Below are 115343 nucleotides of genomic sequence, written 5' to 3' on the forward strand. Positions count from 1 at the left end.
GGTTGGGTTTGCGGTGGTTATGGTGGGAGGGTCACACCCGGTCTCTTTCCGAACCCGGTCGTTAAGCCTCTTTGCGCTGATGGTACTGCCCTGTTGTGGGGTGGGAGAGTAGGTTGCTGCCGCAATTCACTTAGTGGGGGGATCCCGTTTCCGGGATCCCCCCTTTTTTTTGTGCCGTTTTCGGCGCTACGGGATCACCGCATTCCACCGGCACCGGGGGAACCGCAGTTCTCTGGTCCGGGTTTTCGGGCGGCCGGAGGTGATGCGGTTGTTCGTCGGGCAGTTCCAGGCCGGCCCCAGGGGTTGGTCCAGGATCCGGCTCCCGGCCACACAGGGTTATCCGGATCGTTGAATCGTCACTTTCTGTGGTGGATTGGCGACCCTTGTGATGCCGGCTGCACCATTCGCCGACTGTCCTCGTGGTAAGGCGGGCAGAGGGGGCGGGTATCGTGTTGAGCGGGCGTCAGCAACCTCCCCCGTAGCGCCGAACTTAACAAGTTCGTGTTGAACGATTCGGCCTGTTCAGGCGTCTTATTCACGAGTGATGCATGTCGGGCGATTCGAGAGTGCCAGGGGGCAGCCAACTGAGTGACAGCACCGACGGCGACGGTAAGAGCACACCGCGCCACCACACCGAAACGCCCGATGACGATGGTCGTACAACGGGGGAAGCCGCGCGCGGGCAAGGCCCCGCCGGGCGCGATTCCGGCAAAGAGATCGACGACCGTGTGAGCAGACACGATGGTGCCTCGATGATGAACGAGAGTGACGACACCTCCCGGAAGAAGGACGACGACCTGCCGCAGCAGCCCTCGGCCGACAAAGGGGAGGCCGCGGAGCGGCAGCGGGTCGACCGGCCGGTGGACGAGGCGGACGCCCAGGGGGCGACCGCCGGTTCGGTGACCCCGGGAGAGCCCTCCGCATCCCCTGCGGCGGGTGAGCCCGCGGCCGGTCCCGCTTCCGGTTCCGCTGCTCGCGGCGACGGCGGCTCGCCTGCCGGGTCCGCCGACCCGGGGGAGCCCGCCGACCCGGCGGACCCCGCGAAGCCCGGGGAGCCCGCCGCCGGCGGCGACGAGGCCGCCGGTGCGGCCGCCGCCTCCGCTGCCGGGGCCAGCGCCTTCAAGGACAGCGGCAGCTTCTTCCGCGACCGGGTGGCCCGTAGTCTCGCCGAGCAGGGATTCGACCTGGGGACGGACCGCGGCGCCTGGAAGGCCCCCTCCGCCGACGACGACGCGGAGCAGCCCGCCGCCGGGCGGCAGGCGTCCCCCAACGCGGACGACGCCGCTGCCGGGACCGCCGCCTCCTCCTACGTCGAGGAGGAGCCCGGCGCGCGCAAGCCGTTCGCCGCCGGATCCGACGACGACGCCGGTTCGGCGAGCGAGCCCCGGCGGTCGGAGACCGGCCCGGCGGAGAAGGCCGGTACCGACAAGGGCGCCGAGACGGTCGAGGCCCCCCTCGCCCCCGAGCTGCCGGGCCCCAGCGCCTCGGCGCCGGGCGAGCCGGACGCGGCCTCCTCTTCCGCTTCCACCCCCACCGCCGACTCCGCCTCGGGCGCCCGGGGCCCCTCGGCCGCCGCCGCTGCGGCAGCCGGTGCCGCCGGGGGCGCCGCCGCCGGAGCCGCCGAGGCCCCCGCCTCCTCCACCTCCCCGGACGACTCGGCCGCCGCCTCGGCAGCGCGCTCCGAAGGCTTCGGCGCCGACACCCAGCCCCAGCGCCGCACCCCCTCCTTCCAGCCCCCGGAGGAGCCGGCGAGCGGGTCGCCGTACCTCACCGGCGGTGCCGGCGGTTCCGGCGGCGCGTCCGGCGAGGGCGCCGAGAAGCCCGCGGACGCCTCCGCCCCCACCGGTCCCTCCACCTCCTCCACTCCCTCCGGCGGAGCCCCGACCGAGCCGCCCAAGCGCTCCAGCGTCGCCGACGCCTTCAAGCCGTGGCCGGGCGCCCGCAACGCGGGCGGTGCGGCCGGTGCGGCGGGCGTCGCCGGTGCCGCGGCGGTCGGCGGTGCCGCCTCCGCAGGCCAGGGCGGCGGCGCGGGCCTGCCTCCCACCGGCGGTTCCGGCGGCGCAGGCACGCCCGGCGGCCCCGGTGACGGCCCCACGGGCGGCCCCGGCGGTGCCGACGGTCCCGGCGACCGCCCGCACTCCGCCCGCGCGGGCGCCCGCGGCGCGCCGCGCGGCCCCGGGCGCGGTCCGGGCCGGCCCAAGGGCGCCAAGAAGCGCGGCAACGAGCTGAAGCCCAAGAAGCCGCTGTGGTGGCGGATCACCCGCGCGGGCCTGGTGTCCGTCGGGCTGATGGCCCTGCTCGTGCTGGGCGGCTTCGGGATCGCCTACGCGACCATCCCGGTGCCTGACGTGGCCAAGCAGGAGGCCGTCGACCAGGGCTCGACGTTCTACTACGCCGACGGCGAGACCCAGTTCGCCGAGCGCGGCGTCGACCGCGACCCGGTGGACTACGACCAGATCCCCATGCACGTCCAGGACGCGGTCATCTCCGCCGAGGACCGCGACTACTGGACCTCGCCCGGCGTCTCCCTCACCGGCACCATCCGCGCCGTGTGGTTCACCGTCACCGGCCAGCAGGTGCAGGGCGGCTCCACCATCACCCAGCAGTTCGTCCGCAACTACTTCGAGGGCGTCAGCCGCGACCAGACGATCTCCCGCAAGCTCCAGGAGATCATCATCGCGCTGAAGGTCGACCAGTCCCCGGACATGGACAAGAAGTGGGTGATGGAGCAGTACCTCAACACCATCTACTACGGCCGCAACGCCTACGGCATCCAGTCCGCCGCCCAGGCGTACTACCACAAGGACGTCGGCGAGCTGACCGCCGCCGAGGCCGCGTTCCTGGCGGCGGCGATCCAGCAGCCCACCCTCTACGGCCAGGCCGACAGCAACACCACGCCCGAGATGGAGGAGCGCTGGCAGTACGTCGTCGACGGGATGATCGAGACGGGCTCCATCAGCGCGGCCGAGGCCGAGGAGATGGAGTTCCCCGAGCCCAAGGCGCAGCGCCCCGCCAACAGCACCGACCTGAGCGGGTACAAGGGCTACATGCTCCAGCAGGCCATCAAGGAGCTGGAGGACCTGGGCTACACCGAGGACAACATCAACCGCGGCGGCTACCGGATCGTCACGACGTTCGACCAGGACCTGATGGAGGCCGCGCAGGAGGCCGTGGAGCAGTCGGTCGACGTCGACTCGATGCCCGAGGGCGTCCAGGCCGGCCTGACCGCCATCGACCCCGCCACGGGTGAGGTCGTGGGGTTCTACGGCGGCAAGGACTACATGGAGAACCAGTACGACAGCGCGTTCAACGGCTCGGCGCAGGCCGGGTCGTCGTTCAAGCCCTACGTGCTGGCCACCGCCCTGGAGAACGGCTACAGCCTGAACAGCGTGGTGGACGGAAGCTCGCCGATCACGGTGGCGGGCAGCTCCATCGCCAACTACGGCGACGCCAGCTACGGCCCGATGACCCTGGTCGACGCCACCCGGGAGTCGCTGAACACCGGATACGTGCAGCTCGCGCAGGAGGTCGGGGTGGACAACGTCCGCCAGACCGCCTACGACCTCGGCATCCCCGAGAGCATGATCAAGGACGACCAGGTCGTGCCGACCATCGCGCTCGGTGTCACCAACGTGCGCCCGATCGACCAGGCCAGCGGGTTCGGCACCTTCGCCAACGGCGGGGAGCACATCGAGGCCCACGTGGTGCGCGAGATCGTCAACAAGGACGGCGAGAACGAGCGGCCCGAGCCCGAGCGCACCCAGGCGGTGAGCGAGGAGACCGCCGCCAACGTCAGCTACGCGCTCCAGCAGGTCGTCACCGGCGGCACCGGCACCTCGGCCGCGCTGCCCGACGGGCGGCCGGTGGCGGGCAAGACCGGCACCACCGACAACTACGTGGCCGCCTGGTTCGCGGGCTACACCCCGCAGTTGTCCACGGCGGTGGGCGTGTACAACGGCAACAACCAGCCGTTCTCGATGCCCGGCTGGGGGTCGCTGACCGGTGGTTCGCTGCCGGCGACGATCTGGCGCAACTTCATGACCCAGGCCATGGAGGGCAAGGACGTCAAGGAGTTCCCGCCGCCCGACTACGGCGGCGAGGTCCACGACCTCGCGCCGGACGTGCCCACCCCGGACCCGGGGCAGTCGGCGCCGCCGTCCCCGGTGGAGCAGGAGGCCCGGCCCGAGGAGACCCAGCCGGTCGAGCCGCCGGCGCCCGAGGTGCCCGACACCTCGGAGCCGCCGCCGGACCCCGGGTTCACGCCGCCGTTCACCCCGCCGGCGGGGCCGAGCACGCAGGAACCGCCGCCGGAGTAGCGCCGGCCCGGCCTGCCCGGCCCGGTGCGGCTCCGGCCGCGCGCGTGCCGGGCCCCGGTCCCGGACCGCCCGACGCCCGGTCCCCGTTCGCGGGGGCCGGGCGTCGGCGTTTCCGGGGAGGGGGCCAGGGATAGGGGATCCGGGCCGATGGCGGCGTGGGGCGGCGGCGGCCGCGAGGGTAACGGGAAGCGCTTTCCGCCCGGCGGGGCGGACAGTGGGGGCGGACGGGGGCGCGCGACGGGGCGCGGTCCCCGCCAACCGGCCTAGCGGACCAGGGCCGTGCAGCCGCAGGTCGCGGGCGCGGAAAACGCGGGCGCGGCAGGCGCGGCGGCCTCCTCCGGCGGCGCGGTGAACACCTGGGCGCCGGGGGTGGAGCCGGACAGGGCGTCGGTGGCGAGGATGACGGCGGCCGAGGTCCAGGTACTGCGCTCCACCGGCCAGCGGACGTCCTCGGCGAACTGGTAGCCGGTCCAGTAGGCGCCGTCGTCCGCGTCGCGCAGGTGCTGCATGTCGGCGAGCAGCGCGGCGGCGCGGTCGGTGTCGCCGACGGCGGCCAGGGCCAGGACGAGTTCGCAGGTCTCGGCGCCGGTCACCCACGGCTGGTCGCTGACGCAGCGGATGCCCAGGCCCGGCACCACGAACGTGTCCCAGCGCTCGGCCAGGCGCCGCCGGGCGGCCTCGCCGCGCACCGCGCCGCCGATGATGGGGTAGTACCAGTCCATCGAGTAGCGGGAGCGGTCGGCGAAGACCGACTCGTGCTCGGCGACGAGGTGGCCCAGCCGGGCGGCGGCCAGCTCCCACTCCGGCTGCGGGTCGCCCAGGCGCTCGCCCAGCGCGGCGCCGCAGCGCAGGCCGTGCTGGATGCTGGCGCAGGCGGTGAGCAGGGCGTGGTCCCCGGCGCGGCCGGAGGCGTCGCGCGCCCAGCGGATCTCGCCGCGCTCGGTGCGCAGCCCCAGCGCGAACTCCATGCCGGCGCGCACGGTGGGCCACACGGCGGCGGCGAAGGCGTCGTCTCCGGTGACGAGCAGGTGGTGCCACAGGCCCACCGCCGGGTAGGCCGCGTGGTTGGCCTCGCGCAGCGGGCTGGCGGGGGCGTTCTGGCGGAGCTTGGCCGGCCAGGAGCCGTCGGGCAGTTGCACCGTGCCCAGCCAGGTGTAGGCGCGGCGGGCGGCGTCGGTGTGCCCGGTGGCGGTGAGCGCCATGGCGCACTCGACGTGGTCCCAGACGTCGGTGTGGCCGCCGGGGAACCACGGGATGGCGCCGTCGGGCCGCTGGGCGCTCAGCAGGTAGCCGGCCGAGGCCAGGACGTCGGCGGCGGTGAGCACCCCGGGCAGCTCGGGTACCGCGTGGGCACCGGAGCGGGCGCCGGAGCGGTCATGGGCGTGGTCGGGGGCACGGTCATGGGCGCGGTCGCGGTGCGCGGGCGGTGCGGGGGAGCCGGTCGGCTGCGGGTGCGGTCCGGTGCGGCTCATCCGCGGCGCCCGGCGCCGGCGAGGGGCTTGCGCACGTAGACCACGACGCTCTTGCCGATGGCGGGGTTGAGGAGGCGCTCGGCGGTGCGGGTGAGCGCGGGCGCGCGCATCATGTCCCAGACGAGCAGGCGGTGGTAGGCGACGGCCAGCGGGTGGTCGTCGTTGGAGGGCCCCACGGCGCACTTGATCCACCAGTAGGGGGCGTGCAGGGCGTGGGCGTGGTGGTGGGGGCCGACGGCGAACCCGGCGGCCTTGAGCTTGGCCTCCAGTTCGGCGCGGGTGTAGATGCGGATGTGGCCGCCCTCGTTGGTGTGGTACTCCTCCGACAGCGCCCAGCACAGCCGCTCGGGCAGCCAACTGGGCACGGTGACGGCGGCGATGCCGCCCGGGCGCAGCACCCGGTACAGCTCGGCCATGGCGGCGGTGTCGTGGGGGATGTGCTCGAAGATCTCGGCGGCGATGACGCGGTCGAAGGCGCCGTCGTCGAAGGGCATGGCCAGGGCGTCGCCCTTGACGGTCTCGGCGGTGGCGTCGGCGGGGGCCTCGCCCTCGGCGCGCATGGCCGCGAACATGTCGGCGACGGCGGCGAGGTCGTTCTCGTTCTGGTCGAAGGCCACGATGTCGGCGCCGCGCCGGTAGACCTCGAAGGCGTGCCGGCCGCCGCCGCAGCCGAGGTCGAGGACCCGGTGGCCGGGGCCGACGGGCAGCAGGGTGAAGTCGACGGTGATCAGTGCTGGCTCCTTGGGTTCGTGCCGGTCACGGTCGGGGTCCGCCGGCGCGGCGCGGCGGCGATGGCGGCGGCGTACTGGCGGGCGGTGGACTCGGCGACCGCGCGCCAGGTGAAGCGCTCCTGGACGCGGCGCCAGGCGGCCTCGCCCATGGCCGCGCGGCGGTCGGGGGAGTCGAGCAGGTCGGCGATGGTGGCGGCCAGCTCCTCGGGGTCGCCGGGGGTGGTGAGGCGGGCGGCCTCGCCGTCGGGGCCCACGACCTCGGGGATGGCGCCGGCGCGGCTGGCGACCAGGGGGGTGCCGCAGGCCATGGCCTCCACGGCGGGCAGGGAGAAGCCCTCGTAGAAGGACGGGACGACGGCGACCTCGGCCTCGGCGAGCAGACGGGCCAGGGCGGTGTCGTCGATGCCGCTGACGAAGGTGACCCGGTCGCGCAGGCTCAGTTCGTCCACCAGGCGCTCGGTGGGGCCGCCGGGGGTGGGGCGGCTGACCACGGTCAGGGTGACGTCGCGCTCGGTGGCGAGCTTGGCGGTGGCGCGCAGCAGGGTGGCCACGCCCTTGAGTGGGCTGTCGGCGCTGGCGACGCAGACGAGCCGGCCGGGCACGCGGGGGGTGTCGGCGTGGGGGCGGAAGTAGCGGGTGTCGACGCCCAGGGGGACGATCTCGACGGCGGAGCGGCGCACGCCGAACTCGCGGACGATGTCGTCGGCCGAGGAGCGCGAGGGCACCAGGATGGGCCGCACGCGGCGGGCGACGCGGCCCTGCATGCCCACGAAGCTGTACCAGCGGCGCTTGGAGATGCGCTGCCAGCCGGTGGCCTGCTCGACCTCGATGCGCCGGTCCACGGTGATGGGGTGGTGGATGGTGGTGACCAGGGGCAGGCCGGCGGCGGGGATGCCGAGTTGGCCGTAGCCCAGGGTCTGGTTGTCGTGGACGACGTCGAACTCGGCGGCGCGGCGGCGGAGTTCGCGCAGCGCCCGCAGCGAGAAGGTGAGGGGTTCGGGGAAGCCGGCGGTCCACATGGTGGCGACCTCCAGCGCGTCGATCCAGTCGCGCCACTGCCGCAGGGGCGGGGTGGTGAAGGGCGCCTCGTCGTTGTAGAGGTCGAGGCTGGGGACCTTGTCCAGGATCACGCCCGGGTCGAGTTCGGGGTAGGGCTGGCCGGAGAACACGGTGACGCGGTGGCCCAGCGCGGCCAGTTCGCGGGAGAGGTGGCGGACGTAGACGCCCTGGCCGCCGCAGTGCGGCTTGCTGCGGTAGGACAGGAGGGCGACGCGCAGGGGGCGGTCGGTGTGCGGCATGTATCTACCCCATCGGCTGCGGTGTGGCGGGTGGCTGCGAGGTGTGCGGCTGCCCGTGGGCGGGGAGGGCGGAGCGGGCGCGGTGAGGCGGGTCCCTCGGGCAGGGTCACGGATTCACCTCGTTCGTCGCTCGCGCGGTGGCCGCCGCTGGTCGCCGGGGGCGTGACCGCGCCGCCGAGCCGGGTGGTGTGCGCGCCCGCATGTTACCGCCCAGTCAGTTTAGTGCGTGACCTTTGCCCCGTGGTGTGTGCTTCCTTCCAGGATGGTCGGTGGCCGCCGCGCGGCGGGCGGCGGGGTGGGTGCGGGGCGCGGGCCGGGGTCGGGGCCGGGTCGGGGGGACGCGTGGGCTCAGGGAGCGGGCGCCGGTCCGGGCGCCGGCGCGGGCGCGGTCCAGCCGGCCGCGCCGCCGGGCGCGGGCGTGCGGCGGGCGCGGCCCCGGCGCTCCAGGGTGCGCAGGTGGGCGGCGGTCTCGGCGGCGGCCATGCGGCGGGCGGTCGCGCCCATGTCGGCCCACGGGCGCGCCCAGGGCAGGCGGGCGCTGAGGTCCCAGAGGGTGGCGGGGCGGGCGTTCAGGAGCGCGGCGAGCCGTTCGAGCTTGTCCTCGTGGTGGGCGGCGATCTCGCCGGCGCGGGCGGCCGGTCCGCTGAAGCGGTGCTCGTGCGCGGGCAGGGCACGGGTGGCGGGCACGGCGGCCAGCCCGGTGAGGGAGCCCAGGTAGGTCGTGAGCGGGTCCTCGTCGGTGTCGAGGGTGTAGAGGCCCAGGTGGGGGGTGATGCGGGGCAGCACGTGGTCGCCGGTGAAGAGCACGTCGGCGTCCTCCAGGTGCAGGCAGATGTGGCCGGGGCTGTGGCCCGGGGTCCACACGGCGCGCAGCTTGCGCCGGGCCAGGTCGAGGAGGTCGCCGTCGGCGAGTTCGCGGTCGGGCGGCTCGGGCGCCGCCATGCGGGGCGGGTCGGCGCGCAGGCGGGCGACCTCCTCGGGCGAGGCGCCGGCCTCGGCCAGTCGGTCGGCCTGGAGGTCGCGGTGCTCCTCGGGGGTGTGGGCGCGCAGGCGGCGCACGAGCGCCGCGTCGGCCTCGTGCAGGGCGACCCAGGCGCCCGAGGCTTCGCGCACCCGACCGGCCAGGCCGGAGTGGTCGGGGTGGAAGTGGGTGAGGACGACGCCGCGGACCTCGGCGACACCGGTGCCGATGGCGGCCAGCCCCTCGGTGAGGGCGCGCCAGGCGTCCTCGTGCGGCCAGCCGGCGTCGACCAGGACCGGGCCGCGGGGGTCCTCCACGACGTAGACGAGCGTGTAGCCCAGCGGGTTGCCCGGGATGGGCACCGGCACGCTCCACAGGCCCTCGCCCAGGTCCTCCACCGGTGGTGTCGCGCGCACGGCAGCCCCTTTCCGTCGAAAACAGAATGGGATTCTAATAGGCGGCGCGGCGGCCGTCCGGGGCGGGGCGGCGCGGCGGGGGCGGCGGGGGAGTCCGGGCGGCCGGGCGGCGCCTCGGGGCGGGTCAAAGTAGAACACATTACAGCGGGGTGTCCGGCAGTCGGAAGGCACACCGCATATCGGCCCCCGCGCCGCCCTAACATCGTGTAATGAGGTCTTCTCCACAGTTGTCTCGGGCTCAACCGGTGAGCGATCCTTGGATAACGTGTTCTCGCACGGCGTTCAGGTCTGGACGCCGCACGCCCGCTCGCGTGCGGGACCGCGCCCACGGCTCCGCCGGAGCCCGCCGGCGGACACCGCGCGCGGGGCGGGCGACGGACGATGGGAGAGGCAGCGTGGCGGTCCAGGCGCCGATCGGAGTGCGGTCCCGAAGCCAGAACCAGCGCCGCAAGCGGATTGTGCAGACAGCGGCGGCCCTGGCGCTGCGCGGCGGCGTGGAGGCCATGCAGATGCGGGCCGTGGCCGAGCGCGCCGGTGTGGCGCTGGGCACCCTCTACCGCTACTTCCCCTCCAAGATGGACCTCGTGGTGGCCGTGGTCACCGAGGAGCTGGATTTGCTGGAGCGCAGCATCAGCCGCCGCCCGCCCGGCGCCGAGACCGCCGCCGGGCGCGCCGTGGACGTGCTGATGCGGGCCACGCGCGGGCTGATGCGCGAACCCGAACTCGCCGACGCCCTGGTGCGCTCGCTGATCATGGCCGAGGTCAAGACCGAGCTGGGGCCGCGCATCACCGACCTGCTCTGGCGGGTGGCCACCGAGACCCCGGTGCCCCTCCATGACGGCGACCCCGCCGAGCCCGCCGCCCACCCCGACCGCGAGGACCCCGCCTACGTGCGGGTGGCCTCCCTGTCCAGCATCTGGATCTTCGAGCTGCTGGAGGTCCTCAAGGGCGACCGCGACATCGAGCGGGTGCGCGAGCGGCTGGAGATCGCGGCCGGGCCGCTTCTGGCCGTCTGCGACGAGGCCCCCGTTCCGGAAGCCCGAAAGCCCGAGGAAACACAGAATTAACGGCGGGCGGTGCGGCCGGATTTCGCGGTATTCGTGCTCCGCGCCGTTCCAGCGAATTCCGTAGAACGGGTTCTTGGGAGCGGACGGCGGCGATGAACCGGCGACCCCGATCGCGTCCTGAGCCGCCGCGCCGGGCGCGCCGTGAGCCCGCGCGAGCGCGCTCCGACCGCGCCGCAAGCGGTGTCCGCGCAGGTGCGCGGGCGTCCCGGGCCGCGCCCGCCGGGCGTTACTCCGCCTCCGCCGCCGCGCCTCCGCCGCCGAGCAGGCCCAGCAGGCCGCCCACGAGTTCGGAGAGCGGCCCGCGCCGGCCCGGCTCCGACCCGCCGTCCGAATCGCCGTCCCCCTCGCCCTCGCCTCCGCCGCCGGGCCCCCCGGTGTCGCCGCCGCCCTCGGACCCGCCGCCGGCGTCCTCCTCGGGATCCTGGCCGTCCTCGGGCGCGTCGGCACCGGAGGACGGCGGGGCCTGCCCGGCCCCTCCGGCCGCGCCGGGTGCCTCGGCCGCGCCGCCGCCGTCCGCCGCCGGCGGAGCACCCTCAGCTGGGGGCGCGGCCGGGGTGGCGGGCGCCACCGTCTCGGCGGGCACGGGGGCGGCGGAGGCCGGCGGGCGCGGACCGGTGTCGGGCTCGGCGGAGGCGTCCGCGGCGCCGCCGGCGCCCTCCTGCCCGGGTGTGGTGGCGCCGGGCGGCGCGGGCAGCCGCGCGCCGGTCACCGCCTCGGTCTGGAACCCGCGCACGGCGGCCACCCCGCCCCACAGGCACAGCACCACGGCCACGGCCGCGGCGGTGGCGGTGAGGGCGCGCGGGCGGCGGCGCCGGGCCGAGGCGCGGGGGCGGGCCGGGTCCGCGCCGGGGGCCGGCGCGGCGACCGCCTCGGCGCCGGCGGTCGCGGGCACGTCGCGGGTCGTCACGCGGTCGCGGGGCAGCGCGGCGGACTCCCGCGCGCCGTCGTCGGCGCCGTCAAGACCGGCCGCCTCTGCGTCGGCTCCGGCGCCTTCGGCGCCGCCCCCCGCCGTGCGATCGCGGTGCAGCGGGAACCCGTCGGTGCCCACGGGGGCGAGCGCGTCGGCCGCCGCCCGGCGCTCCGCGCCCTTCAGCGGGGACGCGCAGTCGTGCAGCACCCGCTCGCGCAGCCCTCGGGGCGGCGCGGGCGGCTCCAGCAGGCCCAGGACCTCGCGCACCGCGCGGTCGGGGCCGCGCCCCCGGGTGTGCGCGGGCGCCAGTTCGTGGCGCGCCAGCAGGTCCGCGGCGTGCAGCACGGCGGTGCGGCACAGGTCGGCCGCGGTGTCGGGGCCCAGCCCGGCGACGCGCGCGATGTGGGCGGTGGGCACGTGGTGGCGCAGGTACAGCTCCAGCAGCTCGCGCCGGCTGGGCGGCAGCAGTTGCGACAGCTCCACCACCGCGCGCTCGCGCGGCATCACCGGCAGCCGGGCGTACGGCGACTCGGCGCAGAACCCCCGGCGGCGGGCGGCGGCCCGGACCAGCGCGAACAGCCACGGCACGAGGTCGTCGTCATCGGCGAGAGCGTGGACGTGGTGGGTGGCGGCCAGGAACGCCTCGTGCACCGCCTCGGCGGCGGGGTCGGGCGCGCCGGGGTCCTCGGCGGGGCCCAGCAGCGACCAGCAGTAGCGGTACAGGCGCGTGGCCAGCAGGTCGTAGCACCGGTCGTGCCCGGTGCCCCGGCGCAGCGCCAAGGCCAGCTCGGCGGCGGGCACCGCGCTGTGGCGGCCCCCCGCGCGGCGGCCCGCGGAACGCTGGGCGGAATCCCCGGCGGGATCCCCGATGGAATGCGCGGTCACGGCCCCTCCCCAAAAGCGCGACACGCACCAACCAATCTGCCCGCAACGGGCGGATAGGTCGGAGTTGTCCGGTAACGCTAGCGAGCGGCGCCTGCCGTTGTCCGGTACACGGGACAGTTGCCGCGTGAAGGTAAGGGTTTTGTTACCCCCGAGCGGGGTTCCGTACCCCGGAACGTACCGGAGGAGGGGAGACGCGCGCGGCCGGATGCGGCCGAAAACCGGTCGGCCGCCGACCGCGCCGCGTCGCGCGGGGCGGGGGAGAGGACCGGCGGGGAGAGGCGTGGGGGGGGGCGGGCGCCGGCCGGGGCCGGCGCGGGGAGGGCGGGGGGGGGCCCGGGCGGGCGGCTACTCGCCGCCGCGCGAGGGCGAGCCGATGGCGACCATCCGCTCCACCGAGCGGCGCGCGCGGGCGGCCGTGGCGGCGTCCACGGTGATCTCGCCGGTGCCCTCGCGCAGGGTCGCCAGCAGCTTGTCGGCGGTGATCATCTTCATGTAGTGGCACTCGGCGCGCGGGTTGACCGGCTCGAAGGCGGTCGCCGGGTTGGCCGCGCGCAACTGGTGCAGCATGCCGGTCTCGGTGGCGATCAGCACCTTGCTCGCCGAGGACTTCTCGGCGGCGCTGAGCATGCCGCCGGTGGAGAGGACCTTCACCCGCTCCTGGGGCACCGCACCCGAGCCCACCAGGTACAGCGCCGAGGTGGCGCACCCGCACTCGGGGTGGACGTACAGCTCCGCCTCGGGCTCGGCCGCCACCCGCTCGCGCAGGGTGTGGCCGTCGATCCCGGCGTGCACGTGGCACTCGCCCATCCACACGTGGATGTTGTCGCGCCCGGTCACCCGCTTGACGTGGGCGCCGAGGAACTGGTCGGGCAGGAAGAGGATCTCCTGGTCCTCGGGCACCGACCGGATGACGTCGGCGGCGTTGGAGGAGGTGCAGCAGATGTCGGACTCCGCCTTCACGGCCGCCGAGGTGTTGACGTAGGCCACGACGACCGCGCCGGGGTGCTCGGCGCGCCAGGCGCGCACGTCCTCGGCGGTGATGGTGTCGGCCAGGGAGCACCCGGCCGCCAGGTCGGGCAGCAGGACCGTCTTCTCCGGGGAGAGGATCTTGGCGGTCTCGGCCATGAAGTGGACGCCGCAGAACACGATCGTGCCCGCGTCGACCTCGGCCGCCAGGCGCGACAGCGCCAGGGAGTCGCCGGTGTGGTGGGCGACGTCCTGGATCTCGGGCCGCTGGTAGTTGTGGGCCAGGATGACGGCGTCGCGCTCGCGGGCGAGGCGGTGCACCTCTTCGGCCCACTCCTGCCTGCTCATGGTGTCGGCGACGGCGGTGGGAGCTGACATGACCGTGTTCTTCCTTCCAGAGAGACGTCCGGTGATCCGGTGTCCGGGGTCCGGACGCCCTGCGCGGGAGGCGGGAATCCGCCCGCATCCGGTTTTGGTCTTGCAGGCTAAAACTGGATCCAGCCTAACATGGGGTGTCATGGAGGGGACAGGGGCAGCCGGCGTCGACCGGGCCCGCCGCACCGACCGCGGCGGCTTCGCCGGCCGTGCCGCGGCGGCCGCCGCGCACGCGGACACGGGCACGGACGCCTACACCACGACCAGGAAGACGGGGACCCCATCGGCACCGGGCGCGAAGGCACGCGGGTGAACGCACACGACACCACCGTCGAGGGGGCCGCCGCGCTGCGCGACCCCCGCCCGGCCCCGGCGGGCGCCGCGCACGAGGTGCTCGCGGTGGTCTTCCAGATCCGCCAGGAGCGGCTGAGCGTGCTGCTGTGGCGGCGGGCGCGGCCCCCGTTCGAGGGCCGCTGGTCGCTGCCGGGCGGGCGGCTGGGCGCCGACGAAGGGCTGGACGACTCCATCCGCCGCCAGCTCGCGCAAAAGGTCGACGTGCGCGACCTCACGCACCTGGAGCAGTTGGAGACCCGGGGCGACCCCTGCCGCCATCCGCAGGGCCGCATCCTGGCCACCGCCTACCTGGGACTGGTGCCCGCCGACATCGACCCGCTGGTGCCCGAGGACACCCGGTGGCACCCGGCCGCCGACCTCCCGCCGATGGGCTTCGACCACGCCGCCATCGTCCACTCGGGCCGCCGGCGCCTGCGCGCCAAGCTGTCCTACACCAACGTGGGCTTCGCGCTGGCCCCGCCGGAGTTCACCATGTCGGAGCTGTCGCGCTACTACCGCGCGGCCCTGGGCCACGACGTCGCGGCCACCAACCTGCGCCGCGTGCTGCTGCGGCGCGGCCAGATCGAGGAGACCGGCCGCTTCGTACCCTCGGGCCGCTCGGGCGGCCGCCCGGCCGCCCTGTTCCGCTTCCGCGCCCGCCGCCTGGAGATCACCGACGCGTTCGCGGTCCTGCGCCCCCCGAGCGGCGGCTGACCCCCGCCTCCTCACTCCTCGGCGGCCCGCTCGGCGGCTCCCGCGCCCGGCTCGGCCTCCGCGAACAGCAGGACGGGCTCGGCGAGGATGTCGCGGGACGCCTCGGTGCGGTAGATCTCGTCGACGCTGCCGAACCGCGCCCGGGTGTAGTCGAGGCCGAGCAGGGCGGCGGCGCGGCGGACGGCCTCCTCGTCGGGGCCCTCCACCTCCAGGAAGGTGGGCAGGCCGGGCCAGGTGTCGATGTCGAAGACGACCTCGCCCAGGCGCCACTCCTCCCGGTCGTTCTCCTGGTAGCGCACCTGGCGCAGCCCGACGCCGGTCAGGATCTCGGCCGCCGCGTCGGGGTCGGCCACCTCGGTCTCGACCTCGGTCGTGCCGTCGATGGCGGTGGGGTCGGTGACCCGCTTGAGCGTGAGGGTGGACCGGCCGCCCTCGTCGCGCAGGCGCAGCCAGGCTCCGGCGGGCAGTGCGCCGCCCTCGAAGATGCGGCGGGTGAACCGGGTACGCGGGAACACCTGGACGGCGCCGAGCCCGGCCAGCCGGGTCCGCAGGTCGGCGACGTCGATGGCCAGGAACGTCGCCTCGTACTCGTGCTGCATGCGTTGCCTCCCGGGGTGGCGATGGTGATGGCGGCGGAACCGCGCGGGCGCGGCGGTGGGAACGATGATGGCGGGTCCGCTGCGCCCTCCGCTCCGCCCGCATCACACGGCGCGGGCCGCCGGTTCGTCGGAGCCCCGTGTTAGCGTCCCATTTGTGACGATTCACAGCGTGGTGTTCGACGTCGGTGAGACGCTGATCAACGAGAACCGCATCTTCGAGCGGTGGGCGGACCGCCTCGGGGTGCCCCGGCTGGCCTTCTTCGGGCTGATGGGCGGTGTCCTCGCCGAGGGCCGCCAGTTGATCGAGGCGTTCCGCCTCGTCAAGCCCGACTTCGAACTGGACCCGGAGTGCGCCGCCTGGGCGGCCGAGGAGCCCGAGTCCCTGCGGGAGAACTTCGACGCCGACGACCTCTACCCCGACGTGCGCCCCGCCCTCGGCGCGCTGCGCGACATGGGCCTCCAGGTCGTCATCGCGGGCAACCAGCCCGCCGCCGCCGCCGACGCGCTGGCGGCCATGGGCCTGCCCGCCGACCAGATCCATGTCTCCGACGACTGGGGGGTGGCAAAGCCCGACCCCGCGTTCTTCGTCCGCGTCGGCGAGGTCGCCGGGTGTCCGCCCGCCGAGATCCTCTACGTCGGCGACCGCCTGGACAACGACGTGTTCCCCGCCAAGGAGGCCGGGATGCGCGCGGCCCTGCTGCGCCGGGGCATGCTCGGCTACCTGCACGCCGGTCGCGCCGAGGCCAAGCGCGCCGACGTCGTGCTGGACGGGCTCGACCAGTTGCCCGGGTGGATCGCCGAGCAGGGCTGACCCGCACGCCCCGCCCGCACGCCGCGGCGCGCGGCGCGGTTTGGCGGCCGGGCTGCGCGGGTACCGCATACCGGCGCGACAGACCTGCACATTCGCCCGCCTACCAGGCGACGACCCGCCATATCAGACCATCACCGGACCAGCGAAGCACCGGACGGCAGACCACCGGACCGACCCGTCGCACCGGACCGGACCACCGGACCCACCGCCGACGCCGCCACGGCACCGCGCCGCCGCCGGCCCGCCCGCCGTCCGCACCGCCGCAGCCGGGAACGCACGCCGACCACCGCGCGGGTCGCCCGAGGAGAGACACCAGCACGACATGATCACCTTCGAGGGTGTAACCAAGCAGTACCCCGATGGCACGGTCGCCGTGGACGACCTCCACCTCACCGTGCCCACCGGCAACACCACCGTCCTGGTGGGGTCCTCGGGCAGCGGCAAGACCACCGCGCTGCGGATGATCAACCGGATGGTCGAGCCCACCGGCGGCCGGATCACCATCGACGGCCAGGACGTGCGCGGCCAGGACCCGCCCGTGCTGCGCCGCTCCATCGGCTACGTCATCCAGCAGGCCGGCCTGTTCCCGCACCGCACGGTCGCCGACAACATCGCCACCGTGCCCCGGCTGCTGGGCTGGTCGAAGTCGCGCGCCCGCACGCGCGCCCACGAGCTGCTGGAGCTGGTCGGCCTGGAGCCCGAGCACGCCCGCCGCTACCCCCACCAGCTCTCCGGCGGCCAGCAGCAGCGCGTGGGCGTGGCCCGCGCGCTGGCGGCCGACCCGCCCGTGCTGCTCATGGACGAGCCCTTCAGCGCCGTGGACCCCGTGGTGCGCGCCGGCCTCCAGGACGAGCTGCTGCGGCTCCAGGCCGAACTCCACAAGACGATCGTGTTCGTCACCCACGACATCGACGAGGCGGTCAAGCTCGGCGACAGCATCGCCGTGCTGCGCCCCGGCGGCCGGCTCGCTCAGGTCGCCACGCCCGAGCGGCTGCTGGCCGAGCCCGCCGACGACTTCGTGGAGTCCTTCGTGGGCTATGACCGGGGCGTGCGGCGGCTGTCGTTCTTCCCGGCCCGCCACCTGCGGCTGCGCACCGACGTCATCGTCACCGCCGACCAGACCGCCGGTGAGGCCGGCGCGCTGGCCCGGCGCCTGGGCGAGCCCTGGCTGCTGGTGGTCGACGCCGGGCGCCGCCCGCTGGGCTGGGTCTCGGCCGACGCGCTGGACGCCGCCGAGGGCCGCCGTCGCCTGGACTCCTTGGAACTGGTCGGCTACGGCCACGTCTTCACCGTCTCCACCGACTCCCTGCGCGCCGCGCTGGACGCCGCCGTGCTCTCCCCGGCCGGGCGCGCGGTGGGGGTGGCCGACGACGGCACCGTGCGCGGGGCCGTGGCCCAGACCGAGCTGGGCGCGGCGATCTGGTCGGTGGGCGGCGACGACGAGCCGCCGGCCCGCGACCGCGCCGCGGCGGCGGGCGGCGCCCATGAGTGAGGCGGCCGCCGGAGCGGCGGACCACCCCCTGTGGGGCTGGGCGGTGGAGAGCTGGACCTGGGGCTGGGCCAACCTGGACGACCCGGTCGGCCCGCTGCTGGGCGAGCACCTGCTGCTGTCGCTGGCCTCGATCGCCATCGGCCTGGCCGCGGCCGTGCCGCTGGGCCTGCTCAGCGTGCGCTACCGGTTCCTCTACCCGCCGGTGCTGACCGGCGTGAACACGCTCTACGCGGTGCCCTCGCTGGCGCTGTTCTTCCTGCTGCTGCCCTACACCGCGTTCTCGCCGTGGACGGCCATTCTGCCGCTGGCGCTCTACACCCTGGCGATCCTGGTGCCCAACGTGGTCGACGGCCTCACCCAGGTGCCCGACCACGTGCGCCAGGCCGCCGTCGCCATGGGGTTCGGCCCGCTGCGCCGGCTGCTGCTGGTGGAGCTGCCGGTGGCGCTGCCGGTGATCATCGCCGGGCTGCGGGTGGCCTCGGTGGCCACCATCAGCATGGTCAGCGTGGCCTCGCTGGTGGGCCTGGGCGGTCTCGGCGGGCTCATCACCGACGGCTTCAACCGCGACTTCGCGGCGCCGGTGGTGGTGGGCATCGTGCTGTCGGTGCTGCTGGCCTTCGCCGCCGACGGCGGGCTGGTGCTGCTCCAGCGCGCGCTCACCCCCTGGGCGCGCCGCGACGCCCGCCCCGGCCGCCGGCGGCGGCGCGCCGCCGACCGGGCGGCCCGCGCCGCCACCGCGCCCCGACCCGCCGGCCCGCAGCCTGAGGAGTCCCCGTGAACGTCGTCGCCGCCGTCGCCGAGTGGTTCGCCCAACCCGAGCACTGGCAGGGCTCGGCCGGGATCCCCGCGCGCCTGGCCGAGCACGTCTACTACTCCGGCCTGGCGCTGGCGCTGTCGGCGCTGCTGGCGGTCCCGCTGGGGCTGCTCACCGGCCACACCGGGCGCGGCGGGTTCCTCGCCATCAGCCTGGCCAACTTCGCCCGCGCGCTGCCCACCATCGGCGTGCTGACCCTGGTGGTGCTGGGCCTGGGACTGGGCGTGGTGCCGGTGCTGGTGGCGCTGGTCGCCCTGGCCGTGCCACCGATCCTGGTCAACACCTACGAGGGGGTGCGCGGCGTGGACCCCCGCCTCAAGGACGCCGCCCAGGGCATGGGCATGCGCGGGGGCGAGGTGCTGTGGCGGGTGGAGGTGCCGCTGGCCATGCCGCTGATCCTGCTGGGCCTGCGCACCGCCGCCATCCAGGTGGTGGCCACCGCCACCATCGCCGCCTACGTGGGGATCGGCGGCCTGGGCCGGTTCATCGTCGACGGCCAGCGCCAGCAGCTCATCGAGCAGATCCTGGGCGGCGCCGTGCTGGTGGTGGCGCTGGCGCTGGCGGTGACCGCGCTGTTCGCGCTGCTGCGCCGGCTGGTGGTGGCCCGGGGCCTGCGCGTCCCGCCGGCCGGGGCCGCCCGCTGAGCCGCGCCGACCCCCGCCCCGCCCCGACCCGCCCCCCGCCCGACCTCCCCGCACCGACCCGTCACCACGCTGACGAACGTACACACAAGAAGGTGGATCATGCGCAACCCGACGCGTCTGGCGATCGCCGGAGTACCCCTAGTCCTGCTCCTGGCCGCCTGCGGCGGCGGCGAGGACCCCTACGCGCCCTCCGGCGGCGGCGAGGGCGGCGGCGGGGGCGGCCCCATCGTGGTGGGCTCGGCCAACTTCCCCGAGAGCACCCTGCTGGCCCAGATCTACGCCCAGGCGCTGGAGGCCGAGGGCATCGAGGTCGAGACCCAGCTCGACATCGGCAGCCGCGAGGTCTACTACGACCAGGTAGCCGAGGGCAACCTGTCGGTGTTCCCCGAGTACAACGGCGCCCTGCTGTTCCACCTGGACCCCGAGGCCACCTCCGGCGACACCGAGGCCACCAACGAGGCCGTGCGCGCGGCCCTGCCCGAGGGGCTGGAGATCCTGGAGTCCTCGCCCGCCGAGAACAAGGACTCCATCACCGTCACCCAGGAGACCGCCGAGCAGGAGGACCTGGAGACCATCGCCGACCTCGCCGACGTCGCCGGGGACATGACCCTGGGCGCGCCCGCCGAGTTCGAGACCCGCACCCAGGGCGTGCCGGGCCTGGCCGACGTCTACGGCGTGGAGTTCGGCGAGTTCCGCCCGCTGGAGGGCAACCTGCTGGTGGAGGGCCTGCGCGGCGGCGACGTCCAGGCCGCCAACATGTTCACCACCGACCCGGCGTTCACCTCCGGCGAGTTCGTCGCCCTGGAGGACCCCGAGAACCTGTTCGGCGCGCAGAACGTCACGCCGCTGATCAACGCCGAGGCGGTCGACCAGGAGGCGCGCGACGTGCTCAACGCGGTCTCGGCCGAGCTGACCACCGAGATCCTGACCGAACTGGACTCCCGGGTGCAGGTGGACCACGAGGAGGCCGACGAGGTGGCCGCCGACTGGCTGGCCGAGGCCGGCCTGGCCTGACCGGCCGCCCGCACCGGCGGGCCGCCGAGGGTGAACGACGCTGACGGCGCCGTACCGGACCCCCGAGGGGGTCGGGTACGGCGCCGTCGTACGTACTACGTGCGGTACTCGGTTCCGGTTCGGTGTCGTGGCGAACGCGGCCGTGGCCGCGATCGAGGGCGGGTCGCCGGCGGCCGGGGAACCTCAGAGGATCATGGCAAGGACGAGCCCGACCACCAGAATCCCCAGCGCCGTGTAGAAGCCATCCATGCCCTCCATTGGACGACGCCCGCCCGCCCGCGCGGAACTAGCCCGCACGCACAGATTGACGTTACGGCCGAACGCGAAGGGTTATCTCTAGAGAAAGTTTGAGCTAGGCCAAAGTGCGGTATCGCCCGCCGAACCGCAGCAGCGGACCGGGTCCCTCGGCCCCCGCCCGGCCGACCTCGGGCAGCCCCGCCACCTGGGCGATGTAGAGCACGTGGTCGCCCGCCGGCACCCGCTGCTCCACCACGCACTCCAGCGCCGCCACCGCGTCGGCCAGCACCAGCGCGCCGGTGCGCTCGCCGCGCCGGTGCGGCTCCTCGGCCAGCAGCAGCCGCGCGCTGGGCCGCCCCTCGGCGGCGAACCGCCCGGCCAGCGCCCGCTGGTCGGCGGCCAGCACGCTCACCGCGAACGCGCCCTGGGCGTCGACCACCTCGGCCAGGTAGCCGTGCGCCGACAGCCCCACCAGCACGCTCGGGGGGTCGGCCGAGACCGACGTGAACGCGCTGACGGTGGCGCCGATGTCGTCGCGGTCGTCGCGCACGGTCAGCACGGTCACCCCGGTGGCGAAGCGCGCCATGGTCTCGGTGTAGGCGGCCGGGGCCACCCCGGGGGCCGCGCCGCTCACCGGACCTCCCAGGTCTCGGGCATCACCAGCGGCGCCCCCTGCGGCCAGCCCGCCAGCACCGCCAGTTCGCCCAGCAGCCCGCCGGCGCCCGGCAGGGCGGCCGCCGAGGCGGCCGCGCGGTCCTCGCTGGACTCGGCGGGCACCAGCCGGTCCAGCGGGCCGCCCGTGGACAGGGCCCGCAGCCGCCCGCCGGGCAGGCCGGCCTTCTCGCGGGCGATGCGCACCGCCGCCGGGAGCCCGCCCAGGTCGTCGACCAGGCCGTGCTCCAGGGCGTCGCGGCCGGTCCACACCCGGCCGCGCGCCACCCGGTCGACCTGCTCGGGGGTCAGCCCGCGCGCGGCGGCGACCTTGCCGGTGAAGTCGGCGTAGACGTCGTCCAGCAGGGCGTTGACCCGCTCCCACTCCGACTCGCTGAACCCCCGGTCGGAGCCGAACATGGCGGCGTGCGGACCGCCGTCCACCCGCTCCACGGCCACCCCCAGCCGCTCCAGCAGGCCGGTGAGCACCGGCTTGCCGCTGTAGACGCCGATGGACCCGGTGATGGTGCCGGGGCGGGCCACGACGGCGTCGGCGCCCAGCGTGACGTAGTAGCCGCCGGAGCCGGCGACGTCGCCCATCGAGGCGACCACGGGGGTGCCCGCCTCGCTGGTGAGCTGGACCTCGCGGCGGATCAGGTCGGAGGCCACCGCCGAGCCGCCCGGGCTGTCGACGCGGAACACCACGGCGCGCACGTGGGGGTCGCGGCGGGCGGCGCGCAGGGCGGCGGCGACGGTGTCGGCGCCCATGGTGCTGCCGCTGAGCGGCGAGCGGCGGCTGCGCCCGGAGGTGATCATGCCGGTGGCGGTGATCAGCGCGATGTAGGGGGCGGGGCGGGCGGCGGGCACCCGCCCGGCGGCGGCGCGCTGCCGGTAGCGCCCGACGTAGAGCAGGCGGGCGCCGCCGTCGCGGTCGGAAGAGCCGGTGGAGCCGGTGCCGCCGGAGTCCTCGCCGCCCTGTGCGCCCGCGCCGTCCTCGGCGGCCGCGCCGCCACCGCCCGCACCGCCGTGGCGGCGGCGCAGGTCGGCGTAGACCTCGTCGCGGTAGGCCAGCCGGTCGACCAGCCCGGCCTCCAGCGCCTCACCCGCCAGGAACGGGCCGCGCCCGATCAGCTCGCGCACCCGCTCGGGCGACATGCCCCGGCCCTGGGCGATCCCCTCGACCACCTGGTCGGTCAGGGAGTGCACGATCCGCTCGACCACCTCGCGGTGGGGCTCGGTGAAGGACCGCTCGGTGAACCGGTTGGGCGCGGTCTTGTACTCGTGGCGGGCGCCGCCCTCGAAGCGCACGCCCAGCCGCTCGGCGGCGCCGCCGTAGAAGGTCTGGCCCAGGCTCACCCCGGTCAGCCCCACCGACCCGGTGGGCACCAGGGCGATCGTTTCGAAGGCGGCGGCCAGGTAGTAGTTCACGGTGCCGGGGCCGAGTTCGCCGATGGACTCGCTCCAGGCCACGGCCTCCTTGCCGGCGGCGCGGAAGTCCTCGACGGCCGCGCGGACCTCCTGCACCTTGGCCACGCCCAGGGGGCGGCCGTCGATCCGGGCGACCAGCGCCGCCACGCGGGGGTCGCGGGCGCCGCGCCGGATGCCCTCGACGACGTCGAGGAGCTGCTGGCGGCGGCGGGCCGCGACCTCGCCGAGCGGGCCGACGGGCGCCTCCTCGAACAGCCCCTCGGTGAGGTCGAGTTCGAGGATGAGCGGGCCGCCGCGCCGGCGGAGCTGGGACACGGGTGGGAGCAGCTTCGCGAGGTCGACCATGCCCACAGGCTAACGGGTGCGGGCGGGACGCGCCGGATGGCGCGAAGGCCGCGTTTGCCCGCTATCGTCGGGGTGGTCATCCCCCCGCAGCGAGAAGGGAAGCCCATGTCCGGCACGTCGGGTTCGGTGCGGTCCTCGGCCGCCGCGGCCGGCGCCGCGGTGGCGGCGCTGGTCCTGCTCACCGCCTGCGGCGGCGGCTCGGACGGCTCCGGCGGCGGCCCCGAGCCGGAGTCCTCCTACAGCGCCGTCGTCGCCGCGGCCGAGCCCCCGCCGGCCGAGGGCTTCACCCCGGTCGAGGTCGAGGGCGTCAAGATCAACGCGCCCAAGAACTGGAGCGTCGACAACACCGGCGGCACCCTGTGCATGCGCCCGCCCGGCCAGGACGGCTGCGGCTACGGCGCGATCCAGGTGCTGCCGCACGTGGCCAAGAACGACCCCAACAAGTGGCCGAGCAAGCAGTACGACGCCGCCAACGGGTGGGCCTCCAAGCCCGACACCTGCCGCAGCCTCACCACGGCCGCGGCCGGCGACGTGGGGATCTCCGGCGCCGAGAAGGTGCCGGTGGACGACCCCCAGGGCCTGGCCCAGCACGCCGACGGCCTGAAGTCCCACCACCGCGTGTGGGAGGTCACCTGCGAGAACGACGACACCTTCGAGGTGCGCCTGTGGTTCCTGCCGCAGAGCGACGTCGCGGTGTACGTGTGGTCGGCCGACGCGCAGTACTCCACGCTGTACGACGAGGTGGCCGCCTCGATGGACGTCACCGCCTACAACGACCGCTGAGGGCGCGCGGCGGCCCGCCCGGGCCGCCGCACCCCCGCCGTACCTTCCCTACCCTCGCCGCGCGCCGACCGAGCCCCTGCCGAGGCTGCGGCCGCGCCCGCGCCGGCCCGAACGGCTACCGCGGCTCCACGGGCGCCAGCCACACCGCCGCCAGCGGCGGGAACACCACCTCGGCCGAGGCGGGCTGGCCGTGGGCGGGCCGGTCCTCGGCCGCCACCACGCCCTCGCCGGCCTCGGCGCCCGGCGCCGCGCTGACCCCGCCGCCGCCGTAGGCGCGCGCGTCGGAGTTGACCACCTCGCGCCAGGCCCCGGCGCGCGGCAGCCCCAGGCGCCGGCCGGTGCGCGGCTCGGGCGAGAAGTTCACCAGGCAGGCCAGCACCGACCCGTCGTCGCCGTGGCGCAGGAACGACAGCGTGTTGCCGGCGGCATCGCCGCCGTCCAGCCAGGTGAACCCGGCCGGGTCGGTGTCCAGCGACCACAGCGCCGGACTGGCCTGGTAGACCCGGTTGAGGTCGGCCACCAGCGCCTTGACGCCCCGGTGGTAGGCGTGGTCCAGCAGCCACCACTGCACGCCGGCCTCGTGCGACCACTCCTCGCCGTGGCCGATCTCGCCGCCCATGAACAGCAGTTGCTTGCCGGGGTGGGACCACATGTAGCCCAGCAGGCCGCGCAGCCCGGCGAAGCGCCGCCACTCGTCGCCCGGCATCTTGTACAGCAGCGAGGACTTGCCGTGCACGACCTCGTCGTGGGACAGCGGCAGCACGTAGTTCTCGCTGTAGGCGTAGACCATCGAGAACGTGATCTCGCCGTGGTGGTACTGGCGGTGCACCGGGTCGCGCTTGAGGTACTCCAGGGTGTCGTGCATCCACCCCATGTTCCACTTGAACCCGAACCCCAGGCCGCCGGTGTCGGTGGACTCGGTGACCCCCGGCCAGGCGGTGGACTCCTCGGCGATCATCATGATCCCCGGGTTGCGCCGGTAGGCGGTGGCGTTCAGCTCCTTGAGGAAGTCCAGCGCCTCCAGGTTCTCGCGCCCCCCGTGGACGTTGGGGGTCCACTCGCCCTCGTTGCGCGAGTAGTCCAGGTAGAGCATGGAGGCCACGGCGTCGACCCGCAGGCCGTCGATGTGGAACTCCTCCAGCCAGAACAGCGCGTTGGCCACCAGGAAGTTGCGGACCTCGCGGCGGCCGTAGTCGAAGATCAGGGTGTCCCAGTCGGGGTGGTGGCCGCGCTGGGGGTCGGGGTGCTCGTAGGTGGGCGAGCCGTCGAAGCGCGCCAGCGCCCACTCGTCGCTGGGGAAGTGCGCCGGCACCCAGTCCACCAGCACGCCGATCCCGGCGCGGTGCAGCTCGTCCACCAGGGCGCGGAAGTCGTCGGGCGAGCCGAACCGGGAGGACGGCGCGTAGTAGGAGGTCACCTGGTAGCCCCACGACCCGCCGAAGGGGTGCTCGGCCACCGGCAGGAACTCCACGTGGGTGAAGCCCATCTCGCGGACGTGGGCCACCAGCTCGGTCGCCAGCTCCAGGTAGGACAGGCCGGGCCGCCACGAGCCCAGGTGGACCTCGTAGACGCTCATGGGCCGGCGGGTCCACTCCTGGGTCTTGCGCTCCGACAGCCAGGCGTCGTCGCGCCACTGGTGGCGGGAGGTGAACACCACCGACGCGGTCTCGGGCGGGCGCTGGGCGGCGAACGCCATCGGGTCGGCCTTGTCGCGCCACACGCCGTCGCGGCCCAGGATCTGGTACTTGTACAGCGCGCCGTCGCCCAGGCCGGGCACGAACAGCTCCCACACCCCGCTGGACCCCAGCGAGCGCATGGGGTGGGCGGTGCCGTCCCAGTGGTTGAAGTCGCCGACCACCCGCACGCCCTGGGCGCCGGGCGCCCACACCGCGAACCCCACCCCGGTGACCTCGCCCATGGGCGAGGGGTGGCGCCGGGTGTGGGCGCCCAGGGCGCGCCACAGCTCCTCGTGGCGGCCTTCGCCGATCAGGTGGAGGTCGAGGTCGCCCAGCGTGGGCAGGTGGCGGTAGGGGTCGTCGCCGACCGCCTCGCCGGCGCCGTCGTAGGCCACGGCCAGGCGGTAGTCGGGCACCGCCGCCCCCGGCAGCACGCCGGAGAACACCCCCCGGTGCTCGTGGCGCAGCTCGACCCGGGTGCCGTCGGCCAGCACCGCGTGCACCGACCGGGCCAGCGGGCGCAGCGCGCGCACCACCGTCCCGTCGGGGCCGGGGTGCGCGCCCAGCAGGCTGTGCGGGTCGTGGTGGCGGCCCTCGACCAGGCGGTCGATCTCGGTCGTGGGAACGGGCGTGGGGACGTTCATGGGAATCGTCGCAATCCTGGGATGGCTGGGCGGGTACGGGCGGGTGGGGGGTGGCGGGCCGGGGCGGACGGGCGGTCGGGACCCGGACAGCGGGGCGGCGGGGCTGGGCGGCGGTTGCGCGGCGCGCCGGGCGCCTCGGGCGGGTCCCGACAGCCGGCCCCCGCGCCGCTAGGCGGCCAGGGCCGCGATGGAGTCCAGCGGGATGCGCAGCCACGATGGCCGGTGGTGGGCCTCGTACAGCACCTCGTAGACCGCCTTGTCGTACTCGAAGGCGCGCAGCACGGTCTGGTGCTTCTCGGGGTCGACCCCGCCGCCGAAGGCGTAGCCCGCGCTGAACGCCTCGCGGTTGCGCTGCGCCCAGGCGCGGGCGGCCGGGGCGAGTTCGGGCGCCCGCGAGGAGCCCACCAGTTGGTAGCGGGCGGCGTAGTCGAAGCTGCGCAGCATCCCGGCGACGTCGCGCAGCGGGCTGGAGGGCCGCCGGCGGTCGGCCACCGGCACGGCGGGCTCGCCCTCGAAGTCCAGCAGCACCCACCCGGCGTCGGTGCGCACGACCTGGCCCAGGTGGTAGTCGCCGTGCACGCGCTGGATGGGCAGCGGCTCGTCGACGCGCGCGAACGCCTCGTAGGCGGTGCGCAGCACCCCCACGTAGGGGTGGAGTTCGGGGACCTCGGAGGTGGCCAGGTGCAGCCGGTCCATCATCGCCCCGGCGAGGTCGCGCAGGTCGGCCGGGGTGAGGACGTCGGTGGGCAGTTCGCGGGCCAGCGCCCGGTGCACGGCGGCGGTAGCCGCGCCCAGCCGCTCGGCCTCGCCGGCGAAGTCGCCGCCGGCGTCGCCGGGCGCGATCTCGGGGGTGGCGTAGAGGTCGCGCACGCTGGTGGCGGCCAGCACCCAGCCGTCGGTGGCGCTGCGCATGTACTCCTGGAGCATGGCCAGGGTGGTGCGCGTGCGCCCGCCGGCGGCACCGGCCGCGCCGTCGTCGGTGATGTCGGTCTCGATCCAGGCGTAGGGCCGCGCCACGTAGGGGGAGCCGGCCAGGGCGGCGGTCAGCTCCAGGTCGGGGTTGAGGCCGGGCCACAGCCGCCGGAACGACTTGAGGACGTAGTCCTCGCCGAATACCAGCGAGGTGTTGGACTGCTCGCCCTTGAGCACCAGGCTGCGCAGGCCGGTGCGCACGGCGGCGCCGGGCAGGCGGGCGAACCGCACGGGGCCGCCGCCGCCGGAGGCGGGCCGCGCGGCGGGCGCCTGGGCCAGGCGCTCCAGCAGGAGTCCGGTGAGTTCGGGGTCGTGCGCGGCGTCGTAGACCGCGCAGGGGTCGCCGGAGCCGAGGTCGCACACCCCTATGGCGGCGTGCGCCAGCTCCTCGCGCAGGGTCCCCGCGGGGCGGAGCCCGAGGAGCACCTGGTAGCGGGACACGGTGCCGCGCTGGCCGATGGCGACGACCAGGACGCGCAGTCCGGGTTCGCCGGTGAGCAGGGGGTGGTCGGAATCGACACGCAGGGTGTCGATCGGCGCCCCCTTGCCGGCGAACCACCGCTGCCGTGGGATCCAGTCAGCCAGGAGCTCCTCAAGCTGCGTCATGTCTCCAAGACCTCTTCCGCTCTTATCTCCGCGTTCCCGGCGCGCCGGGGGAGCCGGTGGGGCCGGCGGCGCGCGGCGCCCGGGCCGCCGTGGTGGCCGGCCCCACCGGACCCGCCGCCACCGCGGGGGTCCGCCGCGCGGTGGTCGTGCCGGGCTGCGGTGTCGTTGGCGTCTGTCGGTTGCGGTCGTCGGTGGTGGGTCCGTCGGCCTCGTCCAGGGGAGGCAGTTGGAACCAGTAGAAGCCGTGTCCGGGAAGCGTCAGTAGGTAGGGGAGTTCCCCGATAGCGGGGAAGCGAACGCCTCCCATGCATTCGACGGGTGTCACGCTCTCGAATCTGCGCAGGTCCAGCTCCACCGGCTGGGGAAAACGCGACAGGTTGTTGACGCACAGCATGCGGTCGTCGCCGTACTCGCGGACGAACGCGAACACGCTCGGGTTGCTCGCGTGGAGTTCGGTGAACTCGCCGGTGCCGAACACCGGGTGGCGCTTGCGGATCTGGATCATCTTGCGGGTCCAGTTGAGCAGCGAGCCGGGGTTGTCGCGCTGGGCCTCGACGTTGAGCGCCTGGTAGCCGTGGATGGGGTCCAGGATCAGCGGGAGGTAGAGCCGCGCGGGGTCGCAGCGGGAGAATCCGGCGTTGCGGTCGGAGGTCCACTGCATGGGCGTGCGCACGGCGTCGCGGTCGCCCAGCCAGATGTTGTCGCCCATGCCGATCTCGTCGCCGTAGTAGAGCACCGGCGAGCCCGGCAGCGACAGCAGCAGGGCGGTGAACAACTGGATCTGGTCGCGGTCGTTGTCGAGCAGGGGCGCCAGGCGGCGGCGGATGCCGACGTTGGCCCGCATGCGGGGGTCCTTGGCGTACTCGGAGTACATGTAGTCGCGCTCTTCGTCGGTGACCATCTCCAGGGTCAGCTCGTCGTGGTTGCGCAGGAAGATGGCCCACTGGCAGTTGCGCGGGATCTGCGGGGTCTGGGCGAGGATCTCCGAGATCGGGTAGCGCTGCTCGCGGCGCACCGCCATGAACATCCGCGGCATCAGCGGGAAGTGGAAGTTCATGTGGCACTCGTCGCCGCCGGACTCGAAGTCGCCGAAGTAGTCGACCACGTCGGCCGGCCACTGGTTGGCCTCGCTCAGCAGGACCCGGTCGGGGTAGAGGCGGTCGACCTCGGCCCGCACGCGCTTGAGGAACTCGTGGGTCTCCTTCAGGTTCTCGCAGTTGGTGCCCTCGCGCTCGTAGAGGTAGGGCACCGCGTCCAGCCGGAAGCCGTCGATGCCGAGGTCCAGCCAGAACCGCAGGACCTCCAGGATGGCCTCCTGCACCGCCGGGTTCTCGAAGTTGAGGTCGGGCTGGTGGGAGAAGAACCGGTGCCAGTAGTACTGGCCGCGCACCTCGTCGTAGGACCAGTTGGACTGCTCGGTGTCGACGAAGATGATGCGGGCGTCGCCGTAGCGCTCGGTGGTGTCGGACCACACGTAGAAGTCGCCGTAGGGGCCCTCGGGGTCCTCGCGCGAGGCGACGAACCAGGGGTGCTGGTCGCTGGTGTGGTTCATGACCAGGTCGGCGATGACCCGGATGCCGCGCCGGTGCGCCTGCTCGACCAGCTCCACGAAGTCGGCGATCTGCCCGAACTCGGGCAGGATCTTCATGTAGTCGGAGATGTCGTAGCCGCCGTCGCGCAGGGGCGACTCATACAGCGGCAGCAGCCAGACGCAGTCGATACCCAGCCATTCGAGGTAGTCGAGCTTGTCGATCAGACCGCGCAGGTCGCCGGTGCCGTCGCCGTTGGAATCGAAGAAACCGCGGACGAGCACCTCGTAGAAGACGGCGTGCTTGTACCAGTAGGGATCGCGTGGTTTCTCGTGGGTGAACGTGTCGGGCACCGCCGCGAGCGGCGAGTGGGACGTGCTCGACCTGGTGCCTGGCACCGGCTCTGAAGTGGTCACGAGGCTACTCCACCAGTTGGGCGTTCCAGCGCCTGCCGCTGCAATGGCTCGCGAAGGGAGCAGGTGGCCTCGATAAGGCGGCGCTCCGTTGCGAATGCCTTATTCAGCGGGGTCTGCTGTGAAGATGTGTGCGGACTGGATATGCGGGTCAAGGCGGACATAATTGGCCGCTCCCCAGTGGTAGGATTCCCCTGAAATCTGGTCGGTAACGGTTATCCCTGAGTCAGGGGGGAATCCGAGAGCGGGCAGATCGAGCCACACCGTCGCTTCATGCGCGTGGTGCGGATCGAGGTTGACGACCACGAGGACGACGTCGTCGCGTCCTTGGTCGCCGGCCCCGGCCAGCCGCTTGGAAAAGCAGATCAGCTCCGGCTGGTCGACATGATGGAACCGCAGGTTACGCAACTCCTGCAATGCAGGATGGTTTCGCCTTAGCCAGTTTAGCCTGCGCAGGAGCGGTGCGATGGACTTTTCCTCGGACTCGGCCGCGGCCCAGTCGCGGGGGCGGTACTGGTATTTCTCGGAGTCCAGGTATTCCTCGCTTCCCGGGCGTACGGGGGTGTTCTCGCACAGTTCGTAGCCCGAGTAGATCCCCCACGACGGCGACAGCAGCGCCGCCAGGACCGCGCGGATCTCAAACGCCGGGCGCCCCCCGTGCTGGAGGTAGCCCGACAGGATGTCGGGGGTGTTGGCGAAGAAGTTGGGCCGCAGGAACGGCGCCGTCTCCTGGGTGAGTTCGCGAAGGTAGTCCTCGATCTCCTCCTTGGTGTTGCGCCAGGTGAAGTAGGTGTAGGACTGGTGGAACCCCACCTTGGCCAGGGTCTGCATCATCGCCGGCCGGGTGAACGCCTCGGACAGGAAGAGGACGTCGGGGTCGGTCGCGGCGATGTCGGCCAGCAGGCGCTCCCAGAACGCCACCGGCTTGGTGTGCGGGTTGTCGACCCGGAAGATCCGCACGCCGTGGGCCATCCAGTGCCGCACCACGCGCAGCACCTCGGCGTAGATGCCCTCGGGGTCGTTGTCGAAGTTGAGCGGGTAGATGTCCTGGTACTTCTTGGGCGGGTTCTCCGCGTAGGCGATGGACCCGTCGGCCCGGCGGGTGAACCACTCCGGGTGCTCGTCTACCCACGGATGGTCGGGTGAACACTGGAGCGCCAGATCCAGGGCGACCTCCAGGCCGTTCTCCCCGGCCGCGGCCACGAAGTCGGCGAAGTCCTCCAGGGTCCCGAGGTCGGGGTGGACGGCGTCGTGGCCACCCTCGGGGGCGCCGATTGCCCACACCGAGCCGGGGTCGCCGGGGCCGGCCTCCAGGGTGTTGTTGGGGCCCTTGCGGAAGGACCGGCCCACCGGATGGATGGGCGGCAGGTAGACGACGTCGAAGCCCATGTCGGCGATGGCCGGCAGGCGCTTGGCGGCCGAGGCGAAGGTGCCCGAGCGCCAGGTGCCCCCGGGGCCGTCCATGGCGGCGCCCTCGGAGCGCGGGAAGAACTCGTACCAGGAGCCGTAGAGCGCGCGGCGGCGGTGCACCACCAGCGGGAACCGCTTGGTGCGGGTGACCAGTTCGCGTAGCGGGTCGGCGGCGAGTTCGGCGGCGACCTCGGGGCCGGTGGCGATCTCCAGGCGGGCGGCGGGGGAGAGGGAGGCGTCGCGCAGCGCGGCGGCGATGCGCGCCATGGCCGGGCGGCGGGGCACGCGCCGGGCCACGCGGTCGAACAGCCGGGCGCCCTCCTCCAGCATGAGGTCGACGTCCTGGCCCAGCGGGATCTTGATGGCGGCGTCGTGGCGCCAGGTGGCCATCGGGTCGCTCCACGCCTCCACGGCGAAGCTCCAGCGGCCCTCGTTCTCCAGGGTGACCTCGGTGCCGTAGCGGTCGGTGCCGGGAGCCAGCAGGCTCATGGTGCGCAGGGGGCGGCGGCGCCCCCGGGGGTCGTAGAGGACCACGCCGGCGCCGAGGGCGTCGTGGCCTTCGCGGATGACGGTCGCGCTGACCGGGACGGTCTCGCCGGCGGCCGCCTTGGCGGTGCCGTGGTCCAGGACCGGCGAGACGTCGAGAATGGGAATGCGTCCAATCACAGGTGCACCATCGATGTCCAGATAGCCGAATATGTCGGATTCGTCAGTATGTGGCGCTCGCGAAAGCGGCGAGTGGGCAGCGCGGCGCAGCCGAATAGCCATACACCGCGGCTTTCGGTCATTCAGGTCAAGCGTGCTCCCCTGTCTATCGTCAGGCCGGAACCGGGGCGGAGCCGACAGTCCGAGGGAGGATATTTTTGTGATTGTCGTCACAGTGCTGCGGGGATCCCCTGTGCTGCGGCGATGTGTGTCGGCGGCACGTTCGCGGCAAAGAGGGTGGATCGGACGGATGCTCTCCTGAACATCCTGTGTCACGCGGGTTTCGGCTCGACATATAACGGAAACACAAGACGGATTAAGTGCGGCCGGCGGTTGACGGGGAGTGAAAACCGGGTGCGGAGAGTGCCCGTTGGCACGCTTTATCCGGAATTTAGGGCCCGGTGTGAAACACCGCTGGAACACGGTATTTCCAACGATCTGGTGGAAATCGGCGCGGAAGGGTCGCGCCGGGGCCGCGCATTGACTAGCCTCACGCTGCGTGAAGGCGATTCGCAGGTTCACCGTCCGTACCGTCCTCCCTGAGGCGCTGGCGCCCCTGGAGCGGCTTGCCGCCAACCTCCGCTGGGCCTGGCACGCGCCCACCCGGGAGGTCTTCGCCGCCGTCGACCCCGCCGTCTGGCGCGACTGCGGCCACGACCCCTTCCGCATGCTCGGCGAGGTCGACCGCGAGCGGTTCGACCGGCTCGGCCGCGACGAGGACTTCCTCGCCCGGCTGCGCGCCGCCGACGACGACCTCGACACCTACCTCGCCGAACCCCGCTGGTACCAGGACTACGCGGCCCGGCGGCCGGCGCCCGCCGCCGTCGCCTACTTCTCGGCCGAGTACGGCCTGACCGCCGCCCTGCCGCAGTACTCCGGCGGCCTGGGGATCCTGGCCGGCGACCACCTCAAGAGCGCCAGCGACCTCGGCGCGCCCGTCATCGGCGTCGGCCTGCTCTACCAGCACGGCTACTTCACCCAGGCGCTCTCGCCCGAGGGCTGGCAGTTGGAGGACTACCCCGAGGTCGACCCCCGCAGCCTGCCGCTCACCCAGTTGCGCGCCGGCGACGGCACGCCCGTCGACATCGTGCTCGACCTGCCCGGCGGGCGCCGGCTCAGCGCCCACGTGTGGGTGGTGCGGGTGGGCCGGGTGCCGCTGCTGCTGCTCGACGCCGGCCACGAGGGCAACCCCGCCGAGATGCGCGGGGTCACCGACCGCCTCTACGGCGGCGGCAATGAGCACCGGCTGCGCCAGGAGCTGCTGCTGGGCGTGGGCGGCGTGCGCGCCGTGCGCGCCTACTGCCGCGTGACCGGCCACCCCGAGCCCGAGGTCTTCCACATGAACGAGGGCCACGCCGGGTTCCTGGGCGTGGAGCGGGTGCGCGAGTACATCAGCGCCGGCCTGTCCTTCGCCGAGGCGGTGGAGGCCGCCCGCGCCGGCACGGTCTTCACCACCCACACCCCCGTGCCCGCCGGCATCGACCGGTTCCCCCGCGACCTGGTCGAGTCCCACTTCGGCGACGGCGACTCCGTGGCGGCGGGCGTGCCCTCCCACGAGGTCATGGCGCTGGGCGCCGAGGACTTCGCCGGGGGCGACCCCGGGGTGTTCAACATGGCGGTCATGGGCATGCGCCTGGCCCAGCGGGTCAACGGGGTCAGCCGGCTCCACGGCGCCGTCAGCCGGGGGATGTTCCAGGGGCTGTGGCCGGGCTTCGACACCGCCGAGGTGCCCATCACCTCCATCACCAACGGCGTGCACGCGCGCACGTGGGTGGCCGAGGAGGCCCAGGAGCTGGCGCACCGCATCGTGCCCGACACCGGCGAGTTCAGCGGCGTGGAGGGCTGGGAGAAGGTCACCGGTGCCGCCGAGGCCGAGCTGTGGGAGATGCGCCGCACGCTGCGCGCCCGCCTGGTCGAGGACGCCCGCCGGCGGCTGCGCGCCTCCTGGCGGCGGCGCGGCGCCAGCGAGGCCGAGCTGGGCTGGGTGGACGACGTCCTCGACCCCGACGTGCTGACCATCGGGTTCGCCCGCCGGGTGCCCTCCTACAAGCGGCTCACGCTGATGCTGCGCGACCGCGAGCGGCTGGCGTCGCTGCTGCTCGACCCCGAGCGCCCGCTCCAGATCGTGATCGCGGGTAAGGCCCACCCGGCCGACGAGGGCGGCAAGCGCCTCATCCAGGAGATCGTCCGCTTCACCGACGACCCGCGCGTGCGCCACCGCATCGTGTTCCTGCCCGACTACGACATGGACCTCGCCCGGTCCCTGGTGCAGGGCTGCGACGTGTGGCTGAACAACCCGCTGCGCCCGCTGGAGGCGTGCGGGACCTCCGGCATGAAGGCCGCGCTCAATGGCGGGCTCAACCTGTCGGTGCGCGACGGCTGGTGGGACGAGTGGTACGACGGCTCCAACGGCTGGGCCATCCCCACCGCCGACGGTGTGGAGGACCCCGACCGCCGCGACGCCCTGGAGGCGGCGGCGCTCTACGACCTGATCGAGCAGCAGGTCGTGCCGCTGTTCTACGACCACGACGACGCCGGGCTGCCCAAGCGGTGGCTGGAGATGGTCAAGCACACGCTGGTGTCGCTGGGCCCCAAGGTGCTGGCCACCCGGATGGTGCAGGACTACGTGGCGCTGCTCTACCAGGGCGCGGCCGACTCCTCGCGGCTGCTGGGCGCCGAGGACATGCGCGGCGCGCGCGAGCTGGCGGCCTGGAAGCAGCGGGTGCGCGGCGCCTGGCCGGGCGTGCGGGTGGAGCAGGTGGAGGTCATGGGCATGGAGGGGCCGCCGCTCGTGGGCCGCGACCTGGTGGTCCGGGCGTCGGTGGCGCTCAACGGGCTCGACCCCGCCGACGTGCGGGTGGAGGTCGCCGTGGGGCGGGTCTCGGAGTCCGAGCAGTTGGTCGACCCGGAGTTCGCGGAGCTGGCGCCCGACCCCGACGCCCCGGCCAACGGCGGACCGGGCGCGGTGCGGTTCACCGGCGCGGTGCCGCTGGAGCGGGCGGGCAACTGCGGGTTCACCGTGCGGGCGCTGCCCCGCCACCCGCTGCTGAGCGACCGCGCCGAGCTGGGCCTGGTGGCGGTGCCGGAGGCGCCGGCGGTGGCGGGCGACGGGATGGTGCTGCGCTAGCCGCGATATCCGCGTTGGCGGTGGTGGCCGCGCGGGCGGCCGGGTCCAAAGGGAGCCGGCCGCCCGCGCGTGCCGCCTGAGGGCGCCCACCGGGCGCCCTCGCGGCCGGCCGGGGGAGTGAGCGGCGGGGCGCGGCCGCCACGGAGCGGGTCCTCAGCGGCCGGCGCACCCTGTCAGTGGCTCTTGACCGGCGGCGGGTGCTCCTCCAGCAGCCGACCGGCGACGTCGTGCAGCAGGGCGCGCTCCTCGGTCGAGAGGCCGCCGAACACCCGGCCCTCGACCTCCTCCACCACGCGCGCGCTCTCGCGCAGCAGCTCCCGGCCGCGCTCGGTGGGCGCCACGATGTAGCGGCGGCGGTCGGCGGGGTTGCGGCGCCGCTCCACGACGCCCTGGCGCTCCAGTTCGTCGATCACGCCGACCATGACGTTGGGGTCGATGCCCAGGCGGCGGCTCAGCTCCTGCTGCGAGGGGGAGTTCAGCGAGGCGGCGGTGGCCAGGACGTTGTACTGGCGCGGGCTCATGCCCAGCGGAGCGAAGGCGGCCTCGGTGAGGGCGAGGACCACCTCGCCGAGCTTGATCAGCCGGAACCCCGTGTTGCCCCACAGCGTGCTGCCCGGAACCGTGCTGCCCGGAGCCGCGGGGGCCTCCTCTGCGCCGCTCATGGACTCATGCTAGTTCCGGCCCGGGGGGAGTGGTCGGCCGACCGGGGGTATCGTATGCTCGCCATACGAAAAGCAGTGCGTGCCACTATCGGTTTCCACTGGATTGGAGTCACCGTGGCCGACACCGACCCCTCCGGCGCCCCCCGGCGGTCCCTCGTCACCGGCGCCACCGGGCTGCTGGGCGGCAACATCGTCGCCCACCTGCTCGACGCGGGCGGCGAGGTGGTCGCGCTGGTGCGCGACCCCGAACGCGCCCGCCGCCTGCTGCCCGCCCACGACCGCCTCACCGTCGCCGCCGGGGACATCACCGACCCCGCCGCCTACAGCCCCCTGCTCCCCGGGTGCGACGCGGTCTTCCACACCGCCGCCTACTTCCGTGAGTTCTACCAGCCCGGAGCCGACCTGGAGCGGATGGAGCGGGTCAACGTCACCGCCGTGGGCGACCTGCTGCGCGCGGCCGAGGCCGCCGGCGTGCCCGTCTTCGTCCACACCAGCTCCATCAACGTCCTGGCCGCCACCGGTGCCCAGCGGGCCGCCGACGAGGACACCGGCGTGCCCGAGCCCTACCGCGACCTCGACCGGTCGGTCGACTACGCCTCCAGCAAGGTCCGCGCCGAGCGGGTGGTCCGCGACTACGCCGCCACCAGCGCCATGCGGGTGCCGATCGTCCTGCCGGGCTGGATGTGGGGACCCGGCGACGCCGGGCCCACCTCGGCGGGCCGGCTGCTCCAGTCCCTGGCCACCGGGCGGATGCGGGCGGTCCCGGCGCTGAGCAACTACGCCGTGGACGCCCGCGACGTCGCCGCCGCCTGCGTGCGCGCCGCCGTGCTGCCGGTCACCGGGCGGTTCGTGGTGGCCGGCGCCAAGCACACCATCCGCGAGATCGCCGAGGCGGTCGCCAAGGAGACCGGCACCCCGGTGCCCCGCGCGGTGCCCGCGTGGGCGGCCATGGCGGTGGTGACGCTGATGGAGCTGTCGGCGCGGCTGCGGGGCACCGAGCCCACGGCCACCCGCACGGGTGTGGCGGTGCTGCGCGACGCGGCGGGCCGCAACATCTCCTCGGCCCGCGCCCAGCGCGAGCTGGGGATCGTCTTCCGCCCGATCGAGCGCACCATCGCCGACGAGGTCGCCTGGTACCGCGCCCAGGGCGTCCTCCCCGAGCGCGATGCGGCCTCGGCGCCGAAGTAGCGCGCACGGCTGCCGGGCGCGTCCGCAGGTCCGTCGCGCCTGCCGGTCGGACGCGGGCGCTGCCGGGGGCGGCTTCCAACCGGCTTCCATCGGGGCTCGACGGCGGTCGCCGAGACTGGTCGCGGCGGAAGGGGGGAGCGGCGGCGCCCACGGCGGCGCGCCGTGGAGGCGATGACCGAGACCGAAAGGCCGCACGGAACGCGGGGCGACGCGGCGCCACCGCCCATCCGGCGGGGCCGGGACCGGCCCGGTCCCGGCGAGCGGACCGGGCCGGGCGACGCGCGGCGGATGCGGGCGGCCTTCGCGGGGCTGCTGCTCGGGGTGATGCTGGGTTCGCTGGACCAGACGATCGTGGCCACCGCCCTGCCGGTGATCGCGGGCGACCTCGGCGAGCTGTCCCGGCTGTCGTGGGTGGTGACCTCCTACATCCTCGCGGCCACCGTCGTGATGCCCCTCTACGGCAAGGCCGGTGACCTGTTCGGGCGCAAGGCCGCGCTGGCCGGGTCGCTGGTGCTGTTCCTCGTCGGCTCCGGGCTGGCCGGGGCCGCGACGGACATGGTGTGGCTCGTGGTCTTCCGCGCCGTGCAGGGCCTGGGCGGCGGCGGGCTGCTGATCGGCGCACAGGCGCTGGTGGGCGAGGCGTTCCCCGCCGCCGAGCGCGGGCGGCGACTGGGGGCCGTCGGCGCCGTCATCGGGCTGTCGGCGTTCGCCGGGCCGCTGGTCGGCGGGCTGCTCACCGACGTCCTGGGCTGGCGGTCGATCTTCTACATCAACCTGCCGGTGGGCGCCGTGGCGCTGTGGCTGGTACTGCTGGCCCCCCGGCTGCGGCGCGCCCGGGAGGCGCCACCGCCGCGCGTGGACTACCTCGGCGCCGTCCTCATCGTGGCCGCCAGCGGCGCGGCCGTCCTCCTGGCGACCCTGGCGGGCGGCGCGCGCGGCCCGCTGGACCCCGCGCTGCTCGCGGCGGCCGCCGCCATGGCCGTGGCCCTCGCGCTGTTCGTGGCGGCCGAGCGGCGCGCCGCCGACCCGCTGCTGCCGCTGCGGCTGTTTCGCGTCCGCGACTTCACCGTGGTGGCGCTGGTGGCGGTGACCGTCGGCGCGGTCATGTTCGGCACCGCCGCCTACCTGCCGGTGTTCATCCAGATGGTCGGGGAGGACTCCGCGACGGCCTCGGGCGTGCGGCTGCTGCCCCTGGTGGGCGGGCTGCTGGTCGGGTCGGTGGGCGCCGGGCGCGCGACCGCGCGGCCCGGGCGCGCCCGCTGGGTGCTGGTGGCCGGAACGGCGTGCTCGCTGGCCGGGGTGGCGGTGATGGCGACCATGAGCAAGGACAGCCCTTACCCGCTGCTCGCGGCGGGCATGCTGGCGGTGGGGCTGGGCGTGGGCTCGGGCATCCAGACGCTGGTGCTGATCGCGCAGAACACCGTGGCCGCCGCCGACCTCGGCGTGGCCACCTCCACCGTGAACTACTTCCGGCAGATGGGCGCCTGCGTGGGCACCGCCGCGATGGGCGCGGTCTTCGCCGGGCACCTGCGCGCCGGGCTCGGCGGCGCCGCCGGTGCGCACGCGGTGTCGGTGGACGAACTGACACCCCAGGGCCTGGCGCGGTTCCCCGAGGACGTGCGCGCCGCCCTGATCGCCGCGTTCGCCGACGCCGTGCCGCTGGCCTTCCTGCTGCTGGTGCCGGCGGCGGTGGCGGGTCTGGTGCTGGCGCTGTTCGTGCGTGATCGGGCGGGGGTCCCGGGTGCCCCTTCCGGTGCGTAGGCCCCGGCGTCCTCCTCCGCGCGGGGGTCCGCGGCCGCCGACTGACGGCCGCGTGCGCTGGTGCCGGTGGGCGTGGTGGTGGCGTTCTCCGGTGCCTCTGCCGCCGCGCCTTCCACCGCGCGGGGGCCGCGGCCGCCGACTGGGCGGCGCGCGGGAAACCGGTGGACCGCCGCGCGGGCGCGCTGGAAGGATCGGGCGCATGGCTGCGAGGAGCGGAGACCCACAGCGGGCGACCGGCACGGGGCAGGGGCGCGGCGCGGCCCCCTCCGGCGCTTCGGACTCCGGGGCCGCCGCCCCCGGCCTCGCCGCTGCTGAGCCCCGAACGGCCGGCTCCGCTGCGGCGGACTTCGCCGCGCTCGTCGCCGAGGCGGCGGCCGCGCCCGTCGAGGGGTGGGACTTCTCCTGGCTCGCGGGCCGCGCCACCGAGGAGCGACCCTCGTGGGGCTACGCCCGCCTGATCGCCGACCGCCTGGCGCGCGCCGACACCGCCCTGGACCTCGACACCGGCGGCGGCGAGGTGCTGGCCGAGGCGCCCGCGCTGCCGCCGCGCATGGCCGCCACCGAGTCCTGGCCGCCCAACCTCGCCCGCGCCGCCGCGCGGCTGGGCCCGCGCGGGGTCGCCGTCGTGGCCACCGGTGAGGGGGCGCCCCTGCCCTTCGCCGACGCGGTGTTCGACCTGGTGGTCAGCCGCCACCCCGTCGCCACGCCCTGGGAGGAGGTCGCGCGCGTGCTGCGGCCCGGCGGCGCCTTCCTCTCCCAGCAGGTCGGTCCGGCCAGCGTGTTCGAGCTGACCGAGTTCTTCCTCGGCCCCCAGCCGCCGGAGACCCGCGCCCGGCGCCACCCCGACCACGCCCGCGCCGCCGCCGAGGCCACCGGGCTGGAGGTGGTGGACCTGCGCATGGAGCGCCTGCGCATGCGCTTTCACGACGTCGGCGCCGTCGTCTACTTCCTGCGCAAGGTGATCTGGATCGTCCCGGGGTTCGACGCCGACCGGTACCGCGACCGGCTGCGGGAGCTGCACGAGCGCATCCGCGCCGAGGGGGCGTTCACCGCGCACTCCACCCGGTTCCTGATCGAGGCCCGCCGCCCCCGCTCAGCGGCGCCGCACCCGCCGACCGGGGGCCGCCTTGACCGCGACCGCCCGCAGGTCCCCATAATGGGAGAAACCGACAGGGGAGCGCTTCGGCGCTGAGAGTGCGGTCCCACGACCGCAGACCCTCACACACCTGACCTGGGTAATGCCAGCGTAGGGAGTCGTGAACCCGTCCGCCGCGGACCCCGCCGCGCGCCCTCCCGCGCGCCGCCGTGCCCGCCCGGCCGACGCTCTTTGCCGTACCGGCACCCCCTCTCGCCCACCCGCGTGAAGGGACCGCCCCGATGAAGGAACCGGCACCGCACAGCCGGCCCGACCAGCCCGTCCAGTCCGGCCGGCCCGCCCCGGACGGCGTCCGCACCCCGCTGCGCTACCGCACGGTCGACATCGTCGTGCCCGCCGTGCTCGGCGTGGCCATCGGCGTCGTCTTCTGGCTGTGGAACATGGTGTGGACCGTCACCACCCCCGTCTTCGCGTTCTTCCCGCCCGCCCAGGCCCTCATCTACGGCGTGTGGCTGCTGCCCGGCGTGCTCGGCGGGCTCATCGTGCGCAAGCCCGGCGTCGCCGTGCTGACCTCCACCGCCGCCGCGGCGGTCTCCATGGTCCTCGGCGGGCCGTGGGGCGTGGAGATCGTGCTGGCCGGGTTCGTCCAGGGACTGCTCTCGGAGCTGGTGTTCGCCGCCGCCCGCTACCGGCGCTGGGGCCTGCCCACCGCCGTGCTCGCCGCGGCCGCCGGCGGCCTGGCCCCCGCCGTCTGGGACAACGTCCGCTACTACGTCACCTGGCCGCTGTCCTACCAGCTCGCCTTCGGGGTCATCGTCGTGCTCAGCGCCGCGCTGATCGGCGGCGTCGGCGCCCGGCTGCTGACCTCCGCGCTGGCGCGCGCCGGGGCGCTGGCACCCTTCCCCTCGGCGCGCGGATGAGCGGCGCGGGCGCGGCCGCCGGCGGCGCCCGGGTGGAGCTGTCGGGCTGGGGATGGCGGCACACCGGCCGCGCCTCCTGGGCGCTGCGCGGCGTGGACCTGGTGGTGGAGCCGGGCGAGCGCGTGCTGCTGCTGGGGCCGTCGGGAGCGGGCAAGAGCACCCTGCTGCACGCCATGGCCGGGCTCACCGGCGACCAGGGCGCCATCGGCGGCGACGAGGAGGGGCGGCTGCGCGTCGACGGCCGCCCCGCCGCCGCGGCGCGCGGCGTCTCGGCCCTGGTCGGGCAGGACCCCGAGAGCCAGTTGGTGATGGCGCGCGCCGGCGACGACGTCGCCTTCGGCCCGGAGAACCTGGGCCTGGCGCGCGCCGAGATCTGGGCGCGCGTGCGCGCCACGCTCGACGCGGTCGGGTTCGCCCACGGCCTCGACCGCCCCACGGCCGCGCTGTCGGGCGGGGAGAAGCAGCGGTTGGTGCTGGCCGGGGCGCTGGCCATGCGCCCGCGCCTGCTGCTGCTGGACGAGCCGACCGCCAACCTCGACCGCGCCGGGGCCGCCCTGGTGCGCGGTGTGCTCGCCGACCTGCTGGAGCGCACCGGCGCCACGATGGTGCTGGTGGAGCACCGGGTGGCCGAGGTCACCGGCGGCACCGCCGGCGCCGCCGACCTGGTGGACCGCGTGGTGGTGGTCGAGCCCGGCGGCGGCGTGGTCGCCGACGGCTCCCCGGCCGCCGTCTTCGCCCGGCACGGCCGCGCGCTGGCCGAGCGGGGCGTGTGGATCCCCGGCCGCGAGCCGCGCCCCCGCCTGCCCGCCGCCGCCCCGGGCGGCGTCCTGGTCGAGGCGGCGGCGTGCACCGCCCGCGCGCCCGCGCCGCTGGGCGTGCTCGGCGGCCGGCCGGCGACCGTGCTGCGCGACGCCGACGCCGTGGTGCGGTCCGGGTGCGCCACGGCCCTCACCGGACCCAACGGCGCGGGAAAGTCCACCCTGCTGGGCCTGCTGGCCGGGCTGGCGCGCCCCGCGTCGGGCACGGTGGCCCCGCGCGGGCGGCTGGCCGAGGTGAGCGCGCGCCCGCTGGCGCGCTGGCCCGCCCGCCGCCTGGCCCGCCACGTCGGCACGGTGTTCCAGCACGCCGAGGACCAGTTCGTCACGGGCACCGTGCGCGACGAGCTCGCCTTCGGCCCGCGCCGCGCCGGCCTGGGCGCGACCGAGACCGCCCGGCGCGTGGCCGACCTGCTGGAGCGACTGCGCCTCACCGGCCTCGCCGACGCCCACCCCTTCACCCTCTCGGGTGGGGAGAAGCGCCGGCTGTCGGTGGCGACCGCGCTCAGCGCGGGCCCCGAGGCGGCGCCCGACGTGCTGCTGCTGGACGAGCCCACGTTCGGCCAGGACACCCGCACCTGGACGGAGCTGGTGGAACTGCTGGCCGACCTGCGCGCCGCCGACCGGGCGGTGGTGATGGCCACCCACGACGACCTGCTGCTGGACCGCCTGGCCGACACCGAGGTCGTGGTCGAGGGCGGCCGCACCCGTGCGGCCCGCGCCCCGGGCGGCGCCGCGCCCGCCGCCGGCCCGGCCGCCGAGGCGACCGCGACCGATTCCGCCACGCGGACCCCGCCCGCTCCCGCCGGCGGTCCGGCCGCCGAGCGGCCCGGACCGCAACCGCCCGCGCCCGACGCGCCCGCGCCTGACGCGACCGCGTCCGACGGGCTCACCCCCGACGCGCCCGCGCACCGCGCCGAGCCGACCGCCGCCGCCCCCGCCCCCGGCGCCGGCCGTGCCGACCGTGGCGCCCGCCGCGCCTCCCGCGAGGAGGACCGGTGACCGCGCCCCCCGGCACCCCGCCGCCCGCAGACCCCGGCACCGGCCCGGACCCCGGCCCCGCCGCCGCGCCGCCCCCGCGCGCCTGGCTCGCCCGCGCCAACCCGGCGGCCAAGCTGCTGGCCGCCGTGCTCGTCGCCGCCGGGCTGGTGCCCGTGGTCGACCCCGTCACCAGCGGGCTGGTGCTCGCCGCGGCCCTGCCCCTGGCGGCGTTCTCCGGGCTGCGCGGCGCGCGCCTGGCCGCCCTCGGCCTGCCGCTGCCGGCCATGGCCGCCGCCGTGGGCCTGGTCAACCTGGTCTTCGGCCAGGACGGCCCGGCGGGCGCGCTGGGCGCCGCCGTGCGGCTGCTGGCCATCGCCGTGCCCAGCGTCCTCGCCGCCGCCACCAGCGACCCCACCGACACCGCCGACGCGCTGGTGCAGCGGCTCAGGGTGCCCGAGCGCCCGGCCGTCGCGGTGCTGGCGGCGCTGCGGCTGGTGCCGCTGCTGGCCGCGCAGTGGCGCACCCTCGGGGCGGCGCGCCGCGCGCGCGGCCTGGAGGCCGGCGCCAACCCGGCGCGCGCCCTGGGCGTCCTGCTGGGCAAGGTGTTCGCGCTCCTGGTGCGGGCGGTGCGCACCGGCACCTCCCTGGCCATGGCCATGGACACCCGCGCCTTCGGCACCGGACCCCGAAGCCACGCCCGCCCCAGCCGCTGGCGCCCCGCCGACACCGCGCTGGTGGCGGGCACGGCCGCCGTGCTGTGCGCGGCGCACCTGGTGTCGCTGGCGGCCGGCACCTGGCAGCCGCTGGGGTTCGGCGGCTGACCGCGGCGCGCCGCCAGTGGTAGGTATGGAGGCGCGCCCGCCGCGTGCGGGGCCGGACTGACGCGATGCGAAGGAGTGCCGGGTGAGTGGTGTGGACGAGACCTCGGGCGAGTTCGTCGGTGTGGAGCGGGACCCGGAGACCCCGGCCGTGGCGGTCGTCCGCCTCAACCGACCCAAGATGAACGCCCTCAACGGCCGGATGCAGCGCGAACTGGCCGAGGCCGCCCGCCGGGTGGCCGACGACGACTCCGTGCGCGCCGTCGTGCTCTACGGCGGCGAGCGCGTCTTCGCGGCCGGCGCCGACGTCAAGGAGATGGCCGAGATGGGCTACGCCGATATGGCCGCCCACTCCCGGGTCCTCCAGGGGGCGTGCACGGCCGTGGCGCGGATCCCCAAGCCCGTGGTCGCCGCCATCACCGGCTACGCCCTGGGCGGCGGCCTGGAGGTCGCGCTGTGCGCCGACTTCCGCGTGGCCGCCGAGGACGCCAAGCTGGGCCAGCCCGAGATCCAGTTGGGCGTGATCCCCGGCGCCGGCGGCACCCAGCGGCTGCCCCGCCTGGTGGGGCCGGCCCGCGCCAAGGATTTGATCTTCACCGGCCGCCACGTCGGCGCGGCCGAGGCGCTGGCCATGGGCCTGATCGACGCCATCGTGCCGGCGGGCGACGTCTACGCCCACGCCGTCGCCATGGCGGCCAGCTACGCCAACGGCCCGGCGCTGGCGCTGCGCGCCGCCAAGCAGGCCATCGACGACGGCCTGGAGACCGACCTGGACACCGGTCTGGAGATCGAGCGGCTGCACTTCGCGGGGCTGTTCGCCACCGAGGACCAGAAGACCGGCATGCGCGGCTTCGTGGAGCACGGCCCAGGCAAGGCGCGCTTCTCGGGCCGCTGACCGCACCACCGGCGCGCCCGCCTCCGGCAGTCCGCGCGACCCGTGCGGCCCGCGCGGGCGCGCTCCCGCCGCCCCTGGGCGGCACAGCCAACCACCGACGAGAGAGACGACAGCCATGTGGGGATTGAAGACCGAGCCTGCGCTGGAGCGCGAGGACCTGGTGGCGGCGCCGGTCGCGGCCGCCCTGCGCGAGTGGGCGCCGGCCGACCGGGTGCTGGTCGCGCCCATCGACCCCGACCTCGCCGACACCGCCAACTGCGCGGCGGCCTACGGCATCCCGATGGGCGCCTCGGCCAACTGCGTCGTCATCGCCGCCAAGCGCGCCGGGCAGGTGCGCATGGCCGCCTGCGTGGTGCTGGCCACCACCCGCGCCGACGTCAACGGGGTGGCCCGCCGCCACCTGGAGGCGCGCAAGGCGTCGTTCGCCCCGCAGGACGACGCGGTGGCCGCCACGGGCATGGAGTACGGCGGCATCACCCCCATCGGCCTGCCCGCCGAGTGGCCGGTTCTGGTCGACGAGGCCGTGCTGGAGGCCGGGCACGTGGTCGTGGGCAGCGGCCTGCGCGGCTCCAAGCTGGTGCTGCCCGGCGCCGACCTGGCCGAACTGCCCGGCGCCCAGCCGCTCGCCGGGCTCGGCGTGCGCACCGACTGAGCCCGCGCGGCGCCGCCGCGCACCTCGGCGCACCCCGGCGAGCCCGGGCGAGCGTTGCCGCACCGTCGCGCCGCCGCCGCGCCCCGGCCGCGCGCCCCGGCGGGTGAGCCCCCGCCGGGGCGCCCGCCCCACCGCCCGCTCCCGCCGGGCGCCCCGTACCGCCGGGCGCCCGGCGCGTGACCGAGTCCGCCGCCGCCAACCCCGGCCGCGGCGCGGATCCGGAACCAGCGCCGGTTTATCTGCGTCATACTCATGTGGTCGCCCGAACGCCGTGCAGAGCGGTCTGGGCCGCGGCCGGCCGTGCGCGGCCGAGCGGTCCGGCCGGTGCGCGCCGGCCAGGGCGCCCGCCCTGGGGCGGGAACCCCGTCCGGCGGCGCCGGACGACGTGGTGCTTGTTGAGCGTGAGCGGTGGCGGAGCCGACCCCCCGGGGCCCGGCCTCCGGCCTCCGGCCCGGCCATCCCGCAGCGGATAGGCTGGAAGTCGTGGTGTGCCAGGTTTGAGGGGATGAATTCGCAATGGCAATGTCGGCAGGTTTCCCCGAGAGCGAGGAGCTGCCGGAACGCGTCGGCCCGTACCTGATCCGCCGCCGTATCGGCCAGGGCGGCATGGGCGTCGTGTACCAAGCCGTCGACCCCCGGCAGGACCGGCTCGTCGCGATCAAGGTGCTGCGCTCCGAGGTCGCCGGCGACCACATCGCCCGCGCGCGCCTGGCCCGCGAGGTCGCCACGATGCGCCGCGTGCACAGCCGCAACGTCGCCGAGGTGATCGACGCCGACACCGACGCCGAGCTGCCGTGGGTCGTCACCGAGTACATCCCCGGCCCCACCCTCGACTCCACCGTGACCGACCACGGGCCGCTGCGGGGCCGCGCGCTCACCCGGTTCGTCAGCGGCCTGGCGCGGGCGATCGACGACATCCACGCCGTCGAGGTCATCCACCGCGACCTCAAACCGGGCAACGTCATCATCTCCAACGGCGAGCCCATCGTCATCGACTTCGGGATCGCCCACGCCGTCGACGGCGCCAAGCTCACCCAGACCGGCACGTTCGTGGGCACGCCCAGCTACCTGTCGCCCGAGGTGATCGAGGGCACCGACCTCGGCCCGGCCACCGACATCCACGCCTGGGGCGCCACCGTGGCCTTCGCCGCCACCGGCCACCCCCCCTACGGCGCGGGGTCCTTCGAGGTGATCTTCTTCCGGATCCTCAACGGCGAGATCAACCTCGACGGCATGCCCTCGGCGCTCCAGCCGCTGGTCGAGGCCGCCGTCTCGCGCGACATGTCGGCCCGGCCCACCGCCGCCCAGCTCGTCGCCCAGACCGGCCGCCTCAACCTCGACCTCCCCTGGACCGAGGACGCCGCCTACACCGGCAGCGGCCTGACCGGCAACCACACCGTGCAGGCGCCCCACCACTCCGCCGGCGGGCGCACCGCCGACCACGGCGGGGGCGGCGCCACCGGTTGGGGCGCGGCCGCCGCCGGCGCGGCCGGGGCCGCCGCGGGCGCCGGCGCCGGAGCGCTCGCCGGGTCGGCCATGGGCGCCGACACCCCCGGCACCGACCTTCCCGGCGGTGCCGACCGCACGATGGCCGCCGGATCGGGTGGCGCCGACCGCACGATGGCGGCCGGGCCGGGCGGTGCGGACCGCACGATGGCGGCCGGGCCGGGCGGTGCGGACCGCACGATGGCGGCCGGATCGGGTGGCGCCGACCGCACGATGGCCGCCGGATCGGGCGGCGCCGAGCACACCATGCGCGCCGACCCCGACGACCTGGTGCAGCGCGAAACCGGCCAGGCCGGCCCCTACACCGCCGACGACGCCGACGACGACCAGATGGCGCCGCGCACCCAGTTCTTCAACTCCACGCTGCGCCCCGAGGAGTTCCGCGACATCCTCACCCCCGTCGAGGAGCGCCGCGCCGGCCAGGTCGGCCGCTACGGCGACGAGGACGACGACGAAGAGGACCGCGGCGGGTTCCTCACCCGCTTCCGCCGGGGCGGCGGCGACCGCCTCAGCGACTACATCGACACCGACGACGACGCCGAGGACGACGACTACGAGGATGAGCCGCGCCACCTGCCGTGGCTGCTGATCATCCCCGTGCTCGCCTTCCTCACCGGGTTCACCCTGGCCATCCCCGACATCGGCGTGCTGGTCGGCGTGCTCGCCGCCTCGGTGCTGGGCGCGCTCGACACCGTCAAGGTCGAGCACGCCCGCCGGCTCCAGACCCGGGGCCCGCGCAGCTCCGACCACATGGTGATCGCGCTGAGCATGCCGTGGGCGGTGCTGCGCACCCTGGGCCGCACCCTGCTCTACGGGCTGGGCTACCTGCTCGCCGGGATCGTGGTGGGGATCGTCATCGGCCTGATGACCGGCACCAACAACCCCAACAACGTCACCGCCTACGCCCTGGGCCTGGTGGTGCTGCTCAGCTTCGTGGGGCCCAACGGCCGGGGCGCCATGCGCCAGGCCCGCTCCACCATCGAGGGCATCGCGGTGCGCAACACCTACGTCTACTGGGGCGCGATCGTGGTGCCGGTGCTGCTGGCCCTGCTGGTGCTGTCCTACGGCCTGGGCGCGCACTCCTACTGGCTGATCCCCGGCGGCCCCTCCAACTGGGCGCTGTTCGGCGGCTGAGCCCCGCCCGCGCGGCGCCGACCGGGCTCGGCGGCGCCGCCTGCGCCGCTGGGGCGGGGGCGGGTTCGCCCCGGGGGCTACCAGCCAGTAACATCGGGGTGGAAGGCAGAGTACGCAGGCGGGAGGCGTGACGTGAACGCCGCCCCGCCACCCGATGGCATCGATTGCATTTGGCACCCTTAGGGGCCACGGACGCGCCAGGCGTCCGCGCCGTCCGAGTGGGCGACGCATGGAGTGCAGGGGAGGTCGGCCACCGGCCATGAATATTGTCGTTTTGGTCAAGCAGGTCCCGGACACGGCGACCGAGCGCAAGCTCTCGTCCGATGACAACACGCTGGACCGCGCGGCGTCCGACGGCGTCATCAACGAGCTGGACGAGTACGCCATCGAGGAGGCGCTGCTCCTCAAGGAGAAGCACGGCGGCGAGGTCACCATCCTGACGATGGGACCCGACCAGGCCACCGACTCCATCCGCAAGGCCCTGTCCATGGGCGCCGACAAGGCCGTCCACCTCGTGGACGACGCCCTGCACGGCTCCGACGCCCTCCAGACCGCCTACGCCCTGTCCAAGGCGCTGGGCACCCTGGAGTTCGACCTCGTCGTGCTGGGCTCGGAGTCCACCGACGCGCGCACCGGCATCGTCGGCGCGGCGCTGGCCGAGTACCTCGGCCTGCCGCAGCTCACCCTCGCCGGCAAGGTCGACGTCGACGGCCAGGCCATCCGCATCCAGCGCGCCACCGACTACGGCCACGACGTGGTCGAGGCGCAGCTCCCGGCGGTGGTGTCGGTCGTCGAGAAGATCAACGAGCCGCGCTACCCGTCGTTCAAGCTCATCATGCAGGCCAAGAAGAAGCCGGTCGCCAAGCTGAGCGCCGCCGACGCCGGCATCGACACCGCCCTGGTCGGCCTGGGCAACGCGGCCACCGAGACCGTCGACTTCGCGCCGGCCCCGCCCCGCGCCGCCGGCACCGTCATCAAGGACGAGGGCGACGGCGGCGTGAAGGCCGCCGACTTCCTCGCCGAGAAGAAGTTCGTGTAGGTCCGGCGAGACAGGAAGGATTGACTGACATGGCTGAAGTCCTCGTCCTCGTCGACCACGTCGACGGTGAGGTCAAGAAGGTCACCACCGAGCTGCTGACGGCCGCCCGCCGTGTCGGCGAGCCCTCGGCGGTGTGGATCGGCGACGGCGCCGAGGCGGCCCAGGCCCGCCTCGCCGAGTTCGGCGCGGTGAAGGTCTACGCCGCCTCCGCCGAGCTGAACGACTACGTGGTGGCCCCCAAGGCCGAACTGCTGGCCCACCTCGCCCGCGAGAAGTCCGCCGCCGCCGTCCTGGTCTCGGCCACCCCCGAGAACAAGGAGGTCGCCGGGCGCGCCGCCGTGAAGCTCGGCTCGGGCGTGCTGACCGACGTGGTCGACCTCACGGCCGACCTCGTGGCCGAGCACAGCGTCTTCGGCGGTGCCGTGGTCACCCACGCCCGGGTGCGCACCGGCGTGCCCGTCGTGGCGGTGCGGCCCAACTCCGTGCCCGCCGAGCCCGCCCCGGCCCAGGCCGAGGTGGAGCAGGTGTCGGTGGAGCTGTCCGCCGCCGCCACCGCCGCCCGCGTGGTCGAGCGCGTGGTGCAGGAGAAGGGCGCGCGCCCGGAGCTGACCGAGGCCGCGATCGTGGTCTCGGGCGGGCGCGGTGTGGGCTCCGACGACTTCACCGTCGTGGAGAACCTGGCCGACGCCCTCGGCGCGGCCGTGGGCGCCTCGCGCGCGGCGGTCGACTCCGGCTGGTACCCCAACCAGTTCCAGGTCGGCCAGACCGGCAAGACCGTCAGCCCCAACCTGTACGTCGCCCTGGGGATCTCCGGCGCGATCCAGCACCGGGCCGGCATGCAGACCTCGAAGAACATCGTCGCGGTCAACAAGGACCCCGAGGCCCCCATCTTCGAGCTGGCCGACTTCGGCGTGGTCGGCGACCTCCACACGGTGGCGCCGCAGCTCACCGAGGAGATCAACAAGCGCAGGTGAGCGCCGCACGGCGCCGGCGCGGTGCGTCCGCGCGGCGCCGGCAGGGCGCCCGCGGGCGTCCGCACGGCCCCGGGAGGCAGCCGCCGCCCGGGGCCGCGGCGTGTCCGGGGGAGGGGCGCGTGCGGGGGAGGGCGGGCGGGCCGGGGCGGTCGGGGCGCGGGCTCCCCGGGGTGAGGCGCGAAGGCCGGGGCGCGGCCGAGGCCACCCGGTGCGCCGCCGTATGCTGGACACCGCCATGGTGTACCTGGATCACGCCGCCACCACCGCCGTCCGTCCCGAGGCAGTCGCGGACATGACGGAGGAGTTCGGCCACCTCGGAAACCCCTCCTCGCTGCACGGCGCCGGCCGCCGCGCCCGCCGCGCCGTCGAGGAGGCGCGCGAGAGCGTCGCCGACTCCCTCGACTGCACCCCCAACGAGGTGGTGTTCACCTCCGGCGGCACCGAGGCCGACAACCTCGCCGTCAAGGGCCTCTACTGGTGGCGCCACCAGTCCTCGCCGCGCCGCCGGCGCATCCTCGTCAGCGCGGTGGAGCACCACGCGGCGCTGGACCCCGCCCGGTGGATGGCCGACCACCAGGGGGCCGTCTACGAGGAGATCCCGGTCGACCGCCACGGCCGCGTGGCGCCCGAGGCGCTGCGCGCCGCCGTGGAGCGCGATCCCGACGACGTCGCGCTGGTGTCGGTGATGTGGGCCAACAACGAGGTCGGCACCGTCCAGCCGGTGGCCGAGCTGGCGGCGGTGGCCCGCGAGTACCAGATCCCCTTCCACACCGACGCCGTGCAGGCGGTGGGCTCCCAGCCGGTGTCCTTCGCCGAGTCCGGGGTCTCCGCGCTGACCGTCAGCGCGCACAAGATCGGCGGCCCGGTGGGCGCGGGCGCCCTGCTGCTGGCGCGCGGCGTGGAGCCGGCCCCGGTGCTGCACGGCGGCGGCCAGGAGCGCGAGATCCGCTCGGGCACCCTCATGACCCCGCTGCTGCGCGGGTTCGCCACCGCGCTGCGGCTGGCGGTCGCCGAACGCGCCGCCCACGCCCGCCACCTGGCCGAGTTGCGCGACTCCCTGGTGGCGGCGGTGCGGGAGCGGGTGCCCGACGCCGTCCTCAACGGCCACCCGACCGAGCGCCTCCCCGGGATCGCGCACCTGTCCTTCCCCGGCTGCGAGGGCGACGCCCTGCTGATGCTGCTGGACGCGCGCGGCATCGCGTGCTCCACCGGGTCGGCGTGCTCGGCGGGGGTGGCCCAGGCCAGCCACGTGCTGCTGGCCATGGGCGCCGACCCCGAGACCGCGCGCAGCTCGCTGCGGTTCTCGCTGGGGCGCGACTCCGGCGCGGCCGACGTGGCGGCGCTGGGCGAGGCCATCGGCCCGGTGGTCGAGCGCGCGCGGGCCGCCCGCCGCAAGCGCCGCGCCGCCTGAGGCGGGCGGCTGAGGCCAACCGGGGGCTGAGGCCCGCAGCGAGGGCTGAGGGGCCGCCCCGGGGACCGGGTACCGGGGACGGGGTACGGGGGCGCCGGGCGGGTGCCCGCCCGGCTCAGCCGCCCGCTCAGCGCTCCAACTGCCCCCGGATGGGCCGCAGCAGTTGCTCGATGGTCTGCCACTCGGGGTCGAGCCGGCTCTGCACCACCGCCCGGCCCTCGCCCCAGTCGCGCACGGCCGCCTCGAAGTCGGCCATCACCCCGGAGTCGGGGTCGATGTAGAAGTAGAACTGCCGCTGGCCGCCCGCCGTCTGCTGGGCCAGCAGCGCGCCGTTGTCGCCCAGCAGCGTGCGCAGCCCGGTGGCGAACTCCTCCAGCGCGGTGGTGGAGGGCTCGGTGGGCAGCCGGTCGCCGTCGCTGGCGGCGTAGGGCAGCACCACGTGGGCGTAGAGGGTGAGCGCCGGGAAGTCGCGGCGGTGCAGGGGGTGGCGCACCGCGATCTCGATGACGCCGCGCAGCGGCACCCGGCCCTGGAGGGTCACCCAGCCGCCCAGCGCCCCGGAGAGCTGGCGCACCACGGAGGGGATGGAGGAGGGCGGCAGCGGGTCCAGCGGCTTCTCCACCAGCGGCTCGACCTTGCCCACCCAGCGCACGTAGTCGTCCTCGCCCAGCGCCAGCATCACGACGTGGTCGGCCAGGCCGGAGCGGGTGTCCTCGGACACGAACATGAAGTCGGGGTGGTAGACCCCCACCTCGACCTTGCTGCGCCGCTGGTCCACGCGCATGGAAACGCTGCTGTGCGCGAGGTCGAACTCGTGGTCGTCCCAGGTCAGGGGTCGCGCCAGGCGCCCGGGGTCGGCCGGGAGCGCGGGGAAGAACCGCCAGCCGGGCTCCTCGGGGGCCGCCCGCGCCCAGCGCTCGGTCAGCACCCGCGCCTGGTCGTCGGGGCCGGCGGTGAGCACCAGCGCGTGCGCCGACCCGCTCTCCAGCGAGGCCAGGGGGTCGTCCAGCGCCGCCATGCGCGCCATCAGCCGCCCGGGGTCGGTGTCGTCGTCGAGGCCGAGGTCGCCGAGGTCGGAGTCGGCGTCGCGCGGGGCCGCCGAGACCTCCCAGTTGAGGTCGGGGTGGATCCGGGCCACCGCCTGGGACACCCGCTCGGCGACGTCCTCGGGCGGCGGGGTGCCGTTGTCGAGGGAGGCCGCCAGGGCGGTCCGGAACTCCGGCCACTGGCGCCAGAACTCGTCCACGGCGACGGCGGATTCGGACTGCTGCGAGCGGCGGCGACGGAACAGAGCCATGGCCCTGATTTTCGCAGAACGCCACGGCGGGCGCGCCAGAAGGTCCCCGCGCGGCGCGGGGGCGGGCCGGATGGGACGGGCGCCGGTCCGGGCGGGCGGCGGTTTTGGGTGCGTGGGGGTTCGGGCGCACGCGGTTCGGGGGCGCGCCCGTCCGCGCGCGCCGGTCCGGCGGGCACCCCGTCGAGGCGGTCCCCGCCAGGACATAGGCTGGAGGCGCTATGACTCTGCGCGTACTGGCCGCCATGTCCGGCGGCGTCGACTCCGCCGTGGCCGCCGCCCGGGCCGCCGAGGCCGGCCACGACGTCACAGGCGTCCACCTGGCCCTTTCCAAGAACCCGCAGTCCTACCGCAGCGGCGCGCGCGGGTGCTGCACGGTCGAGGACTCCCGCGACGCCCGCCGCGCCGCCGACGTCATCGGCATCCCCTTCTACGTGTGGGACATGGCCGAGGAGTTCGACCGCGACGTGGTGAGCGACTTCGTCGCCGAGTACGCGGCGGGCCGCACCCCCAACCCGTGCCTGCGCTGCAACGAGAAGATCAAGTTCGCGGCGGTGCTGGACCGCGCGATCGCGCTGGGCTTTGACGCGGTGTGCACCGGCCACCACGTCCGCAAGGTCGACGGCCGCCTGCGGCGCAGCGTCGACCTCGACAAGGACCAGTCCTACGTGCTGGGCGTGCTCACCCGCGAGCAGGTGGCCCACGCCATGTTCCCGCTGGGCGACTGCACCAAGGCCGAGGTCCGGGCCGAGGCGGAGCGGCGCGGGCTGGCGGTGGCCGACAAGCCCGACAGCCACGACATCTGCTTCATCGCCGACGGCGACACCGCCGGGTTCCTCAACGACCGGCTGGGCGGCGAGCCCGGCCCGATCAAGGACGAGTCCGGCGCGGTGCTGGGCACCCACCAGGGCGCGCACACGTTCACGGTGGGCCAGCGCAAGGGCCTCAACCTGGGGGGCGCCGTGGAGCGCCGCTACGTGCTGTCCATCGAGCCGGTGAACAACACGGTCACGGTGGGGCCGCGCGACTCCCTGAAGGTGGACGAGATCACCGCCGAGCGCCCGGTGTGGAGCGGCTGCGCGCCGCTGACCGAGCCCACCGCCTGCCAGGTGCAGTTGCGCGCCCACGGCGAGGTGTACGGCTGCCGCGCGGTGGAGCGCGACGGCCGCCTGGTGATCGAACTGGACGAGCCCGCGACGGGCGTCGCGGCAGGCCAGGCCGCCGTGCTCTACGACGGCGACACGGTGTTGGGATCGGGCACCATCGCCGCCACCGCCCGCCGCGAACACGGCACCCGGGTCTAGCCGCCGGGTGAAGCGATCACCGGCCCGCGCCTCAGTGGTTGGTGAAGGGGACGGGGCGCCGAGGGCGGCGGATGGCTCGGGTGCGCGGTGATCGGTTCCCGGGGCGGATGGCTTAGGTCGCAGCGGGGCAGCGAAGGCGGCAGTGCCTTGGGCGCGCGGTCAACGGGTCTCGGAGCGGGTGGCCGGTGGTGGTGACGGGGCGGCGACGGCGGCGGGTGGTCCGGGGCCTGCGGTGATCGGTTCGCGCGGCCGGTGGCTGATGTCGGCGACGGTGCGCCGAGGGTGCCGGGCGCCCGGGGGCGGGCGGCGTTGCCGCCATTCCAACCGCGAGCGCACGATGATCCGCAGCGGCCCGCTTCTCCAACCGGACAAAGGGGCCTTGGTGTCAATGGGTTGTTGCGACTAGCAGTTCGTCCAGCTTCTCGGCCGGGGTGCGATACCCCAGCGTCTTGCGCGGGCGGGTGTTGAGCAGCCCCTCCACCCGGTCCAACTCAGCCCTCTCCACCCGGGTGAAGTCGGTGACCCCCTTGGGGAACGGTGGCCTGGCCACCCGCTCTGAGTACCGACCGTCGCGGACCCGGGTCTGCGCCTTCCCCTGGTGCCCCGTCGCCACCCTCGCCCCACAGCGGGGCTGAGCGGTGTCGTCGCGCCCCGGCCTGCCGGTCTCTCCTTCTCTCTCCTTCTCCCTCCCTCGGCCGCCTCGCCTGCCTCGGCGTCGGGTCGGCCACAATCGGACGACGTCGACCTCCGTACAGGTTAGGTAAGGCATAGCATGGTTTCCTGATCCGGGTACGGAGGGGTGCGATGGAGTACGAGTTCCTGAACGGCCAGCCCTTCTGGATCGTCTACGCCGCGCTCTTCGTCATCGTCTTCGCCCGCACCCAGGCCACGTACTGGATCGGCCGGGGGCTGGGCGCGGGGCTGCACCGCTCGCGCGCCGGGCGGCGGCTCGGCGACCGCCTCGCGCGCGCCGAGGCGCTGATCAACCGGTTCGGCCCGCCCGTGGTCACCGTCTCCTATGCCACCGTGGGTTTCCAGACCGCCATCCACCTGGCGGCCGGTGCCATGCGCATGTCGTTCGTGCGCTACCTGGTGGCCATGCTGCCCGGCTGCGCGGGCTGGGCGGCCATCTACAGCCTCGGCGGCCTGGCCGTCCTCGCGGTGTGGTGGGACCTCTTCCTGCGCTCGCCCGAACTGGCGGTGGCCGCCGGTGCGGTGCTGGTCGTCGCGGTGGTCGCGGGGGTACTGGTGGCGCGGCGCCGCCGCGCCCGGGCCGGGGCCGCGTCCGCCGAGGACTCGACGGACCAGGCCGACACGCCTTCGGCGTCCTCCGCCGCCTGACCCACGGCTCGCCCGTATCCGGCTGCCCGGTCGCCCCTCTGCGGCACGGGCCTGACCTGCGGCCTCCCGCGCCGCCACCCGAGCCCCCGCTCCGTGCCCCGTTCCCGCACGGCCCCACCGCCACCCCCTTTGCCGCCGATTCCGCTTTCCCGGGGCGGTCCCTGTCCACAGATAATGGGTAATACATACGATATTGACTCACTATCATCCGCTGTATATACAGTAGCTGCGCCCGGGACACCCCGGCCGCGCCCCTCTCGTGCCCTCGGGTCTCGCGCCCTCGGGTCGTCCCACTCCGGAAGGCAGCGCAGCAGACGTGTCCACCACCCGACCCCCCGTCACCACCGACCGCCCCCCGCCCGGCCCTCCGCCCAGCCCCCCGTCCGGCCTGCGGCCCTCCGCGCTGCGGCGGCTGGGCCGGTTCACCGCACGCCGATCCGGGACCGTGCTGCTGGCCTCGGCGGTGCTCACGCTCGTCGCCCTGGTCGCGGCCGCCGGGATCCTCGACCGGCTCGTGCTCAGCCGGTTCGTCAGCCCCGGCTCGGAGTCGCTGCGCGCCGCCGAGGTCCTGGAGGAGGAGTTCGGCACCGGCACCCAGGGCGTGCTGCTGCTGGTCACCGCCGCCGAGGGCACCGTCGACTCCCCGGATGTACGCGAGGCCGGGCTCGCCGTGGAGCGCGCGTTCGCCGCCGAGGAGGGCGTGGCCGAGACCGCCTCCTACTGGTCGCGCGGGGAGTCGCCGTCGATGCGCGGCGCCGACGGCACCCAGGCGCTGATCGTCGCCCGGCTTTCGGGCGACGTCACCGAGGCGCGCGCCCGGCTGGCCGGGCTGTCCGCCGAGTACACCCTGGAGCGGGCCGACATCCGGGTGGCCGTGGGCGGCGGAGACGAGGTCTTCCGCCAGGCCGCCGAGCAGGCGCGGGCCGACTTCCTCACCGCCGAGGCGATCGTGCTGCCGATGGTCCTGGTCCTTCTGTGGGTGATCTACCGCCGCCTGCCCGCCGCCGCGCTCACCCTGGGCATGGGCCTGTTCTCCGTGGTGGCCACCCTGGCGCTGCTGCGGGGGGTCGCCGCCGCCACCGAGGTCTCCACCTTCGCCGCCAACCTCGCGCTGGTGATGGGCCTGGGCCTGGGCGTGGACTACTGCCTGTTCGTCATCAACCGCTTCCGCGAGGAACTCGACGCGGGCCGCACCGTGCCCGAGGCGGTGGAGCAGGCGGTGGCCACCGCCGGGCGCACCGTCGCCTTCAGCGGCGTGACCGTGGCGGTGTCGCTGCTGTGCATGCTGCTGTTCCCCTTCCCGTTCCTGCGCTCCTTCGGCTACGCCGGCGCGGCGGTCGTGGCCACCTCCGTCTTCGCCGCGCTGGTGATCATGCCCGCCGCCCTGGCACGGCTGGGCGCCCGCGTGCGGGCACGCAGCCTGGACGGCCGGGGGAGCGGGGCGCGGTGGTGGCACTCCACCGCCGTGCGGATGATGCGCCGCCCCCTCCTCTACGGGATCCCCGCGCTGGCGGTGCTGCTGGTGCTGGCCGCGCCCGTCCTCAACCTGTCCTTCGGCCTGCCCGACGACCGCGTGCTGCCGCCGGGCACCTCCAGCCGCGAGGTGCAGGACCAGATCCGCGCCAACTTCCCCCAGGAGGAGATGGACGCCGTCCAGATCGTCGCCGAGGACCTGCCCGGCACCGCCGCCAACGCCGAGGCCATCGCCGGCTACGCCGCCGAGCTGTCGCGGATCGAGGGGATCGCCCAGGTCGACGCGCTCACCGGCGTCTACGTCGAGGGCGAGCGGGTGGGCGAGCCCGGCGCCGCCGCGCGGCGGTTCGCCTCTCCTGAGGCCACCTGGTTCTCGGCGGTCCCGGCCACCGCCGCGCTGGAGGGCGTGGGCTCGGTCGACGCGCTGCTGGCCGAGGTGCGCGCGGTCGACCCGCCCGGCCCCGGCCCCGTCCTGGTGGGCGGCTACCCCGCCGAGCTGAACGACTTCCGCACCGGGCTGGTCGAGGCCGTCCCGCTGGTGTTCGGCCTGATCCTCGCCGTCACCTTCGCCGTCCTGTTCCTGATGACCGGCAGCCTGCTGCTGCCGCTCAAGGCCATCGCGCTCAACGTGCTGAGCATGGCGGTCATGTTCGGCGCCCTGGTGTGGGTGTTCCAGGAGGGCAACCTCGCCGGCGCGCTGGGGATCACCGCCATCGGCACCCTGGAGCCCACCTTCCCGCTGCTGATGTTCTGCGTCGCCTTCGGGCTGTCCATGGACTACGAGGTGTTCATGCTGGCCCGCATCAAGGAGGAGTACGACCGCACCGGCGACAACACCGCCGCCGTGGCCGCCGGGCTGGAGCGCAGCGGCCCGCTGATCACCGCCGCCGCCGTCATCCTGGCCGCGTCCTTCGCCGCCTACGCCACCTCGGGGGTGATGTACCTGGTCATGCTGGGCCTGGGCATGGCGCTGGTCATCGTGGTCGACGCCACCCTGATCCGGGCCGTACTGGTGCCGGTGCTGATGCGCCTGGCCGGGCGCGCCAACTGGTGGGCGCCGCGCCCGCTGCGGCGCCTGCACGCACGGTTCGGCATCGCCGAGTGAGCGCGCGCGGCCCCGCCGGCGTGCGGCGGGGCCGCGCGCCCGCCCGCCTCGGCGGTGCGCGGCCGGGCGCCGCGCCCTCTAACCTGGTGACCCGTGAAGGACCTGGACTACCCCTGGCCGCCGACCAGCGCAACCGGCGTGGGCTCCTACCCCGGCACCGACCCCGACGAGGCCGTGCGCACGGTGGTCGGCGAGCTGCCCGAGCTGCCGCACCTGCCGGAGTTGCCCGAGCGCGGCGTGGGCGCCGACATGATCGGGCGCACCGGCGGGCTGCTGGTGGACCTGCCGGTGGAGGTCCGGCCCTCGGGCTGGGCCGTGGCGCGGCGCCCCGGCCGCGACCTCCAGCGGGCGCGCGGCCACCTCTCCCGCGACCTCGACGCTTTGGAGGAGCACACCCAGGACTACTCCGGCGCGCTCAAGATCCAGCTCGCCGGGCCCTGGACCATGGCCGCCTCCGTCGAGCTGCGCTCGGGCGAGAAGGCGCTGGACGACCCCGGCGCCGTCGCCGACCTCGCCGCCTCGCTCACCGAGGGCGCCATCGCCCACATCGCCGAGGTCCGGCGGCGGGTGCCCGGTGCGCGGCTGCTCGTCCAGGTCGACGAGCCCGCGCTGCCCGCCGTGCTCACCGGCGCCGTGCCCAGCGCCAGCGGGTACCGGCGGCTGCCCGCGCCCGACCGCGTCACCGTGGAGGCGCGGCTGCGCGCGCTGTTCGACGCGGTGGCCGACGCCGGCGCGGTCCCCGTGGCCCACTGCTGCGCCCGCGCGGTGCCGGTGGACCTGCTGCGCCGCTCGGGCGCCCGGGCGATCAGTCTCGACGCCACCCTGCTCGACCCCGCCCAGGACGACCACATCGGCACCGCCCTGGAGGCGGGCGTGGGTCTTTTTACGGGTGTCGTGGCGAGTGCCGGCGGCATTCTGTCGGACCCGGCCGATAACGTCGATCCTGTACGTGAGCTGTGGAATCGGATCGGCCTGGCCCCCGAACTCCTCACCCGCGCGGTGGTCGTCACACCCACCTGCGGACTGGGCCGGGCCGCACCCGACCACGCGCGCGCCGCACTCGACGCCTGCCGCCAGGGGGCGCGGGTGCTGCGCGAGGAACCACGGCGTTAGCGACGTTGGAAAGGACACCCAGGGTGAGCGCTGAACAGCCCGCAGCCGCCGACGAGGTCCCCGCCGAGGTGCGCGAGCGCCACACGTTCCTGTGCCAGGAGCTGGACGACCACAGCTACCGGTACTACATGGGCAACCCGGTCATCTCCGACGCCGAGTACGACACTCTGATGCGCGAGCTGGTCGGCATCGAGGAGCGCCACCCCGTCCTGGTCACCCAGGACTCCCCGACCCAGAAGGTCGGCGCGCCCATCAGCGTCGACTTCGCCGCCGTCGAGCACCTGGAGCGCCTCCAGAGCCTCGACAACGCCTTCGCCCCCGACGAACTGGACGCCTGGGTGCACCGGGTGGAGTCCGAGGCCCCCGTCGACGCCTACCTGTGCGAGCTGAAGATCGACGGCCTGGCCGTCGACCTCGTGTACGAGAAGGGCCGCCTGGTCCGCGCCGCCACCCGCGGCGACGGCCGCGTCGGCGAGGACATCACCCTCAACATCCGCACCATCGAGGCCGTCCCCGTGCACCTGGACGACTCCGTGCGCCCGGCCCCCGAACTGCTGGAGGTCCGCGGCGAGGTCTTCCTGCCCGGCGAGGCGTTCGAAGCCCTCAACGCCCGCCTGGCCGACGACGGCAAGCCCCCCTTCGCCAACCCCCGCAACGCCGCCGCCGGCTCGCTGCGGCAGAAGGACCCCCGGGTCACCGCCACCCGCCCGCTGAGCATGCTCGTGCACGGCGTCGGCGCGCACCGGGGCGTGGAGTTCACCCACCAGTCCCACGTCTACGACCTCCTGCGCGACTGGGGCCTGCCGGTCAGCGACCGCTACCGCGTGGTCCCCGACATCGCCAAGGTCCGCGAGTACATCGAGTACTACGCCGAGCACCGCCACGACCCCGCCTACGAGATCGACGGCGTGGTCGTCAAGGTCGACGACGTCGCCGTGCAGCGCCGGCTGGGCTCCACCAGCCGCGCCCCGCGCTGGGCCATCGCCTACAAGTACCCGCCCGAGGAGGTCACCACCAAGCTGGTCGACATCCGCGTCAACGTCGGGCGCACCGGCCGGGTCACCCCCTACGGCGTCATGGAGCCGGTGCGCGTGGCCGGCTCCGAGGTCGAGTTCGCCACCCTGCACAACGCCCAGGAGGTCGCCCGCAAGGGCGTCCTCATCGGCGACACCGTCGTGCTGCGCAAGGCCGGCGACGTCATCCCCGAGATCGTCGGCCCGGTGGTCGAGCGCCGCGACGGCACCGAGCGCGCGTTCGTCATGCCCGAGACCTGCCCCGAGTGCGGCACCGCGCTGGGCCGGCAGAAGGAGGCCGACGTCGACCTCCGCTGCCCCAACCACCGCGACTGCCCCGGCCAGCGCCGCGAGCGCCTGTTCTACATCGCCAGCCGCAAGGCCCTCGACATCGAGGAGCTGGGCTATGTCGCGGCCACCGCGCTGACCCAGCCGCTGCACCCGCCCACCCCGCCGCTGCGCGACGAGGGCGACCTCTTCGACCTCACCATGGACCAGCTCCTGCCGATCAAGTCCCTGGTGCTGGACCCCGACACCACCGAGCCCAAGCGCGACCCCAAGACCGGCGAACCCAAGGTCGTCACCTTCTTCGCCAACCAGAACGGCGAACCCAAGAAGACCGCCGAGAACCTCCTGGTGGAGCTGGAGCAGGCCAAGCAGCGCCCGCTGTGGCGGGTGCTGGTGGCGCTGTCCATCCGCCACGTCGGCCCGCGCGCGGCCGAGGACCTCGCCCGCCACTTCCGCTCCATCGAGGCCATCGGCGCCGCCTCCGAGGAGGAGCTGGCGTCGGTCAGCGGGGTGGGCCCCACCATCGCCGCCTCCATCAAGGAGTGGTTCGCCGTCGACTGGCACCGCGAGATCGTCCGCAAGTGGCGGGCGGCCGGGGTGCGCATGGAGGAGGAGGGCGCCGGCGGCCCCCGCCCGCTCGACGGCGTCACCGTGGTCGTCACCGGATCGCTGGCCGGCTTCAGCCGCGACGAGGCCACCGAGGCCGTGGCCGAGCGCGGTGGACGCGTCACCGGCTCGGTCTCCAAGAAGACCGGTTTCGTGGTCGTCGGCGACAACCCGGGGTCCAAGTACGACAAGGCCGTGCAGGCCGGGGTGCCCATCCTGGACGAGGACGGCTTCCGCGTGCTCCTGGAGCAGGGGCCGGAAGCGGCCACCGAGCGGCGGCTCGCCGCGGAATAGGTGTGCTCAGAGGGGATGCGGCCGGGCGCGGCCGACCGTGCCACCGAATGTTGTTCGCGCAGGCAGTAGCGTCTACGATGCGCGATCACTAGGCTACCTGTCGCAGTATTTCAGGTCGAATGGGGCGATCGGCCCAGGTGATGTCCGCTTCACCGAAAGTCCCCGTTCGGCGACACCTGGTGATGAAGCGTCGTAAGCTGAAACGGTAGTCGGTCGGTCGTCCGCCCCTTCGCGGAGCCATCCACACCGGTCTTGGGGGTGACCGCAGCAGTGAACGTCAACGACCGCCCCGCCGCAGGCGCCCACCCTCACGGCGGCACCGGGACCGGTCGGGGCACCATGAAACCCCCAGAGGACGTCTATGTTGGATCCCACTAGCACCCGGGACCTCGGTCCCCGGGTCGGGACGCCGCTGTGGCTCTACCTCGCCGGCATCACCGTGGCCGGGGGCGCGCTCCTCGGCGTCGCGCTCTTCGTCTACGGCGTGGACCGGTTGCAGGTCCTCGGCGCCTCGCCGCTGATCTGGCTCATGCTGTGCATGGTCGTCATCGGCGAACTCCGGCCGATCGCCTCGCCCAGCACCCCCGCCGACAACGGCGCGCCCACCTCGCTGCCGTTCTCCTTCGCGCTGCTGCTGTCCTTCGGCCTGCCGGTGGCCGGCCTGGTGCAGGCCACCGCCACCGCCATCGCGGGCGTGGCCCGCGGCCACGCCCCCCACCGCGTCCTGTTCAACATCGCCCAGTACGCCCTCAGCTTCGGCGCGGCCGACGCCGTGCTGCGCCTCATCGTCCCCGGCAGCGCGGTCCACCCCTGGGTGGCCAAGGGCCCCGACCTCGCCGCGGTCGCCGCCGCCGGCGCCGTCTACTACGTCTGCAACCTCGTGCTGGTGGAGTCGGCGGTGGCCATGCACGAGCGCTCCCCGCTGGGCGCCGTGTTGCGCAAGGACCTCGGCCAGCGGCTGTTCGTCCACGGGGTGCTGCTCAGCCTGGCCCCGCTGGTGTCGGTGGCCATGGTCCACGAGGTCTGGCTGGTGCCGCTGTTCTTCTTCCCGCTGGCCGCGCTCTACACCAGCGCCACCCTGTCGATGAAGCGCGAGCACCAGGCCAACCACGACGAGCTGACCGGCCTGGCCAACCGCAAGCTGCTCATCCTGCGCACCCAGGAGGCCCTCAGCGAGGCCCAGTTGCGCAAGCACCGCGTGGGGCTGCTGCTGCTCGACCTCGACCGGTTCAAGGAGGTCAACGACACCCTGGGCCACCCCACCGGCGACCGCCTCCTCCAGACCGTGGCCCGCCGCCTCACCCACAGCGTGCGCCCCGGCGACCTCGTGGCCCGCCTGGGCGGCGACGAGTTCGCCGTGCTGCTGCCCCAGGTCCGCGACCCCGCCTCGGCCCGCGAGGTCGCCACCCGCCTGCGGGTCTCCCTGGCCGAGCCCATGCGCCTGGACGGCATGGACTTCGACCTTGAGGCCAGCGTGGGCATCGCCCTCTACCCCAACCACGCCCCCGACTTCGAGCTGCTGATGCAGCGCGCCGACGTCGCCATGTACGTCGCCAAGGAGCACCGCACCGGGGTGGAGCTGTACGAGCAGCACAAGGACCGCAACTCCACCGCCCGGCTCAGCCTGTTCGGCGAGCTGCGCCGCGCCCTGGTCGAGGACGAGCTGGAGATGTTCTACCAGCCCAAGGTCCGCCTGGCCGACCACCGCACCGTAGGCCTGGAGGCGCTGGTGCGCTGGCGCCACCCCCAGCGCGGCGTGCTGCCGCCCGAGGACTTCGTGCCGCTGGTCGAGCAGTCCTACCTGATGCGCAGCTTCACCCACGAGGTCCTGGAGCGCACCCTGCCCCAGGTCGCCCGCTGGTGGGCCGAGGGCATCGAACTCCCCGTGGCCGTGAACCTCTCCGCCCGCGAACTCCTCGACCCCACCCTGCCCGACATCGTCGCCGCCGCGCTGCGCCGCCACGGGGTGGCGCCCCAGGCGCTGCGGCTGGACATCAGCGAGCGCGTCATGGTCGCCGAGGCCGACGGTGTCACCCCCACCATCCTCGCGCTGGCCGACCTCGGGATCGCCCTGGCCCTGGACGACTTCGGCACCGGCTACTTCACCCTGGCCCGGCTGGGCGGGCTGCCCGTCGAGGAGATCAAGATCGACGAGTCGTTCGTGCGGCGCAGCCTCGCCGACCCCGACGGCCACCTGATCGTCCGCTCGGCCGTCGACCTCGTGGGCACCCTGGGCATGCGCGCCGTCGCCGAGGGCGTGGAGTCCGAGCGCGTGGCCGAGGACATGCGCGCCATGGGCTGCTACGCCGCCCAGGGCCGCCACTTCGCCTCGCCCCTGGAGGCCCACCAGGTCGCCCCCTGGCTCGCCGAGCACGGCGGCCCCTACACCACCCTGGGCGGGGCCTCCGGCGAACCCACCGAGCACAGCCGCACCCGGTAAGCCCGCCCGCCGCCGCCGACCGCCCCAGCCGCCGCCCGCGCGGCAATAGGATTGAGCTGTCCCGATCCGCCGAGCCGCCGCCCGCGCGGCGCCGCCGCCCCAGGCGGGTGCCTTGGCGGGGCGGGCACGTCCGATTCCGCCGAAGAAACGGTTGCCATTCATGTCCGCCATCACCCGCGATGAGGTCGCGCACCTCGCCCGGTTGTCGCGGCTGGCGCTGCACGAGGACGAGCTGGACCAGCTCGCCGCCCAGCTTGACGAGATCATCTCGGCTGTGGCCAAGGTGCAGGAGGTCGCCCAGGGCGACATCCCGCCCACCTCGCACGCCCTTCCGCTGACCAACGTCTACCGCCCCGACGAGACGCACCAGGGGCTCACCCCCGACCAGGCGCTGGCGGGCGCGCCCGCGGTGGAGGACCAGCGCTTCCGCGTGCCGCAGATCCTGGGGGAGGAAGAGTGACCGCGAGCGAGATCGTGCGGATGACCGCGGCCGAGCTGGGCGCGGCCGTGCGCTCCGGCCAGACCTCCGCCGAAGAGGCCACCGGCGCCTACCTCGACCGGGTGGCCGAGGTCGACGGCCAGGTCAACGCGTTCCTGCACGTGGACCGCGACACCGCCCTGGCGCAGGCCCGCGCGGTCGACGCCCGGCTGGCCGCCGGCGAGGACCCCGGCCCGCTGGCGGGCGTGCCGGTGGCGCACAAGGACGTCTTCACCACCGCCGACATGCCCACCACCGCCGCCTCCAGGATCCTGGAGGGCTGGCGCCCGCCCTACGACGCCACCGTCACCGCGCGGCTGCGCCAGGCCGGCATGGTGGTGCTGGGCAAGACCAACATGGACGAGTTCGCCATGGGCTCCTCCACCGAGAACTCCGCCTACGGCGTCACCCGCAACCCCTGGGACCTCGACCGCATCCCCGGCGGGTCCTCCGGCGGGTCCTCGGCGGCCGTCGCCGCGTTCGAGGCGCCGCTGGCCACCGGCACCGACACCGGCGGGTCCATCCGCCAGCCGGCGGCCGTGTGCGGTCTGGTGGGCGCCAAGCCCACCTACGGCGGGTCCTCCCGCTACGGGCTGATCGCCTTCGCGTCGTCGCTGGACACCCCCGGCCCGCTGGCCCGCAACGTGCTCGACGCCGCGCTGCTGCACGAGGCGTTCTCCGGCCACGACCCCCGCGACTCCACCTCCGTCGACGCGCCCGTGCCGCCGGTGGTCGAGGCCGCCCGGCGCGCCGACGTCGAGGGCCTGCGCGTGGGCGTGGTCAAGGAGCTGGGCGGCGAGGGCTACCAGCCCGGCGTGCTGCGCCGGTTCACCGAGGCGGTGGAGCTGCTGGAGTCGCTGGGCGCCAAGGTGGTCGAGGTCTCCTGCCCCAGCTTCGACGCCGCGCTGGCCGCCTACTACCTGATCGCGCCCAGCGAGTGCTCCTCCAACCTCGCCCGGTTCGACGCCATGCGCTACGGCCTGCGGGTGGGCGACGACGGCACCCGCAGCGCCGAGGAGGTCATGTCGCTGACCCGCGCCGAGGGCTTCGGCCCCGAGGTCAAGCGGCGGATCATCCTGGGCACCTACGCGCTGTCCAGCGGCTACTACGACGCCTACTACGGTTCGGCCCAGCAGGTGCGCACGCTGATCAAGCGCGACTTCGACGCCGCGTTCGAGAACGTCGACGTGCTGGTCTCGCCCACCACGCCCACCACGGCGTTCCCGCTGGGCGAGCGCACCGGCGACCCGATGGCGATGTACCTGGCCGACCTGTGCACCATCCCGGCCAACCTGGCCGGCAACGCCGCGCTGTCGGTGCCCTGCGGCCTGGCCGACGAGGACAACCTGCCGGTGGGCCTCCAGATCATGGCGCCGGCGCTGGCCGACGACCGCACCTACCGCGTGGCGGCGGCCGTGGAGGCGGCGCTGGCCGACCGCCGCGGCGGCCCGCTGCTGGCGGGCAGCGCGTTCGCGGTCTAGCGGCCGGCCTCCGCACGCACCACTGCTGGAGGAAGGACAACGGGCGCCCGGCCCCTTCGACCGAAGGGGCCGGGCGCCCGTTTCGCTGTCCCCCGCAGGGCGGGGCCGGAAAAGCAGAGTGCCCGCCGCCGCGTGGTGCGGCGGCGGGCACTCACCCGCTGTCCGGTCCCGACAGGTCGGGACTACTCAGCCGAGGAGACTTACTCGGCGGAGTCGGCGGAGGAGCTGCGGCGCTTGCGGCTCAGGTACATGGCCGCACCACCCGTGCCCAGAGCGGCGACGGCCGCGGCGACCAGACCGCCGATGGCGGCACCGGTCACGGGCAGACCGCCCTCGTCCTCGTCCTCCGGCGGGGCCTGGTCGTCAGGGGTCTCGCTGGGCGAAGGGCTGGGGGTCTCGCTGGGCGACGGGCTCGGGGTGTCGCTCGGGGTCGGGCTGGGGGTCTCGCTCGGGCTGGGCGACGGGCTCGGGCTCGGCTGGCTGCCGGCGGTCCAGTTGACGCTGACGCCCGCGTCGACGCTGACCTCGCCCTTCTCGGCGGTGATCAGGGTCTGGGTGGGCTTGTTGCCGGTACCGCGGAACAGGCGGCCGGCGTGGACCTCGGTGGAGACCGACGCGGAGACCGTGGCGGAGCCGGGCTCGGTGCCCTCGGGAACCGCGATGCCGAACGTGCCGCCGTTGCCGACGCTCTCGACCGGCTCGCCGGTCTCCAGGTCGACCAGCTCGACGCCCTCGGGGCCCTCAAGGGTCAGCGGGACGGACTCGGCGGTGGTCTCGACCGTGAACTCGCCGATGGTCTCGCCGGCGGTGCCCTCGGCCGAGGCCGGGGAGATGCTCAGCGAGATGTTGGGCTCGGCGGTCTGCGGCTCGTCGACCGCGTTCTCGACCAGGTAGTCGTAGAGCGCCTGGACGTTGGCGTTGTTGCCGTCCTTCAGCTCGATGCCGTTGCTGAAGTGCCAGATGGCGGCCTGGGTGCCGGCCAGCGCCTGCTTCTGGTTCAGGCCGGCGACACCGCTCTGCTGGGCCAGCGTCGCGACGTCGACCTGGGGGTAGGAGTTCTGGAGGATCCAGTGGACCTTGGCCGGCTGGCTGAACTCGCCCTTGCCGGGGTAGGTCTCCCAGTCGTCCTCCTGGTACTCCGCCTTGCGGATGTTGGTCTCGAAGTCGATGCAGTAGGTCTTGAGGACCGTGCCGTCTTCGAGCACCAGGTCGAACAGGGTGGTGCCGACCTCGCCCTTGGTGGTCTGGACCTTGAGGCCGTTCTCGCCGTTGCCCTCGTAGTTCCCGATCGCGCCGTCCGCGTAGGCGGGCATGGTCGAGACGCCGAAAGCCAGGGCCGCGGCCGCGGCGGTGGCCGCGAACTTGGTGACCACGCGGGTGCGGCGCGTGGCAGAGTGGGGGTGAATCGTCATGGTCAAATCGAGTCCCGGTGCAATTAGGGGAAACCGGACATTGCTGTTTTCCCAGTTCACGGGATGAAACAGCTATCGGCCGACCCAGGGGCGGTGCGTCCAGGGACGCGGTTTCTGGTGCGGTGTTCGGCCGAGAGTGAATCTGACGCCTTGGGGCGTGGGTGCACGGATCGCCGATGACGGTAGCGGGGGGCCGCGTCGGCGAGTGCTCAACGACCGCACCGCCAGATACTAGCGACCCAATTCCGGGCTTCCAACCTGCTTCGCCAAATTCACACGGATCTGTTCTGTGCTGTCCGTTATTCGGAACGGAGTGAACGCTGTCCGTCACCGCGCGCAGTGTGCCGACGCCAGGGGCGCCGAGAACGGCGGTACGGCCGATGACAGGCCCAAATTCGCGCCGCACCGGTTTCAGGGGAACGCCGAAGGGGAATTCGGGACCTTCCGCGCAACCCCGGCCGGGCGAACACCGGGTGGCGCGCCGCCCCCGCCCGGCGGCGCAGATCACAGGTCGCGGCGGCGCCGGCCCAGGTACAGCGCCGCCGCCCCGACGGCCACCAGGGCCAGCCCGACGATGACGATCGTCCCCAGCCAGGTCCCGGTGGAGGCCAGCCGCTCCGGCGGGCGGCGGTCCTCGGCCACCACCATCGGGTCGGTGGACCCTGAGGGAGAGGGCTCGGTCCGCTCCGGCGCCGTCGAGGGCGGCGCCGAGGAGGGGGCCGGTGCCGCCGGCTCCGCCTCGGGCGCGGGGGAGGCCGGCGCCGAGGGCGCTCCGGGCTCCGCCGGCGCCCAGTCGACCTTCACCGAGGCCGTCGCGCCCGCCATGGCGCTGCCCGCCGCCACCAGCGGCTGCGTGCTCACCCCGTCGCGCCCCACGAACAGCCGCCCGGGGGCCACCACGGAGTCGGCCACCCCGGCGTAGACCGTGGCCACGCCCGCGCCCGCGTCCGTTGGCAGCCGCAGGTAGAACCGGTCGCCGTCGCCCAGCCGCGCCACCGCGTCGCCGTCGGCGTCGGTCAGCCGCCCCTCGGGGGCGCCGCGCACCCACACCGACACCGGCCCCAGCGCCGAGGTGTGTACGGTCAGCGGACCGATGGGCTCGGCGGGGTCGGCGCGCTTCACCCGCTCGGGGGTGACCCGCAGCCCGGGCTCGGGCGCGGGACGCTCGGTCTCGGCGGCGCCGGCCACCAGGTGCTCGTACAGCCGCACGGTCGGCACGGCGTTACCGGCGCCGCCGCCGCGCCCGCCCCGGCCCGACTCCAGGGCCAGCCCGTTGGTGAAGTGCCAGATCGCGGCCTGCGTGCCGGCGATGGCCTGGGCCTCGGTCAGCGCCCGCGCGCCGCTCTCGGCCCGCAGGTCCGCCAGGTCCACGTTGGGGTAGGAGTGCGCGGCGATCCAGCCCACCGCGCCGGCGGAGTCCGCCGCGCCGGCCGGCGCCAGGGGGTCCGACCACGCCGCCTCGACGTAGGCCGCCTCGGGCCGCACGCTCGTGCTGACGTCGGCGCAGTAGGCGGCCACCTCGGCGCCCTCGCCCACGGCCAGCCGGTACAGCGTGGTCTCGGCGGCCTCGCCGCCTGCCAGCAGCACGGTGGCGCCGGGGGTGGAGTCGGGGGCGACCCGGGACAGGTCCTCGGCCGCGGCCGGGGCGGGCGCCCCGGTGGCGACGGCGAGGGCGAGGGCCGCCGCGGCGGCCCGCCGCACGTGGCGGAACATGGCTGGAGGCACTCCCCCCGGAGAACACGGCGCGGGAACGGGTCGGGGGTCGAGGGCGGACCGGGAACCGGCCTGCTCGGACGGCCTTCAGCGTAACCTCGCGGCACCCCGGCGGCGCCCCGCGCCGCCCGAGCCGACGTCGAATCGTGCGCATGCTGTGACATGGCGCGTATCGCCCGTGACGACCCGGCCCCCGACCGGCGCGCGGGCACCGCCCCGCCGCCGGACGTCCCCGGCGCGCGCCCGACATCGGTAGGCTGCGAAGGGTAGGCCGCGACCTGCCGATCGGCGGTCGGGGCCGTGCGCCCGGCCCCCGCCTCGCGTGAACCGCGGGCGCGGTCTTTTCGGACGATCCCGCCGGGGCGCACCGGCGGTCCTCCTCGGATACGGAAACGGGTTGTGCGGCGATGGTTGGCGCGGTAACGAATGGCCCTGCCACGAGCGGTGTTGGTCCGGCCCCCGTGGCCTTCGACGACGCCATGCGCTCCTATGAACCGGTGCTCGGGCTGGAGACGCACGTCGAGCTGGGCACCGCCTCCAAGATGTTCTGCTCCTGCGCCACGGCGTTCGGCGCCGCGCCCAACACCCAGGTCTGCCCCGTGTGCCTGGCGCTGCCCGGCTCGCTGCCGGTGGTCAACGGCGCGGCGGTGGAGAGCGCGATCCGGCTGGGGCTGGCGCTGAACTGCTCGGTGGCGTCGTGGTGCCGCTTCGCGCGGAAGAACTACTTCTACCCCGACATGCCGAAGAACTACCAGATCTCCCAGTACGACGAACCGCTGTGCAGCGACGGCTACCTCGACGTCACCGTCGACACCCCTGAGGGCCCCCGCGAGTTCCGGGTCGAGATCGAGCGCGTGCACATGGAGGAGGACACCGGCAAGACCGCCCACATGGGCGGCGCCACCGGCCGCATCCACGGCGCCGAGTACTCCATCGTCGACTACAACCGGGCCGGCATCCCGCTGCTGGAGATCGTCACCAAGCCGATCGAGCACACCGGCGAACTCGCCCCGCAGGTCGCCCGCGCCTACGTCGCCGAGCTGCGCGACCTGGTGCGCTCCCTGGGCATCTCCGACGTCCGCATGGAGCAGGGCTCGCTGCGCTGCGACGTCAACGTCTCGCTGATGCCGCGCGGCGGAACGGAGTGGGGCACTCGCAGCGAGACCAAGAACGTCAACTCCCTGCGGTCGGTGGAGCGCGCGGTGCGCTCGGAGATCGAGCGGCAGGCCGGGGTCTTGAACTCCGGCGGGCGCGTGGTCCAGGAGACCCGCCACTTCCAGGAGAACACCGGCACCTCGGTGCCCGGCCGCAGCAAGGAGGAGGCGCAGGACTACCGCTACTTCCCCGACCCCGACCTGGTGCCGGTCGCCCCCAGCGCCGAGTGGGTCGAGGAGCTGCGCGCCACCCTGCCCGAGCTGCCCGCCGCCAAGCGCGCCCGCATCAAGGCCGAGTGGTCGCTGTCCGACGAGGAGCTGCGCGACCTGGTCAACGCCGACGCCATCGAGCTGGTCGCCGCCACCGTCGAGGCCGGCGCGCCACCGGCCGACGCCCGCAAGTGGTGGCTCAACGAGCTGTCGCGCCGCGCCACCGAGACCGAGGTCGAACTGGCCGACCTGCCCATCACGCCTGAGCAGGTGGCCCGCGTGGTCGCACTGGTCGCCGAGGGCGCGCTCACCAACAAGCTGGCCCGCCAGGTGGTCGACGGCGTGCTCAACGGCGAGGGCGACCCCGACACCGTGGTCGAGGCCCGGGGGCTGAAGGTCGTCAGCGACGACTCCGCGCTGGGCGCCGCCGTGGACGAGGCGATCGCCGGCGACCCCGACGCCGCCGAGAAGGTCCGCAACGGCAAGGTCGCCGCGGCGGGCGCCCTGGTGGGCGCCGTCATGCGCGCCACCCGGGGCCAGGCCGACGCCGGCCGCGCCCGCGCGCTGATCCTGGAGCGCCTCGGCGTCCAGTGACCCCGCGCGGGTCCGGCCCGCCGCCGGGGCCGCCCCCGAAATGTCGGTGGGTCCGGGCACCATGGGTGCACCACACCGCGCGACCGCGCCGCCCCGCCGCCCAGGCGGGGCCGGCAGCCGACCGAAACCCGCCGACCGGGCCGAACACCCCCGGCCGAAACCCTCCGGGGCGCTGGCCGGCGGCCGCGTCCCGGGCGGTGCCGGCCTGCCCGGCGCACCGTCGGCGGCCGCGCGCGTGTCCGAGAACAGCGGCGGGGCGGCGACCGGCACCGCCCGGCCGCCGCCCCCGTCGCCGACCCGCCGCACCCGGCCGTGCCCGGCGCGCCCGCCGACCTCCCACGCCCGCGCGCGGGCGTGGCCCACACTTGCCGTGGCGCACCCGCGCCCGCCGCACGGGGGCGGCGGGGGTGCCGCGCCGGCACGGGGGCCGGCCGGCGGGCCGCGCGCGGCGGGGGAGGGGCGGCGCGGCAGGGGAGCGGCGCGGCGGCGCGGCAGCGTGATCAAGTCGAGCGGCGATCCGCCCGGTGGAGTGAGGGGGCAGCATGGCAGCGGCGAACCACCTGGTCAGGTGGGCGGACCCGGCGCGGGGCACGGAGGGTGACCACTTCGTCGCCGTGTCTCTGCTGCATCTCTATCTCCGCGTGACATTGGCTGACTAGCCTTGATCACGCGGAACCGGTGACATGCGTATAAGAATCGGCGGCCACGCCGCGGTTCGGACGCCGCCGCCCCTGCGGCGCCGAACCCGGGGACCGGCCGGCGGCCCCGAGCCCCGGCAGCCGACCACCAGCACGCGCCTCCCGGTGCCCCGGACGCTGGACCCCGCCGAAGCGGTCCGCGCCGGAGCCGGATCAGACCGTCGCGCCCGCCGCGCGGGAGGAGGAGCCGCCCGATGACCGCCACGCCCGCACCCACCACGGCCGGCCCCCGGACGGCCGCCGAAAGCCCGCCGCCCGGACCGGCGCCGCGCACCCGCCGCACCAGCGGCACCCGCGCCGGCGGCCCGTGCCGCCGACCCGCCCGCGCCGCGGCGCCCGGCCGACCGGCACCGGCCGGCCCACCCAGCACCGCCCTCGGTGCGGACCCGGCGCGCTGAGAACCGCACCGGGCCCCGCCGGGCACACACCCGGAAGGAGGCGGGTGCCGCAACTCCGGCCGACACCGGAGCGGTCGCGCCCAACCATCGATGATCACGGTCGCCGCGGCGGTACGCGCCGCCCGCCCGGCCCACCCGCGTCCCGGAGGATGGCGATGAAGGTCGATTCCCGCATCTGGCTCGGGGGCGTCGTCGCCTTCGCGGTGGTCTACGCGCTGGGGACGCTGGTCGACTTCCGCGCCGGCTCGCTCACCGCGTGGCTGGGATCCTGGCCGCCGGCCGTCGCCGCCGCCGTGGCGGCCGCCTCCCTGCTCTACGCCGCGCGCCGCCGTGCCGCCACCACCGCCGACAGCGAGGCCAACGCCGAGGGCGCCGACGGCGCCGCCGCGCTGCGCTTCCTGGGGCTGGCGGCGGCGGCCTGGAGCGCGGGCGCGTTCGTCTACGCCGTCACCGGCCTGCTCAGCACCAACGCCGCGGTGTCCCTCACCTTCGGCGACCTGTTCTCGCTGGTGGCCCTGCCGCTGTTCGTGCTCGGGTTCACCCGCTTCGCGCCCCTGCCCAGCGGGGTGCGCCCGGGGATCCGCCACGTCACCGACAGCTACGTGGGCGCCGCCGCGCTGTTCTCGGTGGTGTGGCTGCTGCTGTTCGCGCCGCTCTACAGCGAACTCGGCGAGGGCGCGGAGTTCCTGGCGTTCGCCCTGGTCTACCCGGTGGCCGACATCGCGGTGCTGTGCCTGCTGGCGCCCCTGGTGTTCACCTCGCCGCACAGCACCCGCCGCGCGGTGCTGCTGGCCATCGGCGCGTTCGTCATCATCTGCGGCGCCGACCTCATCGGCGCGGTCACCCGCCTCACCGGCGTGCTCCCGGCCGGCGGCATCGAGTACCCGGTGCGGCTGCTGGGCTTCGCGCTGCTGGCCAGCCTGCCGTGGCTGATCCGCGACCGCGCCGGCGCGCGCCCGCGCCGCATCACCGGGCGCGGCCTGTACCGCTTCGCTCCCGAGATCGCCGCCTGCGGCGCGCTGTTCGTGGCGGCGGTGGTGCTGACCATCGGCGGGCTGCGGGTGGAGGGCGTGGCCCCGGTGCTGCCGCTGGCGGCAGGGTCGGCGGTGATCGTGCTGCTGGTGCGCGTCAGCGGCCTGCTGGAGGAGAACGCCACGCTCTCGCGCATGGTGCACACCCGTGAGCAGCACTTCCACGAACTCGCCCGCAACAGCGGCGACGTCATCCTCATCCTCGACTTCGACGGCCGCGTCTTCTATGTGAGCCCCGGCGCGGCCGAGGCGTTCGGCTACCGGCTGGACGACCTGATCAGCGAACCCGTCACCGCGATCGTGCACCCCGAGGACCTCCCCCGGGTGAGCGCGGCGGTGTCGGCGTTCACCCGCGGCGGCAGCGAGGGCATCCACCTGCGGGTGCGGGTGCGCGCCGGCGACGGCACCTGGCGCCACACCGAGTCCACCGCCTCGCTGTACGAGCAGCCCGGCGAGCCCGACCGCCTGCTGGTCACCACCCGCGACATCAGCGCCCAGGTGGCGCTGGAGGACCAGGTCAACCACCTGACCTTCCACGACGGCATCACCGGCCTGCCCAACCGCGCCTACCTGGAGGAGCGCGCCCGCGAGGTGCTGGCGCGCCGCCAGCGGCTGGTCGACTCCGGTGCCACCGCCGAGGTCGCCGCGATCTTCCTCGACCTCGACGGCTTCACCGCCGTCAACGACTCCGCCGGGCACACCTTCGGCGACTACCTGCTGGCCCAGGCGGGGCGGCGGCTGCGCGCCACCACCGACTCCGGGGTCACCCTGGCCCGCTGGGGCAGCGACGAGTTCGCCGTGCTCATCGAGGACAGCGCGCAGGCCCAGCGGATCGTGGACCTCGCCGAGCGGCTGGCCCGCGTCATCAGCGCCGAGCCCTTCCAGGTGGCCGACCGCGAGGTCGTGCTGTCGGCCAGCGTGGGCGTGGCCTTCGCCGAGCAGGGCATGGACGCCGGCGAACTGCTGCGCAACGCCGACATGGCCATGGCCCGGGCCAAGGAGTCCGGCGGCGGCGGGCGGATGGAAATCTACGCCGCCCACATGCACGCCATGGTGGTGGGCCGCCTGGAGTTGCAGACCCAACTGCGCCAGGCCCTGGCCAACGGCGAGTTCCTGCTGGAGTACCAGCCGGTGGTCGACCTCCAGAGTTCGCAGGTCACCGCCGTCGAGGCGCTGGTGCGCTGGCAGCACGGCGACACCCGGGTGATGCCCGAGGGGTTCATCGGCGCCGCCGAGGAGTCCGGGCTGATCATCCCGCTGGGGGAGTGGATCCTGCGCGAGGCGTGCGAGAAGGTCGCGCTGTGGCGGGCCTCGGACTGGGACATCGCGCTGTCGGTGAACCTGTCGGTCAAGCAGATCCTGGCGCCCCGGTTCGTGGAGACCGTGGCGGGCGTGCTCGCCGACAGCGGGCTGCCCGCCGAGGTGCTGACCATGGAGGTCGACGAGGAGGTCCTGCTGGAGGACCAGGGCGAGGCCGTGGAGCGGCTGGCCCAGCTTCGGCGGCTGGGCGTGCGGCTGGCCATCGACGACTTCGGCATGGGCTACGCCTCGCTGGCGCACCTGCGGGAGCTGCGGGTGGACACCATCAAGGTGGACCCGTCGTTCATCCGCGACCTGGGCACCGACGGCACCGTGACCCTGCTGACCCACACCATCATCCGGCTCGGCCAGGACCTGGGGGTGCAGGTGGTGGCCGAGGGCATCGAGCACAGCGCGCAGTTGGAGCAGTTGCGCTCCATGGGCTGCGGCTACGGCCAGGGCTTCCTGGTGGCCAGGCCGATGGTCGCCGCGGGCGTCGAGGCGCTGGTGGGGGGCGAACTCGGGATCCCGCTGTAGCGGGCGCCGCGGCACGCCGGGGGCGCCCGCCCGCCGGCGCGGCTCGACGTGCCCGCGCGCGGCGGCGCGCCCCCAAACCCGTTCCGGCCCGGCCGAATCCCCGCCCCCGCCGCCCCGCGGCGCCCGCGCACGGCCCCGCACGCGCTGTCACCTGCGGGTTTCCCGCTGTGGCCGCCGTGTTTCGGCCGTGCCAACCGTGCCGCTGTGACCTGGGTCGCCATCGCATTCTGAACTTTTCGTCTCAGAATATGAGACAAACCGCCGTTTCGGTTGACGGGCCGCACGCGGCTCGGCCATGGTGGTTTCCGTGCAGAGCAACTTCCTCATTCTCGTACTTGGTCGGCGCGCAGCCAGCTGACCAAGCCACCGTGCTGCGCGCTCCCTCCAACCGCACCCGCGGTGGGGGGTTTTTTGTTGCCAAGCAGCGTTGCCAGGCACACCCGACGACGAGCCCTCCGAAGGATCTTGTGATGACCGAGCAGATGACCGGAGCCCAATCGCTCATCAGGTCACTGGAGCATGCCGGTGTCGACGTGGTGTTCGGGATCCCCGGCGGGGCGATCCTGCCCGCCTACGACCCCCTCTACGACTCGGTGAACGTGCGCCACATCCTCATGCGGCACGAGCAGGGCGCGGGCCACGCGGCCGAAGGCTACGCCTACGCCACCGGGCGCCCCGGCGTCTGCATGGCCACCAGCGGCCCCGGCGCCACCAACCTCGTGACCCCCATCGCCGACGCCCACATGGACTCGGTGCCCCTGGTCGCCATCACCGGCCAGGTCGCCACCCCCCTCATCGGCACCGACGGCTTCCAGGAAGCCGACATCTGCGGCATCACGATGCCCATCACCAAGCACAACTACCTCGTCAAGCGCGCCGAGGACATCCCGCGGACCATCGCCGAGGCGTTCCACATCGCCTCCTCCGGCCGCCCCGGACCCGTCCTCGTCGACATCGCCAAGGACGCCCTCCAGACCTCCGTCGACTTCGCGTGGCCCCAGCGCCTGGACCTGCCCGGCTACCGCCCGGTCACCAAGCCCCACGGCAAGCAGGTCCGCGAGGCCGCCCGGATGATCGCGGAGTCCCGCCGCCCCGTCCTCTACGTCGGCGGCGGCGTGCTGCGCGCCGGCGCCGCCCAGGAGCTGCGGGTCCTGGCCGAGCTGACCGGCCTGCCCGTGGTCACCACCCTGATGGCCCGCGGCGTCTTCCCCGACAGCCACCCCCAGCACCTGGGCATGCCCGGCATGCACGGCAGCGTCGCCGCCGTGGGCGCGCTGCAAAAGGCCGACCTGATCGTGGCCCTGGGCGCGCGCTTCGACGACCGGGTCACCGGCAAGCTCGACAGCTTCGCCCCCGGCGCCAGCATCGTCCACGCCGACATCGACCCCGCCGAGATCTCCAAGAACCGGCACGCCGACGTCCCCATCGTCGGCGACTGCCGCGAGGTCATCGCCGACCTCGTCGTGGCCGTCCGCAACGACCAGGCCGCCGGGCGCCAGGGCGACTACGCCGCCTGGTGGGCCCAGCTCGACCGGCTGCGCGAGGTCTACCCGCTGGGCTACGAGGACCCCGACGACGGCTCCCTCTCGCCCCAGCACGTCATCCGGCGCCTGGGCGAGATCGTCGGCCCCGACGCCCACTACGTCGCCGGCGTCGGCCAGCACCAGATGTGGGCCGCCCAGTTCATCGGCCACCAGAAGCCGGGCTCCTTCATCAACTCCGGCGGCCTGGGCACCATGGGCTTCTCGGTGCCCGCCGCCCTGGGCGCCAAGGTCGGCGCCCCCGAGCGCACCGTGTGGTCCATCGACGGCGACGGCTGCTTCCAGATGACCAACCAGGAACTCGCCACCTGCGCCATCGAGGGCATCCCCATCAAGGTCGCCGTCATCAACAACGGCAACCTCGGCATGGTCCGCCAGTGGCAGACCCTGTTCTACGAGGGCCGCTACTCCAACACCGACCTCCAGACCGCACCGCGCGACGCCAGGGTGCGCATCCCCGACTTCGTCCGCCTGGCCGAGGCGTACGGTTGTGTCGGGCTGCGCTGCGAGCGCCCCGAGGACATCGACGCCACCGTCGAGAAGGCCATGGCGGTCGACGACGCGCCGGTCGTGGTCGACTTCACCGTCCACCCCGACGCGATGGTCTGGCCCATGGTCGGCCCCGGGATCAGCAACGACAACATCCAGTACGCGCGCGACATGGCGCCCGACTGGGACGACGAGGACTGAGCGGAAGAGCGAGAATCCCCATGACCCAGCACACCCTGTCGGTCCTCGTGGAAGACACCCCCGGTATCCTCGCCCGCACATCGGCGCTGTTCTCGCGGCGCGGGTTCAACATCAACTCGCTCAGCGTCAGCACCACCGAGTACGAGGGCCTGTCCCGCATGACGATCGTGGTCAACTGCGACCGCCACCCCTTGGAGCAGGTGACCAAGCAGCTCAACAAGCTCGTGAACGTCATCAAGATCGTCGAGATGGACAACGACGCCGCGGTCCGCAGGGAACTCCTGCTGGCCAAGGTCAAGGCCGACTCCGGCAACCGGGCCGCCGTCATCCAGACGGCCGAGCTGTTCCGCGCCAACATCGTCGACGTCGGGCCCGACGTGGTGGTCGTCGAGGCCACCGGCCGGCCCGAGAAGCTCGACGCGCTGGTGCGCAACCTCGAACCGTTCGGCATCAAGGAACTGGTGAAGTCCGGCCTCGTCGCCCTGGGCCGCGGCCCCAGGTCGATCACCGACCGCTCACTGCGCGCGGTAGAGCGCAGCGCGTGAGCCCCGCCCGGCACGGCCGGCGCCCATGAGGCCCGGCCGCCGGGCGCGACCCGCACACCCCGGTGCCGCCTCCCGGCCGCGCGCCGCCCCCCGGCGCGGCGGCACCGACCGCACACGCCAACCACACACAAGGAGCAAGCCGAAGTGGCAGCAGAGATGTACTACGACGACGCCGCCGACCTGAGCGTCATCCAGAGGCGCAAGGTCGCCGTGATCGGTTACGGCAGCCAGGGGCACGCGCACGCGCTGTCGCTGCGGGACTCCGGCGTGGACGTGCGCGTCGGCCTCGCCGAGGGCTCGGCCAGCCGCGCCAAGGCCGAGGAGGAGGGCCTGCGGGTGGTCACCCCCGCCGAGGCCGCTCAGGAGGCCGACCTGATCATGGTGCTGGTGCCCGACCACATCCACCGCGACCTCTACGCCAACGAGATCGCCCCCCACCTCAAGGACGGCGACGCGCTGTTCTTCGGCCACGGGTTCAGCATCCGCTACGACCTGGTGAGCCCGCCGGCCAACGTCGACGTCGCCATGGTCGCCCCCAAGGGCCCGGGCCACCTGGTGCGCCGCCAGTTCGAGGAGGGCCGCGGCGTGCCGGTCCTGGTCGCCGTGGAGCAGGACGCCTCCGGGTCGGCCTGGGAGCTGGCGCTGTCCTACGCCAAGGGCATCGGCGGCACCCGCGCGGGCGCGCTGAAGACCACCTTCAAGGAGGAGACCGAGACCGACCTGTTCGGCGAGCAGACCGTGCTGTGCGGCGGCCTGGCCGAGCTGATCAAGGCCGGGTTCTCCACCCTCACCGAGGCCGGCTACCAGCCCGAGGTCGCCTACTTCGAGTGCCTGCACGAGGTCAAGCTGATCGTCGACCTCATGTACGAGGGCGGCATCTCCAAGATGAACTGGTCGGTCTCCGACAACGCCGAGTACGGCGGCTACACCCGCGGCCCGCGCATCGTCACCGAGCAGACCCGCGAGGAGATGCGCCGCGTGCTCGCCGAGATCCAGGACGGCTCCTACGCGCGCGAGCTGGTGGCCGAGTTCGACGCCGGCCGGCCCAACTTCCTCAAGCGCCGCGAGGCCGAGCAGAACGAGCCCATCGAGAAGGTGGGCGCCGAGCTGCGCCCGCTGATGAGCTGGTTGCAGGGCTGAGTGCCCCGCGCGGCGGGCGGGGCGGGGGGGGCCCCCCCCCCCCCCCGGGGCGGGGGGGGGCCCCCCCCCCCCCCCCCGGCCCCACGGGCGGCGCCGCGGGGGCCCCGGGGGGGGGGGGGGGCGGGGGCGCCCCGCCCCGCCCGCCGGGCTCGTGGTGGTCCCGCCCCGGACCGCCCGGACCCCTGGGGCGGCGCCGCGGTGCGCGGGGCGGTCCGCGCGCGGGTCAGGTGCACCCTTTCCGCGTGTGATCCCCACCGGCGCACTAGACTTTTCGTGGCCGTCACAACCCCTACTCAGCCGAACGCGCCCACGCGTGTGGACAAGGACCAGCCGCGAACGCGCGGCCACGCCGCAACCCGTCAAAGGAACAAGCTGTGCCTAAGCCCTCCGTTCTCGTCGCGGAAGAACTCTCCCCCGCCGGTCTCGCCCTGCTGGAGGGCGACTTCGAGGTCCGCCACTGCAACGGCGCCGACCGCGCCGAGCTGCTGCCGGCCCTGGCCGACGTCGACGCGCTGATCGTGCGCAGCGCCACGCGGGTCGACGCCGAGGCGCTGGCCGCCGCGCCGCGGCTGAAGGTGGTGGCCCGGGCCGGCGTGGGCCTGGACAACGTCGACGTCGAGGCGGCCACCAAGGCCGGCGTCCTGGTGGTCAACGCCCCGACCTCCAACATCGTCAGCGCCGCCGAGCAGGCCATCAACCTGCTGCTGGCCTCGGCGCGCAACACCGCGCCCGCGCACAACGCCCTCATCAACGGCGAGTGGAAGCGGTCCAAGTACACCGGCGTCGAGATCTACGACAAGACCGTCGGGATCGTCGGCCTGGGCCGCATCGGCGCCCTGGTGGCCCAGCGGCTCTCGGCCTTCGGCACCCACATCATCGCCTACGACCCGTTCGTGCAGCCGGCCCGCGCCGCGCAGATCGGGGTCGAGATGGTGCCGCTGGACGAACTGCTGGAGCGCAGCGACTTCATCACTATCCACCTGCCCAAGAACAAGGACACCGTCGGGCTCATCGGCGACGAGGCGCTGGCCAAGGTCCGCCCGCACGTGCGCATCATCAACGCCGCGCGCGGCGGCATCCTCGACGAGGCCGCGCTCTACCGCGCGCTCAAGGAGGGCCGGGTCGGCGGCGCGGGCATCGACGTCTGGGCCAAGGAGCCCTGCACCGACAGCCCGCTGTTCGAGTTCGAGAACGTGGTCGTGGCCCCGCACCTGGGCGCCAGCACCGCCGAGGCCCAGGAGAAGGCCGGCACCCAGGTGGCGCGCTCGGTCAAGCTCGCGCTGTCGGGGGAGTTCGTCCCCGACGCGGTCAACGTCCAGGGCGGCGCGGTCGCCGAGGACGTCAAGCCCGGCCTGCCCCTCACCGAGAAGCTGGGCCGCATCTTCACCGCGCTGGCGCGCGGGGTGGCCGACCGCATCGACATCGAGGTCCGCGGCGAGATCGCCGCCCACGACGTCAAGGTCATCGAGCTGGCCGCGCTCAAGGGCGTGTTCGGCGACGTGGTCGAGGAGGCCGTGACCTTCGTCAACGCCCCGCTGCTGGCCAAGGAGCGCGGCGTCGAGGTCAACCTGGTCACCAGCGACGACCACTCCGACTGGCGCAACCTGATCACCGTGCGCGGCCTGATGCCCGACGGCCAGCGGGTGTCGGTCTCGGGCACGCTGACCGGCCCCCGCCAGGCCGAGAAGCTGGTCGAGATCAACGGCTACAGCATGGAGATCCCGATCAGCGCCCACATGGCGTTCCTGTCCTACGACGACCGCCCCGGGATCGTCGGCACGGTCGGCGCGCTGCTGGGCGAGGCCGGGATCAACATCGCGGGCATGCAGGTCAGCCGCGACGCCGCCGGCGGCACCGCGCTGATCACGCTGACCGTCGACTCCGCCATCCCCGAGGCCACGCTGGAGTCCATCGCCACCGAGATCCGCGCGGAGCGCTCCCGCCAGGTCGACCTCGACTAGCCGATCGGCCGGTCGGTCCTCCGCCCGGGCCGCCGGCCCGGCGCGGTGCGGCCGCCCGGCACCCGCGGCACCCCGGGGCCGCCCGCACCGCGCGGGCGGCCCCGGCGCGTTTCCCCCCGGCCCGCGCCGGGCGCGAGTCCGCCCCGCCGGACACTGGCCGGATACTCGGACGTCCGATAGTCTGGAGTCCTAGGAGTTGGGCGCGCGGTGACCGCACCGGTCCACACCGGTCACGGATCGCCACCGCCGCCCGCACGGCCCGGCCCGCCCCATACCTCGCGGCCGGACCTCCCGGCACCACCACTCGCCGGGACCGGCGCGTGCTCTGTCCGCCCGCGTGCCGGCGCCGCCGCGCCCACCGCGCGGCCCGCCGACGCCCCACCGGGCCCCACGCCGCCGTTCCATCCAGCGCAACCACCGGACCGCCCCCGCTCCGGACGCCCGCGCGGCGCGACCCGCCGCACCCGCGTCCGCCGCCGCGGCGGGGCCGCTGCTGCGCGCATGCCCGCGAGGCGAGGAGGACACCGTGTACGACACCACCACCGCTCCCGACACCGCCGACGAGGCCACCGAGGCCGTCCAGGTCGCGCTCGACCGCCGCGACAACGGCGGCCCGGCGGGACGCTAGTCTTGTCTCACTGACCGTTTCCCCAGGTCTCACCATCTGAGACGACCCAGGCCGCGCGGATCCCCGCGCGGCCTGATCCGATGCCGAGACCGCACCGGGAACCCCGACGAGACGAGCAGATTAGAGGCTGGGCTGGTAATGGCTGCGCGCACCGTGAAGTTGGCCGTCATCCCCGGTGACGGGATCGGCCCCGAGGTGGTGGCCGAGGGCCTCAAGGTCCTCTCCGCCGCCGCCCCGGAGCACGACCTCGCCTTCGACACCACCTCCTATGAGCTGGGCGCCCGCCGGTGGCACGCCACCGGCGAGACCCTGCCCGACTCCGTCGAGGCGGAGCTGCGCGGGCACGAGGCGATCTTCCTCGGCGCGGTGGGCGACCCCAGCGTGCCCAGCGGGGTGCTGGAGCGCGGCCTGCTGCTGCGGCTGCGCTTCGCGTTCTCCCACTACGTCAACCTGCGCCCGGTCCGCCTCTACCCCGGCGTCACCACCCCCCTCGCCGACGTCGCGCCCGAGGACATCGACATGCTCGTGGTGCGCGAGGGCACCGAGGGGCCCTACGCCGGCATGGGCGGGGTGGTCCGCAAGGGCACCCCGCACGAGATCGCCACCCAGGACAGCGTCAACACCCGCTTCGGCGTGGAGCGCGTGGTGCGCTACGCCTTCGCCGCGGCCCAGCGCCGCCCGCGCCGCCGCCTCACCCTGGTGCACAAGGACAACGTGCTCAGCTTCGCGGGCGAGCTGTGGCAGCGCGTCGTGCGCGAGGTCGGCGCGGAGTACCCCGACGTCTCCGTCGACTACCTGCACGTCGACGCCGCCACCATGTTCTTCGTGTCCCAGCCGCAGCGCTTCGACGTCGTGGTCACCGACAACCTGTTCGGCGACATCATCACCGACCTCGGCGCGGCGGTCGCCGGCGGCATCGGGCTGGCCGCCAGCGGCAACATCAACCCCGAGAACGACTTCCCCAGCATGTTCGAGCCGGTCCACGGATCGGCCCCCGACATCGCCGGGCAGGGCAAGGCCGATCCCACGGCCACCATCCTGTCCGCGGCGATCATGCTCGACCACCTCGGACTGGAGGGCGCCGCGCGCGCCGTCGAGCGCGCCGTGGCCGAGGACCTGCTGGCCCGCGCAAAGGACGGCGCCGCCGAGCGCTCCACCGCGCAGATCGGCGACGCCATCGCCGAGCGAGTAGCCGGGCAGGGCTGACCCGCCTTCCCGGCGCCTCAGCCCTGCTGGTCGCAATCGGCGCGGCTGAGGCGGACACACGGATTCACCGATGCGGCGGGCGTGCCGATTCACGGCGCGCCCGCCGCGCTGCGCGCACCCCGCCGGGCGGCCCCGCGCCGCCCCGAGCGGGGTGTGTGCGGCGGTATGGCCGCGGGTGCGTTGTTTCCGTCACACTGGAAGCCGGGTCGGCGCTGCCGGCCCGATGTACGGAGAGGACCTGACCCATGAACAACGGCACCACCACAAGCGGGTTGACGTTCGACGTCCAGCTCTCGGCCCAGCGGAGGACCCCGCAGGAGCGCGCGCAGTTGCTGGACAACCCCGGGTTCGGCAACGTGTTTACCGACCACATGGTCACCATCGCCTATGAGGAGGGCAAGGGCTGGTACGACGCCCGCCTGGAGCCCTACGGCCCCCTCACCCTCGACCCCGCCACGGCTGCCCTGCACTACGCCCAGGAGATCTTCGAGGGGCTGAAGGCCTACCGCCACCCCGGTGGCGAGGTCGCCTGCTTCCGGCCCGAGGCCAACGCCGCGCGGTTCAACCGCAGCGCGCGCCGCATGGCGATGCCCGAACTCCCCGAGGAGCTGTTCCTGGGGGCGATCGAGACCCTGCTGGCCGCCGACGCCCAGTGGATCCCCACCCAGCCCAACAGCAGCCTCTACCTGCGGCCGTTCATGTTCGCCACCGACGTCGGCCTGGGCGTCAACAACCCCTCGCGCAGCTACCGGTTCGTCCTCATCGCCTCTCCGTCGGGCCCCTACTTCTCCGGCGGCATCACGCCCGTCACCGTGTGGCTGAGCGAGGACTACACCCGGGCCGCGCCCGGGGGCACCGGCGAGGCCAAGTTCGCCGGCAACTACGCCGCCAGCTTCCTCGCCCAGGCGCAGGCCGTCGACCAGGGCTGCGACCAGGTGGTGTGGCTCGACGCCGTCGAGCACCGCTGGGTCGAGGAGATGGGCGGCATGAACCTGTTCTTCGTCTTCGGCTCCGGCGACGACGCCCGCCTGCTCACCCCCGCCCTCACCGGCACCCTGCTGCCCGGCATCACCCGCGACTCCCTGCTCACCCTCGCGCCCGAGCTGGGGTTCGCCATCGAGGAGGGCCGGCTGTCCACCGACGAGTGGCGCCGCGCCGCCGAGGCCGGCGAGCTGACCGAGGTCTTCGCGTGCGGCACCGCCGCCGTCATCACCCCCGTGGGCCGCGTCAAGAGCCGCACCGGGGAGTTCACCATGGGCGACGGCGGCCCCGGCCCCGTCACCATGGGACTGCGCGAGGAGCTGGTGGCGCTCCAGTACGGCACCCGCCCCGACACCCACGGCTGGGTGCGCACCTTCGGCTGACACCCGGCCGAAACCGGCGGCGGGCGCGCCCGGGGCACCCCGGCGCGCCCGCTCCTGTCTCAGTGGGTGAGACTTCCGCCCGCGCGGCCCCGCCCGCGGCGCCCTCGTGTGGCAGACTGGGCAGCGTGCCGTCTCAGGTGATCATTATCGTGAGGCGCGCCGGCTGAACCGGACCCCGCCGGCGCGCTGACCTCTCGTGTCCACGAGGGGTCTTTTTTGTTGGCCGGGGCCGGCACCACGAGAGCACAATCATCCGCGGGAGTTCCCACCCATGCCTGACGACAGTTTCCACGTCTTCGACACCACACTGCGCGACGGCGCCCAGCGCGAGGGCGTCAACCTCACCGTCGCCGACAAGCTGGCCATCGCCCGACTGCTGGACGACTTCGGGGTGGCGTTCATCGAGGGCGGCTGGCCGGGGGCGAACCCCAAGGACACCGAGTTCTTCCAGCGCGCCGCCGCCGAACTGGAGTTGCGCCACGCGCAACTGTCGGCCTTCGGTTCCACCCGCCGCGCGGGCGTGCGCGCCGAGGACGACCCCCAGGTGCTGGCGCTGCGCGACTCCGGCGCCCCGGTGGTCACCCTGGTGGCCAAGAGCGACATCCGGCACGTGGAGCGGGCGCTGCGCACCACCGGCGAGGAGAACCTCGCGATGGTCGCCGACACCGTCGCCTTCCTGCGCGCGAGCGGCCGGCGGGTGTTCCTCGACTGCGAGCACTTCTTCGACGGCTACCACCACGACCCCGCCTACGCGCTGAGCGTGGTGCGCGCCGCCGCCGGGGCCGGCGCCGACGTGGTCGTGCTGTGCGACACCAACGGCGGCATGCTGCCCGCCGACGTCTCCCGCGTGGTGGCCGAGGTCCGCGCGGCCACCGGCGCGCGGCTGGGCGTCCACGCCCAGGACGACTCCGGCTGCGCGGTGGCCAACACCCTGGCGGCCGTGGACGCCGGCGCCACGCACGTGCAGTGCACCGCCAACGGCTACGGCGAGCGGGTGGGCAACGCCAACCTCTTCTCTGTGGTGGGGGCGCTGGCGATCAAGCAGGGCCGCGACGTGCTGCCCGAGGGCTGCCTGAGCCAGATGACGCGGGTGTCGCAGGCCATCGCCGAGATCGTCAACATCGCGCCCAACACCCACCAGCCCTACGTGGGGGTGTCGGCGTTCGCGCACAAGGCCGGCCTGCACGCCTCGGCGATCAAGGTCGACCCCGACCTCTACCAGCACCTGGACCCGGTGCTGGTCGGCAACGACATGCGCATGCTGGTGTCGGACATGGCCGGGCGCGCCTCGATCGAGCTGAAGGCCAAGGAGCTGGGCCTGGACCTGTCCGGCGACCGCGAGCTGGCCGGCCGCGCGGTCGAGCGGGTCAAGAGCATGGAGCTGGCCGGCTACAGCTTCGAGGCCGCCGACGCGTCGCTGGAGCTGCTGCTGCGCGAGGAGCTGGGCCGGCCGGTGCGCTACTTCGACACCGAGTCCTGGCGGGTGATCGCCGAGCGCCGCGCGGTGGGCAGCTCCGCGGAGTCGGCCGTCAGCGAGGCCACGGTGAAGCTGCACGTCAAGGGCGAGCGGGTGATCGCCACCGCCGAGGGCAACGGCCCGGTCAACGCGCTGGACCGGGCGCTGCGCTCGGCCATGGAGGGCGTCTACACCGCGCTGGGCGGGCTGGAGTTGACCGACTACAAGGTCCGCATCCTGGAGGGCGCCTCGGGCACCGCCGCGGTCACCCGCATCCTGGTGACCTTCAGCGACGGCAAGGGGGAGTGGACCACGGTGGGCGTGGGCGAGAACGTCATCGAGGCGTCCTGGACCGCGCTGGAGCAGGCCATCACCTACGGCCTGCTGCGGCAGGGCTACCCCCGGGACTGATCCGGCGGGGCGCCTCGGGCGCCGGCGCGCACCGCGCCGGCGCCCCGGCCCGCCGACCGGTCAGGGGTGCACCCACCCGTTGGGCTCGCAGCCCTGGAGGCCGAAGGTCTGCTGCTGCATCACCGGCGCGGGCTCGCCGGGGGCGGGGCAGTTCACGTGGCCGTGGCCCAGCGCATGGCCGACCTCGTGGTTGATGACGTAGACCCGGTAGGTCTCCAGGTCGCCGTCGAAGTGCTCGACCCCCGACACCCACCGGTTCTGGTTGATGATCGCCCGCCCGCCGGTGGTGCAGGACACCCGGCCCAGCGTCTGGAGCGGCGCGCACATGGCGTCCACGGTCTCGGGCGCGGCCAGGGCGACCCGGAAGTCCACCGGCCCGGAGTCCACGCGCCGCACCGACATCGCGTCCCGCCCGCGCCAGCTTCGCTCGTCGGCCAGGATCTGCTCCACGGCGGCGGCGAAGTCCGCCGGGTCGCCGGGCAGGCCCTGCTCGACCTCCACGATGTAGCGCTTGAGCGGGCCCTCGCCGGCGGTCTCGCTCTCGCCGGGGACCACCTCCAGCTCCCCGCTGCCGGAGGTCACCTCATCCTCCACCGAGCGCAGCAGCGCCGGGAGGTCGGCGTCGCCGTCCCCGTCCCCGCCGCCGTCCCGGCCGCCCTCGGAGCCGGGCCGGTCCTCCTCGGCAGCCTCGGCGCCGCCGCCGCGCCCGGCGGCGTCGGGCCGATCGGGGTCGCCGCCCGAGCGGCCGTTGGCGCCGTCGCCGGAGGCGCCGGACCCCGGCGCGGCGGTGCCGGCCGAATCCGCGTCCTGCCCGCCGCCGGCCGCGCCGTCCTCGGGAGCGGCGCTCGCGGTGGCGCCGCCGGCGCCCGCGGTGAGGTCGGGCGCCTGCCGGTCCAGGACCAGCAGCCCGGTGCCCGCCGCGATCACGGCGAGCCCCAGTACCAGCTCCAGGACATAGGTGCGCCGCCGCCGGGCGCGGCGGGCGCGGGCGGCGGCGGGGGACGGGTGCGACAAGCCGGCGGCCTCTCTGCGGTGCGCGCCGCCCCCGCCGGCGGTGCGGGCGGCGGGTCGGCGATGATCCGGAACGCCCACAGCATCGCAGAAACGGAAAGCATCCGGTGCACCTTCCAGTGTGTCCGAAACATGCGTGCCGTCACGGGCTGTCCCGATCCGGGCCGCCGGGTCGGCCGGGTCGCGCGGCCGGGAGGCCCCGGGAGCAGGGGCGGAGCCACCGGCCCCGCCCCCGGCTCGGTACGCTGGTCGGCGGAGCACCACCGGCGAGGAACAGGCAGGCTGTAGACGTGCGCATCGCGAGATTCTCCGTCAACGACGAGGTCGGCTACGGTCTGGTCGACACCGACCAGGACAGCGGCCAGGACTACGTCTCCCGGATCAGCGGGCACCCCCTGATGGGCGACTTCCAGTTGACCGGCGAACGCGCCAAGGTCGAGGACGTCCGGCTGCTCTCGCCCGTGCTGCCCAGCAAGGTGGTGTGCATCGGCAAGAACTACGCCGACCACGTCGCCGAGATGAGCGGCATCACCGGCGCGAGCACCGACGAACCCGTGGTGTTCCTCAAGCCCTCCACCTCGGTGGCCGGACCCGGCGACCCCGTCTTCTACCCGCCGGTCTCCCAGCGCGTGGACTTCGAGGGCGAACTGGCGATCGTGATCTCCCGGCCCTGCCGCGAGGTCCCGCGCGAGCGCGCCAAGGACGTCATCTTCGGCTACACGGTGGCCAACGACGTCACCGCCCGCGACCTCCAGCAGACCGACAAGCAGTGGACCCGCGCCAAGGGCTTCGACTCCTTCTGCCCGATCGGCCCCTGGATCGAGACCGGGCTGTCGCTGGAGGAGGCCGGCGACCTCCGCCTCACCACCACGGTCGACGGCGAGGTCCGCCAGGACGGCCGCACCTCGCAGTTCATCCACGACATCCCCGCCGTGATCTCCTACGTCACCTCGTTCATGACCCTGCTGCCCGGCGACGTCCTGCTCACCGGCACCCCCGCCGGGGTCGGCCCGGTCACCACGGGTCAGGAGATCACCGTGACCGTCGAGAAGGTCGGCTCCCTGACCAACCGCGTCGTGCCCCGCGACTGAGCCCGCCGCCCGCCGCCGGCCGGCCCCGTCGACCGCCCCCGCGCGGGCCGGGACCGGCCCCCGGCGTGCGCCGATAGGCTTGGGCGTGTGACTGAGACTCCGATCCGCGTGCGCTTCGCGCCGTCTCCCACTGGCATGTTCCACGTCGGCGGCGCGCGGTCCGCGCTCTTCAACTGGGCACTGGCCCTCCAGCAGGCCGACGGCAGGTTCGTGCTGCGCATCGAGGACACCGACGCCGCGCGCAACCGGCCGGAGTGGACCGAGGGAATCATCCGCGCGCTGGCGTGGCTGGGGATCAGCGCCGACGACCCGCACTTCGAGGGGCCGTACTTCCAGTCGGCCTACGCCGGCAAGCACCGCGAGACCGCCGAGCGGCTCTACAAGGACGGCCGGGCCTACTACTGCGACTGCACGCGCGAGCAGGTGCAGGAGCGGCGCGGCAACCCCCACCTGGGCTACGACGGCTTCTGCCGCGACCGCGGGCTGGAGCCCGGCCCGGGGCGGGCGCTGCGGTTCCGCGTGCCCGAGGGCGGGCCCACCGTGGTCGACGACCGGATCCGGGGCCGGGTGGAGTTCGAGCACAGCGCCATCGAGGACTTCGTGATCGCCCGCGCCGACGGCTCGCCGCTGTTCGTGCTGGCCAACGTGGTCGACGACGTCGAGATGGGCGTCAACACGGTCGTGCGCGGCGAGGAGCACCTGTCCAACGCGCCCAAGCAGCAGTTGCTGTGGGAGGCGCTGGGCCGCCCCGCGCCGGTGTGGGCGCACCTCCCGGTGATCGTCAACGAGAAGCGGCAGAAGCTGTCCAAGCGCCGCGACAAGGTCGCCCTGGAGTCCTACCAGGACGAGGGCTTTCTGGCCGAGGCCATGGTGAACTACCTCATGCTGCTGGGGTGGGGGCCGGGCGAGGACCGCGAGATCATGCCGTTCGCGGACATGGTCCCGCTGTTCCGGCTGGAGGACGTCAACAGCTCCAGCGCCTTCTTCGACGAGAAGAAGCTGCGCGCCTTCAACGGCGAGTACATCCGGGCGCTGGACACCGACGCGTTCGTGGAGCGCTGCCGCCCCTGGCTGACCGGGGAGTCCGCGCCCTGGCCGGCCGCGAACTACGACGAGTCCGCGCTGCGCGCCGTGGCGCCGCTGGCGCAGAGCCGGGTGGCCGTGCTCGGCGAGATCGTGCCCAACGTCGACTTCCTGTTCCTGGACGAGCCCGCCGAGGACGACAGGAGCTGGGCCAAGGCCATGAAGCCCGACACCGCCGTGCCGATGCTGGAGGCCGCCCTGGAGCGGCTGGCCGACCCGTCACTGGCGTGGGCGGCCGAGCCCGTCAAGGCCGAGGTCGAGGCCGCCGGCGCGGCGCTGGGGCTCAAGCTGGGCAAGGCGCAGGCGCCGGTGCGGGTGGCCGTCACCGGTCGCACGGTGGGGCTGCCGCTGTTTGAGTCGCTGGAGGTGCTGGGGCGCGAGCGCACCCTGCGCCGCCTGGAGGCCGCCCTCGCGCGGCTGCGCGCCGAGGCCACCGGCGCACCGGACTCCGCCGAGGGCTGAGCGGCCGGGACGCGGGCGGTGCGCGGCACCGCCCGCCCGGCCCCCGGGCCGCCGGCGGGTGGCCGCCGGGTTATCGGTTCGCGAGCACTCCGGATGTCCGCTAAAGTAATGCCTGCGCCGAGGGGGAGCGGGACCGGCGAACGGAACTCCCCGACTCCCTCCGAAAGCACTGGGGTATGGTGTAATCGGCAGCACGACTGATTCTGGTTCAGTTAGTCTAGGTTCGAGTCCTGGTACCCCAGCCATGGCCTTCCGTCGCGAAGGCCAGTTACGAGTCGGCCATCGGCTCGATCGCCCAGGCGATCACAACCGGCCCCCGTCGTCTAGTGGCCTAGGACGCCGCCCTCTCAAGGCGGTAACGGCGGTTCGAATCCGCTCGGGGGTACGCAGCAGGACCGCACCAGGTGAAGAGGCTTCCGCTTCGCGCGGGGGCTTTTTTGCTGGGCGGGTGCGGCGCTCGGCCGCCGCCGCGCACGCGGCCCGACCACCCGGTTCGGTCCGATAAAGTAGGACCCGCTGCACACGCCCCCGTCGTCTAGTGGCCTAGGACGCCGCCCTCTCAAGGCGGTAACGGCGGTTCGAATCCGCTCGGGGGTACCACACTGACACGCGCATCAGGCCCTCATCCGCACCGGTGAGGGCCGTTGCCGTTACCGGGGCTCCGTGCCCGGTTCCCGGCCCTGCGCGCCCGGCGCCGCCGCGCCGAACCTCGCGGCCGACACGTCCTCCTGCGCCAGTCGGCGCAGCGCCCCCAGCGACTGCTCCATCAGCGCCGACAGGCTCACGGCGTAGAGCAGCGCCTCCTCGCGCGGCGCCTCGGGGTCGATGCACGCCACGTCCAGGCGCGCCGCCTGGTGCGCGGCCGCCGCGTAGCCCCGCAGCATCTCGGGAGTGGCCGGGCGGCCCAGCGCCTGCATGGCCGCCAGCGCCTGCGTCAACTGGGCGCGCGCGGGCGAGCCCGGGGTGATGCGCCAGGCCAGCTCGGCCAGCAGTTCTGCGGTCTGGTCGGCGGCGCGGTCCCAGTCGGGGTCGCCGGGGCGGTCCTCAGGGGCGGGGCTCATGGCGAAGATCGCGGTGCCCAGCACCGTGTGCAGGTCCAGGCCGGGGTCGTCCAGCGCGGCCAGCACGGCGCGGATGCGGGCCAGCGGCACCTCGGCGACCTCCACCAGGGCGCGCACCAGCCGGAGGCGGTGCAGGTGGGCCTCGGAGTAGTCGGCCTGCGTGGTGGAGACCGCCTCGCCCTTGGGCAGCAGGTCCTCCCGCAGGTAGTACTTGATGGTCGCCACCGGCACCCCGCTGCGCCGGCTCAGTTCCGAAATCCGCACCGGATGAGAACCCCCTTGCCTTCCTCTGTTGGAGAGTACTACTCTCCAAGCTGGAGAGTGAAACTATCCAACGGGGTCCGCCCGCGCCGCCGGCCGGACCGGTGACGCTAAGGACGGACCGCATGCCCCAAACCCAGGTGGTGCGCACCACCACCGAGCCCCGCGAGAGCCTGACCGTCTTCCTCCTCGGCGTGCGGGTCAACGCGCTGCTGCGCCCGCGCCGCTGGATGTGGGTCAACGCCGCCTTCGTCAGGATGGACGCCGAACTCCGGTCCGACCCCGCCCTGGGCCTGCTCCACTCGCGCGTCCTGCCCTCGGCGCGCGGCGTCACCGTCGTGCAGTACTGGGAGAGCACGCGGGCGCTGCTGGACTACGCCCGCCGGCCCCTGCACAGCGCCGCCTGGCAGCGCTACCTGCGCGAGGGCGGCGCGGGGGCCGGCGTGTGGCACGAGACCTACGAGGTCGGCGCGCCCCAGTCGGAGGGCGCGGCGCACGCCGGCTACGAAGCCGTCTACCTCAACATGCCCGCCCACGGCCTGGGCCGGGCGCTGGGCACGGTCCCGATCGACCGCGGCACCCGCCGCGCCCTCGACCGGCTGGCCCGCCGCCGCGCGCGGGGCGCGGCCGCCCCCGCTGCGCCCGCCTCGGCGGCGGACGGCACCCGGTGAGGACCGCGCTGCTCACCGCGGCCCAGGCACTGGTCTGGGCCGCCGCCCCGGTGCTGCTGGTGCAGGGCCGCCGGGTGCGCCGCACCGCGCTCACCCTGCCCCCGGCGCGGGGCACCCGCGGCACCGCGCCCGCCGCCCCCGCCGGGTCCGCCGGCCCCGCCCCGGCCTCCCCGCCCCTGCGGCTGCTGGTGCTGGGCGACTCCTCGGCCGCCGGCGTGGGCGTGGCGTCCCTGGCCGAGGGCGTGCCCGGGCGGACGGCCGCCGAACTGGCCGCCGCCACCGGCCGGGCCGTGGAGTGGCGCGCCACCGCCCGCTCGGGGGCCGACGCCGCGCGGGTGGCCGGCCCGCTGCTGGCGGCCGCCGCCGAGGAGGCCGGCACCTCCTGGCGGCCCGACCTCGTGCTGGTGGTCGTGGGCGTCAACGACGTCACCCGGATGACCTCCGGGCGGGCCTTCGCCCGCACCGCCGCCGCCATCGCCGCCGGGGCGCGCGCCCACTGGCCGGGCGCGGCCGTGCTGTTCAGCGCGGTGCCGCCGCTGGACCTCTTCCCGGCGCTGCCGTGGCCGCTGCGCCCGCTGCTGGGCCTGCGCTCGCGCCACCTCGACGCCCGGCTGCGGGCGGTGGCGGCCCGGGTCCCGGGCGCCGGCCACGCGGCGTTCCCGCGCGCGGCCCTGAGCGGGGCGGGCGTGTTCGCCGCCGACGGGTTCCACCCCGGCGCCGAGGGCTACCGGCGCTGGGCCGTCCACCTGGCGGCCAGGTTGCGGAATTCGCTCGACACCTCCGGCCGCGCGACCGATTCTGTCACCAGGCCGCTCTAGTGTTCCGGTGTGTGCGGACGGGACGCCACCGGAGCGGGTGGCGGACCGCCCCACCGGGGTCCGCCCGCCAGGACGGGGCGGGCGGCCCCCCTCTCCGCCCGCCGCCTTCGCGCACGTTCGGCCGCGCCCCGCAGCGGGCATGCCCCCACCCATGGACCCTTCCCAGCCCGGGCGCCGCCCCGCACACCGTGCCACCGGCGCATTCGCGCTGACGACCCTCCTGGCGGCCGTGCTGGCGGCGGGCTGCGGCGGCGCGCCCGGCGGCTCCGAGCAGGGCTCGGGCACCACCGCGTCCGACACCCCCGGCGGCGGGTCCACCGGCCCCACCGGCCGCCTGGTGCCCCCGGGCGAGCCTGAGACCGTGGCCACCGGCCTGGAGGTCCCCTGGGGGATCGCCGCGCTGCCCTCGGGCGGGGCGCTGGCCACCGAGCGCGACTCCGGCCGCGTCATCCGCGTCGCCGACGACGGCCGCGTCAGCGAGGTCGGCACCGTGGCGGGGGTGCGCCCCCGGGGCGAGGGCGGGCTGCTGGGCATCGCGCTGGACCCCTACGGCGAGCGGCCCGAGAAGGTCTACGTCTACTACACCGCCCGCTCCGACAACCGCATCGCCCGCATCGACCTGGAGTGGGGGCGGGACGGCGACCTCGCGCTGGGGGAGTCGCGGGTGCTGGTCAAGGGCATCCCCGCCGCCGACCACCACAACGGCGGGCAGTTGGCGTTCGGGCCCGACGGGCTGCTCTACGCCGCCACGGGCGACGCCGGCCGGGAGTCCCGCGCCCAGGACACCGGCGACCTCGGCGGCAAGATCCTGCGCATGACGCCCGACGGCCGCCCCGCCGACGGCAACCCGTTCGACAACCTCGTCTACAGCTACGGCCACCGCAACGTGCAGGGCCTGGCCTGGGGGCCCGAGGACGTGCTGTTCGCGACCGAGTTCGGCCAGGACACCTACGATGAGGTCAACGTGATCGAGGCCGGCGGCAACTACGGCTGGCCCGAGGTCGAGGGCGTGGGCGGCCCCGACGCCCCTGACGACCTCGTGGACCCGGTCGTCACCTGGACCACCGAGGAGTCCTCGCCCAGCGGCGCGGCCGTGGCCGGCGGCTCGCTGTGGGTGGCGGCGCTGCGCGGCGAGCGGCTGTGGCGCATGCCCCTCACCGGCCAGGCCGACACCCCGCTGGGCGAGCCCGAGGCGCTGTTCACCGGGGAGTACGGCCGGCTGCGGGCCGTGGTGCCGGCTCCCGGCGGGGCAGGCCTGTGGGCGGCCACCAGCAACCGCGACGGCCGGGGCGACCCGGCCGCCGACGACGACCGCGTGCTGCGGGTGCCGCTGGAGGAGGACGGCGGCTGAGCGGCCCGCCGGCCCGCGCGGCGCCCGGCGGGGCCGCCCCCGGGGCGCCGGGGCCTCCACGGGGGCCTACACGAGGGCCTACATGAGGGGCTACACCGCGGCCGGCTCCTGGGTGTGCAGCGCCTCGTTGATCTTCTCGGCCGCCGAGGTGACCGCCTGGGCGTGCAGCCGCCCCGGCGTGCGGGTGAGCCGCTCGATGGGCCCCGACACCGAGATGGCCGCGATCACCCGGCCGCCCGGCCCCACGATCGGCGCCGACACCGAGGCCACGCCCTGCTCGCGCTCGCCGACGCTCTGCGCCCAGCGGCGGCGCCGCACCGACTGGATCGCGTTCTCGTTGAAGCGGGCGGCGGCCAGCAGCCGCCGCACCCGCGCGGGGTCCTCCCAGGCCAGCAGCACCTGGGCGGCCGAGCCGGCGGTCATGGGGAGTTCGCTGCCCACCGGCACGGTGTCGCGCAGCCCGCTGGTGCGCTCGGCGGCGGCCACGCACACCCGGGAGTCGCCCTGGCGGCGGTAGAGCTGGGCGCTCTCGCCGGTGAGGTCGCGGAGCTGGGCCAGCACCGGGGTGGCGACGGCCAGCAGCCGGTCCTCGCCCGTGGCGATGGACAGTTCGCCCAGCCGGGGACCGAGCACGAACCGGCCCTGGGGGTCGCGCGTGACCATGCGGTGGCGCTCCAGGGCCACGGCGAGGCGGTGGGCGGTGGGACGGGCCAGACCGGTGATGCGCACGAGCTGGGCGAGGGTGGCGGGCCCCGATTCCAGGGCGTCGAGCACCGACATGGTCTTGTCGAGCACACCGACGCCGCTGGATGAGCTAGAGTTGTCCATGGCTTGATATTGCCGTCTCGCTATTTGGAATGCAAGTCGCCCGGCCCGCGCGCTCCGCGGCGCTCACCAGGCCGGGCGCGCGTGGTCGCCGCGGCGGGGCCGATCACATGCACGGCGGCGACCAGCCTTCCCCAGCAGTTTCACAACACGCGAGGAGACGTGGCACATGGCTCGCACGATGGCCGAGAAGGTCTGGGAGGAGCACGTCGTCCGACGTGCCGAGGGCGAACCCGACCTGCTCTACATCGACCTGCACCTCGTCCACGAGGTCACCAGCCCGCAGGCGTTCGAGGGGCTCCGACTGGCCGGGCGCCCCGTGCGCCGCCCGGACCTGACCATCGCCACCGAGGACCACAACGTCCCCACCGAGAACATCCTCGGCCCCATCGCCGACAAGGTCTCGCGCACCCAGATCGAGACCCTGCGCAAGAACGCCTCCGACTTCGGCGTGCGGCTGTTCCCCATGGGCGACATCGACCAGGGCATCGTCCACGTGGTGGGCCCGCAGCTCGGCCTGACCCAGCCGGGCATGACCGTGGTCTGCGGCGACAGCCACACCAGCACCCACGGCGCGTTCGGCGCGCTGGCGTTCGGGATCGGCACCAGCCAGGTCGAGCACGTGCTGGCCACCCAGACCCTGCCGATGGCGCCGTTCAAGACCATGGCGGTCACCGTCAACGGCTCGCTGCCCGAGGGCGTCACGGCCAAGGACATCATCCTCGCCGTCATCGCGCGCATCGGCACCGGCGGCGGCCAGGGCTACGTCATCGAGTACCGCGGCCAGGCCATCCGGGAGCTGTCCATGGAGGCCCGGATGACCATTTGCAACATGTCGATCGAGGCCGGCGCCCGCGCGGGCATGATCGCGCCCGACGACACCACCTTCGACTACATCAAGGGCCGCCCCCACGCCCCCCAGGGCGCCGACTGGGACGCCGCGGTGGCCCACTGGCGCGGGCTGCGCACCGACGACGACGCGGTCTTCGACACCGAGGTCGTGCTCGACGCCGACCGGTTGAGCCCGTTCGTCACCTGGGGCACCAACCCCGGCCAGGGCGCGCCGCTGGACTCCGCGGTGCCCGACCCCGCGTCCTTCGCCGACCCCACCGAGCGCGCCGCCGCCGAGAAGGCGCTGGCCTACATGGACCTCGCGCCGGGCACCCCGCTGCGCGAGGTCCGGGTCGACACCGTGTTCCTGGGCTCGTGCACCAACGGCCGCATCGAGGACCTGCGCGCCGCCGCCGAGGTCATCAAGGGCCGCAAGGTCGCCGACAACGTCCGGATGCTGGTGGTGCCGGGCTCCATGCGGGTCAAGGAGCAGGCCAACGCCGAGGGCCTGGGCGAGGTGTTCACCGCCGCCGGTGCCGAGTGGCGCGAGGCCGGCTGCTCCATGTGCCTGGGCATGAACCCCGACCAGCTCAAGCCGGGCGAGCGCAGCGCCTCCACCTCCAACCGCAACTTCGAGGGCCGCCAGGGCAAGGGCGGGCGCACCCACCTGGTGTCGCCGCTGGTCGCCGCCGCCACGGCCGTGCGCGGCACCCTGTCCTCGCCCGCCGACCTGTAGCCCGCGCCGCACGCAGACACAAGGGACTGATAGCCGACATGGAGAAGTTCACCGTCCACACCGGCAGCGCCGTGCCGCTGCGCTACAGCAACGTGGACACCGACCAGATCATCCCCGCCGTCTACCTCAAGCGGGTGGCCCGCACCGGGTTCGAGGACGGCCTGTTCGCGGCCTGGCGCGCCAACGACCCGGAGTTCGTGCTGAACAAGCCGGAGTACGCCGGCGCGAGCGTGCTGGTGGCCGGCCCCGACTTCGGCACCGGGTCCTCGCGCGAGCACGCGGTCTGGGCGCTCCAGGACTACGGGTTCAAGGCCGTGATCGCGCCGCGCTTCGGCGACATCTTCCGCGGCAACTCGCTCAAGGGCGGGCTGCTGACCGTGGTGGTGCCCCAGGAGGTGGTGGAGCGGCTGTGGGCGGCGGTCGAGGCCGACCCCGCCACCCAGGTGACCGTGGACCTGGTCGAGCGCGAGGTGCGGGCGCCCGGGATCGCGCAGCCGTTCGAACTGGACGACTACACCCGGTGGCGGCTGATGGAGGGGCTGGACGACATCGCCCTCACGCTGCGCCACACCGACGACATCGACGCCTACGAGAAGCGGCGCCACGCATGGCTTCCGGTCACCCAGTAGAACCGGATTCCGCAGAATTTTACCTTGACTTGGCGCGGCGGCTGCGGGAAGCGCACCGCCGCGCCAACGCACTGCCCGACGGTGTCCGGATTCCGGTTATACGTAGGCTTTTGACGGTCACGGAGGCGGTCAAAAGGGATCCGGTGCGCGCCTCCGCGCGGCTCGACGCGATGCTCCAGGAGCTTGCTCAGCAGGCCGAAGACCCCCCGACACGCTGAATTCACGGGCGTTTGTGTTTGTGTCGGAGGCCGGGTGTCCCCTAATTTCGTGCGAGCAAGGGGGAACCGGAGGAACCAATGAACAAGCGTGACCTGATCGACGCCATCTCTGAACGTATGGGCGACCGAAAGACCGCCACCGAAGCCGTGAACGCGGTGCTGGAGACGATCCAGAAGACCGTGGCCTCGGGCGACAAGGTCGCCATCACGGGGTTCGGCGTCTTCGAGAAGTCCGAGCGCGCCGCTCGCGAGGCCCGCAACCCCGCCACCGGGGCGACCATCAACGTCCCGGCGAGCTTCGTTCCGAAGTTCCGCCCCGGGGCCGACTTCAAGGCCCTGGTGAACGGCGAGAAGAAGTAGTCCCGCGACGGCCGCGCGCCGTCGGCGCCCGGGTCCCCCGAGAGGACCCGGGCGCCGCGGTGTTCGCGGAGCCCTCCGCCGATCACCGGGGCGCCGCCCGCCGGGTCCGCCCGCCGGTCCGCGCGCGGACCGGCAGGGGGCCGCCCTCACCAGGCGGTGCGCGCCAGCAGCTTGGCCGTGTGCGGCCCCACGCCCAGCGCGGCGGCCTCCCGCAGGTCCTCAGGGGTGTCCACGTCGCGGCGCACGCTGGGCGCCCGCGAGCCGTCGAGTTCGACCGCCCCGGCCGCGCGGTGGCGCGCGCGCGAGGCGCCCTCGAACGCCGGGGCGAACACCGCGCCGGGCCGCGCCGCATACAGCGTGGTGCCCACCCCCGGGGCGTCGGGCAGGAACGCCACCGGGTGCCCGGCGGCGGCGTCGAGCACCCGCTCCAGTTCGCCGGCGCGCAGCGCGGGCAGGTCCGCCGACAGCGCGGCCACGCCCCAGTTGGGGAACTCCCGCCGCGCGGCGGCGGCGCCGTGCACCAGCGCGGGGTTCAGCCCGGTGCCGGGCTCGCCGCGCACCACGCGCGCGCCCAGGCCGGCCAGCGCGGCGGCGGCGCGGTCGTCGTCGGTGACCGCGAACACCGCGCCCACGCGCGGGCAGGACACCGCCGCCATCACCGTGTCGCAGGCGACGGCCAGCGCGAGGTCGGCGCGGGCCGGCCCCGCCGCCTTCGCCAGGCGCGACTTGGCCGCGGCCAGCCGCTTCACCGGGACCACCAGCGACCAGCGGCGGTCATCATCCAACGGCGGCATCGCGCCCCTCCTCGACTCGCCGGACCGCCTGGTCACCGGCCCGCCCCCGCTCCGCCAGGCTATGCCGTCCGGGCCGCGCGCGGCGGGGCGCGGACCCGGGTGCGGGCGGGGCGCGCGGGCATGCGGCGGCCCCGCTGGGGGACACTGGTGCCAGGGCGTCCCCGCGCCGCCGCCCGCGCCCCCGCGAGCGCGGCGCCGCGAACGCTCAAATCGGGTCGGACATGGGCAATCGCCCCGTCCGCCTAGACTGGACCGGCCGCATGCGGCCACCCGAGGGACACGGCACGGCGCCGCGGCGCGCGCCGGCGGGTCCGGTGCGCCACATCGGCGACGCAGGGTCGAAACGGAGGAGCCCGTGGCTAAGCAGCGCGAAGTGCAGTGGGTCAAGACGGTCGTGGCCGCCATCGTCCGCCCCGTCCTCGGCCTGGTCACCCGGCCCGAGTGGCAGGGCACCGAGAACGTCCCCCGCGAGGGCGGGGTCATCATCGCCGCCAACCACCTGTCGATGGCCGACCCGCTGACCATCGCCCACTACCTCTACATCGGCGCCCGCCGCTGGCCCACCTTCACCGCCAAGGAGGGGGTGTTCCGCATCCCCCTGGTGGGCGCGGTGGCCCGCAGCACCGGCCAGATCCCGGTCAAGCGCGGCAGCACCGACGCCGTGAAGGCGCTGCACGAGGCCGAACTCGCGCTGACCCGCGACAACGCCTCGGTGATCTTCTACCCCGAGGGCACCTGCACCCGCGACCCCGACCTGTGGCCGATGACCGCCCGCACCGGCGTGGCCCGGCTGGCGCTGAGCACCGGCGTGCCGGTCGTGCCGCTGGCGCACTGGGGCGAGCAGCACCTGCTGCGCTACGGCACCGCCAAGCTGCGGCCGTTCCCGCGCAAGCGGGTGCAGATGGTCGCCGGCCCGCCGGTGGACCTGTCGGCCTACATGGGCAGGCCCATGACCGCGACGGTCCTCAAGGAGGCCACCGCCGAGATCATGCGCGCCATCACCGACCTCCAGGCCGGCCTGCGCGGCGAGGTCCCGCCCGCCGAGCCCTACGACATGCGCCGGGAGCGCCAGGGCGCCCACGGCGACCGGGACGCGGCGGGCGAGGCCGCCCCGGCGGCCCCCGAGGCGCCCGAGGTCCAGGCCGCCGACCCCGCCGGCGCGGCGCCCCCCGTCCCGGCCGACCCCCTCCCCGCCGACCCCGCCGCCGACCGGCCGGCCGCCGACGGCGCCCTCGACGGCACCGCCAACGGCGAGGGGACGACCCGCCGGTGAGCGCTGACACCCAGCCGGTCCGCGCGCCCAAGGTCGCGGTCATGGGCAGCGGCTCCTGGGGGACCGCCTTCGCCAACGTGGTCGCCGACGCCGGGGCCGCCGAGGTCGTGCTGTGCGGCCGGCGCGCCGCCGTGGCCGACGCCGTCAACGAGCGCCACGAAAACCCCGACTACTTCCCGGGCATCCCGCTCAACCCCGCGCTGACCGCCACGACCGACCCCGCCGCGGCGCTGCGCGGCGCCGACTTCGTGGTGCTCGCCGTGCCCTCCCAGACCCTGCGCGGCAACCTGGTGGCCTGGCGCGCCCACATCGCCCCCTCGGCGGTGGTCGTCAGCCTGATGAAGGGCATCGAACTGGGCACCTCGCTGCGCATGAGCGAGGTCGTCACCGACGTCCTGGCGGTCCCCGCCGAGCAGGTCGCGGTGGTCTCGGGCCCCAACCTCGCCCGCGAGATCGCCCAGCGCCAGCCCGCCACCGCCGTCATGGCCTGCCCGCACGAGCCCACGGCGGTGCGCCTCCAGCACATCTGCAAGTCCGCCTACTTCCGCCCCTACACCGCCACCGACCTGGTCGGGGTGGAGCTGGGCGGCGCGGTCAAGAACGTCATCGCGCTGGCGGTGGGCGTGGCCGTGGGCATGGGCTTCGGCGACAACGCCAAGGCGTCGCTGATCACCCGGGGGCTGGCCGAGACCGTGCGGCTGGCCGTGACCCTGGGCGCCGACGAGCACACCCTGGCGGGGCTGGCCGGCCTGGGCGACCTGGTGGCCACGTGCAGTTCGCCGCTGTCGCGCAACCGCACCTTCGGCGAGAAGCTCGGCCAGGGCATGACCCTGGAGGAGGTCGTGGCCGAGACCCGGCAGACCGCCGAGGGGGTCAAGTCCTCGGAGTCGGTGCTGGCCCTGGCCCGCGAGGCCGGGGTCGAGATGCCCATCACCGAGGCCGTGGTGGCGATGATGCACCACGACCTCTCCCCGGCCGAGGCGCTCGCCGCCTTCATGTCGCGCAGCGCCAAGCCCGAGCGCTACGGGGTCTAGGCCCCCGGGGGGCACGCCGCGCCGCACCGGCGCGGCCAGCGGAACGGAAAGACGCGCCACCATGCACGAGCAGGACCAGCAGAACCAGCGGGACCGGCAGCACCGGCAGGACGGGCGGCCCGGCGAGAACACCCGCGCCGTGCGGCTGCCCACCGGGCCGCCGCCCGCCGAGCGGCCGCTGCGCACGCCGGTGTACCGCACCACCACCTTCGAGTTCGCGACCTCGCGGGACTACGCCGACGTGCTGGCCGGGACCGTGCCGGGCTACTCCTACTCGCGCATCGACAACCCCACCTCCGACGCCTTCGCGCGGGCGGCGGCCGCCATGGAGGCCGGCGGGCGCGAGGTGCGCGGCGAGGCGTTCTCCTCGGGCATGGGCGCCATCAGCAGCGTGCTGCTGGGGCTGACCATGGCCGGCTCCCACGTGGTGGCCTCGCACTCCATCTACGGCAACACCTACTCGCTGCTGGACGGCCTGCTGCGGCGCTTCGGGGTGGCCGTGGACTTCGTGGACATCACCGACCTCGCCGCCGTGGCCGCCGCCGTGCGGCCCGAGACCGCCGTGGTGTTCACCGAGACCCTGTCCAACCCCACCATGACGGTGTCCGACCTGCCCGCGCTGGCCCGCATCGCCCACGACGCGGGCGCCGCGCTGGTGGTCGACTCCACCTTCGCCTCGCCGGCGGTGTGCCGGCCGCTGGAGCACGGCGCCGACATCGTCGTGCACTCGGCCACCAAGTACATCGGCGGGCACAGCGACGCCACGGGCGGCGTGGCCGTGGGCACACCCGAGGTGATGGCGCGGGTGCGCTCGGCGCGCGTGGACCTGGGGCCGTGCCTGGCCCCCGACGAGGCGTTCCTGCTGCACCGGGGCCTGGAGACCCTGCCGCTGCGCATGGCCCGCCAGTGCGCCACGGCCGCGGAGTTCGCCGCCGCCGTCGCCGCCCACCCCGCCGTGGAGAGCGTGGCCCACCCCAGCCTGCCCGGCCACCCCGGGCACGCGCTCGCCGCGCGGCTGTTCGACGCCGGGCGGTTCGGCGCGGTGGTGACCGTGACCCCGCGCGGCGGCCGCGAGGCGGGTATGGCGCTGGCCGACGGCGTGCGCACCGCCATGGTCGCGGCCTCGCTGGGCGGCACGCACACGCTCGTGGGCCACGTCGGCTCCACCACCCACCGCCAGATGAGCGACGAGGCGCTGGAGAAGGCCGGGATCGGACCGGGCGCGGTGCGGTTCTCCATCGGCCTGGAGGACGCGCGCGACCTGATCGGCGACGCGCTGGCGGCGTTGGACCGCTGCGGCGCCGGTCAGGCCGCAAGATGAGACGGGGCCGTCGGGCCACGGGACGACCGGGCGGCCCGCCAACCGGGCACCGGGACACGACCGGGGAACGAACGGCCGCAACCGGGACCAACCGGTTCCTGTTGGCAGATAGGGCGAGATAGGGTCGGGCAGCATGGCCGAGCAGCGTAAAATCCGGGTGGCCGTCGTCTTCGGCGGGCGCAGCACCGAGCACGAGATCTCCTGCGTCACCGCGGGCGGCGTCATCTCGGCGATCGACACCGACCGCTACGAGATCGTGCCCATCGGGATCACCCGCGCGGGCGAGTGGACCCTGTCCTCGGCCGAGCTGGAGCGGCTGGCGATCGTCGACGGCCGGCTCCCCGAGGTCGACGGCTCCGGCCCCCGCCTGGCCGTGCCCTTCAGCGGCGCCGCCGACCTCATGGTCCTCGCCGACGGCGAGGCGCCCCGGCCGCTGGGCGGCATCGACGTCGTCCTGCCGCTGCTGCACGGCCCCCTCGGCGAGGACGGCACCGTCCAGGGCCTCTTCGAGATGATGGACGTCCGCTACGCCGGCGCCGGGGTCTTCGCCAGCGCGGCGTCCATGGACAAGATCTTCATGAAGACCCTGTTCACCGGGCACGGCATCCCCACCGGCCGCTACGTGGCCGTGCCCGACCGCGCCTGGCGCGGCGAGCGCAAGCGGGTGCTGGACGACATCGCCGAACTCGGCGACACCCTGTTCGTCAAGCCCGCGCGCGGCGGCAGCAGCATGGGCATCACCCGGGTGGCCGACGCCGCCGACACCGACGCCGTGGTCGCCGCGATCGAGTCGGCGCGCGCGCACGACCCCAAGGTGATCGTCGAGGCGGCGGTGCCCGGCCGCGAGATCGAGTGCGGCGTACTGGAGTCACTCGACGGCGGCGCGCCCGAGACCTCGCTGCCCGCCGAGATCCACGTCGCCGAGGGCTTCGACTTCTACGACTTCCAGGCCAAGTACCTGTCCACCAGCACCCTGACGATCCCGGCCGACCTGCCCGCCGAGGTGGTCGCCGAGATCCGCCGCGAGGCAGCGCGCACGTTCGAGGCGCTGGGCTGCGAAGGGCTGGCGCGGGTGGACTTCTTCTACGGCGACGACGGCCGCGTCTACGTCAACGAGATCAACACGCTGCCCGGGTTCACCCCGTCCTCGGCGTTCCCGCAGATGTGGGCGGCCAGCGGGGTCGACTACCCCGCCCTGGTCGACCGCATCATCCAGACAGGCCTGCGCCGCGCGCCGGGCCTGCGCTGACCCCGGCGGGCCGGGCGCGGCCCCTCAGGCACGCGAAGAGGGCGGGAAGGCGGTTGCCCCGACGCACGTCCGCCTTCCCGCCCCGGTCGATCCCGCCGGCCGGACCCTGCCGCCCCCGGCCGGGGGATCATGGGGAGTGGTCCTGTGTGCTACCCGGTCACGCCGTGGCGCACGACGACCCGTCCAAGCGGAAGGTCTCGGGCACCTCGGCCGGTCCCGTCGCGCTGGCGTTGAACCCGAAGGTCACCGACCCGCCGGCGGGGACGTTGCCGTTCCAGGCGGCGTTGGAGGCCATGACGTGGTCGCCGTGCTGCTCGAACCGCGCCGACCAGCCGCTGGAGACCGTGGCGCCGTCGGTGAACTCCCAGTCGACCGTCCAGCCGCTGATGGCGGAGTCGGCGTCGTTGGTCAGCTTGACGCTGGCGGTGTAGCCGCCCGACCACTGGTTGGCCACGGTGAAGTCGACCGTGCACTCGCCGCTGGTCTCCGAGGCCGGGCCCGTGGTCAGGCGCACGGTGGAGGACGCGGGTGAGGCGTTGCCGGCGGCGTCGAGGGCCACCACGTAGAACTCGTAGTCGGTCTCGGGGGTGAGCCCGGTGACCGTCGCCTCGGCGCGCGTGCTGGTGGCCACGACCTCGTCGGTGGCGGCGTCGTAGACCTCGTAGCGGGTCACGCCCCGGTTGTCGGTGGCCGCGCCCCACATCAGGTCGGCGCTGTCGCCGGTGACGTCGTGGACCATGGGCGCGCCGGGCGCGGTGGGCGCCTGGGTGTCGGGCTGGGTGGTGCCGCCGCCGGTGAAGTTGACGTCGGCGCAGTTGTAGAACGCCTCGGGGCTGTCGGAGCGCTGCCAGATCGAGTAGATGATGTGGCGCCCGCTCTTGTCGGGCAGCGTGGCGTCCCAGGTGTACTCGGCGCCGTCGGGGCCCGACCCGTTGATCGGCGGGTTGGTGACCTCGTCGAACGGCACGGGTTCGAGGTCGTCCCAGCCCAGCGGCTCCTCGGGGTTCCAGCCGTCCTTGGTGATGTACTGGTACCAGGTGCCGGGGTGGGGCGCCCAGGCGTTGTAGCGGAAGGTGATCTGCTGGCCCGAGCGCACGTCGGTGGCCGGCCACTCGGTGCCCGGGGCGTTGAACGCGTCGAACTGGCTGGTGGGGCCGCACAGCTTGCCGTCGGGGATGATCTCGCGGTGCCGGCCGCCGGCGTTGCTGATGAGGTTGCCGAACCAGTTCCAGAACGGGTAGGTGTTGGCCGCCAGCGCGTCCTGGCACATCGGGTTCTGCGGGTCCAGCGAGCCGCCGTTGCCGTTGTCGATGCCGTCGCGGTAGCAGGCGTAGGTGCGCGTGGCGGGGTAGGTGAGGCCGCCGTGGGCCTCGGCGGGCTCGGGCGGCAGGGCCACCACGAACCCGGCGGCCAGGACGGCGGCGCCGCCGACCAGGGCCGTCATTCGGGCGAGGTTCACCTGTGCACTCCTCATTGTCACGTTCCTGGCCGCGCGGGGGCGCGGCCATGGGGATGGGATGGGGGATGGTGCATGAGGAAGGAGGTCGAGGGGGATCGGGGGAAGCAGGGGGCCAGGGGGTGGGGAGGGTGCGGACGGGGCCGTTCACAGAGGGGCGCCCATGGAAGCCTTGGGAGCGCTCCCAAATGTGGGAGCGCTCCCAATGGCGTTCCGTGGAAGCCCCTTTAGCGTGGCGTGGACCACACGATAGTGCAACGGCCGGTAAGTAAGTCGTGGCGCAAGGGTTAGGTCGCGGCGGGGCGGCCGACGCGGACGTGCCGCGCCGGCCGACGGGTTCAGCGGCCCGGGTGGCCGGGGCCCGGGGGAGGACCGTAGTGGCCCTGCGGCGGCGCGGGCGGGACGGGCGGCATGCCCGGGTGGCCCGGCTGTCCCGGGTGGGCCCGGGGCGCGTAGCCGTGGGGCGCCTGCGGCGGCGCGGGCGGGGCGGGCGGCAGCAGCCGCCGCGCCAGGACCGTGCCGCCGGCCGTGACGGCCGGGAACGCCAGCACCGCCACGAACGGCACCGCCAGCAGCAGGTAACTGGGGATCCCGAAGCCCCACACCAGGAACCGGCGGCGGCGCATGGCCTCGCGGCGGTCGCTCACCCGCAGCAGCCGCCGCCGCTCGAAGGGCGTGCTCAGCAGTTCGATGGTGAGCAGCCAGCCGCCGATCATGCCCGAGACCACCGGCACGACCGTCTGGCCCACCACCGGGATGAACCCGGCGAGGAACATCGGGATGGAGATCAGCAGCGAGACCAGGATCAGCCCCAGCGACTGGCGCACGGCGCGCACCACGGTGCGGGCGATGGAGTCGTCGAAGGGCGGCGGGGCGTCGCCCAGGTGGTCGTCGACGCTCTCGGCGATCTTGTCGTAGAGCGGGAAGCCCAGGGCCAGGGTCAGGCCGGTGAAGGCGACCACCATGAGCATCACCGCGGCGGCGATCAGGACGATGCCGGCCGCCACGCGCAGCGTGGTGGCCCAGCCCTCCGACCAGCCGTCGGCGAACGGGGTCAGCCACGCGGTGAGGTCGGTGACGTTGGTGACCAGCGCGACGAACGCGACCACGAACAGCACCGAGGTGATCAGGGGCGGGATGGCGCCGAGCACGAACAGGCGGGGATGGCGCACGATGATGCCCAGGCCCTGGAACAGGACGCCGACGCCGGCGAGGAGATCGCGGAGGGGACTCACGACGGTCGAGAATAGTGCGTCGGCGGTCGGCCCCGCACCTTCGGGCCGCTCACCCGGCGCGCTGGCGGACCAGCGCGGCGCGGGCGCTGCGGGCGGCGGCGCGGATGCGGCGGTCGGGGTGGTGCTGGGCGAACCAGGCCAGCACGAACGGGCTTTCGGGGTGGCCGCAGCCGGCGGCGGTGTCGAAGACGCCGGGCAGTTCGGGCTCGCTGACGCTCAGGTAGGAGCCTTCGTCGTCGTTGCCGTAGGTGCCCTGGCGCAGGCTGGCGGCCAGGCCGTCCAGCAGCGGGGCCAGGTGGTCGTCGGGGTCCAGCGCGTCCTGCTTGGCGAACCCGGCGTCGAACAGCCACGCGCGGGCGCGGGCGCCGAACCCGGGGTCGTCCCGCAGCGCCTCGTAGCAGGGGCGCGCCGCCAGGGGGTGGGCGGCGGTCGCGGCGCGCGCCACGGAGCGGTGCACGCAGTCGTCGCTGCGGCGGTAGAGCGCCACGAGCGCGCGCATGGCGTCGGGGGCGCCGCGCGCGGCGATCCAGCGGCGCAGCTCCTCCGCGCCGCAGGGGTCGCCGGCGGCGGCGCGGTCCACGACCACCTCGGCGTCCTCGGCCATCAGCTCGGCGTGGGAGCGCGGCCGCACCCCGCCGGCGCACAGCAGCGCGTACCACAGCCACCGCCCCACGTCGGTGAGGACGGCGTGCCGGCCGCCCGCCCCGGCGGACTCGGCGACGGCGCCCAGGGCGGTCAGCTCGGTAAGCACGTCGGCGGCGCGGGCGGCGAGGTCGGCGGCCGGGCGCGGCTCGGCGGCCCGCACCTCGGGCGCGGCGGCGGCCATGTGCGCCACGACCGGCATCGGGGTGCCGAGGTCGCGGCCCAGGCACAGGGCGGTGAGCACGGCGCCGACCAGGGGCTCGGCGGCGCGGGGGCCGACGCAGGCGGCGACGCGGCGGCGCAGGTCGGTGAAGCGCGCCCACCACAGGTCCAGTGCGGCGGCCACCCCCCGGGTGCCGGAGGCGGCGGCGACCGCGGGGGCGGCGAGGACGCCGGCGGTGAACGCCTCGGGGCCGGGCAGCGGCACGGCGGGCAGGGTGGCGCCCAGGCGGCCCCATCCGGCGGCGGGGGCGGCGGGCGCGGGGCGGGCGCCGGAGCGCGCGGCGGCGAACGCCGCGAAGGTGAGCCCCGGGGCGCCGCGCCGGGTGGCGCCGCGCGGCGGGGCGGCGGGTGCGCGCTCGCCGATACCGGGCCGGGCTGAGGCGGGGGCGGGCGCCGAACCGCAGCGGTAGTCGGGCCGGCGCGGCGGGGGAGCGGCGGCGTGGGCGGCGGCGTAGGCGGCCAGGAACCGGTCCAGGGGCAGGGAGCGGGGGTCGGTCCAGCCCCGGTCGGCGAGGAAGGACCACCAGGTGGTCAGCGCGCGGGGCACGGCGGCGGTGTCGGCGGGGGAGAGGTCCTCGCGGGTGGCCAGCCAGTGCCGCAGCGCGGGGGCGTCGGCGGCCGACCACCGGGCCACGAGGCCGTCGCCGCCGGCGCGGGGTTCGCCGAGCTTGTAGCCGACGACGGCGGCGAGGACGCGCGTGGCCACCGGCGCACCGGCGGCGCGCGCCCACGCGGCGGCCGAGCGGGGTAGCAGCTCGCGGTACCGGTCGAGCGTGTCCTCGTCGGCATTGCTGAACACCAGGCGCATGACCACTCCACGTTGTTCCCAGACCGGCCGGGGCGGACCGGACGAACAGCGCCGTCCGGACATGTCGGGATGGCCGAGGCCGCCCGGACCCACCCGTCCGCCGCCGCCTCACCCCTAGTGTGGCAGCCGCCGCCCCGCGTACACAGGGCCGCACGGGCCGGCGGCCCGGTGCGGCGGCCGCCCAGTCCACCCCTTCTGACCTGGGTCTATGAAAGACGGTTGGTGCGACGGTACAGGCAGCGGCCCCTTTCCCGCCGCAGGACCGCCCCACGTCCCCGGCCGGCGGGATCCCCGGAGGCGGCCCGCCCGCCGTCCAGCCGAAACCCCTCCGCACCCCCCCACCCGGTATGACGCTCCCCACACCGGATCGGGTGTCCGGAAGCACCCGCGCCCGTGCCGCCGGGTCAAGGGCCGTGCGCGGCCGGGGACGCGGGCGGCCGGTGCGGAGGGCGAAGGGCGGGCGCGCGGTCGGGGGCCGCGCGCGGCGGGGCGGGGGCGGGTTATCCACAGCGGCTCAATTGGCGTTGTGGCCGGTGGGCGGGGCGGGGTTGGGTGGAGCCATGCCGGACACCATGGACACCACGGACGCCTCGGTCGTCTACTCCCTCGCGGCGGCCCAGCACAGGGTCGTCTCGCGCGCCCAGGTGCGCGACCTCGGGCTGCCCGAATCCGCCGTCGACCGCCTGGTCGCGCGGCGGCGCTGGCGGCGGCTGCGGCGCGGGGTCCTGCACGTCGGCCCCGGCGAACCCCGCCTGGCGGCGCGGGTCATGGCGGTGCAGCTCGCCTACGGCCCCCGGGCCGTGGCCGTGGGCCCGACCGCCGCGCGGCTGTGGGGCTTCAGCGGACTGCCGCCCGCATCCGAGCGCGACCGCGTCCACGTCGTCCTGCTCGGCGGCGCCACGCCCCAGGGCCCCGACCTCCGGTCCCACGCCTGGCGGCTGCCGCCAAGCGAGGTCACCCTGCGCCGGGGCATCCGGCTCACCACCCCGGGGCGCACCCTGCGCGACACCGTCGTGCTGGTCGACCGCCACACCGCCGTCAGCGTCCTCGACTCCGCGCTGCACCAGGGCGCCGTCACCGCCGAGGAGTTGGCCGACCTCCGCGCCGCCAACACCCGCCGCCCCGGCGCCGTGCGCACCCGCGCGTGGTGGGACCTCGCCGACCCCCGCGCCCAGAGCAGCCTGGAGACCCGCCTGCGGCTGGTCTGCCACGACGCCGGGATCCCGCCCGAAACCCTCCAGTACCCCGTCTACCGCGCCGACGGCACCCTCGCGGGCCGGGCCGACCTCGCCTGGCCCAGTTGGGGCGTGGCGGTCGAGGCCGACGGGCGCGCCCCGCACACCCTCCCGGCGGCGCTGTTCGTCGACCGCGACCGGCAGAACCGCATCCTCACCGCGCCTGAGCGCCTCACCCTGCTCAGGTTCACCTGGAGCGACCTCCAGCGGCCCAAGGACATCGTGGCGATGATCCGCCAGGCCCGCCGTGCGCCTCCCGCCCCTGCGGGGTCCCCCGAGTCCACGCCGTCTGAGTCGGCGCCGGGCGCCCGGCCGCCGCCCCGGTGCCCGGCGCACCGCCTACACCTCGGTCGCCGCGGCCACCACCACGCAGATCCGCACCGAGTCGCCCGACACCCGCAGCACGTAGCGGAACGTCTCGGCGTCCAGTTCCGCGCCGCCCTCGTCGGTGTAGGACCACGCCACATCGGCCCACAGCAGCGACCGCGTCAGCCACTCCGCCGCCCGCACCCGGGGCAGCGCGTGGGCCACGCCGCGCCGGCGGTACGTCTCGGCCGCGCCCGCGAACGCGTCCTTGACCTCGGCGGGGGCGGCGATCGCGATGCTCTGGGCGTCGCCGGCCACATACGACGGATAGGAGTACGCCGCCGCCACCCCGTTGAGGTCGCCGCCGGCCAGCGCCCGGCCGTAGGCGGCGAAGAACTTCTGCACAGCGTCGTGGTCCGGCATGGCGCCCCCGTGGATCGGCGGTCGGCCGGGCCGCGCGCGGGTTCGGCCCGGTGTCCCGCGCGGCGCGGGACACCGCGCCGATGTGGTCGCGGCCCGGTGGGTGGTCCCCCGCCGACCAGTAGAAACCGGCCGGACCCGGATCCGCCCTGCGACGCGCCGCGACCGCGCGGCCGGCCCGCCCCCGCCGCGCCCCGCCGGTGCGGGCGCGGGCGGCGGCCGGCCGGGCTACAGCGGCAGGAACGGGCTGGGGGCGCCGTGCCAGCTCACGTAGAGGCGTTCGCGGGCGCGGGTGCAGGCCACGTACAGCAGCGACCGCTGGGCGTCGAGTTCGGCACGGCGCTGGTTCTCGTCCAGAGCGGGGTCGGTGAGGTGGTCGACCTGCGGAAGCGCGTCGGCGGTGGCGGCGAACACCGCGATCGCCCGGAACTCCAGCCCCTTCACCCCGTGCATGGTGGTCACGCGCACCGCGTGGGCGGTGTCGGTGACGGAGTCCTCGCGCGGGTTGAAGATGGCCGCCGGCAGCGCGCGCGCCCGCAGGTGCGCGGCGACGGAGTCGCGCAGCTTGTTGGTGCGGGCCGTCACGCAGATGTCGGCGGGCTCGATCCCCTCGGCCAGCCAGCCGCGCACCCGCTCGGCCAGCGCGTCCAGCTCCGCGGGTTCGTCGGGCGCGCCGTACAGCTCGGGCGGCGGGCCGCTGAGCACGCACCGGGTGGAGCCGCCGGGCTCGACCACCGCGGACTCGCCCAGCTCCATGACCGGCTGGCCGCGCAGGATGCCGTCGGCCCAGGTGAGGATCTGCCCGGTGGTGCGGTAGTTGACCCGCAGGGGGTAGGACCGGCCGACGATCTCGATGCCGAGCTGCTTGAACGAGACCGTGTTGTCGTAGATCCGCTGGCGGTTGTCGCCGGCGATGAACAGGTCGTTGGGGCCGGGCGGCACGGCGGCGCGCAGGGTGCGCCACTGCGCGGGGTGGAGGTCCTGGGCCTCGTCCACCACCACGTTGGTGTAGGGGAGTTCGGCGCGCTCGCCGAGGATCCGGGCGGCCTCGGCGTGGAGGTCCTCGGCGGGCAGCCGCCGGCTGTTGCGCATCATGGCGCGGACGCTGCTGACCGCGTGCCAGACCTGGCGGCGCTGGTCGGCGTTGAGCGGGGTGGTGCGGCCCGCGCGGGCGTCGGGGTCGAGGTAGCCCTCCAGGGTGGTGATCCCGCGCGCGGTGATGACGTGCCGGTACTCCGAGAACAGGAAGTCGACCGGCCAGGGCAGCCGGTGCTGCTTGGCGTAGTTGGCGAACACGCCCCGGGTGTCGGTGCGCAGCCGGATGTCGGGGTGGACCTCCTTGACCACGTCGAGCGCGAGCTTGTCGGTGGTGACCACGTCGACGTCCTCGACGAGTTCGGGCGGGATCAGCAGGGCGAGGTTGCGCTTGAGGGACTCCACCAGGGCGTTGGTGAAGCTGGTGAGCAGCACCCGGCCGCCCAGCGGCAGGTGCTCGGCCAGGTACTTGACCCGGTGCAGCGCCACCACGGTCTTGCCGGTGCCCGGCCCGCCCGAGACCTTGGCCGGGCCGTTGAAGCGCGGGCGGTAGGCGAGGTCGCGCTGCTTGGGGTGGAGGAACACCCGCCAGGCGTTGAACTCCCCGGCCAGGACGTCCTCGATCTCCTGGTGGTCGTTGACGACGATGACGCGTTCGCGGGTGTGGCGGATGGCGGTGTCGTAGTCGTCGGCCGCGACCGCGCCCACGACGGGGCGGCGCGGCACCACCACCTCGTCGCGCACGCGCTGCACCGAGTGGCCGTCGGCCAGGGCGCGCAGCACCTCGAACTGGTCCTGGGGGAGGGCGGGCGCCCAGTCGTGGAGTTCGCGGGCGGTGGTGAGGGTGCGGCAGAAGTCGCGGATCTCGGGGTCGATGCCCAGGCGTTCGAGGTCGCGGTCGCTGACGTGGTCGAACAGCGGGGGAGCGGGCGGGGCGGCGGGCGCGGGCGGCGCCGCGGCGGGGGCCGCCGGGGCCGTGGAGGCGGCGGGTGCGGAAGGCGGGTGGCCGGCGCCGGGGCGGTCGCGGGTGCGCGCGGGAGCGCCGGAGGAGGCGGGGGAGACAGGCGGGGCCGGGGCCGCGGCGCGCGCCGGAGCGGCGAGGGCGGGACCGCGTTCGGCGGCCTGCTCCAGCGCGGTGGCGTCGCGGCGTTCGAGGGTGCCCATGACGGGGTTGACGTCGTGGCGCTGGTCGGTGGCCCAGTCCTCGGCGGTGTCGCGCGGCAGCAGGTGCACCAGGAGGAAGGTCTCACCGGACTCGGGCGCCAGCATGACGCCGGTCCAGGAGTCGCTGATGCGGAAGGTGCGGATGCGGGGGTCCTGGCCCTTGGGCAGGGAGCGGATGCGGAGGTCGGGGTGCGCGAGGAGGGCGTCGAGCGGGAGTTCGCGGAATTTGCGCGTGGCGGCGAGCAGCCGCTCACGCGTGGGCTTGTCGAGCTTGTCGTACTGCGGAAGACATGTCGCGTCGATCGCCAACTGCGGCATGGGCCTCCTTCGCGGCGTAATTAGAGCGGTGACTCCCGCACTTAACTGCCTTTCCCTGGAGTTGTATCCGACGCTTGTGACATTCCCGTCGCAAATGGTCGGCTTTTCCGCCTCCGGCGCCTGTTTTCTCGCTGTGCTCCCCGCTGCTCCCCGCCTGCCGCCGCTCCGCGACGACAAGGGGATACCCCCGCACCGCCCACCGGAATCAGCGCCCGCGCCGGGGGAATGCCGCGCGGGAAAGGCGCGGCCCTTCCGCGCCGCCCGCCACCGGTTCCCCGGGCGTGCCGGAAGCCCGTGCGGTCGAACGTAGAGCGCCCGTTCCTCGGGGATCGTGTCGGGCGATCGGCGGCGCCGGGTACGGCCGCGGGCGTGGCGGGGGACGCCGGACGCGGTGCGGATATGACGTTCCGTGTCCGCTGTGGAGCAGCCGGTAGTAGGGTGGTGGCGCGTCGTCCGGTGATCCGGGAAAGGCGCGCGGGACCTCGCGGGGGTCGTGAGCCGTCGCGATGAGGGGGAGCCTGATGATGGCCGTGGTGACGATCGTTCTCACCCTCGCCTTCGCCTCGCTGGCGCTGTTCGCCCGCACCGCCGTGCGCTACGCGCGCACCGGGCGGCTGTCGGTCCGCTTCGCGCGCACCCCCGACGCGCCCGGGTGGGTGCAGGTCGGCGCGTGGTCGACCGTCATCGGCGGCGGCTTCGCGGCCGGCATCGCCGCGCCCGCGATCGAACTCCTGGGGGCAGCCCCCACGTCGCCGCTCGCCCCCGTCGGCCCGCCCGCCGTGCGGGTGGCCGGCGCGGTGCTCGCCGCGCTGGCGCTGGCGGCCACGCTGGCCGCCCAGGGGGCCATGGGCGCCTCCTGGCGCATCGACGTCGACCCCGACGACCGCACCGCCCTGGTCACCGGCGGTCCGTTCGCGCTGGTCCGCAACCCCGTCTACACCGCCGGGCTGTGCTGGACCGCCGGGATCGCGCTGTCCTGTCCGAGCGTCCTGTCGGCCCTGGGCGCCCTCGCCGTCGTGGCGGGGGTGCAGGTGCAGGTCCGCTTGGTCGAGGAGCCCCACCTCGCCCGCGCGCACGGCGCCGCCTACCGCGCCTATGCCGCCCGCGTGGGCCGCTTCCTGCCCGGCGTGGGCCGCATGCGCCCCGCCTCCCCCGACGGCGCGCCTTCCACCCTCAGGAGGCGCTGACCCCGGCGGACGGGGCGGAACGCCACGGCCCGGGCCACGGCGCCGGGGCCGGGGCTCAGCCGCAGGACCCGGACTCCATGGGCCGCACCTCCACGGGCAGGGTGGTGGCGCGGGCCAGTCGGTGCCCCCACTCCAGTGCCGCGTCGTGGTCGGGCGCCTGGATGACGGTGAACCCGCCGACGTGCTCCGCGCCCTGGACGTAGGGGCCGTCGGTCATCAGCGCCTCGCCGCCCTGGTCCCGCACGACCGTGGCGGTCCCGGGCGGGTTGAGCCCTCCGGCGAACACCCAGGCCCCCTCCTCGCGCATGGCGGTGTTCACGGCCTCGACCTCGCGCATGATCGGCTCCAGGACCTCGGGTCCGGGCGCGGGGCCGTCGGGCTGGTAGATGCTGAGCAGGTACTTCTTCACGGTGGTCCTCCTTCATGTGCGGCCGGCTCCGCCCGGCCCTCCACCGCTACCCAGCCCCCGGCGTCGCGGACCGGCACCGCCGCGCGGAGAGCCCCCGCCGGCGGGCGGCGGCGGCCTGTGGACGGCCGGGCGGAGGGCGGCCGGCGAGCCGCTAGGGTCGGGGGCGAAGCGGGCCACGGCGGCCGGTTCGATCCGAAAGGCGGTCAAGGGCGGACATGGGACCCAAGGCGTGGGCGGGTGCGGGCGCGGCGGTGGTCGCGGCGGCGCTGGCACCGACCCTGTGGAGCTACGCGGCCAGCGCGGGGCGGCGCACCGTCGACCGGGCGCCCGACTGCCCGGTGGCGGTCGTGCTCGGCGCGGGCGCCACCCCCAACGGCCCCTCGGCCCTGCTGGCGGCCCGCCTGGCGCTCGCGGCGCGGCTCTACCACGACGGCCGCGTCCGCCTGCTGCTGGTCTCGGGCGACAACCGCGCCTGTTCCCACCACGAGACCGACACCATGACCGCCCGCCTGGTCCACCTCGGCGTCCCGCGCGCGGCGATCCTGGCCGACCCGCACGGCTACCGCACCTACGACACCGCTGTGCGCGCCCGCCGGGTGTTCGGCATCGACCGCGCCCTCGTCGTCACCCAGTCCTTCCACGTGCCGCGCACGGTGGCGCTGTGCCGCGCGGCCGGGGTCGACGCCTACGGCGTGGGCGACCCCAGCCTGCTGCGCCGCCCGCGCGCCACGGCGCTGGGCTACTGGCGCGAGATCGGCGCCAACGCCAAGGGCCTGCTGGACACCCTGCGCGGCGCGCCGGCCACCGTCGAGGAGCCCCCGCGCGACGACGTCCGCGCCGCGCTGTCCTGACCCGCCCGGAGCGGTCGCGGCCCGGCGCCGCCGACCCCCGTGGCCGACCTCAGGCGAACCGGGCGGCGTAGCGGCGCTGCCAGGGGGTCTCCACCGCGCGGCGGGCGTAGAGCGCGCGCACGTAGGCCACCGCCTGGTCACCGGGCACCCCGTCGAGCACCGCCAGGCAGGCCAGCGCGGTGCCGGTGCGGCCCACCCCGCCGCCGCAGGCGATCTCCACGCGTTCGCCCGCCGCCCGCTCCCACGCCTCGCGCAGCGCCTCGCGGGCGTCGTCGCGGTCGGCGGGCAGCCCGAAGTCGGGCCAGCGCACCCAGCGCGTCGGCCAGTCCACCTGCGGCGGGCGGCGGCCCAGCAGGTGGACCGCGAAGTCCGGCGGCGGGCCGGGCGGCAGGGGCCGGCGCAGGCCGCGCCCCCGGACGAGCCGCCCCGAGGGCAGCCGCAGGACACCGGGGGTGGTGGGATCCCAGGCGACGGTCATGGCGGGAAAGCCTAGCGGGGCCGCTCCGGCCGGTTCCGCCGGGGGTCGGGCGCGGCCCGGGCGGTTGTCCACAGGCCGCGCGGTCGAGTTGGCCGCGGTGGGCGCGGCACCGAAATAATGCGGCTATGGACGAGACCACGGGCTCCGGCCCACTGCACGGAGTAGACGACACCGACTGGAGCGCGCTCGCGCCCGGCGGGGACGCGATCCCCGGCCTGCTGCGCGACATCGCGGGCGGTGAGGGCGCTCAGCGCGGGGTCGACGACGCTGTCCCGGAGCTGTTCGACCTCATCCGCTTCCCCGGGCCGGGCTACCTCGCGGCGCCGCGCGTCGCCGACCACCTGATCTCCATCGCCTGCCACCCCGCCACCCCGGCGGCGTGGCGGTCCCGGCCGCTGAGCCTGCTGCTCGAACTGCTGGCGCCCACCGCCGCCGCGCTGCTGCCCGAGCCGCGCGACCTCGCCCAGTGGCGCGACGAGGTCGCCTGGGCCGCCGGCACCGACCTCGACAAGGTCCGCGACCAGTACCGTGCCTGGTTCGTCGAGGCCGCCGACGAACAGCGGCTGCGGCACATGGCCGCGCGCATCGACACCGTCGCCCGCGACCAGGGCGTCGCCCTGCTCCAGGCCGAACTGGAGGTCCACGACACCGTGCGGGCGCGCGTGCCCGACCTCCTGCGCCTGCTCGAAGGCGCCGACAACCGCCGGGGCATCGACTCCCCGGCCGAGTGGGCCTCCTACGTCCTGGCGTTCGTGCCCGACGCCGCCGCCGACGTCTACCCCGCGCTCCTGCGCGGGGTCGGCGTGCCCGCCGACCTCTCGGGCGGCTCCTCCCGTGACCTGCTGTCGGCGGAGCTGTTCGCGCTGGGCATGCTGGCCCCGCCCGACGATCCTGAGGTCACCGTCGCGCTGACCCACGTCATGGCCTCGGGCCACCTGTACAACGCCTACGCGGCGGCCGTCGCCCTCGTCCAGATCCACGGCGAGAAGGCGCCGCGGGAGGCGCTGACCCGCATCGGCCGGGGCGGGCGCACCAACGTGGGCCACCGCGGGCTCTTCGGCGACTCCTGGCCGCACTGCGGCGAACTCGCGCCCGAGGTCCTGGGCTTCCTGGCGCTGGGCCGGGGCGGGCGGCGCGCCACGGCCGCGCGCATCGCCATGCTCCCCGACATCCTGGCCGGCGCCGAGGGCGCGGGCCGCACCGCCGTGGTCGGTGCCGCGCTGGAGATGGTGCTGGGGCCGCGCACGGCGGCGCCCGAGCAGCCGCTGGAGCCCGACACCGATTTCGACCAGGACACCCTGAAGGTGCTGTGGTCCATCGCCGACATCCCGGCGGCGGCCTGGACCGAATCCGCCGTGGGCGACACCGTGCAGGCGTGGGGGCTGCCCGAGGACCGCGCCGACTTCCGGGTGTTCGCCGGGGTGGACGACGCCGCCGGCAGCGCGGCCGACGACACCCCGGACCCTGCCGCCGGCGCCCCCGCCCCGGCCGCCTCGGCCGCGCCGCCCGCCCAGCAGCAGGGCGGCGGGCTGCTGAGCCGCCTGTTCGGGGGCGGAGGCCGCTGAACCACGTCGACCACTGACCGTGCGGCGGCGCCGGGGGCGGCCGCGCCCGCGCCCGGCCCCTCGGGGTTCGTGGGGCCGGCCGCTCGGGCGCGCCCCGGCGGCCGGCCGCCTACCTCGGCGCGGCCAGCGCCTCGCGCACGCCGGTCTCGCGGGGGCCGAGGAACTCCGGATCGGGGCGGGTCAGCGCCTCGGTCAGCCCCACGAACGCCGCCGGGACCTCCCGCACGTAGCCGTAGACCGTGGCCACCCCGCGCACCTGGTAACTGGAGTCGCCCACGCCCTGGGAGTCGATCCCGGCGCTCGTGCACAGCGCCACGGCGCGCGGCAGGTGGAAGTTCTGCGTGACGACCGTGGCCGCCTCCACGCCGAACACCCGCCGCGCGCGGGCGCAGGTCTCCCAGGTGCTGAACCCCGCGTAGTCGGCGACGATCTTGGTGCGGGGCACCCCCAGGTCGGCCAGGTACTCCCGCATGGAGTCGGGCTCGTTGTAGGAGCGCACCCCGTTGTCGCCGCTGACCA

General features: G+C 74.8%; 84 protein-coding genes, 3 tRNA genes, 1 rRNA gene, 2 pseudogenes and 1 riboswitch (1 of these 91 running past the window's edge). Of the genes and pseudogenes, 60 read left to right on the forward strand and 30 right to left on the reverse strand.

Features of this window, described 5'->3' with window-relative positions:
- Window positions 1–9: 9 nt before the first annotated feature.
- Both rrf and LG943_RS01595 read left to right on the forward strand, forming a co-directional pair.
- Window positions 10–125, forward strand: a 5S ribosomal RNA gene (gene rrf / locus LG943_RS01590).
- A 630-nt stretch (window positions 126–755) separates the two neighbouring features.
- On the forward strand, window positions 756–4316 hold the full coding sequence (locus LG943_RS01595; protein WP_270070331.1) for a transglycosylase domain-containing protein: 3561 nt from the start codon (window positions 756–758) through the stop codon (window positions 4314–4316).
- 263 nt (window positions 4317–4579) lie between these two features.
- On the opposite strand, the gene LG943_RS01600 is transcribed toward LG943_RS01595, so the two are convergent.
- From LG943_RS01600 to LG943_RS01615, 4 genes are all read right to left on the reverse strand, one after another.
- Window positions 4580–5788 (reverse strand): glycoside hydrolase family 15 protein, encoded by a 1209-nt coding sequence (locus LG943_RS01600; protein ID WP_270070332.1) that lies wholly within the window; start codon window positions 5786–5788, stop codon window positions 4580–4582.
- Window positions 5785–6519 carry a class I SAM-dependent methyltransferase gene (locus LG943_RS01605; RefSeq protein WP_270070537.1) on the reverse strand — a complete coding sequence of 245 codons (735 nt, stop codon included), beginning with the start codon at window positions 6517–6519 and terminating at the stop codon, window positions 5785–5787. Before LG943_RS01605 ends, LG943_RS01600 begins: the two co-directional genes overlap by 4 nt.
- Window positions 6516–7817: a glycosyltransferase family 4 protein gene (locus LG943_RS01610; protein WP_270070333.1), complete on the reverse strand. Its 1302-nt coding sequence runs from the start codon at window positions 7815–7817 to the stop codon at window positions 6516–6518. The genes LG943_RS01605 and LG943_RS01610 overlap by 4 nt, the downstream gene beginning before the upstream one ends.
- Window positions 7818–8165: 348 nt before the next feature.
- The gene (locus LG943_RS01615) at window positions 8166–9194 is read right to left on the reverse strand and encodes an MBL fold metallo-hydrolase (protein ID WP_270070334.1); all 1029 of its coding nucleotides are present in this window, start codon (window positions 9192–9194) and stop codon (window positions 8166–8168) included.
- 395 nt (window positions 9195–9589) lie between these two features.
- On the opposite strand from LG943_RS01615, the gene LG943_RS01620 reads away from it, so the two are divergent.
- Window positions 9590–10261, forward strand: a complete 672-nt coding sequence (locus LG943_RS01620; protein ID WP_270070335.1) for a TetR family transcriptional regulator — start codon at window positions 9590–9592, stop codon at window positions 10259–10261.
- 226 nt (window positions 10262–10487) lie between these two features.
- Here LG943_RS01620 and LG943_RS01625 read toward each other — a convergent pair whose 3' ends face one another.
- Window positions 10488–12056 carry an RNA polymerase sigma factor gene (locus LG943_RS01625; protein ID WP_270070336.1) on the reverse strand — a complete coding sequence of 523 codons (1569 nt, stop codon included), beginning with the start codon at window positions 12054–12056 and terminating at the stop codon, window positions 10488–10490.
- Between the two features lie 345 nt (window positions 12057–12401).
- Window positions 12402–13400: a quinolinate synthase NadA gene (gene nadA, locus LG943_RS01630; RefSeq protein ID WP_270070337.1), complete on the reverse strand. Its 999-nt coding sequence runs from the start codon at window positions 13398–13400 to the stop codon at window positions 12402–12404.
- Window positions 13401–13745: 345 nt separating this feature from the next.
- Here nadA and LG943_RS01635 point away from each other — a divergent pair, with 345 nt between their 5' ends.
- Entirely contained in the window at window positions 13746–14444 is a 699-nt protein-coding gene (locus LG943_RS01635; RefSeq protein WP_270070538.1) for an NUDIX hydrolase, read from the forward strand.
- Window positions 14445–14455: 11 nt separating this feature from the next.
- Here LG943_RS01635 and LG943_RS01640 read toward each other — a convergent pair whose 3' ends face one another.
- The gene (locus LG943_RS01640) at window positions 14456–15043 is read right to left on the reverse strand and encodes a class IV adenylate cyclase (RefSeq protein ID WP_270070338.1); all 588 of its coding nucleotides are present in this window, start codon (window positions 15041–15043) and stop codon (window positions 14456–14458) included.
- A 160-nt stretch (window positions 15044–15203) separates the two neighbouring features.
- Between LG943_RS01640 and LG943_RS01645 the strand changes: the two genes are divergently transcribed.
- The 5 genes from LG943_RS01645 to LG943_RS01665 all read left to right on the forward strand — a co-directional run bounded on the left by LG943_RS01645 (window position 15204) and on the right by LG943_RS01665 (window position 19818).
- Entirely contained in the window at window positions 15204–15854 is a 651-nt protein-coding gene (locus LG943_RS01645) for an HAD family hydrolase (protein WP_270070539.1), read from the forward strand.
- A 322-nt stretch (window positions 15855–16176) separates the two neighbouring features.
- The gene (locus tag LG943_RS01650; RefSeq protein ID WP_270070339.1) at window positions 16177–17346 is read left to right on the forward strand and encodes an ABC transporter ATP-binding protein; all 1170 of its coding nucleotides are present in this window, start codon (window positions 16177–16179) and stop codon (window positions 17344–17346) included.
- Window positions 17339–18124, forward strand: a complete 786-nt coding sequence (locus LG943_RS01655; protein ID WP_270070340.1) for an ABC transporter permease — start codon at window positions 17339–17341, stop codon at window positions 18122–18124. Before LG943_RS01650 ends, LG943_RS01655 begins: the two co-directional genes overlap by 8 nt.
- On the forward strand, window positions 18121–18804 hold the full coding sequence (locus LG943_RS01660; protein ID WP_270070341.1) for an ABC transporter permease: 684 nt from the start codon (window positions 18121–18123) through the stop codon (window positions 18802–18804). The genes LG943_RS01655 and LG943_RS01660 overlap by 4 nt, the downstream gene beginning before the upstream one ends.
- A 99-nt stretch (window positions 18805–18903) precedes the next feature.
- On the forward strand, window positions 18904–19818 hold the full coding sequence (locus LG943_RS01665) for an ABC transporter substrate-binding protein (RefSeq protein WP_270070342.1): 915 nt from the start codon (window positions 18904–18906) through the stop codon (window positions 19816–19818).
- A 352-nt stretch (window positions 19819–20170) separates the two neighbouring features.
- Here the strand turns inward: LG943_RS01665 and LG943_RS01670 are convergent, their stop codons facing one another.
- Both LG943_RS01670 and sppA read right to left on the reverse strand, forming a co-directional pair.
- Window positions 20171–20641 (reverse strand): flavin reductase family protein, encoded by a 471-nt coding sequence (locus LG943_RS01670; protein WP_270070540.1) that lies wholly within the window; start codon window positions 20639–20641, stop codon window positions 20171–20173.
- Between the two features lie 44 nt (window positions 20642–20685).
- Window positions 20686–22479, reverse strand: coding sequence for a signal peptide peptidase SppA (sppA, locus tag LG943_RS01675; protein ID WP_270070343.1), 1794 nt, complete (start codon window positions 22477–22479; stop codon window positions 20686–20688).
- Between the two features lie 105 nt (window positions 22480–22584).
- Here sppA and LG943_RS01680 point away from each other — a divergent pair, with 105 nt between their 5' ends.
- Window positions 22585–23262, forward strand: a complete 678-nt coding sequence (locus tag LG943_RS01680; RefSeq protein WP_270070344.1) for a hypothetical protein — start codon at window positions 22585–22587, stop codon at window positions 23260–23262.
- Between the two features lie 115 nt (window positions 23263–23377).
- Here LG943_RS01680 and glgB read toward each other — a convergent pair whose 3' ends face one another.
- From glgB to LG943_RS01700, 4 genes are all read right to left on the reverse strand, one after another.
- The gene (glgB, locus tag LG943_RS01685; protein ID WP_270070345.1) at window positions 23378–25582 is read right to left on the reverse strand and encodes a 1,4-alpha-glucan branching protein GlgB; all 2205 of its coding nucleotides are present in this window, start codon (window positions 25580–25582) and stop codon (window positions 23378–23380) included.
- A 168-nt stretch (window positions 25583–25750) separates the two neighbouring features.
- Window positions 25751–27160 carry a maltokinase N-terminal cap-like domain-containing protein gene (locus LG943_RS01690; protein ID WP_270070346.1) on the reverse strand — a complete coding sequence of 470 codons (1410 nt, stop codon included), beginning with the start codon at window positions 27158–27160 and terminating at the stop codon, window positions 25751–25753.
- Between the two features lie 22 nt (window positions 27161–27182).
- On the reverse strand, window positions 27183–29042 hold the full coding sequence (gene treS, locus LG943_RS01695; protein WP_270070541.1) for a maltose alpha-D-glucosyltransferase: 1860 nt from the start codon (window positions 29040–29042) through the stop codon (window positions 27183–27185).
- 162 nt (window positions 29043–29204) lie between these two features.
- Entirely contained in the window at window positions 29205–31178 is a 1974-nt protein-coding gene (locus tag LG943_RS01700; protein ID WP_270070347.1) for an alpha-1,4-glucan--maltose-1-phosphate maltosyltransferase, read from the reverse strand.
- 538 nt (window positions 31179–31716) lie between these two features.
- On the opposite strand from LG943_RS01700, the gene glgP reads away from it, so the two are divergent.
- On the forward strand, window positions 31717–34344 hold the full coding sequence (glgP, locus tag LG943_RS01705) for an alpha-glucan family phosphorylase (protein WP_270070348.1): 2628 nt from the start codon (window positions 31717–31719) through the stop codon (window positions 34342–34344).
- Between the two features lie 173 nt (window positions 34345–34517).
- On the opposite strand, the gene LG943_RS01710 is transcribed toward glgP, so the two are convergent.
- Entirely contained in the window at window positions 34518–35006 is a 489-nt protein-coding gene (locus tag LG943_RS01710) for a MarR family winged helix-turn-helix transcriptional regulator (RefSeq protein ID WP_270070349.1), read from the reverse strand.
- A 114-nt stretch (window positions 35007–35120) separates the two neighbouring features.
- On the opposite strand from LG943_RS01710, the gene LG943_RS01715 reads away from it, so the two are divergent.
- The 12 genes and pseudogenes from LG943_RS01715 (at window position 35121) to LG943_RS01770 (ending at window position 50196) form a co-directional block, all read left to right on the forward strand.
- Window positions 35121–36194 (forward strand): NAD-dependent epimerase/dehydratase family protein, encoded by a 1074-nt coding sequence (locus LG943_RS01715; RefSeq protein WP_270070350.1) that lies wholly within the window; start codon window positions 35121–35123, stop codon window positions 36192–36194.
- Window positions 36195–36365: 171 nt separating this feature from the next.
- A complete protein-coding gene (locus tag LG943_RS01720) occupies window positions 36366–37955 on the forward strand; it encodes an MFS transporter (RefSeq protein ID WP_270070351.1) in 1590 nt (529 codons plus the stop codon).
- Window positions 37956–38298: 343 nt separating this feature from the next.
- Window positions 38299–39045: pseudogene (locus LG943_RS01725) on the forward strand (class I SAM-dependent methyltransferase); the annotation flags it as partial.
- A 71-nt stretch (window positions 39046–39116) separates the two neighbouring features.
- Window positions 39117–39225: riboswitch (TPP riboswitch) on the forward strand.
- A 107-nt stretch (window positions 39226–39332) separates the two neighbouring features.
- Window positions 39333–39971 carry an ECF transporter S component gene (locus tag LG943_RS01730; protein WP_270070353.1) on the forward strand — a complete coding sequence of 213 codons (639 nt, stop codon included), beginning with the start codon at window positions 39333–39335 and terminating at the stop codon, window positions 39969–39971.
- Window positions 39968–41788 (forward strand): ABC transporter ATP-binding protein, encoded by a 1821-nt coding sequence (locus LG943_RS01735; protein ID WP_408648528.1) that lies wholly within the window; start codon window positions 39968–39970, stop codon window positions 41786–41788. Before LG943_RS01730 ends, LG943_RS01735 begins: the two co-directional genes overlap by 4 nt.
- On the forward strand, window positions 41785–42588 hold the full coding sequence (locus LG943_RS01740; RefSeq protein ID WP_270070354.1) for an energy-coupling factor transporter transmembrane component T family protein: 804 nt from the start codon (window positions 41785–41787) through the stop codon (window positions 42586–42588). Before LG943_RS01735 ends, LG943_RS01740 begins: the two co-directional genes overlap by 4 nt.
- Window positions 42589–42670: 82 nt before the next feature.
- Window positions 42671–43480, forward strand: a complete 810-nt coding sequence (locus LG943_RS01745; protein ID WP_408648529.1) for an enoyl-CoA hydratase/isomerase family protein — start codon at window positions 42671–42673, stop codon at window positions 43478–43480.
- A gap of 115 nt (window positions 43481–43595) precedes the next feature.
- Entirely contained in the window at window positions 43596–44132 is a 537-nt protein-coding gene (locus LG943_RS01750) for a YbaK/EbsC family protein (protein ID WP_270070355.1), read from the forward strand.
- Between the two features lie 516 nt (window positions 44133–44648).
- Window positions 44649–46772 (forward strand): serine/threonine-protein kinase, encoded by a 2124-nt coding sequence (locus tag LG943_RS01755; RefSeq protein ID WP_270070356.1) that lies wholly within the window; start codon window positions 44649–44651, stop codon window positions 46770–46772.
- 259 nt (window positions 46773–47031) lie between these two features.
- Window positions 47032–47811 carry an electron transfer flavoprotein subunit beta/FixA family protein gene (locus LG943_RS01760; protein ID WP_270070357.1) on the forward strand — a complete coding sequence of 260 codons (780 nt, stop codon included), beginning with the start codon at window positions 47032–47034 and terminating at the stop codon, window positions 47809–47811.
- Window positions 47812–47840: 29 nt separating this feature from the next.
- Window positions 47841–48785 carry an electron transfer flavoprotein subunit alpha/FixB family protein gene (locus LG943_RS01765; protein WP_270070358.1) on the forward strand — a complete coding sequence of 315 codons (945 nt, stop codon included), beginning with the start codon at window positions 47841–47843 and terminating at the stop codon, window positions 48783–48785.
- Window positions 48786–49020: 235 nt separating this feature from the next.
- Window positions 49021–50196, forward strand: coding sequence for a cysteine desulfurase family protein (locus LG943_RS01770; protein ID WP_270070359.1), 1176 nt, complete (start codon window positions 49021–49023; stop codon window positions 50194–50196).
- 127 nt (window positions 50197–50323) lie between these two features.
- Here the strand turns inward: LG943_RS01770 and LG943_RS01775 are convergent, their stop codons facing one another.
- Window positions 50324–51493, reverse strand: a complete 1170-nt coding sequence (locus LG943_RS01775) for a DUF695 domain-containing protein (protein ID WP_270070360.1) — start codon at window positions 51491–51493, stop codon at window positions 50324–50326.
- 218 nt (window positions 51494–51711) lie between these two features.
- Here LG943_RS01775 and mnmA point away from each other — a divergent pair, with 218 nt between their 5' ends.
- Window positions 51712–52794: a tRNA 2-thiouridine(34) synthase MnmA gene (gene mnmA, locus LG943_RS01780; RefSeq protein ID WP_270070361.1), complete on the forward strand. Its 1083-nt coding sequence runs from the start codon at window positions 51712–51714 to the stop codon at window positions 52792–52794.
- Window positions 52795–53179: 385 nt separating this feature from the next.
- Here mnmA and LG943_RS01785 read toward each other — a convergent pair whose 3' ends face one another.
- Entirely contained in the window at window positions 53180–53344 is a 165-nt protein-coding gene (locus LG943_RS01785) for a hypothetical protein (RefSeq protein ID WP_408648530.1), read from the reverse strand.
- A 254-nt stretch (window positions 53345–53598) separates the two neighbouring features.
- Between LG943_RS01785 and LG943_RS01790 the strand changes: the two genes are divergently transcribed.
- The 7 genes from LG943_RS01790 to gatA all read left to right on the forward strand — a co-directional run bounded on the left by LG943_RS01790 (window position 53599) and on the right by gatA (window position 64426).
- A complete protein-coding gene (locus tag LG943_RS01790) occupies window positions 53599–54135 on the forward strand; it encodes a DedA family protein (protein ID WP_270070362.1) in 537 nt (178 codons plus the stop codon).
- Window positions 54136–54451: 316 nt separating this feature from the next.
- A complete protein-coding gene (locus LG943_RS01795) occupies window positions 54452–56713 on the forward strand; it encodes an MMPL family transporter (RefSeq protein WP_270070363.1) in 2262 nt (753 codons plus the stop codon).
- 93 nt (window positions 56714–56806) lie between these two features.
- A complete protein-coding gene (locus LG943_RS01800) occupies window positions 56807–57826 on the forward strand; it encodes a methionine synthase (protein ID WP_270070364.1) in 1020 nt (339 codons plus the stop codon).
- Between the two features lie 23 nt (window positions 57827–57849).
- Window positions 57850–60027, forward strand: a complete 2178-nt coding sequence (gene ligA / locus LG943_RS01805) for an NAD-dependent DNA ligase LigA (RefSeq protein WP_270070365.1) — start codon at window positions 57850–57852, stop codon at window positions 60025–60027.
- Between the two features lie 361 nt (window positions 60028–60388).
- On the forward strand, window positions 60389–62467 hold the full coding sequence (locus tag LG943_RS01810) for a putative bifunctional diguanylate cyclase/phosphodiesterase (RefSeq protein ID WP_270070366.1): 2079 nt from the start codon (window positions 60389–60391) through the stop codon (window positions 62465–62467).
- Between the two features lie 160 nt (window positions 62468–62627).
- Window positions 62628–62927 carry an Asp-tRNA(Asn)/Glu-tRNA(Gln) amidotransferase subunit GatC gene (gatC, locus tag LG943_RS01815; protein WP_270070367.1) on the forward strand — a complete coding sequence of 100 codons (300 nt, stop codon included), beginning with the start codon at window positions 62628–62630 and terminating at the stop codon, window positions 62925–62927.
- Window positions 62928–62947: 20 nt separating this feature from the next.
- On the forward strand, window positions 62948–64426 hold the full coding sequence (gene gatA, locus LG943_RS01820; RefSeq protein WP_270070543.1) for an Asp-tRNA(Asn)/Glu-tRNA(Gln) amidotransferase subunit GatA: 1479 nt from the start codon (window positions 62948–62950) through the stop codon (window positions 64424–64426).
- Window positions 64427–64626: 200 nt separating this feature from the next.
- Here the strand turns inward: gatA and LG943_RS01825 are convergent, their stop codons facing one another.
- Window positions 64627–65838 carry a thioester domain-containing protein gene (locus tag LG943_RS01825; RefSeq protein ID WP_270070368.1) on the reverse strand — a complete coding sequence of 404 codons (1212 nt, stop codon included), beginning with the start codon at window positions 65836–65838 and terminating at the stop codon, window positions 64627–64629.
- Window positions 65839–66342: 504 nt separating this feature from the next.
- Complete coding sequence (locus LG943_RS01830) at window positions 66343–67551, reverse strand: thioester domain-containing protein (RefSeq protein ID WP_270070369.1); 1209 nt, start codon at window positions 67549–67551, stop codon at window positions 66343–66345.
- Window positions 67552–67958: 407 nt separating this feature from the next.
- Between LG943_RS01830 and gatB the strand changes: the two genes are divergently transcribed.
- From gatB to cimA, 9 genes are all read left to right on the forward strand, one after another.
- A complete protein-coding gene (gene gatB / locus LG943_RS01835) occupies window positions 67959–69509 on the forward strand; it encodes an Asp-tRNA(Asn)/Glu-tRNA(Gln) amidotransferase subunit GatB (RefSeq protein WP_270070370.1) in 1551 nt (516 codons plus the stop codon).
- A gap of 1251 nt (window positions 69510–70760) precedes the next feature.
- Window positions 70761–73472, forward strand: a complete 2712-nt coding sequence (locus tag LG943_RS01840; RefSeq protein ID WP_408648531.1) for a putative bifunctional diguanylate cyclase/phosphodiesterase — start codon at window positions 70761–70763, stop codon at window positions 73470–73472.
- Window positions 73473–73720: 248 nt separating this feature from the next.
- Window positions 73721–75703, forward strand: coding sequence for an acetolactate synthase large subunit (locus tag LG943_RS01845; RefSeq protein WP_270070372.1), 1983 nt, complete (start codon window positions 73721–73723; stop codon window positions 75701–75703).
- A 20-nt stretch (window positions 75704–75723) separates the two neighbouring features.
- Window positions 75724–76248, forward strand: a complete 525-nt coding sequence (gene ilvN, locus LG943_RS01850) for an acetolactate synthase small subunit (protein WP_270070373.1) — start codon at window positions 75724–75726, stop codon at window positions 76246–76248.
- 144 nt (window positions 76249–76392) lie between these two features.
- Complete coding sequence (ilvC, locus tag LG943_RS01855) at window positions 76393–77388, forward strand: ketol-acid reductoisomerase (RefSeq protein ID WP_270070374.1); 996 nt, start codon at window positions 76393–76395, stop codon at window positions 77386–77388.
- A gap of 374 nt (window positions 77389–77762) precedes the next feature.
- Window positions 77763–79349 (forward strand): phosphoglycerate dehydrogenase, encoded by a 1587-nt coding sequence (gene serA / locus LG943_RS01860; protein ID WP_270070375.1) that lies wholly within the window; start codon window positions 77763–77765, stop codon window positions 79347–79349.
- 766 nt (window positions 79350–80115) lie between these two features.
- On the forward strand, window positions 80116–81183 hold the full coding sequence (locus tag LG943_RS01865; RefSeq protein WP_270070376.1) for a 3-isopropylmalate dehydrogenase: 1068 nt from the start codon (window positions 80116–80118) through the stop codon (window positions 81181–81183).
- A gap of 245 nt (window positions 81184–81428) precedes the next feature.
- Window positions 81429–82547, forward strand: a complete 1119-nt coding sequence (locus LG943_RS01870; protein WP_270070377.1) for a branched-chain amino acid aminotransferase — start codon at window positions 81429–81431, stop codon at window positions 82545–82547.
- Window positions 82548–82818: 271 nt separating this feature from the next.
- Window positions 82819–84414 (forward strand): citramalate synthase, encoded by a 1596-nt coding sequence (gene cimA, locus LG943_RS01875; protein ID WP_270070378.1) that lies wholly within the window; start codon window positions 82819–82821, stop codon window positions 84412–84414.
- Between the two features lie 60 nt (window positions 84415–84474).
- Here the strand turns inward: cimA and LG943_RS01880 are convergent, their stop codons facing one another.
- On the reverse strand, window positions 84475–85428 hold the full coding sequence (locus LG943_RS01880; protein WP_270070379.1) for a DUF3152 domain-containing protein: 954 nt from the start codon (window positions 85426–85428) through the stop codon (window positions 84475–84477).
- Between the two features lie 287 nt (window positions 85429–85715).
- Here LG943_RS01880 and LG943_RS01885 point away from each other — a divergent pair, with 287 nt between their 5' ends.
- The 5 genes from LG943_RS01885 to LG943_RS01905 all read left to right on the forward strand — a co-directional run bounded on the left by LG943_RS01885 (window position 85716) and on the right by LG943_RS01905 (window position 88661).
- Window positions 85716–86516: a fumarylacetoacetate hydrolase family protein gene (locus tag LG943_RS01885; protein ID WP_270070380.1), complete on the forward strand. Its 801-nt coding sequence runs from the start codon at window positions 85716–85718 to the stop codon at window positions 86514–86516.
- Window positions 86517–86603: 87 nt separating this feature from the next.
- Entirely contained in the window at window positions 86604–88061 is a 1458-nt protein-coding gene (gltX, locus tag LG943_RS01890) for a glutamate--tRNA ligase (RefSeq protein ID WP_270070381.1), read from the forward strand.
- Window positions 88062–88231: 170 nt separating this feature from the next.
- A tRNA-Gln gene (locus LG943_RS01895) sits at window positions 88232–88306 on the forward strand.
- 67 nt (window positions 88307–88373) lie between these two features.
- Window positions 88374–88446, forward strand: a tRNA-Glu gene (locus tag LG943_RS01900).
- Window positions 88447–88585: 139 nt separating this feature from the next.
- Window positions 88586–88661, forward strand: a tRNA-Glu gene (locus LG943_RS01905).
- 50 nt (window positions 88662–88711) lie between these two features.
- Here LG943_RS01905 and LG943_RS01910 read toward each other — a convergent pair.
- Window positions 88712–89386, reverse strand: a complete 675-nt coding sequence (locus LG943_RS01910; protein ID WP_270070382.1) for a MerR family transcriptional regulator — start codon at window positions 89384–89386, stop codon at window positions 88712–88714.
- 122 nt (window positions 89387–89508) lie between these two features.
- Between LG943_RS01910 and LG943_RS01915 the strand changes: the two genes are divergently transcribed.
- The 3 genes from LG943_RS01915 (at window position 89509) to LG943_RS01925 (ending at window position 92223) form a co-directional block, all read left to right on the forward strand.
- Window positions 89509–90054 (forward strand): DUF4188 domain-containing protein, encoded by a 546-nt coding sequence (locus LG943_RS01915; RefSeq protein WP_270070383.1) that lies wholly within the window; start codon window positions 89509–89511, stop codon window positions 90052–90054.
- A complete protein-coding gene (locus LG943_RS01920; RefSeq protein ID WP_270070384.1) occupies window positions 90051–90872 on the forward strand; it encodes an SGNH/GDSL hydrolase family protein in 822 nt (273 codons plus the stop codon). Before LG943_RS01915 ends, LG943_RS01920 begins: the two co-directional genes overlap by 4 nt.
- Window positions 90873–91023: 151 nt before the next feature.
- Entirely contained in the window at window positions 91024–92223 is a 1200-nt protein-coding gene (locus LG943_RS01925; protein WP_270070385.1) for a PQQ-dependent sugar dehydrogenase, read from the forward strand.
- A gap of 90 nt (window positions 92224–92313) precedes the next feature.
- Here the strand turns inward: LG943_RS01925 and LG943_RS01930 are convergent, their stop codons facing one another.
- Window positions 92314–93003, reverse strand: a complete 690-nt coding sequence (locus LG943_RS01930; RefSeq protein ID WP_270070544.1) for an IclR family transcriptional regulator — start codon at window positions 93001–93003, stop codon at window positions 92314–92316.
- Window positions 93004–93217: 214 nt separating this feature from the next.
- On the opposite strand from LG943_RS01930, the gene leuC reads away from it, so the two are divergent.
- From leuC to LG943_RS01945, 4 genes are all read left to right on the forward strand, one after another.
- Window positions 93218–94615: a 3-isopropylmalate dehydratase large subunit gene (gene leuC, locus LG943_RS01935; RefSeq protein WP_270070386.1), complete on the forward strand. Its 1398-nt coding sequence runs from the start codon at window positions 93218–93220 to the stop codon at window positions 94613–94615.
- A 38-nt stretch (window positions 94616–94653) separates the two neighbouring features.
- A complete protein-coding gene (gene leuD / locus LG943_RS01940) occupies window positions 94654–95244 on the forward strand; it encodes a 3-isopropylmalate dehydratase small subunit (RefSeq protein WP_270070387.1) in 591 nt (196 codons plus the stop codon).
- Entirely contained in the window at window positions 95223–95462 is a 240-nt protein-coding gene (locus LG943_RS27810; RefSeq protein WP_449337973.1) for an SCO5555 family protein, read from the forward strand. The genes leuD and LG943_RS27810 overlap by 22 nt, the downstream gene beginning before the upstream one ends.
- Before the next feature lie 78 nt (window positions 95463–95540).
- The gene (locus LG943_RS01945; protein WP_179767216.1) at window positions 95541–95822 is read left to right on the forward strand and encodes an HU family DNA-binding protein; all 282 of its coding nucleotides are present in this window, start codon (window positions 95541–95543) and stop codon (window positions 95820–95822) included.
- A 146-nt stretch (window positions 95823–95968) separates the two neighbouring features.
- Here LG943_RS01945 and cofC read toward each other — a convergent pair whose 3' ends face one another.
- Window positions 95969–96616: a 2-phospho-L-lactate guanylyltransferase gene (gene cofC, locus LG943_RS01950; protein ID WP_270070388.1), complete on the reverse strand. Its 648-nt coding sequence runs from the start codon at window positions 96614–96616 to the stop codon at window positions 95969–95971.
- Between the two features lie 355 nt (window positions 96617–96971).
- On the opposite strand from cofC, the gene LG943_RS01955 reads away from it, so the two are divergent.
- From LG943_RS01955 to LG943_RS01970, 4 genes are all read left to right on the forward strand, one after another.
- Entirely contained in the window at window positions 96972–97889 is a 918-nt protein-coding gene (locus LG943_RS01955; protein WP_270070389.1) for a lysophospholipid acyltransferase family protein, read from the forward strand.
- Window positions 97890–97930: 41 nt separating this feature from the next.
- Window positions 97931–98923 (forward strand): NAD(P)H-dependent glycerol-3-phosphate dehydrogenase, encoded by a 993-nt coding sequence (locus LG943_RS01960; RefSeq protein WP_270070545.1) that lies wholly within the window; start codon window positions 97931–97933, stop codon window positions 98921–98923.
- Window positions 98924–98984: 61 nt separating this feature from the next.
- Window positions 98985–100244 carry a trans-sulfuration enzyme family protein gene (locus tag LG943_RS01965; RefSeq protein ID WP_270070390.1) on the forward strand — a complete coding sequence of 420 codons (1260 nt, stop codon included), beginning with the start codon at window positions 98985–98987 and terminating at the stop codon, window positions 100242–100244.
- Window positions 100245–100377: 133 nt separating this feature from the next.
- A complete protein-coding gene (locus LG943_RS01970; RefSeq protein WP_270070391.1) occupies window positions 100378–101493 on the forward strand; it encodes a D-alanine--D-alanine ligase family protein in 1116 nt (371 codons plus the stop codon).
- A 157-nt stretch (window positions 101494–101650) separates the two neighbouring features.
- Here the strand turns inward: LG943_RS01970 and LG943_RS01975 are convergent, their stop codons facing one another.
- The 3 genes from LG943_RS01975 to LG943_RS01985 form a co-directional block, all read right to left on the reverse strand.
- The gene (locus tag LG943_RS01975; RefSeq protein ID WP_270070392.1) at window positions 101651–102952 is read right to left on the reverse strand and encodes a lytic polysaccharide monooxygenase; all 1302 of its coding nucleotides are present in this window, start codon (window positions 102950–102952) and stop codon (window positions 101651–101653) included.
- A 335-nt stretch (window positions 102953–103287) separates the two neighbouring features.
- A complete protein-coding gene (locus LG943_RS01980) occupies window positions 103288–104184 on the reverse strand; it encodes an EI24 domain-containing protein (protein ID WP_270070393.1) in 897 nt (298 codons plus the stop codon).
- A gap of 49 nt (window positions 104185–104233) precedes the next feature.
- On the reverse strand, window positions 104234–105856 hold the full coding sequence (locus LG943_RS01985) for a hypothetical protein (protein ID WP_270070394.1): 1623 nt from the start codon (window positions 105854–105856) through the stop codon (window positions 104234–104236).
- A gap of 572 nt (window positions 105857–106428) precedes the next feature.
- On the opposite strand from LG943_RS01985, the pseudogene LG943_RS27660 reads away from it, so the two are divergent.
- A pseudogene (locus LG943_RS27660) lies at window positions 106429–106569 on the forward strand (type IV toxin-antitoxin system AbiEi family antitoxin domain-containing protein); the annotation flags it as partial.
- A gap of 861 nt (window positions 106570–107430) precedes the next feature.
- Here the strand turns inward: LG943_RS27660 and LG943_RS01990 are convergent.
- Window positions 107431–107820, reverse strand: a complete 390-nt coding sequence (locus LG943_RS01990; protein ID WP_270070395.1) for a hypothetical protein — start codon at window positions 107818–107820, stop codon at window positions 107431–107433.
- 225 nt (window positions 107821–108045) lie between these two features.
- On the reverse strand, window positions 108046–110334 hold the full coding sequence (locus LG943_RS01995; protein ID WP_270070396.1) for a DEAD/DEAH box helicase: 2289 nt from the start codon (window positions 110332–110334) through the stop codon (window positions 108046–108048).
- A 533-nt stretch (window positions 110335–110867) separates the two neighbouring features.
- Here LG943_RS01995 and LG943_RS02000 point away from each other — a divergent pair.
- Complete coding sequence (locus tag LG943_RS02000) at window positions 110868–111521, forward strand: methyltransferase family protein (protein ID WP_270070397.1); 654 nt, start codon at window positions 110868–110870, stop codon at window positions 111519–111521.
- 55 nt (window positions 111522–111576) lie between these two features.
- On the opposite strand, the gene LG943_RS02005 is transcribed toward LG943_RS02000, so the two are convergent.
- Window positions 111577–111930: a YciI family protein gene (locus LG943_RS02005; RefSeq protein WP_270070398.1), complete on the reverse strand. Its 354-nt coding sequence runs from the start codon at window positions 111928–111930 to the stop codon at window positions 111577–111579.
- Between the two features lie 215 nt (window positions 111931–112145).
- Between LG943_RS02005 and LG943_RS02010 the strand changes: the two genes are divergently transcribed.
- Window positions 112146–112781 (forward strand): SanA/YdcF family protein, encoded by a 636-nt coding sequence (locus LG943_RS02010; protein ID WP_270070399.1) that lies wholly within the window; start codon window positions 112146–112148, stop codon window positions 112779–112781.
- 49 nt (window positions 112782–112830) lie between these two features.
- Here the strand turns inward: LG943_RS02010 and LG943_RS02015 are convergent, their stop codons facing one another.
- Complete coding sequence (locus tag LG943_RS02015) at window positions 112831–113259, reverse strand: protein-tyrosine phosphatase family protein (RefSeq protein WP_270070400.1); 429 nt, start codon at window positions 113257–113259, stop codon at window positions 112831–112833.
- Between the two features lie 125 nt (window positions 113260–113384).
- Between LG943_RS02015 and LG943_RS02020 the strand changes: the two genes are divergently transcribed.
- Entirely contained in the window at window positions 113385–114824 is a 1440-nt protein-coding gene (locus LG943_RS02020) for a hypothetical protein (protein ID WP_270070401.1), read from the forward strand.
- 109 nt (window positions 114825–114933) lie between these two features.
- Here LG943_RS02020 and LG943_RS02025 read toward each other — a convergent pair whose 3' ends face one another.
- Window positions 114934–115343: the 3' portion of a SanA/YdcF family protein gene (locus tag LG943_RS02025; RefSeq protein WP_270070402.1), read on the reverse strand. Its footprint extends 265 nt past the window's final position; only the last 410 of its 675 coding nucleotides appear in the window; its start codon lies off the right edge, out of view; its stop codon occupies window positions 114934–114936.

The organism is Streptomonospora mangrovi, from assembly GCF_027604915.1.
In the GTDB taxonomy this organism is placed as follows: Bacteria; Actinomycetota; Actinomycetes; order Streptosporangiales; family Streptosporangiaceae; genus Streptomonospora; species Streptomonospora mangrovi.

Coding starts and splice junctions, on each gene's coding strand:
- LG943_RS01650 (WP_270070339.1), top strand. CDS start 16,177: ATGATCACCTTCGAGGGTGTAACCAAGCAGTACCCCGATGGCACGGTC.
- gatC (WP_270070367.1), top strand. CDS start 62,628: ATGTCCGCCATCACCCGCGATGAGGTCGCGCACCTCGCCCGGTTGTCG.
- LG943_RS02015 (WP_270070400.1), bottom strand. CDS start 113,259: ATGACCGTCGCCTGGGATCCCACCACCCCCGGTGTCCTGCGGCTGCCC.
- LG943_RS01840 (WP_408648531.1), top strand. CDS start 70,761: ATGAAGGTCGATTCCCGCATCTGGCTCGGGGGCGTCGTCGCCTTCGCG.
- LG943_RS01845 (WP_270070372.1), top strand. CDS start 73,721: ATGAGACAAACCGCCGTTTCGGTTGACGGGCCGCACGCGGCTCGGCCA.
- LG943_RS01755 (WP_270070356.1), top strand. CDS start 44,649: ATGGCAATGTCGGCAGGTTTCCCCGAGAGCGAGGAGCTGCCGGAACGC.
- LG943_RS01985 (WP_270070394.1), bottom strand. CDS start 105,856: ATGCGCCTGGTGTTCAGCAATGCCGACGAGGACACGCTCGACCGGTAC.
- LG943_RS01915 (WP_270070383.1), top strand. CDS start 89,509: ATGCCCCAAACCCAGGTGGTGCGCACCACCACCGAGCCCCGCGAGAGC.
- LG943_RS01760 (WP_270070357.1), top strand. CDS start 47,032: ATGAATATTGTCGTTTTGGTCAAGCAGGTCCCGGACACGGCGACCGAG.
- LG943_RS01710 (WP_270070349.1), bottom strand. CDS start 35,006: ATGAGCGGCGCAGAGGAGGCCCCCGCGGCTCCGGGCAGCACGGTTCCG.
- ilvN (WP_270070373.1), top strand. CDS start 75,724: ATGACCCAGCACACCCTGTCGGTCCTCGTGGAAGACACCCCCGGTATC.
- LG943_RS01825 (WP_270070368.1), bottom strand. CDS start 65,838: ATGACGATTCACCCCCACTCTGCCACGCGCCGCACCCGCGTGGTCACC.
- LG943_RS01765 (WP_270070358.1), top strand. CDS start 47,841: ATGGCTGAAGTCCTCGTCCTCGTCGACCACGTCGACGGTGAGGTCAAG.
- LG943_RS01925 (WP_270070385.1), top strand. CDS start 91,024: ATGGACCCTTCCCAGCCCGGGCGCCGCCCCGCACACCGTGCCACCGGC.
- cofC (WP_270070388.1), bottom strand. CDS start 96,616: ATGCCGCCGTTGGATGATGACCGCCGCTGGTCGCTGGTGGTCCCGGTG.
- LG943_RS01865 (WP_270070376.1), top strand. CDS start 80,116: ATGGCTGCGCGCACCGTGAAGTTGGCCGTCATCCCCGGTGACGGGATC.
- LG943_RS01655 (WP_270070340.1), top strand. CDS start 17,339: ATGAGTGAGGCGGCCGCCGGAGCGGCGGACCACCCCCTGTGGGGCTGG.
- mnmA (WP_270070361.1), top strand. CDS start 51,712: ATGACTCTGCGCGTACTGGCCGCCATGTCCGGCGGCGTCGACTCCGCC.
- LG943_RS01610 (WP_270070333.1), bottom strand. CDS start 7,817: ATGCCGCACACCGACCGCCCCCTGCGCGTCGCCCTCCTGTCCTACCGC.
- LG943_RS01670 (WP_270070540.1), bottom strand. CDS start 20,641: ATGGCGCGCTTCGCCACCGGGGTGACCGTGCTGACCGTGCGCGACGAC.
- LG943_RS01870 (WP_270070377.1), top strand. CDS start 81,429: ATGAACAACGGCACCACCACAAGCGGGTTGACGTTCGACGTCCAGCTC.
- LG943_RS01970 (WP_270070391.1), top strand. CDS start 100,378: ATGGCCGAGCAGCGTAAAATCCGGGTGGCCGTCGTCTTCGGCGGGCGC.
- LG943_RS01790 (WP_270070362.1), top strand. CDS start 53,599: ATGGAGTACGAGTTCCTGAACGGCCAGCCCTTCTGGATCGTCTACGCC.
- LG943_RS01720 (WP_270070351.1), top strand. CDS start 36,366: ATGACCGAGACCGAAAGGCCGCACGGAACGCGGGGCGACGCGGCGCCA.
- LG943_RS01830 (WP_270070369.1), bottom strand. CDS start 67,551: ATGTTCCGCCACGTGCGGCGGGCCGCCGCGGCGGCCCTCGCCCTCGCC.
- LG943_RS01945 (WP_179767216.1), top strand. CDS start 95,541: ATGAACAAGCGTGACCTGATCGACGCCATCTCTGAACGTATGGGCGAC.
- LG943_RS01665 (WP_270070342.1), top strand. CDS start 18,904: ATGCGCAACCCGACGCGTCTGGCGATCGCCGGAGTACCCCTAGTCCTG.
- sppA (WP_270070343.1), bottom strand. CDS start 22,479: ATGGTCGACCTCGCGAAGCTGCTCCCACCCGTGTCCCAGCTCCGCCGG.
- LG943_RS27810 (WP_449337973.1), top strand. CDS start 95,223: ATGGCTTCCGGTCACCCAGTAGAACCGGATTCCGCAGAATTTTACCTT.
- LG943_RS01995 (WP_270070396.1), bottom strand. CDS start 110,334: ATGCCGCAGTTGGCGATCGACGCGACATGTCTTCCGCAGTACGACAAG.
- LG943_RS01595 (WP_270070331.1), top strand. CDS start 756: ATGAACGAGAGTGACGACACCTCCCGGAAGAAGGACGACGACCTGCCG.
- gatB (WP_270070370.1), top strand. CDS start 67,959: ATGGTTGGCGCGGTAACGAATGGCCCTGCCACGAGCGGTGTTGGTCCG.
- LG943_RS01680 (WP_270070344.1), top strand. CDS start 22,585: ATGTCCGGCACGTCGGGTTCGGTGCGGTCCTCGGCCGCCGCGGCCGGC.
- LG943_RS02010 (WP_270070399.1), top strand. CDS start 112,146: ATGGGACCCAAGGCGTGGGCGGGTGCGGGCGCGGCGGTGGTCGCGGCG.
- leuC (WP_270070386.1), top strand. CDS start 93,218: ATGGCTCGCACGATGGCCGAGAAGGTCTGGGAGGAGCACGTCGTCCGA.
- LG943_RS02020 (WP_270070401.1), top strand. CDS start 113,385: ATGGACGAGACCACGGGCTCCGGCCCACTGCACGGAGTAGACGACACC.
- LG943_RS01770 (WP_270070359.1), top strand. CDS start 49,021: ATGGTGTACCTGGATCACGCCGCCACCACCGCCGTCCGTCCCGAGGCA.
- LG943_RS01730 (WP_270070353.1), top strand. CDS start 39,333: ATGAAGGAACCGGCACCGCACAGCCGGCCCGACCAGCCCGTCCAGTCC.
- glgB (WP_270070345.1), bottom strand. CDS start 25,582: ATGAACGTCCCCACGCCCGTTCCCACGACCGAGATCGACCGCCTGGTC.
- nadA (WP_270070337.1), bottom strand. CDS start 13,400: ATGTCAGCTCCCACCGCCGTCGCCGACACCATGAGCAGGCAGGAGTGG.
- LG943_RS01810 (WP_270070366.1), top strand. CDS start 60,389: ATGTTGGATCCCACTAGCACCCGGGACCTCGGTCCCCGGGTCGGGACG.
- leuD (WP_270070387.1), top strand. CDS start 94,654: ATGGAGAAGTTCACCGTCCACACCGGCAGCGCCGTGCCGCTGCGCTAC.
- LG943_RS01690 (WP_270070346.1), bottom strand. CDS start 27,160: ATGACGCAGCTTGAGGAGCTCCTGGCTGACTGGATCCCACGGCAGCGG.
- LG943_RS01600 (WP_270070332.1), bottom strand. CDS start 5,788: ATGAGCCGCACCGGACCGCACCCGCAGCCGACCGGCTCCCCCGCACCG.
- LG943_RS01990 (WP_270070395.1), bottom strand. CDS start 107,820: ATGCCGGACCACGACGCTGTGCAGAAGTTCTTCGCCGCCTACGGCCGG.
- LG943_RS01965 (WP_270070390.1), top strand. CDS start 98,985: ATGCACGAGCAGGACCAGCAGAACCAGCGGGACCGGCAGCACCGGCAG.
- LG943_RS01960 (WP_270070545.1), top strand. CDS start 97,931: ATGGGCAGCGGCTCCTGGGGGACCGCCTTCGCCAACGTGGTCGCCGAC.
- LG943_RS01930 (WP_270070544.1), bottom strand. CDS start 93,003: ATGTCGGTGCTCGACGCCCTGGAATCGGGGCCCGCCACCCTCGCCCAG.
- LG943_RS01775 (WP_270070360.1), bottom strand. CDS start 51,493: ATGGCTCTGTTCCGTCGCCGCCGCTCGCAGCAGTCCGAATCCGCCGTC.
- gatA (WP_270070543.1), top strand. CDS start 62,948: ATGACCGCGGCCGAGCTGGGCGCGGCCGTGCGCTCCGGCCAGACCTCC.
- LG943_RS01750 (WP_270070355.1), top strand. CDS start 43,596: ATGTGGGGATTGAAGACCGAGCCTGCGCTGGAGCGCGAGGACCTGGTG.
- cimA (WP_270070378.1), top strand. CDS start 82,819: ATGCCTGACGACAGTTTCCACGTCTTCGACACCACACTGCGCGACGGC.
- LG943_RS01640 (WP_270070338.1), bottom strand. CDS start 15,043: ATGCAGCACGAGTACGAGGCGACGTTCCTGGCCATCGACGTCGCCGAC.
- LG943_RS01735 (WP_408648528.1), top strand. CDS start 39,968: ATGAGCGGCGCGGGCGCGGCCGCCGGCGGCGCCCGGGTGGAGCTGTCG.